The organism is Spirillospora sp. NPDC049024 (assembly GCF_040649235.1).
Classification (GTDB): domain Bacteria; phylum Actinomycetota; class Actinomycetes; order Streptosporangiales; family Streptosporangiaceae; genus Spirillospora.
The window spans coordinates 172,702-285,368 of sequence record NZ_JBEZFD010000003.1; the positions used below are offsets into that span (position 1 = coordinate 172,702).

The 112,667-nt window shown below is 73.2% G+C and carries 101 protein-coding genes and 1 pseudogene (2 of these 102 only partly in view); 50 read left to right on the forward strand and 52 right to left on the reverse strand.

What is annotated here, in order from left to right; all coding sequences use genetic code 11:
- From AB0C21_RS06385 to AB0C21_RS06400, 4 genes are all read right to left on the reverse strand, one after another.
- Window positions 1-1,903 carry the 5' portion of a SpoIIE family protein phosphatase gene (locus tag AB0C21_RS06385; RefSeq protein WP_500203003.1) on the reverse strand. The gene continues 200 nt to the left of window position 1, outside the view, so 1,903 of the gene's 2,103 nt are visible here — the first part of the coding sequence; it begins with the start codon at window positions 1,901-1,903; its stop codon lies off the left edge, out of view.
- Between the two features lie 209 nt (window positions 1,904-2,112).
- Complete coding sequence (locus AB0C21_RS06390; protein ID WP_500203004.1) at window positions 2,113-3,024, reverse strand: metallophosphoesterase family protein; 912 nt, start codon at window positions 3,022-3,024, stop codon at window positions 2,113-2,115.
- Window positions 3,025-3,029: 5 nt separating this feature from the next.
- Window positions 3,030-3,530: a DUF2231 domain-containing protein gene (locus AB0C21_RS06395; RefSeq protein WP_500203005.1), complete on the reverse strand. Its 501-nt coding sequence runs from the start codon at window positions 3,528-3,530 to the stop codon at window positions 3,030-3,032.
- 259 nt (window positions 3,531-3,789) lie between these two features.
- Entirely contained in the window at window positions 3,790-4,164 is a 375-nt protein-coding gene (locus tag AB0C21_RS06400) for a winged helix-turn-helix transcriptional regulator (RefSeq protein ID WP_500203006.1), read from the reverse strand.
- 78 nt (window positions 4,165-4,242) lie between these two features.
- Here AB0C21_RS06400 and AB0C21_RS06405 point away from each other — a divergent pair, with 78 nt between their 5' ends.
- The 3 genes from AB0C21_RS06405 (at window position 4,243) to AB0C21_RS06415 (ending at window position 6,651) form a co-directional block, all read left to right on the forward strand.
- On the forward strand, window positions 4,243-4,653 hold the full coding sequence (locus AB0C21_RS06405) for a RidA family protein (protein WP_500203007.1): 411 nt from the start codon (window positions 4,243-4,245) through the stop codon (window positions 4,651-4,653).
- An 80-nt stretch (window positions 4,654-4,733) separates the two neighbouring features.
- On the forward strand, window positions 4,734-5,300 hold the full coding sequence (locus tag AB0C21_RS06410; RefSeq protein ID WP_500203008.1) for a TetR/AcrR family transcriptional regulator: 567 nt from the start codon (window positions 4,734-4,736) through the stop codon (window positions 5,298-5,300).
- Between the two features lie 115 nt (window positions 5,301-5,415).
- A complete protein-coding gene (locus AB0C21_RS06415) occupies window positions 5,416-6,651 on the forward strand; it encodes an alkyl sulfatase dimerization domain-containing protein (RefSeq protein WP_500203009.1) in 1,236 nt (411 codons plus the stop codon).
- 127 nt (window positions 6,652-6,778) lie between these two features.
- Here AB0C21_RS06415 and AB0C21_RS06420 read toward each other — a convergent pair whose 3' ends face one another.
- From AB0C21_RS06420 to pgfA, 3 genes are read right to left on the reverse strand one after another with little or no spacing between them, the layout of a single operon-like run.
- Window positions 6,779-7,930 carry a serine hydrolase domain-containing protein gene (locus AB0C21_RS06420; protein ID WP_500203010.1) on the reverse strand — a complete coding sequence of 384 codons (1,152 nt, stop codon included), beginning with the start codon at window positions 7,928-7,930 and terminating at the stop codon, window positions 6,779-6,781.
- A 5-nt stretch (window positions 7,931-7,935) separates the two neighbouring features.
- Entirely contained in the window at window positions 7,936-9,066 is a 1,131-nt protein-coding gene (locus AB0C21_RS06425) for a DUF1254 domain-containing protein (RefSeq protein WP_500203011.1), read from the reverse strand.
- Window positions 9,067-9,109: 43 nt separating this feature from the next.
- A complete protein-coding gene (pgfA, locus tag AB0C21_RS06430) occupies window positions 9,110-10,186 on the reverse strand; it encodes a cell envelope lipid trafficking protein PgfA (RefSeq protein WP_500203012.1) in 1,077 nt (358 codons plus the stop codon).
- 156 nt (window positions 10,187-10,342) lie between these two features.
- On the opposite strand from pgfA, the gene AB0C21_RS06435 reads away from it, so the two are divergent.
- The 3 genes from AB0C21_RS06435 to AB0C21_RS06445 all read left to right on the forward strand — a co-directional run bounded on the left by AB0C21_RS06435 (window position 10,343) and on the right by AB0C21_RS06445 (window position 14,266).
- Entirely contained in the window at window positions 10,343-11,767 is a 1,425-nt protein-coding gene (locus AB0C21_RS06435) for an MFS transporter (RefSeq protein WP_500203013.1), read from the forward strand.
- Between the two features lie 149 nt (window positions 11,768-11,916).
- A complete protein-coding gene (locus tag AB0C21_RS06440) occupies window positions 11,917-12,975 on the forward strand; it encodes a hypothetical protein (protein WP_500203014.1) in 1,059 nt (352 codons plus the stop codon).
- Between the two features lies 1 nt (window position 12,976).
- Window positions 12,977-14,266, forward strand: a complete 1,290-nt coding sequence (locus AB0C21_RS06445) for an outer membrane protein assembly factor BamB family protein (RefSeq protein ID WP_500203015.1) — start codon at window positions 12,977-12,979, stop codon at window positions 14,264-14,266.
- A gap of 66 nt (window positions 14,267-14,332) precedes the next feature.
- On the opposite strand, the gene AB0C21_RS06450 is transcribed toward AB0C21_RS06445, so the two are convergent.
- Both AB0C21_RS06450 and AB0C21_RS06455 read right to left on the reverse strand, forming a co-directional pair.
- Complete coding sequence (locus tag AB0C21_RS06450; RefSeq protein ID WP_149260171.1) at window positions 14,333-14,617, reverse strand: MerR family transcriptional regulator; 285 nt, start codon at window positions 14,615-14,617, stop codon at window positions 14,333-14,335.
- 803 nt (window positions 14,618-15,420) lie between these two features.
- Window positions 15,421-15,708 carry a hypothetical protein gene (locus AB0C21_RS06455; protein WP_500203016.1) on the reverse strand — a complete coding sequence of 96 codons (288 nt, stop codon included), beginning with the start codon at window positions 15,706-15,708 and terminating at the stop codon, window positions 15,421-15,423.
- Between the two features lie 349 nt (window positions 15,709-16,057).
- Between AB0C21_RS06455 and AB0C21_RS06460 the strand changes: the two genes are divergently transcribed.
- The gene (locus AB0C21_RS06460; protein WP_500203017.1) at window positions 16,058-16,444 is read left to right on the forward strand and encodes an STAS domain-containing protein; all 387 of its coding nucleotides are present in this window, start codon (window positions 16,058-16,060) and stop codon (window positions 16,442-16,444) included.
- Between the two features lie 35 nt (window positions 16,445-16,479).
- On the forward strand, window positions 16,480-17,085 hold the full coding sequence (locus AB0C21_RS06465) for a GAF domain-containing protein (protein ID WP_500203018.1): 606 nt from the start codon (window positions 16,480-16,482) through the stop codon (window positions 17,083-17,085).
- Window positions 17,086-17,229: 144 nt separating this feature from the next.
- On the opposite strand, the gene AB0C21_RS06470 is transcribed toward AB0C21_RS06465, so the two are convergent.
- Complete coding sequence (locus AB0C21_RS06470) at window positions 17,230-17,457, reverse strand: hypothetical protein (protein WP_500203019.1); 228 nt, start codon at window positions 17,455-17,457, stop codon at window positions 17,230-17,232.
- A 278-nt stretch (window positions 17,458-17,735) separates the two neighbouring features.
- On the opposite strand from AB0C21_RS06470, the gene AB0C21_RS06475 reads away from it, so the two are divergent.
- Complete coding sequence (locus tag AB0C21_RS06475) at window positions 17,736-17,939, forward strand: cold-shock protein (protein WP_067460243.1); 204 nt, start codon at window positions 17,736-17,738, stop codon at window positions 17,937-17,939.
- 171 nt (window positions 17,940-18,110) lie between these two features.
- Window positions 18,111-19,571 (forward strand): DEAD/DEAH box helicase, encoded by a 1,461-nt coding sequence (locus AB0C21_RS06480; protein WP_500203020.1) that lies wholly within the window; start codon window positions 18,111-18,113, stop codon window positions 19,569-19,571.
- Between the two features lie 100 nt (window positions 19,572-19,671).
- Here AB0C21_RS06480 and AB0C21_RS06485 read toward each other — a convergent pair whose 3' ends face one another.
- The 3 genes from AB0C21_RS06485 to AB0C21_RS06495 form a co-directional block, all read right to left on the reverse strand.
- Complete coding sequence (locus AB0C21_RS06485) at window positions 19,672-20,097, reverse strand: DUF6114 domain-containing protein (protein ID WP_500203021.1); 426 nt, start codon at window positions 20,095-20,097, stop codon at window positions 19,672-19,674.
- The gene (locus AB0C21_RS06490; protein WP_500203022.1) at window positions 20,088-20,753 is read right to left on the reverse strand and encodes a DUF6230 family protein; all 666 of its coding nucleotides are present in this window, start codon (window positions 20,751-20,753) and stop codon (window positions 20,088-20,090) included. Before AB0C21_RS06490 ends, AB0C21_RS06485 begins: the two co-directional genes overlap by 10 nt.
- Window positions 20,754-20,991: 238 nt before the next feature.
- Entirely contained in the window at window positions 20,992-21,981 is a 990-nt protein-coding gene (locus tag AB0C21_RS06495; RefSeq protein ID WP_500203023.1) for a hypothetical protein, read from the reverse strand.
- A gap of 264 nt (window positions 21,982-22,245) precedes the next feature.
- On the opposite strand from AB0C21_RS06495, the gene AB0C21_RS06500 reads away from it, so the two are divergent.
- Window positions 22,246-22,812: a hypothetical protein gene (locus tag AB0C21_RS06500; RefSeq protein WP_500203024.1), complete on the forward strand. Its 567-nt coding sequence runs from the start codon at window positions 22,246-22,248 to the stop codon at window positions 22,810-22,812.
- 62 nt (window positions 22,813-22,874) lie between these two features.
- On the opposite strand, the gene AB0C21_RS06505 is transcribed toward AB0C21_RS06500, so the two are convergent.
- Together AB0C21_RS06505 and AB0C21_RS06510 are read right to left on the reverse strand one after the other, a co-directional pair.
- Window positions 22,875-23,978, reverse strand: a complete 1,104-nt coding sequence (locus AB0C21_RS06505; RefSeq protein WP_500203025.1) for a beta propeller repeat protein — start codon at window positions 23,976-23,978, stop codon at window positions 22,875-22,877.
- Between the two features lie 180 nt (window positions 23,979-24,158).
- On the reverse strand, window positions 24,159-24,890 hold the full coding sequence (locus tag AB0C21_RS06510) for an SDR family oxidoreductase (protein WP_500203026.1): 732 nt from the start codon (window positions 24,888-24,890) through the stop codon (window positions 24,159-24,161).
- Window positions 24,891-24,984: 94 nt separating this feature from the next.
- On the opposite strand from AB0C21_RS06510, the gene AB0C21_RS06515 reads away from it, so the two are divergent.
- From AB0C21_RS06515 to AB0C21_RS06530, 4 genes are all read left to right on the forward strand, one after another.
- A complete protein-coding gene (locus AB0C21_RS06515; RefSeq protein WP_500203027.1) occupies window positions 24,985-25,815 on the forward strand; it encodes a LysR family transcriptional regulator in 831 nt (276 codons plus the stop codon).
- 194 nt (window positions 25,816-26,009) lie between these two features.
- Window positions 26,010-26,216 carry a hypothetical protein gene (locus AB0C21_RS06520; protein ID WP_500203028.1) on the forward strand — a complete coding sequence of 69 codons (207 nt, stop codon included), beginning with the start codon at window positions 26,010-26,012 and terminating at the stop codon, window positions 26,214-26,216.
- On the forward strand, window positions 26,213-26,476 hold the full coding sequence (locus tag AB0C21_RS06525) for a hypothetical protein (protein ID WP_500203029.1): 264 nt from the start codon (window positions 26,213-26,215) through the stop codon (window positions 26,474-26,476). The genes AB0C21_RS06520 and AB0C21_RS06525 overlap by 4 nt, the downstream gene beginning before the upstream one ends.
- 329 nt (window positions 26,477-26,805) lie before the next feature.
- A complete protein-coding gene (locus tag AB0C21_RS06530) occupies window positions 26,806-28,275 on the forward strand; it encodes a N,N-dimethylformamidase beta subunit family domain-containing protein (protein ID WP_500203030.1) in 1,470 nt (489 codons plus the stop codon).
- 116 nt (window positions 28,276-28,391) lie between these two features.
- Here the strand turns inward: AB0C21_RS06530 and AB0C21_RS06535 are convergent, their stop codons facing one another.
- Window positions 28,392-28,646 carry a hypothetical protein gene (locus tag AB0C21_RS06535; protein ID WP_500203031.1) on the reverse strand — a complete coding sequence of 85 codons (255 nt, stop codon included), beginning with the start codon at window positions 28,644-28,646 and terminating at the stop codon, window positions 28,392-28,394.
- Window positions 28,647-28,839: 193 nt separating this feature from the next.
- Between AB0C21_RS06535 and AB0C21_RS06540 the strand changes: the two genes are divergently transcribed.
- Window positions 28,840-29,667, forward strand: coding sequence for a helix-turn-helix domain-containing protein (locus tag AB0C21_RS06540; protein ID WP_500203032.1), 828 nt, complete (start codon window positions 28,840-28,842; stop codon window positions 29,665-29,667).
- 385 nt (window positions 29,668-30,052) lie between these two features.
- Here AB0C21_RS06540 and AB0C21_RS06545 read toward each other — a convergent pair whose 3' ends face one another.
- Both AB0C21_RS06545 and AB0C21_RS06550 read right to left on the reverse strand, forming a co-directional pair.
- A complete protein-coding gene (locus AB0C21_RS06545) occupies window positions 30,053-31,942 on the reverse strand; it encodes a Vgb family protein (protein ID WP_500203033.1) in 1,890 nt (629 codons plus the stop codon).
- 343 nt (window positions 31,943-32,285) lie between these two features.
- Complete coding sequence (locus AB0C21_RS06550) at window positions 32,286-32,909, reverse strand: PraA/PraB family alkane oxidation protein activator (RefSeq protein WP_500203034.1); 624 nt, start codon at window positions 32,907-32,909, stop codon at window positions 32,286-32,288.
- 384 nt (window positions 32,910-33,293) lie between these two features.
- On the opposite strand from AB0C21_RS06550, the gene AB0C21_RS06555 reads away from it, so the two are divergent.
- The 6 genes from AB0C21_RS06555 to cydC all read left to right on the forward strand — a co-directional run bounded on the left by AB0C21_RS06555 (window position 33,294) and on the right by cydC (window position 42,052).
- A complete protein-coding gene (locus AB0C21_RS06555) occupies window positions 33,294-34,520 on the forward strand; it encodes a PucR family transcriptional regulator (protein WP_500203035.1) in 1,227 nt (408 codons plus the stop codon).
- A 47-nt stretch (window positions 34,521-34,567) separates the two neighbouring features.
- The gene (locus AB0C21_RS06560) at window positions 34,568-35,788 is read left to right on the forward strand and encodes a PucR-like N-terminal domain-containing protein (RefSeq protein WP_500203036.1); all 1,221 of its coding nucleotides are present in this window, start codon (window positions 34,568-34,570) and stop codon (window positions 35,786-35,788) included.
- A gap of 182 nt (window positions 35,789-35,970) precedes the next feature.
- Complete coding sequence (locus tag AB0C21_RS06565; RefSeq protein WP_235036858.1) at window positions 35,971-37,389, forward strand: cytochrome ubiquinol oxidase subunit I; 1,419 nt, start codon at window positions 35,971-35,973, stop codon at window positions 37,387-37,389.
- 77 nt (window positions 37,390-37,466) lie between these two features.
- The gene (gene cydB, locus AB0C21_RS06570; protein ID WP_500203037.1) at window positions 37,467-38,579 is read left to right on the forward strand and encodes a cytochrome d ubiquinol oxidase subunit II; all 1,113 of its coding nucleotides are present in this window, start codon (window positions 37,467-37,469) and stop codon (window positions 38,577-38,579) included.
- 7 nt (window positions 38,580-38,586) lie between these two features.
- Window positions 38,587-40,200, forward strand: coding sequence for a thiol reductant ABC exporter subunit CydD (gene cydD, locus AB0C21_RS06575; protein WP_500203038.1), 1,614 nt, complete (start codon window positions 38,587-38,589; stop codon window positions 40,198-40,200).
- 184 nt (window positions 40,201-40,384) lie between these two features.
- Window positions 40,385-42,052, forward strand: coding sequence for a thiol reductant ABC exporter subunit CydC (gene cydC / locus AB0C21_RS06580; protein WP_500203039.1), 1,668 nt, complete (start codon window positions 40,385-40,387; stop codon window positions 42,050-42,052).
- A 3-nt stretch (window positions 42,053-42,055) separates the two neighbouring features.
- Here the strand turns inward: cydC and AB0C21_RS06585 are convergent, their stop codons facing one another.
- Complete coding sequence (locus tag AB0C21_RS06585) at window positions 42,056-43,555, reverse strand: cryptochrome/photolyase family protein (protein WP_500203040.1); 1,500 nt, start codon at window positions 43,553-43,555, stop codon at window positions 42,056-42,058.
- A 238-nt stretch (window positions 43,556-43,793) separates the two neighbouring features.
- Between AB0C21_RS06585 and AB0C21_RS06590 the strand changes: the two genes are divergently transcribed.
- The 3 genes from AB0C21_RS06590 to AB0C21_RS06600 all read left to right on the forward strand — a co-directional run bounded on the left by AB0C21_RS06590 (window position 43,794) and on the right by AB0C21_RS06600 (window position 47,326).
- Window positions 43,794-44,849, forward strand: coding sequence for a baeRF2 domain-containing protein (locus AB0C21_RS06590; RefSeq protein WP_500203041.1), 1,056 nt, complete (start codon window positions 43,794-43,796; stop codon window positions 44,847-44,849).
- A 118-nt stretch (window positions 44,850-44,967) separates the two neighbouring features.
- Window positions 44,968-46,686: a DNA polymerase/3'-5' exonuclease PolX gene (gene polX / locus AB0C21_RS06595; RefSeq protein WP_500203042.1), complete on the forward strand. Its 1,719-nt coding sequence runs from the start codon at window positions 44,968-44,970 to the stop codon at window positions 46,684-46,686.
- A gap of 127 nt (window positions 46,687-46,813) precedes the next feature.
- The gene (locus AB0C21_RS06600) at window positions 46,814-47,326 is read left to right on the forward strand and encodes a DUF2267 domain-containing protein (protein WP_500203043.1); all 513 of its coding nucleotides are present in this window, start codon (window positions 46,814-46,816) and stop codon (window positions 47,324-47,326) included.
- A gap of 64 nt (window positions 47,327-47,390) precedes the next feature.
- Here the strand turns inward: AB0C21_RS06600 and AB0C21_RS06605 are convergent, their stop codons facing one another.
- Window positions 47,391-48,779 carry a phosphoribosyltransferase family protein gene (locus tag AB0C21_RS06605; RefSeq protein ID WP_500203044.1) on the reverse strand — a complete coding sequence of 463 codons (1,389 nt, stop codon included), beginning with the start codon at window positions 48,777-48,779 and terminating at the stop codon, window positions 47,391-47,393.
- Window positions 48,780-48,784: 5 nt separating this feature from the next.
- A complete protein-coding gene (locus tag AB0C21_RS06610) occupies window positions 48,785-49,666 on the reverse strand; it encodes a universal stress protein (protein WP_500203045.1) in 882 nt (293 codons plus the stop codon).
- An 86-nt stretch (window positions 49,667-49,752) separates the two neighbouring features.
- Between AB0C21_RS06610 and AB0C21_RS06615 the strand changes: the two genes are divergently transcribed.
- Window positions 49,753-53,403 (forward strand): hydantoinase B/oxoprolinase family protein, encoded by a 3,651-nt coding sequence (locus tag AB0C21_RS06615; RefSeq protein WP_500203046.1) that lies wholly within the window; start codon window positions 49,753-49,755, stop codon window positions 53,401-53,403.
- Here AB0C21_RS06615 and AB0C21_RS06620 read toward each other — a convergent pair.
- Window positions 53,388-54,596, reverse strand: a complete 1,209-nt coding sequence (locus AB0C21_RS06620; protein WP_500203047.1) for a serine hydrolase domain-containing protein — start codon at window positions 54,594-54,596, stop codon at window positions 53,388-53,390. The genes AB0C21_RS06615 and AB0C21_RS06620 overlap by 16 nt on opposite strands.
- Window positions 54,597-54,671: 75 nt before the next feature.
- On the reverse strand, window positions 54,672-55,748 hold the full coding sequence (locus AB0C21_RS06625) for a serine hydrolase domain-containing protein (protein ID WP_500203048.1): 1,077 nt from the start codon (window positions 55,746-55,748) through the stop codon (window positions 54,672-54,674).
- A 451-nt stretch (window positions 55,749-56,199) separates the two neighbouring features.
- On the opposite strand from AB0C21_RS06625, the gene AB0C21_RS06630 reads away from it, so the two are divergent.
- Window positions 56,200-57,498 (forward strand): erythromycin esterase family protein, encoded by a 1,299-nt coding sequence (locus AB0C21_RS06630; RefSeq protein ID WP_500203049.1) that lies wholly within the window; start codon window positions 56,200-56,202, stop codon window positions 57,496-57,498.
- A gap of 60 nt (window positions 57,499-57,558) precedes the next feature.
- Here AB0C21_RS06630 and AB0C21_RS06635 read toward each other — a convergent pair whose 3' ends face one another.
- Complete coding sequence (locus tag AB0C21_RS06635; RefSeq protein ID WP_500203050.1) at window positions 57,559-58,509, reverse strand: ribose-phosphate diphosphokinase; 951 nt, start codon at window positions 58,507-58,509, stop codon at window positions 57,559-57,561.
- 179 nt (window positions 58,510-58,688) lie between these two features.
- Here AB0C21_RS06635 and AB0C21_RS06640 point away from each other — a divergent pair, with 179 nt between their 5' ends.
- From AB0C21_RS06640 to AB0C21_RS06665, 6 genes are all read left to right on the forward strand, one after another.
- A complete protein-coding gene (locus AB0C21_RS06640; RefSeq protein WP_149259927.1) occupies window positions 58,689-58,892 on the forward strand; it encodes a DUF1918 domain-containing protein in 204 nt (67 codons plus the stop codon).
- Window positions 58,893-58,943: 51 nt separating this feature from the next.
- Entirely contained in the window at window positions 58,944-59,747 is an 804-nt protein-coding gene (locus AB0C21_RS06645; RefSeq protein ID WP_500203051.1) for a ribosome hibernation promotion factor, read from the forward strand.
- A 398-nt stretch (window positions 59,748-60,145) separates the two neighbouring features.
- Window positions 60,146-61,426, forward strand: a complete 1,281-nt coding sequence (locus tag AB0C21_RS06650) for a YncE family protein (RefSeq protein ID WP_500203052.1) — start codon at window positions 60,146-60,148, stop codon at window positions 61,424-61,426.
- A 223-nt stretch (window positions 61,427-61,649) separates the two neighbouring features.
- Entirely contained in the window at window positions 61,650-62,006 is a 357-nt protein-coding gene (locus AB0C21_RS06655) for a YciI family protein (protein WP_500203053.1), read from the forward strand.
- A gap of 6 nt (window positions 62,007-62,012) precedes the next feature.
- Window positions 62,013-63,203 carry an RNA polymerase sigma factor gene (locus tag AB0C21_RS06660; protein ID WP_500203054.1) on the forward strand — a complete coding sequence of 397 codons (1,191 nt, stop codon included), beginning with the start codon at window positions 62,013-62,015 and terminating at the stop codon, window positions 63,201-63,203.
- A gap of 153 nt (window positions 63,204-63,356) precedes the next feature.
- Window positions 63,357-64,874: an MDR family MFS transporter gene (locus AB0C21_RS06665; RefSeq protein WP_500203055.1), complete on the forward strand. Its 1,518-nt coding sequence runs from the start codon at window positions 63,357-63,359 to the stop codon at window positions 64,872-64,874.
- 36 nt (window positions 64,875-64,910) lie between these two features.
- Here the strand turns inward: AB0C21_RS06665 and AB0C21_RS06670 are convergent, their stop codons facing one another.
- Window positions 64,911-66,425, reverse strand: a complete 1,515-nt coding sequence (locus tag AB0C21_RS06670) for an aminotransferase-like domain-containing protein (RefSeq protein ID WP_500203056.1) — start codon at window positions 66,423-66,425, stop codon at window positions 64,911-64,913.
- A 76-nt stretch (window positions 66,426-66,501) separates the two neighbouring features.
- Here AB0C21_RS06670 and AB0C21_RS06675 point away from each other — a divergent pair, with 76 nt between their 5' ends.
- A complete protein-coding gene (locus AB0C21_RS06675) occupies window positions 66,502-67,119 on the forward strand; it encodes a LysE family translocator (protein ID WP_500203057.1) in 618 nt (205 codons plus the stop codon).
- Between the two features lie 34 nt (window positions 67,120-67,153).
- Here the strand turns inward: AB0C21_RS06675 and AB0C21_RS06680 are convergent, their stop codons facing one another.
- The 3 genes from AB0C21_RS06680 to AB0C21_RS06690 form a co-directional block, all read right to left on the reverse strand.
- Window positions 67,154-68,131 (reverse strand): YbgA family protein, encoded by a 978-nt coding sequence (locus AB0C21_RS06680; RefSeq protein ID WP_500203058.1) that lies wholly within the window; start codon window positions 68,129-68,131, stop codon window positions 67,154-67,156.
- The gene (locus AB0C21_RS06685) at window positions 68,128-68,640 is read right to left on the reverse strand and encodes an RNA polymerase sigma factor (protein WP_500203059.1); all 513 of its coding nucleotides are present in this window, start codon (window positions 68,638-68,640) and stop codon (window positions 68,128-68,130) included. The genes AB0C21_RS06680 and AB0C21_RS06685 overlap by 4 nt, the downstream gene beginning before the upstream one ends.
- Window positions 68,641-68,754: 114 nt before the next feature.
- Complete coding sequence (locus AB0C21_RS06690) at window positions 68,755-69,687, reverse strand: MerR family transcriptional regulator (RefSeq protein ID WP_500203060.1); 933 nt, start codon at window positions 69,685-69,687, stop codon at window positions 68,755-68,757.
- Between the two features lie 210 nt (window positions 69,688-69,897).
- On the opposite strand from AB0C21_RS06690, the gene AB0C21_RS06695 reads away from it, so the two are divergent.
- From AB0C21_RS06695 to AB0C21_RS06720, 6 genes are all read left to right on the forward strand, one after another.
- Entirely contained in the window at window positions 69,898-70,428 is a 531-nt protein-coding gene (locus tag AB0C21_RS06695; protein WP_500203061.1) for a TspO/MBR family protein, read from the forward strand.
- Complete coding sequence (locus AB0C21_RS06700; RefSeq protein ID WP_500203062.1) at window positions 70,428-71,726, forward strand: cryptochrome/photolyase family protein; 1,299 nt, start codon at window positions 70,428-70,430, stop codon at window positions 71,724-71,726. Before AB0C21_RS06695 ends, AB0C21_RS06700 begins: the two co-directional genes overlap by 1 nt.
- 53 nt (window positions 71,727-71,779) lie before the next feature.
- Window positions 71,780-73,303 (forward strand): SDR family oxidoreductase, encoded by a 1,524-nt coding sequence (locus AB0C21_RS06705; RefSeq protein ID WP_500203063.1) that lies wholly within the window; start codon window positions 71,780-71,782, stop codon window positions 73,301-73,303.
- Between the two features lie 103 nt (window positions 73,304-73,406).
- On the forward strand, window positions 73,407-74,882 hold the full coding sequence (locus tag AB0C21_RS06710; protein WP_500203064.1) for a phytoene desaturase family protein: 1,476 nt from the start codon (window positions 73,407-73,409) through the stop codon (window positions 74,880-74,882).
- Window positions 74,879-75,784 (forward strand): phytoene/squalene synthase family protein, encoded by a 906-nt coding sequence (locus tag AB0C21_RS06715; protein ID WP_500203065.1) that lies wholly within the window; start codon window positions 74,879-74,881, stop codon window positions 75,782-75,784. The genes AB0C21_RS06710 and AB0C21_RS06715 overlap by 4 nt, the downstream gene beginning before the upstream one ends.
- Before the next feature lies 1 nt (window position 75,785).
- On the forward strand, window positions 75,786-76,826 hold the full coding sequence (locus AB0C21_RS06720; protein ID WP_500203066.1) for a phosphate acyltransferase: 1,041 nt from the start codon (window positions 75,786-75,788) through the stop codon (window positions 76,824-76,826).
- On the opposite strand, the gene AB0C21_RS06725 is transcribed toward AB0C21_RS06720, so the two are convergent.
- Window positions 76,799-77,548 (reverse strand): spheroidene monooxygenase, encoded by a 750-nt coding sequence (locus AB0C21_RS06725; protein WP_500203067.1) that lies wholly within the window; start codon window positions 77,546-77,548, stop codon window positions 76,799-76,801. The two genes, AB0C21_RS06720 and AB0C21_RS06725, sit on opposite strands and share 28 nt — an antisense overlap.
- Here AB0C21_RS06725 and AB0C21_RS06730 point away from each other — a divergent pair.
- Window positions 77,523-78,116 (forward strand): glycerol-3-phosphate acyltransferase, encoded by a 594-nt coding sequence (locus AB0C21_RS06730; RefSeq protein ID WP_500203068.1) that lies wholly within the window; start codon window positions 77,523-77,525, stop codon window positions 78,114-78,116. The two genes, AB0C21_RS06725 and AB0C21_RS06730, sit on opposite strands and share 26 nt — an antisense overlap.
- Here AB0C21_RS06730 and AB0C21_RS06735 read toward each other — a convergent pair.
- The 5 genes from AB0C21_RS06735 to wrbA form a co-directional block, all read right to left on the reverse strand.
- The gene (locus AB0C21_RS06735; RefSeq protein ID WP_500203069.1) at window positions 78,067-79,248 is read right to left on the reverse strand and encodes a glycosyltransferase family 2 protein; all 1,182 of its coding nucleotides are present in this window, start codon (window positions 79,246-79,248) and stop codon (window positions 78,067-78,069) included. The genes AB0C21_RS06730 and AB0C21_RS06735 overlap by 50 nt on opposite strands.
- Window positions 79,248-80,702 (reverse strand): phytoene desaturase family protein, encoded by a 1,455-nt coding sequence (locus tag AB0C21_RS06740; protein WP_500203070.1) that lies wholly within the window; start codon window positions 80,700-80,702, stop codon window positions 79,248-79,250. Before AB0C21_RS06740 ends, AB0C21_RS06735 begins: the two co-directional genes overlap by 1 nt.
- Entirely contained in the window at window positions 80,690-81,520 is an 831-nt protein-coding gene (locus tag AB0C21_RS06745) for a carotenoid biosynthesis protein (RefSeq protein ID WP_500203071.1), read from the reverse strand. The genes AB0C21_RS06740 and AB0C21_RS06745 overlap by 13 nt, the downstream gene beginning before the upstream one ends.
- A gap of 72 nt (window positions 81,521-81,592) precedes the next feature.
- On the reverse strand, window positions 81,593-83,035 hold the full coding sequence (locus tag AB0C21_RS06750) for an MFS transporter (RefSeq protein ID WP_500203072.1): 1,443 nt from the start codon (window positions 83,033-83,035) through the stop codon (window positions 81,593-81,595).
- Between the two features lie 81 nt (window positions 83,036-83,116).
- Window positions 83,117-83,746 (reverse strand): NAD(P)H:quinone oxidoreductase, encoded by a 630-nt coding sequence (wrbA, locus tag AB0C21_RS06755; RefSeq protein WP_500203073.1) that lies wholly within the window; start codon window positions 83,744-83,746, stop codon window positions 83,117-83,119.
- 77 nt (window positions 83,747-83,823) lie between these two features.
- On the opposite strand from wrbA, the gene AB0C21_RS06760 reads away from it, so the two are divergent.
- The gene (locus AB0C21_RS06760) at window positions 83,824-84,291 is read left to right on the forward strand and encodes a MarR family winged helix-turn-helix transcriptional regulator (RefSeq protein WP_500203074.1); all 468 of its coding nucleotides are present in this window, start codon (window positions 83,824-83,826) and stop codon (window positions 84,289-84,291) included.
- A 71-nt stretch (window positions 84,292-84,362) separates the two neighbouring features.
- On the opposite strand, the gene AB0C21_RS06765 is transcribed toward AB0C21_RS06760, so the two are convergent.
- The 8 genes from AB0C21_RS06765 to AB0C21_RS06800 form a co-directional block, all read right to left on the reverse strand.
- Window positions 84,363-85,940 carry a right-handed parallel beta-helix repeat-containing protein gene (locus AB0C21_RS06765; protein WP_500203075.1) on the reverse strand — a complete coding sequence of 526 codons (1,578 nt, stop codon included), beginning with the start codon at window positions 85,938-85,940 and terminating at the stop codon, window positions 84,363-84,365.
- Between the two features lie 77 nt (window positions 85,941-86,017).
- The gene (locus AB0C21_RS06770) at window positions 86,018-87,106 is read right to left on the reverse strand and encodes a dienelactone hydrolase family protein (protein ID WP_500203076.1); all 1,089 of its coding nucleotides are present in this window, start codon (window positions 87,104-87,106) and stop codon (window positions 86,018-86,020) included.
- 104 nt (window positions 87,107-87,210) lie between these two features.
- A complete protein-coding gene (locus tag AB0C21_RS06775; RefSeq protein ID WP_500203077.1) occupies window positions 87,211-88,494 on the reverse strand; it encodes a Gfo/Idh/MocA family protein in 1,284 nt (427 codons plus the stop codon).
- 86 nt (window positions 88,495-88,580) lie between these two features.
- Window positions 88,581-89,837 (reverse strand): ABC transporter substrate-binding protein, encoded by a 1,257-nt coding sequence (locus AB0C21_RS06780; protein ID WP_500203078.1) that lies wholly within the window; start codon window positions 89,835-89,837, stop codon window positions 88,581-88,583.
- An 81-nt stretch (window positions 89,838-89,918) separates the two neighbouring features.
- On the reverse strand, window positions 89,919-90,821 hold the full coding sequence (locus AB0C21_RS06785) for a carbohydrate ABC transporter permease (RefSeq protein WP_500203079.1): 903 nt from the start codon (window positions 90,819-90,821) through the stop codon (window positions 89,919-89,921).
- A 4-nt stretch (window positions 90,822-90,825) separates the two neighbouring features.
- Window positions 90,826-91,827 carry a carbohydrate ABC transporter permease gene (locus AB0C21_RS06790; RefSeq protein WP_500203080.1) on the reverse strand — a complete coding sequence of 334 codons (1,002 nt, stop codon included), beginning with the start codon at window positions 91,825-91,827 and terminating at the stop codon, window positions 90,826-90,828.
- A 203-nt stretch (window positions 91,828-92,030) separates the two neighbouring features.
- Complete coding sequence (locus AB0C21_RS06795) at window positions 92,031-93,047, reverse strand: aldose epimerase family protein (RefSeq protein ID WP_500203081.1); 1,017 nt, start codon at window positions 93,045-93,047, stop codon at window positions 92,031-92,033.
- Complete coding sequence (locus tag AB0C21_RS06800; RefSeq protein WP_500203082.1) at window positions 93,044-94,006, reverse strand: LacI family DNA-binding transcriptional regulator; 963 nt, start codon at window positions 94,004-94,006, stop codon at window positions 93,044-93,046. The genes AB0C21_RS06795 and AB0C21_RS06800 overlap by 4 nt, the downstream gene beginning before the upstream one ends.
- A 146-nt stretch (window positions 94,007-94,152) precedes the next feature.
- Between AB0C21_RS06800 and AB0C21_RS06805 the strand changes: the two genes are divergently transcribed.
- The 3 genes from AB0C21_RS06805 to AB0C21_RS06815 are packed head-to-tail and all read left to right on the forward strand — an operon-like array spanning window position 94,153 to window position 98,028.
- The gene (locus AB0C21_RS06805; RefSeq protein ID WP_500203083.1) at window positions 94,153-95,040 is read left to right on the forward strand and encodes an NAD-dependent epimerase/dehydratase family protein; all 888 of its coding nucleotides are present in this window, start codon (window positions 94,153-94,155) and stop codon (window positions 95,038-95,040) included.
- 31 nt (window positions 95,041-95,071) lie between these two features.
- Window positions 95,072-96,115, forward strand: coding sequence for a mandelate racemase/muconate lactonizing enzyme family protein (locus tag AB0C21_RS06810; RefSeq protein ID WP_500203084.1), 1,044 nt, complete (start codon window positions 95,072-95,074; stop codon window positions 96,113-96,115).
- Window positions 96,112-98,028 (forward strand): DUF6807 family protein, encoded by a 1,917-nt coding sequence (locus AB0C21_RS06815; protein ID WP_500203085.1) that lies wholly within the window; start codon window positions 96,112-96,114, stop codon window positions 98,026-98,028. The genes AB0C21_RS06810 and AB0C21_RS06815 overlap by 4 nt, the downstream gene beginning before the upstream one ends.
- On the opposite strand, the gene AB0C21_RS06820 is transcribed toward AB0C21_RS06815, so the two are convergent.
- Complete coding sequence (locus tag AB0C21_RS06820; protein ID WP_500203086.1) at window positions 98,018-98,509, reverse strand: hypothetical protein; 492 nt, start codon at window positions 98,507-98,509, stop codon at window positions 98,018-98,020. The two genes, AB0C21_RS06815 and AB0C21_RS06820, sit on opposite strands and share 11 nt — an antisense overlap.
- Before the next feature lie 203 nt (window positions 98,510-98,712).
- On the opposite strand from AB0C21_RS06820, the gene AB0C21_RS06825 reads away from it, so the two are divergent.
- The 3 genes from AB0C21_RS06825 (at window position 98,713) to AB0C21_RS06835 (ending at window position 100,870) form a co-directional block, all read left to right on the forward strand.
- Complete coding sequence (locus tag AB0C21_RS06825) at window positions 98,713-99,006, forward strand: hypothetical protein (protein WP_500203087.1); 294 nt, start codon at window positions 98,713-98,715, stop codon at window positions 99,004-99,006.
- Between the two features lie 80 nt (window positions 99,007-99,086).
- On the forward strand, window positions 99,087-100,127 hold the full coding sequence (locus tag AB0C21_RS06830; RefSeq protein ID WP_500203088.1) for a permease: 1,041 nt from the start codon (window positions 99,087-99,089) through the stop codon (window positions 100,125-100,127).
- Window positions 100,124-100,870, forward strand: coding sequence for a TIGR03943 family putative permease subunit (locus AB0C21_RS06835; protein WP_500203089.1), 747 nt, complete (start codon window positions 100,124-100,126; stop codon window positions 100,868-100,870). Before AB0C21_RS06830 ends, AB0C21_RS06835 begins: the two co-directional genes overlap by 4 nt.
- Before the next feature lie 48 nt (window positions 100,871-100,918).
- Here the strand turns inward: AB0C21_RS06835 and AB0C21_RS06840 are convergent, their stop codons facing one another.
- The 6 genes and pseudogenes from AB0C21_RS06840 to AB0C21_RS06865 all read right to left on the reverse strand — a co-directional run bounded on the left by AB0C21_RS06840 (window position 100,919) and on the right by AB0C21_RS06865 (window position 106,185).
- Window positions 100,919-101,923: a pectate lyase family protein gene (locus AB0C21_RS06840; RefSeq protein WP_500203315.1), complete on the reverse strand. Its 1,005-nt coding sequence runs from the start codon at window positions 101,921-101,923 to the stop codon at window positions 100,919-100,921.
- A 32-nt stretch (window positions 101,924-101,955) separates the two neighbouring features.
- Window positions 101,956-103,464: a rhamnogalacturonan lyase gene (locus AB0C21_RS06845; RefSeq protein WP_500203090.1), complete on the reverse strand. Its 1,509-nt coding sequence runs from the start codon at window positions 103,462-103,464 to the stop codon at window positions 101,956-101,958.
- 142 nt (window positions 103,465-103,606) lie between these two features.
- Window positions 103,607-103,864, reverse strand: a pseudogene (locus AB0C21_RS06850) (hypothetical protein); the annotation flags it as partial.
- On the reverse strand, window positions 103,831-104,439 hold the full coding sequence (locus AB0C21_RS06855; RefSeq protein WP_500203091.1) for a SigE family RNA polymerase sigma factor: 609 nt from the start codon (window positions 104,437-104,439) through the stop codon (window positions 103,831-103,833). The pseudogene AB0C21_RS06850 and the gene AB0C21_RS06855, both read right to left, overlap by 34 nt.
- Before the next feature lie 289 nt (window positions 104,440-104,728).
- Window positions 104,729-105,649: a glycoside hydrolase family 19 protein gene (locus tag AB0C21_RS06860; RefSeq protein WP_500203092.1), complete on the reverse strand. Its 921-nt coding sequence runs from the start codon at window positions 105,647-105,649 to the stop codon at window positions 104,729-104,731.
- Entirely contained in the window at window positions 105,649-106,185 is a 537-nt protein-coding gene (locus AB0C21_RS06865) for a lytic polysaccharide monooxygenase auxiliary activity family 9 protein (protein WP_149259960.1), read from the reverse strand. The genes AB0C21_RS06860 and AB0C21_RS06865 overlap by 1 nt, the downstream gene beginning before the upstream one ends.
- A 583-nt stretch (window positions 106,186-106,768) precedes the next feature.
- On the opposite strand from AB0C21_RS06865, the gene AB0C21_RS06870 reads away from it, so the two are divergent.
- Window positions 106,769-108,373: a GMC family oxidoreductase gene (locus tag AB0C21_RS06870; RefSeq protein ID WP_500203093.1), complete on the forward strand. Its 1,605-nt coding sequence runs from the start codon at window positions 106,769-106,771 to the stop codon at window positions 108,371-108,373.
- 44 nt (window positions 108,374-108,417) lie between these two features.
- Here the strand turns inward: AB0C21_RS06870 and AB0C21_RS06875 are convergent, their stop codons facing one another.
- Genes AB0C21_RS06875 through AB0C21_RS06885 form a run of 3 tightly spaced genes read right to left on the reverse strand, consistent with a single transcriptional unit; the run spans window position 108,418 to window position 111,974 of the window.
- Complete coding sequence (locus AB0C21_RS06875) at window positions 108,418-108,849, reverse strand: protein-tyrosine phosphatase family protein (RefSeq protein WP_500203094.1); 432 nt, start codon at window positions 108,847-108,849, stop codon at window positions 108,418-108,420.
- Entirely contained in the window at window positions 108,846-109,430 is a 585-nt protein-coding gene (locus AB0C21_RS06880) for a CGNR zinc finger domain-containing protein (protein WP_500203095.1), read from the reverse strand. Before AB0C21_RS06880 ends, AB0C21_RS06875 begins: the two co-directional genes overlap by 4 nt.
- Before the next feature lie 51 nt (window positions 109,431-109,481).
- Entirely contained in the window at window positions 109,482-111,974 is a 2,493-nt protein-coding gene (locus AB0C21_RS06885) for an ATP-dependent Clp protease ATP-binding subunit (protein ID WP_500203096.1), read from the reverse strand.
- Between the two features lie 284 nt (window positions 111,975-112,258).
- On the opposite strand from AB0C21_RS06885, the gene AB0C21_RS06890 reads away from it, so the two are divergent.
- Window positions 112,259-112,667, forward strand: partial view of a nitroreductase family deazaflavin-dependent oxidoreductase gene (locus AB0C21_RS06890; RefSeq protein WP_500203097.1) — the 5' portion only. 56 nt of this gene lie beyond the right edge of the window; 409 of the gene's 465 nt are visible here — the first part of the coding sequence; its start codon is at window positions 112,259-112,261; its stop codon lies off the right edge, out of view.

Here is a 112,667-nt window from a genome sequence, read left to right on the forward strand (position 1 = left end):
AGACCTCGCAGATGAGCGTCCGGTCCCGGATGAGGCGCAGCTGGATCGGGCCCTCGGCATACCGGATCGCGTTGGTCACGAGTTCGCTGACGATGAGCTCGGTGACGTAGGCGGCCTCGTCGAGGCCCCAGCGCGCGAGCCGCTCGCTCACCTGGTCGCGGGTCTCGGCGACGACGGCCGGGGCGGCCGGCAGCTCCCAGGAGGCGTACTGGTCCTCGCTCAGGACGTTGGTGCGGGCGATGAGCAGCGCGGCGTCGTCCACGGGGAAGTCCGGCAGGGCGGCCTTGAAGACGCCGTCGCATGTCTCCTCCAGGGACGCGGACCGGCGGCTCAGCGCCTGCCGCAGGCGTTCGAGCCCGGTGTCGGGGTCGTGGTCGCGGGACTCGACGAGGCCGTCGGTGTAGAAGGCGAGGATGCTGCCCTCGGGCAGTTCGACCTCCGTGCTCTCGTAGGGCAGGGCGCCGACGCCGAGGGGCAGGCCGACGGGCAGGTCGAGGAAGTCGACCGAGCCGTCCGGGGTGAGGAGCGCGGGCGGCGGGTGCCCGGCCCGCGCGAGCGTGCAGCGGCGGGAGATCGGGTCGTAGACGGCGTAGAGGCAGGTGGCGCCGACCTGGTCCTCCGCCTCTTCCTGGTCGCCGGTGGCCGCCTCGGCGGAGAACCGGCTGACGAGGTCGTCGAGCCGGGTGAGGAGCTCGTCGGGGGACGGGTCGACGTCGACGAGGGTGCGCACGGCGGTCCGCAGCCGGCCCATGGTGGCGGAGGCGCGGATGCCGTGGCCGACGACGTCGCCGACGACGAGGGCCACCCGCGCGCTCGACAGCGGGATGACGTCGAACCAGTCCCCGCCCACGCCGAGATTGGACCGGGCGGGCAGGTAGCGGGTGGCGGCCTCCACGGCCGACTGCTCGGGGAGGCCGTGCGGGAGCAGGCTGCGCTGGAGCGCGAGGGCGGTGGTGCGTTCGCGGGTGTAGCGGCGGGCGTTGTCGATGGACACGGCCGCCCGGGCGGTGAGTTCCTCGCCCAGCAGCACGTCGTCCTGCTCGAAGGGCTCCGCGGCCTCGCCGCGGACGAACGCCGCGACGCCGAGCGTGACGCCGCGGGCGCGTATCGGGACGGACAGGACCGAGCGGAGCCGGTACCTGTCGATGGCCTCCGCCCACGCGGGGTTGCGGGAGGTCGCCTCGACGACCTCGGGATCGTCGACGCTCATCAGGACCGCCTTGCCGGTGGCCAGGCACCGCGCCGGCGGCCAGGGGTCGGGACGCAGGTCGAGGCCGCCCGGCCTCGCCTCGGGTTCGGTACCGAAGGCGGCCCGGTACGCCACGCTGCGCAACGCGATCCGGCCGGTCAGCGGCCCCGGGCCCGGTTCGTCGCCGGCGAGCACCCCTTCGAGCATGTCGACGAGGGCGAGATCGGCGAAACGGGGCACCACCAGGTCGGCCAGCTCCTGGGCGGTCCTGGTGACGTTCAGGGTGGTGCCGATACGGGCGCTGGCCTCGCTCAGCATGGTCAGCCGCTGCCGGGCGCGGTACTGCTCGGTCCTGTCGAGGAGGCCCACCCCCACGGCCTGCGTCCTGCCCTCCTCGTCCTTCAGGGGGAACAGGAAGACCGACCAGTTGCGCTCGTGGGACTGGCCGGGAACCCGCCGGTAGTGCTCCTCGTGCACGGACTCTCCCGTGTCGAGGACGTGGCGGACGTGCTGCTCCATCAGCCTCCAGAACGGCCCTGGCAGGACCTCGGTGAGGAGGCGGCCGCGCAGTTCGTCTTCCGAGACGTTGACCCTCTGGCACATGAGGTCGTTGACCCTCACGACCCGCAGGTCGCTGTCGTGGATCGCCATGGCGAAGCCGGACTGGGTGAACGCCAGGTCGAGGAAGCCCGCGTCATCGACCGCACCGGCCATGGCGACGGGAGGGTCCGTCTCCTCTTCGCCGCCTCCTGAGCTGGTGTGCGCGTCCATAGTCTCGCGTCCGAGTTCGCGGGAGGTCTTCCTAGGGTGCCGCGGCCCCACGTCCAGCACTCCTTCCCGGGCAGGCGGATTACAACGGGTGCCGCCTGGAAATTGGGGTTCCGTTTACGATCCCCTTGCCGACCTCGCCGATCCGCCGAGCCCTACCCGGCCGGACGGATCGTCGCCCGGTCGATGACCTCGCCGTCGGCGGCCACGGCCGTGAGCTGGAGGGCGCCGGCGCGGAGTTCGACCGCGGTGAAGTGGTAGCGCTTGGCGGCGGCGACCCGCGGGGGCGTGGCGCAGCCGGCGCGCAGGTCGTAGAGGTGCTGCCCGCCCCCACCGGTCACCACGTAGGTGACCCCCTTGGCCGAGACGAACCTCTGGTAGTTGTGGTCGTGGCCGTTGAGCACCAGCGCCACCCGGTGGCGCTCCAGGATCGGCACCCACCGCTCGTCGACCGCGGGGGTCGACCCGTGCTGGGAGCACGACCAGGCCGGCTGGTGGAAGACCACGACGCGGAACCGCGGGCCGGGCACGGCCAGACGCGATTCGAGCCAGGCGCTCTGGGACGCGTCGGGGTGGTCGGCGTCCATGAAGAGGAACTGGAGGCCCGGCAGCCTCCTCTCGTACGGCAGGGCGGGCAGTCCGAGGTGGCGGAGCTGGTCGGCGCCGCGGTCGCCGCGGACGTCGTGGTTGCCGAGCGTGATCCACATCGGGCGGGTCGCGCGGAGCGCCGCGTAGGGCGCGTCGAGCCTCGTCCGGAACAGGGCGGGGTCTCCGTCGGGGTAGACGTTGTCCCCGGTGCCCACCAGCGCGTCGATGCGGTGGCCGGCCGCCGCCCACCGCAGCATGGCGTCCGCGACCTCGCGCTGCCGCGCGCCACCCGTCCCGAAGTCGCCGAAGGCCGCGAAGCCCGCCGCCGCGCCCCCGGACGGCGCCGGCGTGCTGCTCCGCGACCGGCCCGGCGTCCCCGCGCCGGGTGCGTGCCCGTTCCCGCCGCATGCGCCCGCCAGCAGGACCGCGGCGGCCAGGCCGGCGGCCGCGGGCGGGACTCTGCGCGAGCGGGCGGTCACGGCGGCTAGTCTCCGTCGGAGTCCTTGCTCCCGGCGCCCGCATCGTGCCAGACCGCCTTGGCGCCGCTGTGCCCGATCCGGGCCACCTGGACGCCCGTCGCGACCGACGTGCCCACCGTGAGGACGATGGCCACCACCGTCACCGCCCCGGTCCAGCGCGGCGGCCGGTCCGCGTTCCGCCGGGCGTAGAGGCCGACGCCGATGAGGAGGGCGAGGGCCACCCAGAGCCCGGCCGCCAGGGGGAGCAGGGTGTCGCCCAGTTCCGCGTGCTCTTCCACGAGGGAGGATCGGCCGACCTGGTCTTCCAGGTGCTCGCCGCTTTCGGTGGCCACGGGGATCGTCAGGACGGCGATGGTGGCCACGCCGAGGATCCACGGCCCCAGCAGCCGCCGCACCTTCGGCCAGAGGGCCGCCAGCAGGGCGGCCAGCACGGTCAGCGGAACCAGAAAGACCACGATATGGACGACGAGCGGGTGCACGGGCAGACCCAGGAGGGTGTTCGGCATGGTGGGCCTTCCGGGAGATCGTTGATCAGCACAAGCTAGCGGGCGGCCGGGTGCGCCACTACCTTCGCCGAGCGTTTCAGAGGGTTTTCATAGGGACCCTCATCGACGTATCCCAAGGCCGGGGTACCGGTCAATGTGAAGTGGTTCTCTCTGCGGCAAAGGAAATAAAGGCTTAGGTCAGCGGGACACTTCGCCATGCACGGTTTGGAAAACGGACCGCAAATTCCTGATTCAGGTCGGGTGTCCTGCCGCCGGCCTCTCAGGTGCCCGCCTCGTCCTCCCTCTCGTCGAAGGCGTCGCGGGCGCGTTCGATCTCGGCCATGTGCTCCGATGCCCACGCCAGCAGCACGTCGACGGGATGCCGGAGGGTCTTGCCGAGCGGCGTGATCCGGTACCTGATCGCCACCGGGCGCGTGGAGAGGACCTCGCGCTCGACCACGCCGTTGCGCTCCAGCCGCCGGAGGGTCGCGGTCAGCGACTTCTGGGTGACCGCGGGGACGGCCCGGCGCAGCTCGTTGAAGCGGCAGGGGCGCTCGCAGAGCTCGTTGAGGACGCTGAGCGACCACTTGTCGAGCACCTGGTCGAGCAGCTCGCGGTGCGGCGCGTCGATGCGCAGTTCGTCGTCGGTATCCATGCCGAAACCTGGTCTCGTTGAAGTGCCTTTTGGTTACTAAGTAGCTTACAGATACCTAAACCGACGAAGGAGAGAACCATGACCGTCCAGTACCTCTCGCCCGAGGGCATGATGCAGCCGACCCCGTATCACCACGTGGCCGTCGGGACGGGGGCGAGGCATGTGCACGTCAGCGGGCAGATCGCGCGCCTGGCCGACGGGACGCCGGTGGCGCCCGGCGACCTCGCCGGGCAGGTCGCCCAGGCCCTGCGGAACACCGCCCTCGGGCTGGCGGGAGCGGGCGCGTCGTTCGCGGACGTGCTGCGCCTGACGTTCTACGTGACCCGCTGGAGCCCGGAGAAGATCGGCGACTTCATGGCCGGCGTGGAGGGCGTCGCCGAGGAGATCGGGCTCCGGCTGCCCATGCCGCCGGCGTCCCTCATCGGCGTCGAGCACCTCTTCGAGGACGACGTGCTCGTCGAGGTCGAGGCCACCGCGGTACTCGACTGATCCCGGGCGGTCGGCGCACGCGGCGGAGCGCGAGCACGCGCTTGCACTGGGGGACGGGGGCCTGCTCTACTGGCGGTGTCATGGGGACGGCCCACTCAACTCAGCGTTCGCGTGGCCCGGAGCAGACCCGGAGGGCGATCACCGAGGCCCTCCTCGATCTTCTGCGCGAGTCCGGCCGGGTGCCGACCGCTGCCAGCATCGCCACCCGGGCCGGAGTGTCCCGCCGAAGCGTCTTCGTCCACTTCTCCGATCTGGACGAGTTGTACGTGGAGGCCGGGCAGCGGCAGGCCGAACGGCTGCTCGCCACGGTCGAGCCGATCAGCCCCGACCTCCCGCTTCCCGAGCGCATCGAGCGGTTCGCCGGCCGGCTAGAACGGATCTACGAGACCATGACGCCGGTCCGGCGCGTCTCGATCGCCGCCTCCACCTCGGGGGTGGTGGCCGGGCTGATCAACGAGGGCGACGAGTGGCTGCGGGGGATGCTCCGCGAGGTGTTCGCGGCGGAGTTCGCCGGACGCGACCCGCTGCTTCCCGACATCGTGGACGCCGCCGTCAGCTGGGGCGCCTGGTACCACCTGCGGCGGCTGAGCCTGGAGGACAGGCGCCGCTGCTTCCGCGAGCTGCTCACCACGCTGATCCCGGCCTGACCTCCGCCCCGGCCGCAATCCCGCTCCTCGGCTTCCATCCGCCTGCGCGCACGCGTTCCGGCGCTTTTCCGGGCGCGCACTGGCAACTTTGCACTCTGAGTGCAATAGTGGGTCCATGCTGATGCGATACGCGGAGCGGATGTGGCACGGCGAGGTCGGGATGGAAGGGTTCTTCAACGGCGACGTCCCCACGGGAGTGGCCTTTGAAATCGCCGGCGGGGTCGCCGTGGTGCCCGCGTTCGCGAACGTCACCGCCTTTCGGACGGGCGAAGGGCTGGTGCTCTTCGACACCGGGGCCCCGAACACGGCCAGGAGCAACTATCAGGCCATTCGGGACTGGTGCCCCGACCCGGTCCGCTATGCCGTCTACTCGCACGGCCACATCGACCATGTCTTCGGCGTCGGCCCCTTCGACGAGGAGGCCGACCGGAGCGACGGGGAGCGTCCCGTCGTCATCGCGCACGAGGCCGTCAAGGCCAGGTTCGAACGCTACGCGCTGACCAGGGACTACAACCGGGCGGTCAACGCGCGGCAGTTCGCGAACCCGAGATTCCGCTGGCCGGAGGATTTCCGCTACCCCGAGATCACCTATCGGGACGAGCACCTGCTGCGCGTCGGCGACCTCACCTTCGAGTTGCGGCACGCGCGCGGCGAGACCGACGACCACACCTGGGCGTACGTCCCCGAGCGGAACATCATCCTGGCCGGCGACCTGTTCATCTGGAACTCCCCCAACTGCGGCAATCCGCAGAAGGTCCAGCGGTATCCGGCCGAGTGGGCGGCCGCGCTGCGGGCCATGGTCGACCTGGACGCGTCGCTGCTGATCCCGGGACACGGCGCCCCCATCGCCGGGAAGGACCGCGTCCGCACGGCGCTGACCGATGTGGCGGAGTACCTGGAGTCGCTGGTCTCCCAGACTCTGGAGCTCATGAACGGCGGCGCGCGCCTGGACGAGATCATCCATGCCGTGCGGGTTCCGGAGAAGCTGGCCGCCAAGCCCTACCTGCGCGCCGCCTACGACGAGCCGGAGTTCATCGTCCGCAACATCTGGCGCCTCTACGGAGGCTGGTGGGACGGGGACCCGGCCGCGCTCAAGCCGCCGCGGGCGGACCGGCTCGCCTCGGTGCTGGCGGAGCTCGCGGGCGGTCCGCACGGCCTCGCCGCCCGGGCCCGCCGCGCGCTGGACGACGCCGAGCCGCGCATCGCGGCGCGCCTCATCGAACTGGCGCGCCAGGCCGCCCCGGAGGACGAGGACGTCGCGGACGTTTACCGCCAGATCTTCACCACGCTCGCCGACTCGGCCACGTCCCTGATGACGCGCGGCATCTACCTCGCGGCCGCCAAGAGCTGAACGCCGCCCCCCGCAGCGCGAAGGCGCCGCCCCCAGGTCACGGGGACGGCGCCTTCCGCCATCGGGGCCGCGGGCTCGCCGCCGGGCCTGCCGGCCGGCCGCCGCGGCCGCCGACTCACCACCGCGGTTACCGGATCACGGCGTCGGTGACGACCTTGGATGCCTCGGCGGGGCCGAACGTCGGCGGCTTGGGCCGCGGTTCGGTCTTCCCGAGGCGCACCACGACGGTCCTGGTCTCCGGATCGATCTGGATGAGCTGGTTGCCGAGCCCGAGAGCCCAGTACATCCGGGGCGGAGCACCCGGCACCAAGGGGCCCCGCGCGGCCTCCGGCGCCCGCGCTCCCCCGAGGTCGGTCGCCGCGACCGGGCCCCGGATGGCTCCGGGCCGGTTGAGCCACCAGAGGTATCCGTAGGCCGCGTTCAGCTTCGTCGACGGGCGGCCGGTGGCCGCTTCGACATAGGCGGCGGAGACGATCTGCCGGCCCTGCCATTTCCCGTTCTGGAGCATCAGCTGCCCGAACCGGGCCATGTCACGGCAGGTGGAGGTGATCCCCATGAAGGTCTGCGTGTTGCCGGCGCGATCGGTGCCCATGGCGGTGCGGCTCATGCCCAGCGGGTTGAACAGCCGTTCCGCTGCGAAGCGGGAGACGTCCTTGCCGGTGGCCTCTTGCAGGACGCGCTGCAACGTCTGGATCGCGGAGTTGTTGTACACCCAGACCTTGCCGGGCTCGTGCTGCTGTTTCAGGCCGACGGCGAACTTCGTGCGGTCCCGGGACCGGAGCAGGCGCCGGTAGTCGGTCTGGAAGCTCCATTCCCGGCCGGAGACGTTGCTGAGGAGGTCGCGGACCGTCACCTCCTCCGCGGAGGTCCCCTTCCACTCGTCGATCCATTTCGACGCCTTGTCGTCCAGGCTCAGGGCGCCGTCGTCCTGGGCGATCCCGACGAGGACGCTGGTGAACGACTTGGTGGCGGACCATACCGGCTGCGCCTTCTCCCGGCGTCCCTCGGCGAAATACCATTCGCCGGCCAGCTTCCCGTCGCGCGCGACGGCCAGGCAGTCCGACTTTCCCTTCTTGGCCACCGCCGCCGCGTTCTCCAACTTCGCCGGGTCCAGACCGGCGGCCGCGGGCGCCGTCGTCTCCCAAGGAGACGGATCGGCCCCCCTGGTCGCCGGATCGGCGGGCGTTCCCGCGTCGCCGCCGAGTCCGGTCGAGCACCCGCCGGTGAGGAGGGCGGCGGCGAGGGCGGCCCCGAAGAGGCGGTTCGTTCTTCCCGACATCTGGATCATCCCGCGCTCCCGGTGTGCGGCACGGCGCCCTGGACGTCCCGCAGGGCGGCGAGCCCGACTCGTTCGGCGGCGGGCATGACCGGGGCGTCCGCGAGCAGCCAGCGGAACAGGACCCATCCCTCGGGATGCCCGGCGGTGTCCAGCCAGTTCGGCACGCCGGGATCGGTTCCGGAAACGACGACTCGGACGTTCCCCTCCGGCCCGGACGCCGCGGTGCGGGCGTTCAGCGACGTCCGCCGCGTCCGGTGGTCCAGGGACTGTCCCCATCGGTTCGCCAAGTGGACCCCCCAGTAGCGGCATTCCGGAGGCCGCACGTCGATGACGAGCGCCTCCCCTTCGTCGAGCGAGTACCAGCAGACCACGTAGTCGTTGTCCGGCGTTCGGTAAGGACCGTGCTCGCCGGTCGCGACGAAGCGGTTCGGCGTCGCGCTCATCCCGTCCGCCCGCTGCGCCGCCAACGACGCCGCCGCCTTGACGAACGTCGCCGTCGTGCGCGCGGTGCGAGCGAAGCCGTGATCGTTCAGCGGCGGATCGGGGGCCGGCTCGTCCAGTGCCTCGATCCGGTACCGCGCGGGCACCTCCGCGTCCCGGTCGAGGAAGTACTGCCGGGCGATCACCGCCCGGGACCCGGCGTCGGCGCGGAGCCAGTCGCCCGGGACCTCCTCGGGCGAGAGGATCACCTCGAAGTCGCCGCCGGGCGAGAAGCGGATGTCCCGGTCGGACAGGTTGACCAGCCGGGTCGTCCCGTCCCGCCCCATCGCGGAGTACACGCAGAACGCGAGGTAGGCGGACGTCCCGCGGTTCCCCCGGATGCGGTACCGCGACGCGCCGCCGAGCACCGCGATGTCGTAGTCGGTGTCGGGGTTGTCGAAGAAGAACTTGCGCACGGGTGTGACGCCGGGCAGGAAGACCGGATGCCGGGAGCGTCGCAGCGACGCCCGTTCGAACTGGTCGGTCAGGACGTTGAGGAGGTAGCCGAATCCCTCCGCCACGTCGACGGCCGGCATGCCGTCCGCCGGTCCCGCCACGATCTCGCCCGCTTCGGCGAGCGTGTCCAGGAGTTCCCGCCAGGCCGCGATGCTCTCTATGGGACGGGAGCCGTCCGTCGTGGGGGGTGGTTCGGTCACTGGTGTGCTCTCTTTCGTGCGGGCAACGGTGCGGTGCGCGTCGTCATGCGTGCTTCTCGGGCTCGGGTGCGGGCTCGCGCGGGAGCGGAGGTGCGGCGTCCGGGCGGGGGCGCCGCGCGGCTCGGGCCATGAAGTAGGCCGCCGCCAGGAGCGCCGCGCCGAGGCCGGCCGAGGCGAGCGGCAGCACGACCCGGAGCAGCACGATCGTGCGGGCCGTCCGGTCCGCCCGGATCGCCCGGTCCCGCCGGTCGGCGTCGGACAGCCTCAGGACGAGGTCGGCGACGACCAGCCGATCGACCCCGTCCTTGGTGCGGAGCAGCGTCCGGCTCTCCTGCCGCTGGTCGATGCGGGTTCCGGTACGCGGGTCGACCCAGGCCGTGACCGTCCCCTCGTAGACCTTGTCCACCGCGACGTCGCCGCGTTCGGCGTCATAGCCGGGGAATCCGGAGCGGGGCTTGTCCAGGTCGAGCAGCGACGCCGGGACCCGCGTGGGGGACGGGCCGACCACCGTCGGTTCGGTGCGCTGGACGAACTTGTAGACCCTGACGCCCTGGACGCGCTCGACGCCGGCGAAGACCATCGCCCGGCGCGTCCGGGTCTTGGTGTCGAAGACGTGGTAGGTCCGCTTCCGCACGCCGATCGGCCAGAAGGGCCCGATCCCCGACTGCCGGACGCGCGTGTCGCCGTCCACCGCGGCGCCGCGCGCGTTGACCAGCCGCGCCGTCCGGCGGTCGAAGGCCACCCGCTGCGACTGGACGTCGATCTCGGTCCCGGTGTCGGCGTCCCCGATCCAGGTGAAGGAGTCCCAGACGGCGGTCCTCCCGTCGCTCGCGCGCACGTCGCCGCGGAGCGTGTTGACGGCCGTGATCCGGGCGCCGCGCCTGACGGTGCCGCTCCTGCCGTCCAGGTACGTGGCGTCCTCGGCGTGCAGCGTCGTCCGCTGGTAGACGTCCGCGGGCGCGACGATGATCCGCGGCGCCACCTGGAGGCGCAGGAGCGGCGCGAGGGTCAGCAGGAACGCTCCGGACGCGACGGCCGCCGGGCCGAGGGCGCGGGGCGGCCTCATCCCGCCGCCCCCCGTCCGGGGCGCGCGGCCCGACCCGTGGTCATGAGCTCGCATCTCGACATGGAACCGACTATTGCACTCCCAGTGCAAATGCGCCACTATTCATCGCAAGGACCTCACCGAAACGGCTGCCGAGCGCGGACCGGCCCGGCTCGAAGGCGGGGGCGGAGGGTGCCTGATCGCCATGCCCGCGGAGTATGGGAAAGGCAAATGATCAAGGACTACTTCGACATCCGCCGAGCGGGGAGCCCGGTGCCGAATCGGCGTTCCACCCGTCCGCCGGACGGCCGCGCGCCCTACGGGTGGAAACCCCTGGCGGTCATCGCGACGGCCGGGTTCATCGACCGTTTCGAGCATCAATTGCTCCCCGGCGTGCTCCCTTTCATCCAGGACGAGTGGGGCCTCAGCGACACCACCGCCGGGCTGCTGCCGCTGGGCGGGGCGCTGGCCGCGATCACCCTGACGCCGCTGGCCGGATACCTCACCGACCGGTACCGCCGCACCCGCATCCTCACCGTCATCGTGCTGTGCTGGGCGGTCGCCACGCTCGCCTCCAGCCTCGCGACCGGGTTCGGGATGTTCTTTCTGATCCGGTTGCTGCTGGCGAGTTCGGAAGGCTTCTACGGCCCTCTCTCCGGTAGCCTCCTGGCCGATTTCTATCCTCCCCGGAGCCGGGCGAAGGTCTATGGCTGGAGAGGCCTGACGCCCTATCTCGCAGGCGTCGGCGTGGTGGTGGGCGGGGTGCTGGCCCAGCATTTCGGCTGGCGCGCCGCCTTCGTCATCGCCGCCATTCCCGGCCTGGTCGTCGCGGCGCTGTGCGCGCGTTTGACGGAACCGCCGCGCGGCCTGCTCGACCGGACGGCCGGCACCGTCCCGCGCCCGCTCGACGGGGCGGCCGGCACCGCGCCGGACCCGCTCGACGGGATCGCAGGCGAGGACGATCGGCCCCCTGCCCCGGAGGCCGGTTCGGACGCCGCCCCCACCGGACGGCGCGAGCACCCGCGCTTCCGCCGGCAGCTCCGGCAGGTGCTGGGGACCCCGACGATCGCGCTGCTCTCGGCCGCCCTGGCGGCCCTGGCGTTCGGTCTCTCCGGCATCTCCTACTGGACGCCCAGCCTGATCCACCGCGACCACGGCGTGGCCGAGGGCCTCGCGGCTTCGGTGAGCGGCGCGGTGACCGTGGTCGGAGTCGTGGCGGGCGTGATGGCCGGAACCTGGCTCGGCCGCCGCTGGAACGACCGGCGCGGCGGCGGCCGGCTGCTGGCCGGAGGCACCGGGATCGTGGTCGGGGGCGCCTTCCTCGTCGCGGCGATCTCGATGCCCTCGGTCTGGGCGCTCGCGGCGCTGCTCCTGCTGTCGAAGGCGGCCATGGCGATGGCGATCCCCAACCTCACCGCGTCCATCGCCGACGTGCTGGCCGCGACCTCGCGCGGTCTCGGCTTCGCCGTCGTGCACGTGTTCGGCGCGTTCGGCGTCGCCTTCGGACCGCTCGTGGTCGGGGTGGTCTCGGACGCGACCGGCTCCATGGTATCGGCCATGTACGGGCTGGCCGTCCCGCTGCTGCTGGGGGGCCTGCTGACGATCACGGCGCGGCTGACCTTCGAACGCGACCGGGGCCGCGCCCCCGCACTCTGACCCAGCCCACTGCGACCACGCCCACTCCGGCATCCCACGCCCGATTCCCCTCCGAGCGCTCGCACGCCGCACGGCGCGCCCCGAGCCCGTCTCGTCCTGCCTGGAAGGCGCCGGCCTCCAGGCGGGCCCACCCCCGAGGAGGCAGTCAGATGGAGAATCCGCTACGAGGAACCAACCCGAAGACGGCGGCGATCAGAGGGTCGATCCTCGTCCTGATCACCGCGGTCGCCATGCTCGTCGGGCCGGCTTCCGGCGCGCTCGCGGCGGCGCCCACACCGCCCCCGCAGCCCGCGTCCGGCCCGGGGGGCGCGGACTACCGGTGGTCGGCCGCCACCGTCCGCAGCGTCACCTTCACCGACCACACCAAGGACTACTGGGTCTTCGAACCCTCGGGCTGGCAGGGCGGCGGAACCGCGCCCTCGGCCGCACCGCTGGTCGTCTTCCTGCACGGATGGACCGCCGACGACCCGAAGTACTACCAGGACTGGATCGACCACCTCACCCGCAAGGGCAACGTGGTCGTCTTCCCGCGCTTCCAGACGAGCGCGCTGACCCCGCCGAAGGAGTTCGCGGCCAACGCCGTCCACTCCATCAAGGACGCGCTGGCCAGGTTCCCCGCCGACGCGCCCGTCAAGCCCGACACCTCCGGGGGCATGACGCTCGTCGCCCACTCCTACGGCGGGCCGACCGCCGCCAACATCGCCGCCCGCTGGTCGGCGGAGGCGCTCCCCCGCCCGAGCGCGGTCCTGTTCGCCATGCCCTACGACAGGTCCATCGACGCGTCCCTGGCGGGCATCCCGTCCACGACCAGGATCGGCTGTGTGGTCGCGGACGAGGACACGACGGTCGGCCGCACCGGCTGCGACGCGATCTGGGACCTGACCGGGCACGTGCCGGCGAGCAACCGCAACTACCTGTGGATGTTCAGCGACGCGCACGGGTCCCCGGCGCTCACCGCCGACCACCGGGTGCCGAGCAGCAACAACAGCGCGTCCGTCCTCGACGCGCTCGACTGGAACGGCCTCTGGAAGCTGGGTGACGCCCTGCGCGACTGCGGGCTGTCCGGCACCGACTGCGACTACGCGCTGGGCGGCACGGCGCGCCAGACCTCGCTCGGGACGTGGAGCGACGGCGTCCCGGTCCGGCCGCTCGCGGTGTTCACCTCCAAGCCCGCCTGCCCGGCCGGCAGCGGCGCCAAGGGCTGCTGACATGCCGGCCAAGCATGTCGGCGGGGCGGCTCTGGCGGTCCTGCTGCTCGCCTCGGTGGCCGCGTCATCGCCGCCTGCTCCGCCTCGCCGGATGGACCGGCCCGCCTCGGTTTACGGGGCGGGCTGGTCCACCGCCCACGCGGACGCGGGGAACACCGACTACTCGCCGGTGGTCGGCGCGCGCAAGCTGACCCCGGCGTGGCAGCGCGGCTTCTCGGGCAGCATCTACCTGGGCGCGACGAACGATGCCGCCGGCCGGGTCTACGTGACGACGAACGGCACGGGATGCCACCTGCACGCGCTCGACACGGCGACCGGAAAGACGGCCTGGTGCTCCGGGGAGGTCGATCGCGAGGCCATCGCGTCGTCCGCTCTCCTCGACCGGGACGGGCGGATCTACCTGGCCGACGGCGAGGCGATGCACTCCTTCGACGCCGACGGGAACCTCCGCTGGGAGACGCCCATCGTCGGAACGCCGCTCTCCGCGCAGTTCACCCCCGCGGGCAACCTCATCTTCATCACCCACATCGGACGCGTCTACGTACTGGACCGGGAAACCGGCGAGCCCGTCCTTCCGCCCGTGGAGCTCATCCCAGGCGCGCCCGACACCGACGACACACGGGCCTGCATGCGGGGCACGGCGGAATGCCCGTCCTCCAACACGCTCGCGGTCGATCTCGCCACCGGACGCATCTTCTTCACCTTCTGGGACAAGGGCGCCCCGGCCGCCGACATACGGGCGATGCGGCTGACCGAGGGAGCCGACCCGTCGATCCGGCCGTTGTGGAGGAACGAGTCGCTGCCCGGCGGGAGCGCGACGAGCCCGGACCTGTCCGCGGACGGAGCGCGCCTTTACGTCGGCGACAACGAGGGCGGAATCCACGCACTGGACACCGCGACCGGCGCCACGATCTGGAGCCATGACACCGGCTACGCGGCCGGCGGCAGCTCGTCGCTGTCCCCCGCCGGCCTCATCATGCCGGCGGGCGGCGGGGACGGCGCCCTGATGGCGATCAGGGACGCCGGAGACCGGGCCGAGCGGGTCTGGACGAAGGAGGGCGTGGTGAACCGCGGCATCCCCGTCCAGGCCGCGGGAGGGGTCGCCTACGCGACGGTGTCGGCGGCACTCGGCAACGACCTCGTCGTGGTCGACACCGCGACCGGCGCCGAACTCGACCGGGAGCGGCTGCCCGGGGCGACCCTCTTCTCCGTCGGCACGACCGTCGCCCCCGACGGGACCGTCCTGGTACCGACCATCACGGGAGAGCTGTTCGCGTTCCGGCCCGGCTGATGCCGGGACGCCGCCGTCCTCGGGCCCGTCCGCGCCATACCGCGCGGGGGCCCGAGGGTGCGGTTGCTACGCCTGGTCCTGGGGCGGGGGTTGGGCGGCGCGTTCCCGGCGCAGGCGGGCGTTGATGCGCTGGGCCTCGGCCAGCTGGTCTTCCAGGATGATGATGCGGCAGGCCGCCTCCAGCGGGGTGCCCTGGTCGACCAGGTCGCGGGCGCGCTGTGCGAGGCGCAGCTGGTAGCGGGAGTAGCGGCGGTGGCCGCCGGACGAGCGCTGCGGGACGATCAGCCGGGCGGTGTCCAGGCTGCGGAGGAACGCCGGGGTGACGCCCAGCATCTCGGCGGCGCGGCCCATGCTGTAGGCCGGGTAGTCCTCGTCGTCGAACTTGTCTTCGAGCCCGCCGGACTCTAACGGCGTGGACGCCTGCGGTCCGAGCGGGTCTGGCTGGTCGCCGGTCCGGGCCGGCTGGGGTGCTTTCACAGAACCTTCCGTACTGCCGTGGGATCGGCAGGCGGCGACGCGACAGGGGCCCCGGCGCCAGACTGCGGCGCCGGGGCCCAGAGGTACAACACCATCCACCGGCGCTAGTGAGCCGGTCTTCCGCGTCGGCCGACCACATGCCCGTCGGGACGCGGGGATCGCGAATGCGTGACCGTAGACCACCGTCCAATCTGTGGAACTCCGGTACCCGCGCGGCGTGACTGGAGCCTGCTGCGGGCGATCCTGATGGCGCCGAAACCTCCCTTCCTCGACATCACTACCTGTACTGCGTGTACTACCTGTACTGCGTGTACTGCGTGTTTTCCGTGTTCTTCTGCTTCCGGCGGCTCTGCGGCCACCGGCCCGACCGGCTGCCAGGGCCCCTTCCACTGCGTCGGCCCCGGCACGTCCGGTCGGCGTCATCCACACCTTCCGGCAGTTCGTCCTCTGCCGGTTCTCATGGACCCGTCTCTCTTCGATGACAGGAACACTACCCCACGTCGGTTCGAAAATCTACATCGGCCACTACAGAGTTTCGTAGATCACAACTTGCCGGTTCCTGTCGCCCATGGAGACGGCTTCGGCTAGCGGAGGGGCGGAGATCAGGCGAGAGCGGCCTCGGCCCCAGGCGGCCCCCGGAGACGCAGAGCGAGGTGCGGCCGTCGCCGGTGAGGGGCCTAGAGGTCTTCGCTCGTCCAGCTCCAGACGCCGTTCTCGTGCCGGGCGCGGACCAGGCGCGCGCCGCTGGAGTCCGCGAGCTCGGCGATCAGCCGGACCAGCCGGCGGTGGAAGTCGGCGGGCGGGCGGCCGCCGCCCGAGGAGCCCTCCAGCAGCGTCACGTTGACCTTCGCCTCGTCGCGGAGCTGCACGGTCAGCCGGCCCGTCCTGTCCATCCGGAGTATCACGATGGCGTCGGCACGGATCATGTCGCTGCCGTCGGCCGCCGAGATCCACACTTCGCTCATGAGCGTTCACTGCCCGGATCGGAGGCCCGTACGCTCCACGGCGCACGTCTTCACGGAAAGGCGTAGACTCCTGGTGGACGAGGGGTTCTCGATGCGGGCGGCCAAGCCGGCGTCCCCCTGTCTCCCCGCTACTCGGTCTCCTTCGAGGCCAGACAGGTCGGCGCCCATGACGCCGTTCCATCGTCCGACCCGAACACGGACGCCCGTTCTCAGCGCCGAGCCCGCCGAGGCCCCCGAGCCCGCCACGGTCACGCGCCCGCCGCGGCCCCGGCCGAGCCCGTCCGGCTCCCGCCGCCGCCGGCCCGTCCATGGCATGCGCGCCACGCACACTCCTGATCGGAGCCCCAGCATGCAGACCGCAGACACCGCCTCCCCCGAGGCCGGGCTGCACCGCGAGCAGTTCGCGGAGCACACCGTCATCGCCATCACCGGCGATCTCGACATCTCCTCCGTGCCGGCCCTGCGCGGCCGTCTGGACGTCGCCCTGCGGGACGCCGGCGCCCACGTGGTCATCGACCTGTCCGGGGTGACGTTCTGCGACGCGTCCGGGCTGGCCCTGCTCACCGGAGCCCGCCGCAGCGCGGAGCCGGCGGGCACGGCGATCGTCCTCGCCGGCCCGCGCCCGCACATGGTCAGGCTCCTGCGCGTCAGCGGGCTGTCCCGGGTGTTCGCCGTCCACCCCTCCGTCGACGCCGCGCGCGTCTCCGGGGCGGGCCCCCGATCGGCCGCGGCCTGACCGGCCCGGGCGGAGAGCGAGGACGGGATGGCGACATGACGGCCGAGGACACGACCGGCTGGGGCGCCGCCGGGACCGCGCCGAGCGAGGCGGACCGGCGGCGGCTCGCCGCCACGTTCGACCTGATGAACGCGGTGGTCCTGGAGGGGACCGGTCCGGCCGGCATGCTCGCCCTCGTGGCGGCGCGCGCCCGTGAGCTCGCGCACGTCCCGCTGGCGTTCATCGCCCTGCCCGGTGAGGACGGCAACACGCTGCGGATCGAGGTGGCCGACGGCCCCGGCGGCGACCGGGTACGCGGGCTGACCGTGCGGCGGGGACGGTCGATGCTCGGCCGGGCGTTCACGTCCCGGCGGGCCGTGTCCGCGCGGATCGCCGCCGACCAGACGCTCACCGGCCTTCCGGCCGGTCCCATCCTGATCCTGCCGCTCGACACGGGCGAGGCCACCCGGGGAGTGCTCGCCGTCCTCGGGCGGGTCGGCGCGGAGCCCTTCAGCCCGGCGACCGCGCGCCAGATGCTGCTGTTCTCCGATATGGCCGCCCGGCTGATCGAGGTGGCCGGGGCCCCCCGTCCGAGCGCGCCGCCGGGGGCCGCCGGGGAGGTAACCGCCGTACCCTCCGCCCGGCCGGCCTCGTCCGCCTGAGGGCGGTTCGGGGGCGGGCCTCACCCGCCGGAAAACCGGCGCCCGCTCGTGAAGACCGGCCCTGCGGGCCTATCGGGGGCCGGACGGCGACGCTCGCCGATTCCCTGGATTCGGGCTGTGCCGCGCCGCGCGCGCGGCGGTTTCTCAGAGCCTGAAAAGCTTGGTGAACGGTGAGAGGATCTTCACTTTCTGGTTGCCGAAGTCGACCAGGACGGCACTCCCGGGCTCGACCTCCAGGACGCGACCGAGGCCGTACTTGTCGTGCGTGACCTGGTCGTCGAGGGTGAACTCCTTGGCCGGCGGAGCGGCGGCCGGAGGTGCGAAGGGGCTGGTGGGCAGGTGTCGCCGTCTGGCGGAGCCGGTGCGTTTCACCTCCTCATTATGCGCGTACCGGACGGTAGACCGGAAGGCTTCCCGAAGGTCGGCCAGGTAAATCCTTACGCGGGGGGCGCCCTGCACGGGATTCCGGTCGGCCCGGCGAATCCTGTGGTAGCGTGGTGGGCAGTTGCGGTTCCCATAGACATGTGCGTGCGCCTGTTGGATCTGACCTCAGGCGCACTTTTGTTTTTTCTGGATCTTCCGGATGGGCCATCGCGGCGTCCGTCCGCGCACGGTGTGCGGACGGGAACCGACCCCCTGAGGGAGACATCATGGCCACCGGCACCGTCAAGTGGTTCAACGCTGAAAAGGGCTTCGGCTTCATCGAGCAGGACGGCGGCGGCGCCGACGTCTTCGCCCACTACTCCAACATCGCGGCCCAGGGCTTCCGTGAGCTCCAGGAGGGCCAGAAGGTGTCGTTCGACGTCACGCAGGGCCAGAAGGGCCTGCAGGCGGAGAACATCGTCCCCGCCTGATCGCCGCGTAGGCGGTGCGCGGCCCCGAGGGCCGCGCACCGCGTCGCTTTCTCGGGGCGCCTGATCCGCGCCCATCTCTCCTGCGGTCCGCGGAAGAACCTCCGCCGGGCCGCTTTTCGGTTCGTTCTTGAGAATCCTCCGCCCGGGCTCCCGCCGAGCCCGCGGTCCAGCATGACGGAGCACTTCCTCGACACGACCGTCCCGAAGGAAGGCTTCACCATGCCCCGCGCCCCCCGAGGCTCCCGGCCTCGCCCCGCACGCCGTCCGGCGAACCGTCGGCGTCCCACCGCCGAGGCCGCGCCTCCGGCCCCGGCTCCAGAGTCGACGCCCGGCGCCGCTCCCGTGGAGTCGTTCGCCGAAATGCCGATGCCGGCGCCGATCCAGAAGACGCTGGCCGGCCAGGGCGTGACCGCCCCGTTCCCGATCCAGGCCGCGGCCCTCCCGAACGCCCTCGCGGGCCGGGACGTCCTCGGCCGGGGACGCACCGGGTCCGGCAAGACGCTCGCGTTCGGGCTGGCGCTGCTCACCCGCACCGCCGGTCACCGCGCCCAGCCCCGCCGTCCCCTCGCCCTGGTCCTGGTCCCCACGCGGGAACTCGCGCAGCAGGTCACCGGCGCGCTCGAGCCGTACGCGGAGGCCGTGGGCCTGCGGATGACCACCGTGGTCGGCGGCCTGGGCATCACGCGCCAGGCGAACGCGCTCGCCCGCGGCACGGACGTCCTCATCGCCACCCCCGGGCGGCTCGCCGACCTGATCGAGCGCGGCGACTGCCGGCTCAGCGACGTGCGCATCACGGTGCTGGACGAGGCCGACCAGATGACCGACCTGGGCTTCCTGCCGCAGGTCACCCGGCTCATGGAGCAGACCCCGCCGGACGGGCAGCGGATGCTGTTCTCCGCCACGCTCGACGGCGGCGTCGACCGGCTCGTCCGCCGGTTCCTCAGCGACCCGGTCACCCACTCGGTCGACCCGCCGGCCGGCGCGGTCACCGCCATGGAGCACCACCTGCTGCACGTCAGCGAGGACGACAAGCACGAGACGACCGTGCACATCGCGTCCCGCGAGAGCCGCGTCATCATGTTCGTCGGCAAGAAGCACGTCGCGGACCGCCTCGTCCGCAAGCTCACGGCCCGCGGGGTCAGCGCCGCCGCGATGCACGGCGGCAAGTCGCAGTCGCAGCGCAACCGCGCGCTGGACGGCTTCCACCGGCAGGACGTCACCGTGCTGGTCGCGACCAACGTCGCCGCCCGCGGCATCCACATCGACGAGCTCGACCTCGTAGTCAACGTCGACCCGCCCGCCGACCACAAGGACTACCTCCACCGCGGCGGCCGCACCGCCCGCGCCGGAAAGGCGGGGACCGTGGTCACGCTCGTCCTCCCCGACCAGCGCCGCGAGATGGACGACCTGATGGTCAAGGCCGGGATCACCCCGAACACCGCCCGGGTGCGCCCCGGCGACGCCGACCTGGCGCGCATCACCGGCGCCCGCCCGCCGGCCCGCGCCGCCGCGGCCCCGCCCGCCGCACCCCGGAAGCCGCGTCCCGCCGCCTCCGGCTCCCAGCGCGGACGCGACCACGCCCCCACCGGGTCCCGCAGGCCGCGCCGCCGCCCGTCCTCCCTCAACACCTGACGCGGACACTCGCGCTTCGTTCGGCGACCACCAGAGCCGTTCGTCCGTGAGAGCCCGCCGGGACCTGGTCCCGGCGGGCGCCACCGCCGGGACCAGGGGTTCACGGGGCGGGCGGCCCCTGCTCGTCGGCGGGCTCGGGCCCCGGGGTCCAGGCGAAGGCGAGGGAGCCGCCGGTGAGGGCGAGAAGCATGCCGATGAGGAAGCCGCCGAAATTGGTGTAGAGGAACGAGGCCAGGGCGGCGAGCGTGATGACGACGGCGAGCAGGGCGTGGTGGCGGGGCCGGCACCACAGCAGCAGACCGGCGGCGGTGATGATGCCGCCGAGCAGGAACCCGGCCAGCCCCGCGGTTCCGGGCAGGGACAGCACGGTGTACAGGTCGGCGGGCAGCAGCAGGATGGCCGCGCCTCCGGCGGTGGCCAGCAGGCCGCCCCAGAATGGCCTCCCGCGGCGCCAGTCCCTCCAGCGCCGCCGCTGGACGCGCAGGCTCCCGTAGAGGCTGGGCGGGGTGGCGGTCTTCAGAAGCACTCCTTGACCTCCCGTCCCATGGTCATGGTGATCCCGGCGAGTTGCAGGCCGCTGGCGGTGACCCAGCGGACCTGTCCGTGGATGCGGAGCCTGAGGTCGGTGGCGGTGATGGGCAGGGTCCCGGGCGGCCCGGTCTGTACCGGGATGTCACCCAGCCCTCTGACCTTCGTGGTGCCGCCGCGGCCCAGAGCGATCGTGCCGCCGGCGACCTCGACATCGTCGATGGATTCCAGGGCCAGCTGGAGTTCGCTGAGCCGCAGCCGCTGACCGGGCTCGGTGGTGATGCGCATCGTCCGGGGCCCCAGGGGGCTGGAGACCTTGCCCGAGGCGCAGATGCCCTCGCCCCAGGTGTCGCGCAGCGCCACCGCGACCACGGTGCGCCGGTCGCCGTCGCGGGTCTGGAAGAACCTCGGGAAGGAGCCGCCGGCGTTGGTGGACAGCCGCGCGATGCTCAGCTTGATGTCGGTCTTGCCGCGCAGCGCGGCCGACACCGGCAGCGCACCCGTCAGCATCCCGACGGCCATGACGGCGGCCACGGCCAGAGCGGGCACCTGGATCGCGGCGAACCGCCGCCACCGGGTCCGGCCCGCGCCCCGGGCGGCGCCGGGGGTGGACGCGGCATGACGGCGCCACCACCGCAGGTTGATGAACCACACCCCGCCACCTTGGACAAATCCAGCTAGAATGTCAATGCCACGAACATGACCGACCAAGATGTCCGACTTTCGCGGCCGGTGTGTTCGAACGCTGGACATCCGGCTTGTTAGTGTCGGCGGCGTGAACACTCCGGTCCGGGCCGACTTCCAGAGCCGCGTACGCCTCCAGCTCCGCCGCGACGCCCTGGACACCGCGTACAAGCTGATGACCGGCGGTCGACGTGGACCCGGACGTCCTCTACGCCGGGGCCTCCTCCACGCCCAGGTATCCGCCCGTGTAGTCGATCAACTCTTGGACGTGCCCGGCGATGCGCCGGGGACATCCTTCGCGGTCGTCCGCACGCGCGGCGTCCGGGGTCATCGCCCGAGCGAGGCGCGGGACGTCGCGGGTCCCGATCTTGGGGTGCGGCTCCGGGTGCGGGCACGGCCGGTCGAGCGCCGAGAGGTCGAACGTCCGGAGGCTTTCGCGGTAGAGGGCGACCACGCCGGGGCGGGCGGAGCCCCAGACGCAGTGCTGGGCCTGGTGGCTCACCGCCAGTGCCAGCGACGCCCGTTCTCCGGGAGGCGCGTCGCCGAGCAGCCGGCGTGCCGCCCACAGCGCCGCCCACTCGGCCGTGGGATCGATGGCGCTGCTCTTCTGCCGCTCGATGTCGCTGATCAACGCGTCGAGGTCGGCCCTGCCGTCCCCCGTCAGGAAGCGCTCGTCCAAATGCTCGGTCGCCGGGGCCTCGAAGCGCTCGGCCCGCACATTCTCGAGGTCTTCCTCCGCCTCGGCGGCCAGGCCCGCGAGGAGACCGGGGCAGGCGTAGGCATCGACGTCCTCGTCGGGCGGCTCCCAGGCCGGGTCGTCGTCGGCAGACCACGCCTCTGGATCCCCGATGCGCACGACGACGTCGCCCGCCTCTTCGGGGTCGTCGCCGATCCGCGGATGCTCGTGCTCGCCTGGCGCCGCACAGCCCGTGGCCTCCAGCACCGTCCGGGCCCGTCCGGCCGCCTTGATCAGGCCGTCGACGAGCGCGGCATCGGTGACCTGCCACTTGACGTACCAGCGGCTCGCCCAGAGCGCGACGGTCAGCGCCCGCCCGCTCCTGGACGCCGGGTCGCTCTCCACCTCGGCGGCGATCCGGCCGAGGAGCTCGAAGGGATTCCCGTAGGGATAGCCATGGAGCATGCTCGCGAGCTCGCGGCCCAGGTCGGCGTAGTCGATCGCGTCCTCGTCGGTTTTCATTGATCAAGGAAATCAGCCCGACCAGGTGCACCGCCCAGAAGTCGCCCGAACGCGCTCCCTCCACGCGCGACACGCGCCACGGCCGGGGGGCGTCGCGTCGCCGGACCCTCCAGAGCCGGACGCCCGTGCGGACGCAGGCGACAGCTGCGGCGGCGCGGCTTTCCGCCCTGGGAGCCAGCGGGTTCGCCCGTACGGGGGAGGCCGCGGACCGAGAGGCTCGCGATCTTGGAGTGACACCCGAGTCGTACTCACGAGGAGGCCGCCGTGGCCCTGACGACCTTCCGCACGTTGACGGCCCTGGGGGCGGTGGCGGTGACCGCGGGCCTGGCCGTGTCCGCTTCACCGGCTACGGCCACCACCCGGGAGGCGAGCGTGACCGGGGCGGGGCGGATCTTCTACGCTCCGGCGCCCGACGATGACGTCCGCTTCACCTTCGACGCGCACGCCGTCTCCGCCAGAGGCGGGCAGACCCCTCAACCGGTCGATGCCCGGGGCACGGTCCGCGTCTACCACCGGGTCGCCGCCCAAGGGCTCGCCGTCTGGGCCGAAGGCGAGGTGAACTGCGTGATGACCAGCGGCCGGGCCGCGACGCTGACCGCCATCGTCACCAGGACCTCGCCCGAACTCGGCGGCTGGATGGGCAAGCACCTCGGCTTCACCGTCTTCGACGGCGGAGCCGACTCTGGGCGCAGCCACGACCAGATGGGCTCGACGGGCCCGGTTGACACCCTGCCCAAGTGCATGGCCGGGGATAGCCCGTACGCCCCGGTCATGGCGCCCGCCCCGTTCTTCACACTGCAGGCCGGCAACTACCGCGTCAAGCCCGGCTGACCGCCTCCACCTCCGGCGTCGCCCGCTTCGCGGCCACGGCCCGGGCTCCGGGCAGTGGGGTGTCAGGAACGACGCCAGACGGTGCCGATCTGAGTGCCGGCCCACATCGTGGTGGTGTGCGGGACGCGGGTCATCGAGTACGGGGTCACGGTGACGGGCGGGGTGGCGCGGGTCCATGACGCGCCGTCGAAATGCAGCAGGTGGGCGGGGTCGCGCGGGCTGGACAGCCAGACGCCGCCCTGCCCGTCGGAGGCGATGGAGCCGAGGAACCCGACCGCGGACAACGGCTCCACCGCGCCGACCGGGTCGGACGGACCGGGGATCGCGTGCACGGTGAACGCTGAGCCGTCCCAGTGGTGCAGCGTCGGCGGCGGGAACAACGGGTTCTGTTCGAGAGCGTAGAACCAGACGTCGTCCGGGGCGACGTAGTCGATCTGCAGGATCCAGTGGGGCCATTGCGACCCCCACGGAATGCGCGTCCAATCCGCGCCGTCGAAGTGCCACAGCGGGGTCGTCGTGGTTTGCGAATCCCCTATGCCACCGGCCCAGACGTCCGAGGCGCTTCCGGCGGCGATGGCGTTGAGCCCAGAGGACTCGGGCAGGGTGAGCGTGTTCGTCCACTGTCCGTGCCGCCTGACCGACACCGTGGCGGCGTCCCCGCTGAATCCGGTCGCCCACAGCCCGCCGGTCCGGTCCAGGTCGATGGCCTGGAGTCGCTCGCCCACGGGACCTGCAACCGTCGTCCAGTGGCGTCCGTTCCAGTGCAGCAGGTCGGTGCGCTCCTGAGCGTTCCGGCCCGCGACAATGGCCCAGGCGCTCGCGGCGTGCCGGGCCCGGACGTCGTTGACGACGGCGAGCCCCTCGGGCAGCACGGCCCGCGTCCAGCCGCGCGGGGTCCCGTGCAGCATGACGGCGCGCGCGTCCGGCTGGAAGGCGTTCTCGGTACCACCGGCGAAGACGTGCCACCGGTCCGGTGCGGCGATGCCGAACACCTGGCTCCGTCCAGCCGGCGGCGGGACGGGCACGTCGACCCACTCCCCCGGCGGCGGAGCGGCGGCGCGCACCGGACCGGAGAGCGTCCCTGCCACGGCGGTCCCCACCAGCGCAGCACCGCCCAAGGCGAAGGCACGTCGCGACAGCAGGCGGTCCGGCGGGAATCGATCCACAATGCCTCCTCAGGCGAACGAGCATCCACGCCAGTATTTAGTGGCAAGGTTTGGAGGATCCACTCCCTGACCTCTTACGGCCAGCGGCTCGCGTGAGCAACGTGCATTCGGGCCAACACCGCACGAAGCCCGGGCCGCCGCAGATCGGGGAGGCGGGTTTCGTGCGGCCTGGTCGACGAGTTACCAGGGCACCACGCCGGCGTCTTCGAAGAAGGAGCCGGTTGGGCCGTTGTCGGGCAGGGTGGCCAGCTGGACGGCTATGGCGGCGCCTTGCTGGGGGGTGCGGATGCCGCGGAAGCCGTTGAGGTCGGTTGCGCAGTAGCCGGGGCAGGCGGCGTTGATCAGGATGTTGGTGTCGTGCAGTTCCTTGGCGTACTGGAGGGTCACGGCGTTGAGAAACGTCTTGGAGGGCGCGTAGGCGGCGGAGATCGGGCCTACGGCCTCCACGCCGGACTGGGAACTCTGGCGGGTGAGAGACCCGACGCTGCTCGACATGTTCACGATCCGCGGTGCGGCGGACCGCCTGAGCAGCGGCAGCATGGCGTTGGTGACGCGGATGACGCCGATCACGTTGGTCTCCACGACCGTTCGCATGGTCGCGGGATCGACGGTCGTGGGCGTCTGCGGCATCCCACCGGTCACCCCGGCGTTGTTGACCAGCACGTCGAGCCGTCCGAAACGCTCGGAGAGCAGGGAGGCCGCGGCGGTGACGCTCTCGTCGGAGGTCACGTCGAGGGGTACCGCGAACGCGTCGACCCCCTCGGCGCGGAGTTTCTCGACGGCCGCCGAGAGCCGCTCCGGGGACCTGGCCCCCACGCCGACGGTGTGGCCGAGGGCACCGAGCCCGACGGCGATCTCGTATCCGATTCCCTTGTTGGCGCCGGTGATCAGCGTGATCTTCTGTTCGCTCATGCCCGAAATCCTGGCCGTACGGCGGAAAGCACTCCAACACCGCCTGAGTAGCACTCGATACCTCACGGGTATTAATGCCGGGTACGGTGAGAGCATGGAGACGCGAGAGTTGCGGTACTTCGTCGCCGTCGCCGAGGAACTCCATTTCAGCCGCGCCGCCGAGCGCCTCGGGATCGCCCAGCCGCCCCTCTCGCGGGCGATCAAGCAGATGGAACGCCGCCTGGGCGTTCAGCTTCTCGAACGCACCAACCGTACGGTCGAACTCACCGAGGCCGGAAAGGTCCTGCTCAGAGAGGGCCGGGCCGCCCTCGACGCGGTCGACGCCGCCACCCGCCGCACCCGCCGCGCCGCCGCCGGGGAGCCGAAACTGGTGCTGGTCACCAAGGCCGGGGCGTCGGGTGAACTGCTGCCGAAACTCCTGGACGCCTACGCCGCCGAGCCCGACGCGGTCGCCGTCGAGGTCCTGCTGTGCGGGATCGGAGAGCAGGAGCGGCTGCTCCGCGACGGCCGGGCCGACGTGGGCCTGCTGCACAGGCCGTTCGACTCGACGACCGGCCTGGACATCGAGGAGCTGAGCACCGAGGGCCAGATTCTGGTGCTGCCGAAAGGCCACCCCCTCGAAGGCCGTACGGACCTGCGCATGGCCGACATCGCCGACCTTCCACTGCCACGCTGGCCGCACTGCGACGGCGGCTACCCCGACGGTCCGGGACCCGAGGTGCACGACCACGCCCAGCTCCTGCAGCTGATCTCGCTGGGCAGGGCGGTGGCCCTGCTGCCGGAGACCGCCCGGACCCATCTCCGCCGCGACCTGGCCTTCGTACCGATCCTGGACGCGCCGACCGTCACCACCGTGATCGCCTGGCCGCCGCACAGCCGATCCCTGGCCCTCGCCGGACTGATCCAGACCGCCACCCGCCTCTAGAGCCGGACCCTACGCCGGCTCACGCCGCGGGCGGCGCAGGGGTGCCGGCCGGCCGGTATCGGAGGCTGGGGGTTCACGCTCCCCCGCCGGAGGCGGCGAGGGTCTCGGCGGGGCACGTCGCCGAGACCCTCTGGGGGGGTGAGGTCAGAGGTCCAGGTCACCGGTCTTCACGCGGTGCCCCGTGGACGGGTGTCGTGACCGCGTTCGCCGTGATCGAGGGTTTCGCCGTCCTCAACGTGATCCCCGTGGACCCGGCGCGGCGCGCCCTGACGATCGGTTGCCGCTACAGCAGGCACGGGGCGTGGTGGCTCTACCACGTCCACACCGGCGAGCTCATCGGGCCCGCGAACGACCTGGCCGCGGCGGCACGCCAGATCAGGAAGCGGTTGGAGGCGGCATGACTCCGCACCCCCGAGAGCGGCGCGGCGGCGTCGCCGAGGTCGGCCGCCTGAGCGGCGCCGGGCACGGCGGAGGCGGGACAGCGACCGGGCCGATGGGATACCCGGCCAAGCCCGAGGCCATGGGCGCGCTGATCTCCACCGTGTTCGCCGACCGGCTGCTGGAGCGCGGCGTCAAGTACGCGCTGAAGGAGGACATCGCGTTCGTCAGGGCATGCGCCGCAGGCCCGGATCCGAATTCCCGGCACGACAGGGCGCCGTAGCCGACGCGCCGGGGGCCGTGGGAGGTTCTCGGCGGTTCCTCGGAGAGGGGCCAGGACACGCGGGGAATGGTGCGTCGCGTGGTCCGGTGGGGCGACATAATGGCGCGAACTGTCACGAACCAGGTGCGCGCGACGAACCCCCGCCGGGACCGGCGAATATGCGGTCCCTGGATGGGAAGACGATCTCTGGTCCGTGGCGGTGGACGGGACACCCAGGGGGAAGGCAGGGGGGCGGGTCCGCCGTGACGCATGCAGAAAAGGGATTTCCCGGACAGCGAGGAACGGTTCCGCGTAGGTTTCGGACCCCGGTCGCGCTGGCGTTGCTGGCGGTGCTCCTTCTCGTCGCGTGCTCGACCTCCCACCGCGCGGTCGGCGAAAGGCCGGGCAAGGCGGCTGCGGCAACGCCGGAGACTCCGGAAGTACCCGAGAACGCCAAGCCCGGCACGGCGGACTGGCAGGTCCGCCGCAAGGGCGCCGAGCACGAGATCGAGGGGTACGCCGACCGCGTGAGCGTGCTGCCGGGCCAGTCGTTCCGGCTGTTCGTCTCGACCACGACGTCCGGGTTCACCGCCGAGGCGTTCCGGATGGGCTGGTACGGGGGCGCGAACGCGCGGCGCGTGTGGCGGTCCGGGCAGGTGCCCGGCGTCCGGCAGGCGGCGCCCCGGATCGACCGGAAGACGCGCACCGTGTCGGCGCCGTGGCGGCCGTCGCTCACCGTCGCCACGGCCGACTGGCCCGCGGGCAGCTACCTGATCAGGCTGACCGCCGCGTCGGGCGCGCAGCGGTTCGTGCCGGTGACCGTCCGCTCGACGGACACCGCGGGACGGGTCGTGGTGCTGAACGCGACCACCACCTGGCAGGCGTACAACAAGTGGGGCGGCTACGACCTGTACGGGGGGCCGTCCGGATTCTCCGACCGGTCCTACGCGGTCAGCTTCGACCGCCCCTACGACAAGAACGGCGCGGGCAAGTTCCTGACCTACGAGCAGCCCGCCATCGCCCTGGCCGAGAAGGCGGGCGTGCCGCTGGCGTACGCGACCGACAACGACCTGCACGCCGACCCCGGCCTGCTGGGCAAGGCGCGCGGACTGCTCACCCTCGGGCACGACGAGTACTGGTCGACGGCCATGCGCCGGCGCGTGACGCAGGCCCGCGATCAGGGCGTCAACATCGCCTTCCTCGGCGCCAACGCGGTCAACCGGCACATCCGGTACGAGGCCACACCGCTCGGCGCCGACCGGCTGGTGGTCTGCTACAAGGACTCCGCCGCCGACCCCGTCTCCCGGACGAACTCGGCCGAGTCGACACAGGACTGGCGGCTGCCGCCGAAGCCGCGGCCGGAGAGCGACCTCATCGGCATCCAGTACATGTGCTTTCCGGCGGAGGGCGCGTTCACCGTCCACCGGCCCGATTTCTGGCTGTTCCGCGGCACCGGTGTGCGCGCGGGCACCCGGTTCCCCGGCATGGTCGGCCCGGAGGCCGACGCGATCGCCCCCGGCGGGCCGACACCGCCGACACTGGAGATCGTCGGACGCTCCCCGATCAGCTGCGGGGCCGGCACGGCGGTCGCGCACGCGTCCTACTACACCACCCGCAGCGGCGCGGGGGTGTTCGCCACGGGCACCATGCGCTGGGTCTGCGCGATGCGCGGCAAGGCCTGCGGGCACGGCGTCAACGAGGCGGGGCGCGCCTTCGTCACCCGGGTCACCGACACGCTCGTCCGGGCGATGGCCGCCGGCCCGCTCGGCCGCAGCCACCCGTCCCGCCCCAACACCAAGCAGCTCACCGCCGCCCCCTGAGGGACCCGGCGCGGCAGGACGGCCGCGGCTACGGCCGCCACCACAACGGCGGACGTCCGCCGGAACGGACGCAGCGGTCGCGGGTCGGTCGTTGCGGCGGGCGGTGGCCCGCCGCGTCAGTCGTCGAGGATCTTCACCAGCAGCGTGACGACGGCGACGCCCACCCCTATGGGGATGGCGGCGGCGGGTTTCAGCGCGGCGGCACCGGCGGCGGCGCCCGCCGTGAGGATGATCAGCAGCGCCCGGGACGTCAGGAGGGGCCGCGCCTCGGGCGGGGCGGGGCGGGACTCCCGTTCGTGCTGGCTGTCCATGATGACCTCGTTCTCCAGGGGGTTGGCGGACGGCCCGGCCGCCACGACCGCATGCCCCATCCTCCTGAAAGTACCGTGCAGATGCAAGTGCAGCAGAATGCATATGCATCAGGCGCTCCGCCGCCGCAGGATCATAGGATGTCGATGCTGCACTCGGTGGCTACGGACGGCGGGAATGGTGATGGGCGAACCGGCAGGCCAGGCTCTCAGGCCGGGGCCGGGAGGAGGCCGACCGGCGCCGGGGGGCTCGACGGTGCAGCGCATCCTCCTCGGCTCCCAACTGCGGAGGCTGCGCGAGGCGAAGACGATCAGCGCCGAGGACGCGGGCTTCGCCATCCGGGCCAGCCAGTCGAAGATCAGCCGCATGGAGCACGGGCGCGTCGGGTTCAAGGAGCGGGACGTCGCGGACCTGCTCACCCTCTACGGAGTGGTCGACGAGGCCGAGCGCGAGACGTTCCTGGAGTTGGCGCGGCAGGCCAACTCCCCTGCCTGGTGGCACCAGTACTCCGACGTCATGCCGTCATGGTTCGAGCCCTACATCGCGTTCGAAGAGGCTTCGGCGCTCGTCCGCTGCGTGGAGTCCCGGTACGTCCCCGATCTCCTCCAGACCAGCGAGTACGCCCACGCGATCGCCGCGCTCGAACCGGCGGACCTCACGCTCGACGACGCCTCGCGCCAGACCGCGTTCAAACTACGGCGCCAACGGCTCCTGAAGGGCGACGCGCCGACGCCCGTATGGTTCCTGCTGGACGAGGCGGTCCTGTACCGAGCGGTCGGCGGACCCGACGTCCTGCACGAGCAGCTCCGGCACTTGGCGGAGGTCGGTTCTCACTCCCCTGTGACGATTCAGATAGTCCCGTCCACAGCCCCGCGACGGGAGGACGGGCCGTTCGTCCTTCTCCGCTTCGCGGAACACGCGCTGCCGGACGTCGTGTTCGTCGAGCACTCCAACTTCGGCCTCTATTTCGATCGGGCTTCGGACGTCGAGTGGTACGTCAAGCAATTCGACATACTCGCCAGCGTGGCGATGAGCCCCAAAGGATCCATGCGCCTTATCCGAGAACTGGCCGAGCGCCGCTAGCGGTTCCGTCTACCGATAAGCGCATTCGGTTCCAAGAACCTGCCCTACGTGCGGCGACGTCTCACGGCGAAGGCGGCTGGAGTCTCCACAGGGTGTGGACGGTCGACCTCGGGCGCGGAACCGAGCAGCACCCGCGGCCGCGCTCTCAGGGGCGGTGGAGGCTGTCCCTGAGGCCGCTCGTCCAGTGGACGGTCAGGGTTTTCGCGTGGACGGAGAGCCCCCGGAGGACGGGCCTCCGGGGGTGCCGGTGGAGGCGGGCCCGCCGCCGGCGGTCGGGGGGATCGAGGGCTCCGATCCGCCGCAGCCGCCGGCGAGCAGGGTCAGGGCGGTCATGCCCGCCAGGGCCCGCCTCCGCGAGTCGTCTCCGTTCCTCGAGGCCGGGCTCTCAGCGGCGGGCCGTGACCTTGTAGGTGACCTTCTTCGGAGCCGGGGTCGGCGCCTTGACGGCCTTCCGCTGGGTCGTCCCGGCCTTGAGCATCTGCTTGAGCTTCGTGGCGACCGGGCCGGACGCCAGGCTCTGCGGCGTGTTGCTCGCGTTGATGCCGTTGCCCAGGTTGAGGACGCCGGTCATCTTCATCGAGTTCTGCGACGCGGGCGACGGCAGGCCCATCATCTGGTTGATGACGCCGTCGAGGATCCCGAACGGACCGCACCCCTTGGCGGCCGGGACGTCGATGGGCGCCTCCAGGGAGATGGCTCCCGGGACGAACCCGAGGTGCGGGTCGCCGTTCGGCGCCCCGGCCAGGAAGGTCGTCGGCAGGCTCGCGTTGATCGGACCGATGACGCAGGTGGTGCCGAGCAGCGGATTGTTGAGGTGCACGTTGAGCGGCACCCGGACGGCGAGTCCGGTGTCGGTCAGGTAGAGGTGCACCTTGCCGGCCAGCGTCTGGCTGATCGTGAGGCGGTTGACCTCCCACATCGCGGCGGGCGACTTGCCGAGGATCGGGCCGATCAGGGGCAGCTGCCCGATGAGGCCGCCCTCCACCTCCACCGGCTTGGAGACGAGCTGCTCGCCGACCACGGGCGGGTCGAGGACGAGGTCGCCCGTCTCGTCCGGCGCGCCGAGGGAGCCGGTGATGCGGATGGCGCCGTTCGGCAGGCTCTGGTCGAACGTGCCGATCTTGACGTTGCCGCCGGTGGTGACCTGCGTCTGGCAGAGGGTCTCCACCGCGCACTGGTTCTGGAAGCGGGCGCCGGGGACGGGGCTGCTGCCCGGGGTCGCGGTGGGCACCGCCGGGTGGGACGAGCCGGACGGCGGGGCGGCCGGGTCGAAGTGCCCGACCAGGCCGCGGCCGGGCTCGGTGAACCAGAGGTGGCCGCCGGGGCCGCTGATGATGCGGGTCGGCGCCGACAGGGTCGCCGGCAGCGGGTACTCGGCGATCTCGCCGGTGGCTGGGTCGAGGCTGCCGATGTTGCTGGCGGCGGCCTCGGTGAACCACAGCTTGCCGCCGTGCGCGACGATGCCGGTGGGGTCGGAGTCGGGGCGCCCCGGGGCGTACTCGGCGACCTCGCCGGTGGCCGGGTCGACGGAGCCGATCCTGCCGACGCCGGGCTGGGTGAACCAGACCTTGCCGTCCGGGCCGGACACGATGTCGCCCATGCCCGGGTAGCCCTGGTTGGTGAACGGCGTCTCGTAGGAGGTGACCGCACCCGTGGCGGGGTCCAGCCGGCCGACCAGGCCGCTGTTGTCGCTGAACCACACCGCCTGGTCCGGGCCGACCGTGACCCCGTACGGGGCGAGGCCCGTCGCGTACGCCGTGACGTTCCCCGACGGGTCGACGCGGCCGATCGTGCCGGAGAAGGCGCCGGTGACCCACACCGACCCGTCCGGACCCGGCGCGATTCCGGCGATCTGCGCGTTGGCGAAGTTCACGTCGCCGGTCGTCGGCAGTTCGAAGAGCGTCGCGGCGCCGCTCGACGGGTCCACGCGTCCCACCCTGGGGACGCTGTAGGACAGGTCGGTGAACCAGACGGCCCCGTCGCTCGCGGCCGTCATCGCGTCCGGGATGCCGAGCTGGCCCTGCGAGTTCTCGCTGACCTTGAACTCGGTGACCTTGCCGTCGGCGCCGATGCGGCCGATGCCGCCGGCGTTCGCGGCGTACCAGACGGTGCCGGACGGTCCGGCGGCGAGCCCGACCGGCGCGACGTCCGGCACCGGCAGCGCCACCTCGGTCACCTGGCCGTCGGCCGACGCCGACGGCATCGCCGCGAGCGGGCTCAGCCCGAGCACCGCGGCGAGGGCGATGGATCCCGCCCGTGTACGTCGATGGCGCATGCCATCGCCTCCTATGGTTCCTCATCCCCGAAAGCCGACAGGAGTAGCGGTGATCGTGAAGGATCACGGTGATCGTGAAGGATCACAGGGGGCCAATAGAAACTCTTGAGTGTCCAGAGTCAAGCAAGATCGTGAGAACGGGCCGCAACCGGCCAAGCGGTACACCGGAACGTTCCGGACCGCATCGACCGCCCGGACCACGGCCCGGCGGGCGGGGCCGTGGTCCGGAAAGGCGGCGGGCCGGAAACGCGTCGGCGTTTCCGGCCCGCCGGGGGTGGGCGCGGAGGGCTGCGGGGTGGGTCGGCCTCCGCGGATCATGTGCGCCGGATCAGCGCGTCACGGCTCAGGTGACGTTGATCTGCGGGAAGGTCCCGCCGCTGTTCTTGACGATGTACGCGCCGCTCAGCGAGGCGGTGTCGCCGTTGTTCGCGATGCCCAGGCAGCCGGAGGTGACGTTGCTGATCGTCAGGCTGGCGCCGCCGGCGGTCAGCTTGCCGGTGCTGTTGGTGTAGGAGCCGGCCGCCGTGCCGTTGATGTCCATCTGGCAGAGGCCGAAGGCCGCCGAGGCGTGCGCGGAGATGCCGCTGATGCTGCCCGGCGTGACGCCGCCCGACGTGGCGCCCGTGACGTTCACCTTCCAGGGGAGCGCCTTCGTGGTCACGGTGAAGGTGAAGCCGCCGCCCTTGCAGTTGGTGAACCCGATCGAGCTGAGCGAGCCGACCTGGAGCGGCGAGCCGCCGCTCGTGGTCCCGTTCGGAATGCTGCCGGAGCCGGTGGACGCGGTGCAGGTCACCGCGATGCCGGTGGTGGTGTCGGTGATGACGAGGTTGCCGGAGTTGGCGGCGGTCACCGAGCCGCCGTTGGTCACGGTCGCGGTGAGGGTGGCGGCGCTGGCCGCGGGAGCGAGGAAGAGCGCGAGAGCGGACGCGCTCGTGGCGGCGAGGGCCACCGAGGTGATCTTACGCACGGGGAATGACCTTTCCTGGGGGTGGGACCGGGTGCCTGGGGACGGGCACGGGCCTTCCTGCGTGGGTGGTGTGAGCTCACCATTCACCTACCAGCCAGTACGGTAAGCGGAGATTTTCACGGCCGACAAGGCTCGGAAGCGGGGACGACGCCGATTCCGGCAAGGTCTGTCAACGGCTGAGTAAAACGCGCCGCGCGGTTTGTTCGCCGATGAGGAGGCGATGGTCGGCGGTCAACGGTCCGACCGGAAAGCGCCATGCGGCCGCGCCGATATCCGCGCCCCCGTCAACTCTCCGCGACGTATGCCTGTCAGTGACCATATTCCCTTTCGCGGCACCGTTCCGAGGCCTTTTCCGACTAGAGACCCCTGGGTATTTTGAACGGCATGTCGGTTCCGGTTGGACAGGCCGCTCCGGCGCGCGGCGGGGACGGTGCGAACATCCGTCCCGAGCCGGCGCCTCCCGAACTCGTCGAGGTCCTGCGCTCGGGGCTCCCCGGACTGGCCGAGGAGATCTACACGGCCGTCCGCACCACCGTCCCCGACTACGCGGTCGCGGACGGCGGCCCGCCCAGCCCGGAGCGGGTGGTGCGGGAGACCATGCGCACGTACATGGCGCGCTTCGCCGACCCGGCCGAGCCGCTCGACGGCCTGCTGGAGCTGCTGCACTCGTTCGGGCGCAAGGAGGTCACGGGCAACCGCAGCCTGGAGTCCCTGCACGCCGCGATCCACATCGCCTTCGACACCTCCTGGCACCGGATCACCGAGGTGTGCGTCCGCAACAAGGTCTCGGGCGCCGATCTGGCCCGCGTCGCGGAATTCCAAATGGCCTTCATGGACCAGATAATCGAGCCGATCGTCGAGGCCTATCTGGACCAGAGCCTGAAGGCGCCGGTCGACCTCGTCCATTCCCGCAGGCTGCTCATGCAGGGCCTTTCCACGCGTCCGGTCGCCTCCCGCGAGACCGTCGAGCACCTCGCGGCGAGACTCGGGTGGAACGTGCCGGAGACCGCCACGCCGGTCGCGGTCCGCCGCGGCACGCGGTGGCGACCGGCCGCCGAACGCAGCGACGTCCTGTCCGCCCTCGGCGGGTCCGCGCCCTGGCTGCTCGTGCCCGGCGAGGTCGACGAGGCCCGGCGCACGCTGCTCGGCGCGGCGCTCGACCGCGGGCCCGTCGCGGTCGGCCTGACCGTGCCGCTGGACGAGCTCCCCGACGCGCTGCGCTGGGCGCGCGGCGTGCTCGCCCTCGCCGCGGACGGCGTGATCGACGCGCCGCCGCTGATCCGCGCCGAGGACCACCTCCTCGACCTGTGGCTGACGTGCGACCCGCCCCTCGTGGAGGAGCTCGCGCGGCGCAGGCTCGGCGGCCTGGCGGACCTGCCGGAGGCCAAGGGGCGCGCCCTCACCGAGACGCTGCGGGTCTGGCTGGAGCAGTGGAGCACGGCGGCGGACGTCGGGCGCCGCCTGCACCTGCATCCGCAGACCGTCCGGTACCGGCTGCGGCAGATCAGGAAGGAGGTCGGCGGCCCGCTGGACGACCCCGAGACGCGCTTCGTCCTGGAGGCGATCCTCAAGGCCCGCCGGCGGACGCCGCCGGAACGGCCCGCTTCCTGACCTCAGCCTCCCGACCCCCCGCCCCCCACCCCCAGGGAGCCCGTGCGATGCCGAGGCCGCTCTCACCCCCGGAGTCCGACGATCTGCGCAAGCTCGTCGCGGCGCTGTCGCCGGACGTCCGGACGACCGTCGTCCCGGGCCTCGTCGACGAGATCGTGGAACGCATCCGCGCCGCGATCCCCGCCTACGCGCGACCGCCCGGAAGCGCTTACAACCGCGTCCTGCATACCGCCGTCGAACGAAACGTCCTCGGCTTCCTGGACTGGCTGGCCGACCCCTCCCGACCGCTCGACCGCCGGGATGAGCTGTGCCGCAAGATGGGCGCGTTCGAGGCGATGGAAGGCCGCCCGCTCACCGTGCTCCAGTCGGCCTACCGCGCCGCGACGCAGGTGGCGTGGTCCCGCATCCGGGCGATGCTGGACGACCGGGTCGCGTCCGTCCTCGCGGTGTCCGCGCTGGCCGAGGCCGTCATCGACTACATGGACGAGGCGGCGGCCCTGTCCAGGGAGGGCTACGAGAAGGCCAAGGCGGAGGAGTGCGGAGGACGCGCCGCCGCCCGGCTGGCCCTGCTGCGCGCCCTGGTCGCCCCGGCGCCGTCCGTCGAGCCGGACCCGGCCGCCGACTGGCCGCTCCCGGACGAGGTCACGCTGGTCGCCCTGCCCGCCGGGACCCTCCCGGTCAGCCCCCTCCTGGACGCCGACGTCCTGCTGGACCCGGAGGACCCCGCGCCGTACCTCCTCGTCCCCGGCCCGCTCACCGGCGAACGGCGCGCGATGCTCGAAGCCGCCCTGGCCGGGGACCGCGCCGCGGTCGGCCTGACCGTCCCGCGCGCCCGCGCCGCCGACTCGCTCCGCTGGGCCAGGCGCCTGCTCGACCTGGGGGACGTCCTGCACGACGGCACGCTCACCCTGTGCGAGGACCACCTGATGAGCCTGTGGCTGCTGGCCGACGGAGCGTTGATGGACCAGATCACGCGCCGCGGCCTGGCGCCCCTCGCCCCGCTCAGCGACCGGCGCAGGCAGCCGCTGGTCGACACGCTCGCCGTCTGGCTGCGCACCCGCGCGCCCGCGACGCGGATCAGCGAGGAGCTCGGCGTGCACGTGCAGACCGTCCGGTACCGGATGCGCGTCCTGGAGCACCTCCTCGGCGACGAGCTCGCCGACCCCGGCACCCGGTTCGCCGTCGAGGCCGCCCTGCGCGCCCACCGGCTCCGCGCCCGCGGCGCCGGCGACCGGCCGGTGCCCTGCCCGCCCGACACCGGAGCCTGAGCCGCGTGCCCTGACCTGCTGGGACGCACCGCCGTCCCGCCGCGGAACTTGATCAACGATTGACCGCGGGCTGCCTTTCGGCAGCCGACCGGCCGGGCAGTGTGCCCAGTGCATGCCCGGTGGGGCGGCCTCCCGATGGTGCTCTGCCGCCGAGGATCTCCGACGACGGGGAAGGGAGCGCGGTGGAGACGACAGCGGTGCTGGACCGGTGGCAGTTCGGCGTCACCATCGTCTACCACTTCCTGTTCGTGCCGCTCACGATCGGGCTGGCCTTCTTCGTCGCCGCGATGCAGACCGCCTGGTACCGCACCGGCAAGGAGCACTACCTGCGGATGACGCGGTTCTTCGGGAAGCTCTTCCTGATCAACTTCGCGCTCGGGGTGGTCACCGGGATCGTGCAGGAGTTTCAGTTCGGCATGAACTGGTCGGTCTACTCCCGGTTCGTCGGGTCGGTGTTCGGGGCGCCGCTGGCGATCGAGGGCCTGGTCGCGTTCTTCCTGGAGTCCACCTTCATCGGGCTGTGGCTGTTCGGCTGGGATCGGCTGTCCCCGCGCGTGCACCTCACGATGATCTGGCTCGTGGTGGCGGGCACGTGGTCGTCCGCCTACTTCATCCTGGCGGCCAACACCTGGATGCAGCACCCCGTCGGCTATGCGATGAAGGGCGGGCGCGCCGAGATGACGTCGCTCGGCGACGTCCTCCTCCAGCCGCTCCAGATCACCCACTTCTTCCACACGATCGCCGCGTCGCTGGTGACGGCCGGGCTCCTGGTCATCGCCGCGTCCGCGTACCGGCTGCGCAAGGCCCGGCGGGAGGGCGTCGCCCCGGACGACGCGGACGTGACGCTGTTCCGGGCCGCCGCGCGCGGGGCGCTGTGGGTGACGGCCGTCGCGTCCGTCGTGGTGATCGGCGTGGGGCACTTCCAGGCGCAGATCCTGGTGAAGCGCCAGCCGATGAAGATGGCCGCGGCCGAGGCGCTGTACGAGACGCAGGCGCCCGCGCCGCTGTCCCTGCTGGCGATCGGCCCCTGGGAGAAGCACCCGGAGCGCACCAACGTCGACATCGTCATCCCGCACGGCCTGTCGGTGCTGTCCACCAACAGCTGGAACGGGCGGATCCGCGGGATCGACGACGTCCAGCGCGAGTACGAGGCGCGGTACGGCCCCGGCGACTACACGCCCATCATCGGCAGCATCTACTGGTCCTGGCGCGTGATGATCACCGTCGGGTTCCTCGTGCTGCTGTACAGCGCCGCGTGGCTGTGGATCGTCTTCCGGCGCGGCTGGGCGTGGTCCCGCTGGTTCGCCTGGACGGCCTACGCGTTCCTCGCGCTGCCGTTCCTCGCCAACACGGCCGGCTGGCTGGTCACCGAGATGGGGCGACAGCCGTGGATCGTCCAGGGCCTGCTCAGGACGCACGACGCGATCTCCCCGATGGTCGGGACGGGCCACGTGATCGCGACGCTGGCCGGCTTCGCCGCCGTCTACGGGGTGCTCGCCACGATCATGATCTGGCTGATGGTCCGGGCGATCCGGATCGGCCCCGAACGTCCCGCCCCCGACCTGACCCGCGAGGACGCGCTGCCGCCCATGCTCCACTGACCGTCCGGTACCCCGCCTTCAGGAACACGGCCCGCAGGAACCCGGCTCCGCCCGAAGCCCGAAAGGTGCGTCACACCATGGAGACCGCAGGGCACTTCGACCTCCAGACGCTGTGGTTCGTGCTGATCGCGGTGCTCTGGATGGGCTTCTTCCTGCTGGACGGCTTCGACTTCGGCGTCGGGATGCTCTACCCGTTCGTCGGCCGCGACGACCCGGAGCGGCACGCGCTGCTCGCCACGATCCTGCCCGTGTGGGACAGCTACGAGGTGTGGGTCATCGTGGCGGGCGGGGCGACGTTCGCCGCGTTCCCGGGCTGGTACGCGAGCATGTTCTCCGGCTTCTACCTGGTGTTCTTCGGGATCCTGGTCGCGCTCATCGTGCGGGGCGTCGCCATCGAGTACCGCAACAAGCACGACGACCTCTCCTGGCGCCGCCGCTGGGACGTCGCGCTGCCGATCTCGTCCCTGGCCATCCCGTTCCTGCTCGGCGTCGTGTTCGCCGCGATCACGCGCGGGGTGCCGATGGACCCGCGCGGCGACGTCACCGGCGGGCAGGGCGTGCTGTTCACCGGCTACTCGGTGCTGGCCGGGTTCACGCTCGTGGCGGCGTTCGCGCTGCACGGCACGCTGTTCCTCGCCTTCCGCACCGAGGGCGGCCTGGAGGAGCGGGTACGCCGCTTCTCCCTCACGATCTACCCGGTCGCGGCGGTGCTGCTGATCGTGTTCACGGTGTGGACGGCCGTGCAGGCGTCGTCGTCGGCGCCCTACACCGTGCCGGTGTACGTGCTGCTCGGGCTGAGCCTTCCGGCGGCCGCGGCGTCCGGGCCGCTGATCTGGCTGAAGCGCCCCCTGGCCGCGTTCGCCGGGACGTCCGCCGCGGTCGTGCTGCTGGTCGCCGCGCTGTTCGCCCGGCTGTACCCGCGGGTCATGGTGTCGTCCACGGCCGGCTCGCCGAGCCTGACGATCTACAGCACCGCGTCCAACCACTACTCGCTGGTGGCGATGACGATCATCGCCGGCGTGTTCGTGCCCGTCGTGCTCGTCTACCAGATCTGGGCGCTGTGGGTGTTCCGGGCGCGGCTCTCGCGGGAGGACTTCGCCCACCCGCCGACCCCGCTGCACATGATCACGAAGGGGCGGCGGCCGGGCGGCTCGTCGTCCGGCGGCGCGGCCGCCGAGGGCGGGGAGTAGGCCGCGGATGCGCGCCCTCGACCCCTGGCTGCCGCGGGACGTCCCCGGCGTGCGCCGGTTCCTGGCGGCGGCGGGAGCGGCCGCGGCCTGCTCCGCGGCGCTCACGATCGCGCAGGCCGCGCTGTTCGCCCACGTCGTCGTCGCCGGCTTCCTCGGGGGCCGCGACGTGCGGGACGTCCTGCCCGCGCTGCTCGGCTTCGCGGCGGTGGGCGCGGCGCGCGCCGCGCTCGGCTGGACGTCGGAGACCGGCGCCCGCACGGCCGCGTCCCGCATGGTCCGCGAGCTGCGCGGCCGGGTGCTGCGCCGGATCGTGCGGGCGCGCCCGGGGAGCGTGCCGTCCGGCGAGGCGGTGACCGCCACCACGGACGGCGTCGAGGCGCTGGAGACCTACGTCGCCCGGTTCCTGCCGCAGCTGATGACGGCCGCCCTCGCACCGCCCGCGATCCTCGCCTGGGTCGCCTTCCGGGACGTCGCGTCGGCGCTGGTCATGGCCGGGACGCTGCCGCTCGTCCCGCTGTTCGGGGCGCTGATCGGCCGCTCGACCAGGGCGCGGACCCGGGAGCGGTGGCGTGCCCTCGCCCTGATGAGCGGCCACTTCCTCGACGTGGTGAACGGGCTGACGACGCTGCGCGCCCACCGCCGGGGCCGCGCCCAGGCGTCCGCCATCGCCGCGACCAGCGACCGCTACCGGCGGGAGACGATGCGGGTCCTGCGCACGGCCTTCCTGTCGGCGTTCGTCCTGGAGCTCGCCGCGACCCTCGGCACGGCGCTGGTCGCGGTCGGCATCGGCCTGCGGCTGACCACCGGCGCCATCGGCCTTGAGGCGGGCCTCGCGATCCTCGTCCTCGCGCCGGAGCTGTACGGGCCGCTGCGCGGGCTCGCGGCCGAGTTCCACGCGGGCGCGGACGGGCTGACGGCGTCGCGGCGGCTGTCCGCGCTGCTCGCGCTGCCTCCCGCCGTGCCGGCGCCCGCGCGCCCGCGCCCGGCCGCCTTCGGAACCGTCCGGCTGGAGGACGTCACCGCCGGATACGACGGCCCGCCCGTCCTGACCAGGATGTCGCTGGAGATCGGCCCAGGGGGGCGGACGGCGCTCGTCGGGGACAGCGGCGCGGGCAAGAGCACCCTGCTGGCGCTGCTCCTGCGGTTCGTCGAGCCGTCGTCCGGGCTCATCACCGTGGACGGCACGGACCTCGCCGCGTTCGACCCGGACGAGTGGCGCCGGCTGGTCGCCTGGCTGCCGCAGCGCCCCCGGCTGCGTCCCGGCCCGGTGGCCGAGGCCATCGCCCCGGCCGAGCCCGGTGGCCTGAGCCCGGCTGCCGCCGCCGAACTCGCCGGCGCCACGGCCCTGCTGAACCGCACGGTGGGCGAGGCTGGCGCCGGACTCTCCGCAGGCGAGGTACGCCGCGTGGCCCTGGCGCGAGCACTGGCCCGCCCCGTCCCACTCCTCCTGCTGGACGAACCGACCGCCCACCTGGACCCGACCACCGCCCAACATGTGACCGACGCGCTCCTGACCCTCAGCGACCGCACGCTAGTCGTGGCCACGCACGACCCAAGGCTCGCCGAAGGCGCAGACCAAGTGATCAACCTGACCCCCTCCCCCACCGGAGCCTTCGCGTGAGCGGCTGCCCGCTGGTCCCCGAGCACGAGCCGCCACCGGCCGCGGACACCGCCGGTCGACAAGACCAGGCCCGCTACCGACGCCCTCGCGTCAATGGGCGCTCGCCGGTCGTCGGGCACGAGCCGCGGTCGGCCGAGGACGCCGCCCGAGAGGTCGGGACGGGGTCTTGTGCGGGAGCTTTCGCGTGAGCCGGGGGCCGTTGCCGGAGCTGCTCGCCGCTGCGCGGCCGGTGGCGCATCGGTTCGTCGGGGCGGCGTTCTGCGGGGCGTTCGCGTTCGGGTCGGGGGTCGCGTTGATGGGGACCTCCGGGTATCTGATCTCGCGGGCGGCGCTGCGGCCGGAGGTCGTCGCGCTGGCCGTGGCGATCACCGCGGTGCGGGCGTTCAGCCTGTCGCGGGCCGCGTTCCGCTACGCCGAGCGCCTGGTGTCCCACGACGCGAGCTTCCGGCTGCTGCGCGAGCTGCGGGTGCGGTGGTTCCGGCGGCTGGAGCCGCTCGTCCCGGCCGGGCTGCCGGGGGCCAGGTCGGGCGACCTGCTCAGCGGGTTCGTCGCCGACGTCGAAGCCGTCCAGCACCTGTACCTGCGCGGGTTCGGTCCGCCGGCCGTCGCGCTGGTCGTGGGCGCGGGAACCGTCGCCGCCACCGCGTGGCTGCAGCCCGCCGCCGGGCTCTTGCTGGCGCTGGGGCTGCTGCCCGCCGCGCTCCTCCTGCCCGCCGCTGCCGCCGCGCTCACGCGTGCCGCCGCGTCCCGGCGGGCCGAGGGCCGCGCGGCGCGCAACGCGGAGACCGTGGAGCTGCTGCACGGCGCGCCCGATCTCGTCGCCTTCGACCGGGTGGACGACCAGCTCGGCCGGATCGGCGCCGCCGACGCCGCGCTGGCCCGGATCGCGCGCCGCGACGCCCGCACCGCCGGGTTCACCTCGGGGTCGGTCACCCTCCTCACCGCCGCCACGACCCTCGCCGTCCTGGTCGCGGGGCTGGACGCCGTCCACCGGGGTGCGCTGCCCGGCGTCCTGCTCGCCGCCCTCGCGCTGGCGGCCACGGCGGCGTTCGAGGCCGTCCGGCCGCTGCCGGAGGCGGCCCGCGACCTGCTCACCGCGCACGGCGCCGCCGCCCGCCTCGGCGCGCTGACCGCCCGCCCGGCACCCGCCGCCGACCCGCCGCGCCCGCTGCCCGCGCCGCGCGGCGACCTGCTCCGGGTGCGCGGCGTACGAGCCCGCTACGCCGCCGGCTCGCCCTGGGTCCTGGACGGCGTCGACCTCGACCTGCGTCCCGGCGACCGGGTCGCGCTGCTCGGCCCGAGCGGGGCGGGCAAGAGCACCCTGGCGCACCTGCTGGTCCGGTTCCGCGACCCCGACGAGGGCCGCGTCACCCTCGACGGCCACGATCTGCGCGACTACGCGCAGGACGACGTCCGGCGCGCGATCTGCCTGGTCGACCAGCACGCCCACCTGTTCGCCACCACGATCCGCGCCAACGTGGCCCTCGCCAAGCCGGACGCCGACGAGTCCGAGATCGTCGAAGCGCTGCGCCGCGCCCGCGTCCGGGACTGGATCGCCGGCCTCCCCGGCGGACTCGACACCCACGTGGGCGAGCACGGCGTCCGGGTCTCCGGGGGCCAGCGGCAGCGGATCGCGCTGGCCCGCGCCTTCCTGTCCGGCGCGCGGCTGCTGGTCCTGGACGAGCCGGCCGCCCATCTCGATCCCGCCACGGCCCGCGACCTCCTCACCGACGTGCTCGGCGACCCGTCGGGGCCGGGCATTCTGCTCATCACCCACACACCGCCGCCGCCCGGAGCCGTCGACCGGGTCCTGCACCTGCGCTCGGGGCGCCTCCACGAGCCCGGCGCCTGATCGTCAGGGAGCGGCGTCCGGGTCGCGGTCCCGGGCTGCGCGGAGCACGTCGTCCAGGTCGCGGAGGCGTTCGAGCTGCTTGACGGCGCGGGCGGTGCGGTAGTTGTGCGCCAGCCGTTCGCGGTGGCGGTGGACGAACTCCCAGTAGCCGGCGGTGAAGGGGCAGGCCCGCTCGCCGGTGCGTTCGGTGGGCCGGTAGGCGCAGGGGCCGCACAGGTCGCTCATGGTGTTGATGTAGGCGCCCCCGGACGCGTACGGCTTGGTGGTGATGCGGCCGCCGTCGGCGTACTGCGACATGCCGATGACGTTGGTGAGCATCACCCAGTCGTAGCCGTCCACGAAGCAGCGGTGGAACCAGTCGGTCACCGCCGCCGGGTCCCAGCCGCGCTGGAGGGCGAAGTTGCCCAGGATCATCAGCCGGGGGATGTGGTGCACCCAGCCCCGGTCGCGGACCTGCGCCAGGGTGGTCGACAGGCAGCGCGCCCGGACGGCCCCGGCGTCCAGGGAGGCGAACCAGTCCGGCAGCGGCGCGCGGTGCCCGAGGGCGTTGGACTCCCGGTAACGAGGCCCGAAGTGCCAGTAGAGGTTCCACATGTACTCGCGCCACCCGGCGACCTGCCGGATGTAGCCCTCGACGGAGTTCAGCGGCGCCTTCCCCGAGCGGTAGGCGGCCTCGGCGGCCTCGACGCACTCGGCCGGGTCGAGCAGCCCCAGGTTGAGCGAGGCGGACAGCAGGCTGTGGCTCATGGCCCAGTCCTCCGCCAGGACCGCGTCCTCCCAGCGGCCGAAGGCGGGCAGGCGCTTGTCCACGAAGGCGCGCAGGGCACGCTTGGCCTCGGTGCGGTCGGCGGGGAACAGCCGCGGCCCGTCCCGTCCGACGAACGCGACCTCGCCGCTCCGCTCCCAGCGGTCCAGATCGGCCCTGACCTGCTCGTCGATCTCGTCTTCGCGCGGCCGGTAGGGGGCCGGGACCGGCAGTTTCGCCTCGCCCTTGGGCGGGGGCTCGCGATTGTCCTTGTCCAGGTTCCATTGCCCGCCCGCGGGCTGGTCACCGTCCATCAGCAGGTCGTGGTCCTGGCGCACGTGCCGGTAGAAGCTCTCCATTCGCAATTGCCCGCCGCCGGAGGACTCCGCCCACCGGGCGAACTCCTCCGGCTGGACTAGGAACCCGCGCGGCGGCAGCACCTCCACCTGCCGGAGGCCCTGCACGAACCGGAGGGCGGCGTGGGACGTCGGGTGGTGGACGGTCACCGGGGCGCCGCCCACGGCTCGGGCCAAGCCGTCGCGGTAGGTCTCGGCCTGGACGTAGCGGACCCGGTCGCCGAGTTCGGCCGCGCGGTGCCGCATCGCGGACAGCACCAGATGCGCCTTGGCGCGGTGGAAGCGGCGCCGCCGGAAGACCGCCCGCGACTCGATCATCACGATCTCGGCGTCCGGGCGCAGGAAGCGCGGGCCCAGCTGGTCCCCGAACAGCCAGTGGAATCCGGTATCTGAGTGAGCCACGCGGATCCTCCCCCTGGACGCCTGGACTCCCGTTCAGTGTGGCGCACGGCCCGCCGCGGGCGAAGGCGGCGCGCGACCGCACGCGCCCCTTACGAGCAGGGCCGACTCACGAAGGTCCGGCGACCCGCGGACCTTCGTCCCTAATCGGACGAATGGCCCGCTGTACAGGCTGTTTCACATGAAGGCGGACGAGAGAATCGCGACCGAGACCCTGCGTCGGCTCTGCTCCGGAGGGCCGGTGACATCGGTCTACTTCAACCTGACCACGCCTCCGGGAGAGGAGGACGCCGCGCTGCGCCGGGAGCTGACGGCCAAGCGGCTGCGGGCGCAGGGCGCGGACGAGGCCGTCGTCGACGCGCTGGACCGGCTGATCGCCCGGGCGGAACCGGGATCCGGCGCGGTCGCCGTGTTCGCGGTCGACGGCGAGCCGGAGCCCACGGTGGTCGAGATGCCGGGCGCCCGGCCGCGCGACCTCGCCGTCCACGCGCCGCTGCCGTGCCTGGTGCCACTGCTGGCGTGGCTCCAGGAGCGCCCGCCGTACGTGCTGACCCTCGTCGACCGCAAGGGCGCCGACATCGAGACGTACCGGGGCGGGACGGCGACCGCGACCACGAGGACGATCGACGGCCCGGACGACGAGATCGTGCGCAACGCCCCCGGCGGCTGGTCCCAGATGCGCCACCAGCACCGCGCCGAGGACTCCTGGGAGCACAACGCGACCATGGTGGCCCACGCGCTCGCGGACGATCTGGCCGATTCCGGTGCGCGCGTGCTGCTCCTCGGCGGCGACGTGCGCGCCATGCAGTACCTCACCAAGCACCTTCCCGAAGGCGTCCGCCAAGAAGTGACCGTGGGCCACGTCTCCGGCGGGCGGGGACAGGACGGCGCGTGGCAGCACCGCAAGCAGCAGGTCCGGGCGCAGGTGAGCGAATGGGCGGACGAGGAGACCCGCAAGCTGCTGAAGCGGCTGGACGAGGGGCGGGGCCCGTCCGGTCTGGCGGTCGAGGGCGCGGTCCAGACCCTGCGTGCGCTCGCCCGCGGGCAGGTCGGCACGCTGCTGGTGGCCGACGACCCCGCCGACCGGCGGACGGCCTGGTTCGGCCCCGCGCCGACGCAGGTGTCCGACCGGCGCACGTCCCTCGTCGCGTCCGGCGCGACTCCGGTGGTACGCGGCCCGCTGGCCGACGTCGCCGTCCGCGCCGCCCTGCTGACCGGGGCCGAGGTGCACGTCCTGGAGCCCGGGACGCCCGGCGGTCCCTCGCAGGGCCTCGGAGCCCTGTGCCGCTATGCCTGAAAGCCCGTCATGCCAGGAGATCCGCGGCGCGCTCGCGAGGCCGGGGACATCGCGCCGGTCCGGACGTGGGCGCGGCCCGCCGCCGCGCCCCGGAGGGGGATGTGAGGGAGCGGAGGCCATGCGCGTCAACGACGAGGTCGGCGCCCTGCTGGACGAGTACGCCGACCTGCTGGCGATCACCGGCGGCGAGGCGTTCAAGGTGCGGGTGTACCAGAAGGCGGCGCGCTCGGTGGCGGGCGACCCGGTGGACCTCGCGGGTCTGGACGCCGCCGGGCTGCGGGGCATCCCGAACGTGGGCAGGTCGATCGCGGCGAAGATCGACGAGTACCTGACCACCGGGAGCATCCACGAGCTGGAGGAGCTGCGGGCGCAGATCCCGGTGGGCGTGCGGCAGCTGACGCTCGTGCCCACGCTCGGCCCGAAGAAGGCGATGGTGCTGTACCACGAGCGCGGCATCGACTCCGTGGAGGCGCTGGCCGGCGCCCTCGACACCGGGCGGCTGCACGGCCTGCCCGGCTTCGGCGCCAAGACCGAGGAGAACCTGCGGCACGGGATCGAGATCCTGCACAAGGCGGGGCAGCGCGTGCCGCTCGGGACCGCGATGGAGCTCGCCGAGGCCATCGTGGCCGAGCTGTCGGCGGTCGCCGGATGCGAGCGCTGCGCGTTCGCCGGGTCCCTGCGGCGCATGAAGGACACGGTCGGCGACATCGACGTGCTGGCCACGTCCGACCGCCCGGACGCGCTGATGAAGTCCTTCGTCGGCCTGGCCCTGGCCGAGCAGGTCATCGCGGCCGGGGACACCAAGACCTCGATCCGCACGGGCACCGGCCTCCAGGTGGACCTGCGGGTGGTGCCGCCCGAGGACTGGGGCGCGGCCCTGCAGTACTTCACCGGGTCCCGGGCGCACAACATCCGCACCCGGGAGATCGCCGTCCACGCCGGGCTCAAGCTGTCGGAGTACGGGCTGTTCGACGTCGAGACAGGGGCCAAGCTCGTGTCGGCCGCGGAGGACGAGGTGTACGCCAGGCTCGGGCTGCCGTGGATACCGCCCCCGCTGCGCGAGGACGCCGGGGAGATCGAGGCGGCCATGCGCGGGGAGCTGCCCGTCCTGGTCGCCGAGGCCGACATCCGGGGCGACCTGCACACCCACACCGACCTGTCGGACGGCCTGGCGAGCCTGCCGGACATGGTCGCCGCCGCCGCGTCCCGCGGGTACTCCTACTACGCCGTCACCGACCACGCGCCCGGCCTGGCCATGCAGCGGATGACCGACGAGAAGATGCTGGCCCAGCGCGAGGAGGTCCGCGCGCTGGACGGCCGCCACGGCGGCATGCGGGTGCTGCACGGCACCGAGCTCAACATCGACCCCGACGGCGGCGTGGACTGGCCCGCCGACTTCCTGGCCGGGTTCGACGTGTGCCTCGCCTCGGTCCACTCCCACTTCGACCAGCCGAGCGAGCAGATGACGCGGCGGCTGGTGCGCGCCTGCGAGAACCCGTTCGTCGCCGTCCTCGCCCATCCCACCGCCCGGCAGATCGGCCGGCGCCCGCCGGTCGAGGCCGACTGGGACGAGGTGTTCGCCGCCTGCGCCCGCACCGGCACCGTCCTGGAGGTCGACGCGTCCCCGGAGCGGCTCGACCTGCCCGCCGAGCACATCCGCCGCGCCAGGCGCCACGGCGTCAGGTTCGCCGTCGACACCGACGCCCACGCCGTCCCCCACCTGGCCCATCTGCGCTACGGGATCGGCACCGCGCAGCGCGGCTGGCTCACCCCGGACGAGGTCGTCAACACCTGGCCCGCCGACCGGCTGATCGACTTCCTGCGGGCGAAGCGGTAGCCGCACCGACGCCCGGACCTGCGGAAACGCTCCACCACCTGGGGACCTTCGTCCCTGCCGCCCCGAGCTCGGACGGTCGCACGCTGGAAGCGTCCGTGTTCACCGAGACCGCTCTGGAGCCGTTGAGATGACGTTCACAGGGATACATGGGCTGGACAAGAGCATCGACACCACCAACCGGTGGATCGCCGATATGGCCGCCGCGTTCGGCACCGAGGACCGCAGGTTCGCCTACCGGGTGCTGCGCGCCTGGATGCATACGCTGCGCGACCGGCTGACCGTCGACGCCGCCGCGCACCTCGCCGCCCAGCTGCCGGAACTGCTGCGCGGGGTGTTCTACGACGGGTGGAGCCCCCGGCACGTGCCGCGCAAGTACGACCTGCGCGAGGTCACCGTCCACTACGCCGAGGAGGCGCGCATCGGGCGCGACGACGTGCCGAAGACGATCGCGGTGGTCACGGAGGTCGTGTCCTCCGAGATCGCCCCGGGGGCCGTGGACCAGGCGGTGTGGCAGCTGCCCGAGGAGCTGCGCAAGCTGTTCCTGCCGGGCGGCGAGGCCGCGGGACGCGGCCGGCCCGCGGAACGACCCGCGGAACGGGCGGCGAGGAGCCCCGAGAGCGCCCCCAGAGCCGTCATGTGAGGCGCCGCCGGGCCGGGACGTCCACCGAGACCGTGGCGCCCCGGCCCGTGCCAGGGGCGCCGGATCAGCGCATGTAGGCGAGGAACCAGTCCCTGGCGTGGGCCGTGACGGCCTCCAGGGCGCCCGGCTCCTCGAACAGGTGGGTGGCCCCCGGCACGACGGTCAGCTGGTTCTGGCAGCGCAGGCGCTCCTGCGCGCGCCGGTTGAGGCCGAGCACCTGCCGGTCCTCGCCGCCGACGAGCAGCAGCGTGGGGGCCCGGACGTCGCCGAGGCGGCGGTCGGCCAGGTCCGGGCGCCCGCCGCGCGAGACGACGGCGGCGATGTCGGCGCCGGGCTCCGCGGCGGCCCACAGCGCCGCCGCCGCACCCGTGCTCGCCCCGAAGTAGCCGACGCGGACGCCGGCGGTCTCCGGCCGCCCCCGCAGCCAGGCGGTGGCGGCGACGAGCCGGTCGGCCAGCAGGCCGATGTCGAAGACGTTGCCGCGGTCGAGCTCCTCCCGGGTGGTCAGCAGGTCGAACAGCAGCGTGCCGAGCCCGGCCCGGTTGAGCCCGGCGGCGACCTGCCGGTTCCGCGGGCTGTGCCGGCTGCTGCCGCTGCCGTGCGCGAACGCCACGACGCCGGTGGCCTGGGCGGGGACGGTGAGGTGCCCGGTGAGCTCGACGAAGCCGCCGTCGATCCACACCTCCTCGTCCAGGGCCGGGGGGCCGGGCGGATCCGTGCGGAGGCCGGCGCCGGGCGGATCGGGTGGATCGTCCCCGGGCCGGCCGGCGGGACCGGCGCGGCCGGGTCCGGCGGGACCGCGCCGGGCATGGCTCGACGCCATCGCGGCGCGCTCCAGCAGCTCGACCACCTCGGCGTCCGACGTCTGGCCGAACTCCTGGTACCACTGGCCGACGGCGAAGAACAGCTCCGGCTCCTGCAGGCACACCACCTCGTCGGCGACCCGGCGCAGGTCCGCCATCGTGTCGGGAGAGCCGACCGGCACCGCAAGGACCACGCGGCGCGCGCCGTGGGCGCGGGCGACCTGGCAGGCGGCCCGAGCGGTCGCGCCAGTGGCCACGCCGTCGTCGACGACGACGGCCGTGCGGTCGCGGAGCTCGACCCGGGGCATGCCGCGGCGGAACCGCTCGACCCGGGCCTCCAGCTCGGCCTGCTCGCGCCGCTGCGCCGCGGCGAGGTCGGACTCGCCGAGCCCCGTGTGGCGGACGATCTCCTCGTTGACGATCAGCACGCCGTCCTCGCCGATGGCGCCCATGGCCAGCTCCGGCTGGAAGGGGACGCCCAGCTTGCGGACGACGATCACGTCCAGCGGCGCCCGCAGCTCCCGGGCGACCTCGAACGCGACGGGCACCCCGCCGCGCGGCAGCCCCAGCACGACGACGTCCTCGTCCCGCAGGCCGCCCAGCCGCCCGGCCAGGCGCCGTCCTGCATCGGCCCGATCGGCGAACTCCATCACCGTCACCTCCCCGGTCCGGACGCGGGCACCACCGCCACCGGGCAGCGGGCCTCCTGGAGCGCGACCTGTGGCACCGGCCCCAGGAGCATCTGCGGCAGCGAGCCGATCCCGCGGACGCCCACCGCCAGCATCGCCGCGCCGTGGGAGGCGCTGACCAGGGCCCGCCGCGGCGCGTCGAGGACGAACTTGGTCTCGACCAGCACCTCGGGCCGCTCGGTCCGCCAGGGCGCGACGGCCTGCTCGAACCGCGCGATCGCCTCGTGCCTGATCGCCTGCGGGTCGATGAAGGGGACCCGGTCCGGCCCGGGAAGCGCGGCCGGGTCCCACCAGCTGCACAGCGCCGTCACCGGGCCGTGGTGCAGCGCCGCCTCCTCGACGGCGAAGCCGAGCGCCGCGTCGCCGGCCGGCGAGCCGTCCACGCCGACCACGATCCGGCCGCCGTCCAGCCGCTCGGCCGAACGGACGACGACGACCGGGCAGGCGGCCTGCGCGGCCACCTGGACCGCGGTGGACCCCACCGGGAGGCCGTCGAACCCGCCCTGCCCCCGCGCACCGAGCACGACCATGACGGCGCCCTCGGACGCCTTCAGGAGCGAGCCCGCGGCCGACCCCCGCTCAAGGCACCAGCGGACCTCCAGGTCCTCGGCGAGGGCACGCGCCTTGCGCACGCCCTCGTCGGCCACGATCGCGCCCTCGCTGCGGAGGATCTCCAGGGTCTCCTTGTCCGGCGGGCGCGCTGGATAGGGCCAGTGCCACACGTGGCAGACGGTGAGGGCGAGGCCGCGCAGCCGGGCCTCGTCCACCGCCCATCGGAGCGCCTGCTCGGCGGCGGGTGACCCGTCGTATCCGACCAGGACGGACCGCATCTTCCCGTGATCGTCCATCGGCCGCCTCCCCTCCTCTACCGCGAGGGTGTTTCCATCCTCACCGAACGGAAACTGCCCAGGTAGAAGCCGTTTCGGAGGTCGCCATGGCGGCGCGCTGGGAGTTCTGGATCGATCGCGGCGGCACGTTCACCGACGTGGTCGCCCGGCGGCCGGACGGCGCGCTCGTCACCCACAAGCTCCTGTCCGAGGACAGGGACCGCTACCGGGACGCGGCCGTCGCCGGGATCAGGCACCTGCTCGGGGTCGCGCCCGGCGAGCGCATCCCGGCCGAGGACATCGCGGGCGTGCGGCTCGGTACGACGGTGGCCACGAACGCCCTGCTCGAACGCACGGGCGAGCCGACCGTCCTGGTCATCACCGAGGGCTTCCGCGACGCGCTGCGGATCGCCTACCAGAACCGCCCGCGCATCTTCGCCCGCGAGATCGTGCTGCCGGAGCTGCTCTACGCGCGGGTGATCGAGGCGAGGGAGCGCGTCGACGCGCAGGGGCGGGTCGTCGTCCCACTCGACGAGGACGCGGTCGAGCGCGAGCTGCGCGCGGCGTACGACGACGGGTTCCGCTCGGTCGCGATCGTGACCATGCACGCCTACCGGCATCCCGTCCACGAGGCCGCCATCGGGCGGATCGCGCGCCGCACCGGCTTCCCCCAGGTCTCGGAGTCGCACGCGACGAGCCCGCTGATGAAACTGGTCTCGCGCGGCGACACCACCGTCGTCGACGCCTACCTCTCGCCGATCCTGCGCCGGTACGTGGACCAGGTGTCCGGCGAGCTGGACGGCGCGCCGATCATGTTCATGCAGTCCAGCGGCGGCCTCACCGAGGCGCACGGGTTCCGCGGCAAGGACTCGATCCTGTCCGGCCCGGCGGGCGGCATCGTGGGCATGGCGCGCACGTCCGCCGCCGCGGGCTTCCGGCGCGTCATCGGCTTCGACATGGGCGGGACGTCCACCGACGTCTCGCACTACGCGGGCGAGTTCGAGCGCCAGTACGAGACGCAGGTGGCGGGGGTGCGGATGCGGGCGCCGATGCTGAGCATCCACACGGTCGCGGCCGGCGGCGGATCGGTGCTGCGCTTCGACGGCGGCCGGTACCGGGTGGGCCCCGACTCCGCCGGCGCCGACCCCGGCCCGGCCTGCTACCGGCGCGGCGGCCCGCTCACCGTCACCGACGCCAACGTGATGCTGGGACGGATCCGGCCCGACCACTTCCCGCACGTCTTCGGCCCGGGCGGCGACCAGCCGCTGGACGCCGCGGTCGTCCGGGACCGCTTCGCCGCCCTGGCGGACGGGATCGGCGACGGCCGCCCGCCCGAGGAGGTCGCGGCCGGGTTCCTGCGCATCGCGGTGGCGAACATGGCCAACGCGATCAAGAAGATCTCCGTCCAGCGCGGCTACGACGTGACCGGCTACGTGCTCGCCACCTTCGGCGGCGCGGGCGGGCAGCACGCGTGCGCGGTCGCCGACGCGCTCGGCATGCGGCAGGTGCTGGTCCATCCGCTCGCGGGGGTGCTGTCGGCGTACGGGATGGGGCTGGCCGACGTCACGGCCATGCGGGAGTGCGCGGTGGAGGCCCCGCTGGCCGAGGACCTGCTGCCCGAGCTGGACGCGGTCCTGGACAGGCTGGAGCGCGACGCGCGCGACGAGCTGCGGGACGAGGGGACGGACGCGAAGCACGTCGTGCACCGCGCCCACCTGCGTTACGCGGGCACCGACACCGCCCTGCTGGTCGAGGCGGGCGACGTGGAGGCGATGGTCGCCGAGTTCGAGGAGATCTACCAGCGGCGCTTCTCCTTCCTCATGCGGGACAAGCAGATCGTCGTGGAGGCCGTGTCCGTGGAGGCGGTGTCGTCCGGGGCGGCGTCGGCGGAGTCGGTCCCGGCAGAAGCGGTGTCCGCAGGCGCCGCGGCAGGCGCGCTGGACGACGGGGGTCGCGAAGGTCCGGCCGCGGTGGCGCGCGTCCCGATGCACGTCGACGGCGACTGGCGCGACGTCGAGCTGTACCGGCGGGACCTGCTGCGGCCCGGCGACACCGTGCCGGGCCCGGCGGTCATCGCGGAGGCCAACGCCACGACCGTCGTCGACCCGGGCTGGCGGGCGACGGTGAACGACCTCGGCCACCTGCTCCTCGACCGGGTGGCGGCCCGGCCCGGCGGGCACGCCGTCGGCACCGAGGCCGACCCCGTCATGCTGGAGATCTTCAACAACCTGTTCATGTCGATCGCCGAGCAGATGGGCGTCCGGCTCCAGAGCACGGCGCACTCGGTCAACATCAAGGAGCGGCTCGACTTCTCCTGCGCGATCTTCGATGCGGGCGGCGACCTCATCGCGAACGCGCCGCACATCCCCGTCCACCTCGGCTCGATGGGGGCGTCCATCAAGGAGCTCATCAGGCGGCGGCGGACCACCGGGGGCATGCGGCCGGGCGAGGTGTACGCGCTCAACGACCCCTACCACGGGGGCACCCACCTGCCCGACGTCACCGTGGTCACCCCGGTCTTCCTCGGGGACGTCGAGTCCGGGGCGACCGGGGACGGTGCCGCCGACATCTCGTTCTTCGTCGCGTCCCGGGGCCACCACGCCGAGATCGGCGGCATCACGCCGGGGTCCATGCCGGCGTTCAGCCGGCGCGTGGAGGAGGAGGGCGTCCTGATCGACAACTGGCTTCTGGTCGAGGGCGGCAGGCTCCGGGAGGCCGAGACGGTCGAGCTGCTGGGCTCGGCGCTCCACCCGTCCCGCAACCCGCTCGACAACCTCGCCGACCTGCGCGCCCAGATCGCCGCCAACGAGAAGGGCGTCGGCGAGCTGCGCGACATGGTGCGCCACTTCGGGCTGGACGTCGTGCACGCCTACATGCGCCACGTCCAGGACAACGCGGAGGAGGCCGTCCGCCAGGTGATCACGGCGCTGCGCGACGGCTCCTACGCCTACGAGCTCGACAACGGCGCCGTCATCAGGGTCGCGGTCCGGGTGGACCGCCGCGCCCGGACGGCGGAGATCGACTTCACCGGCACCTCGCCCCAGTCGGCCGGCAACTTCAACGCGCCGTCGTCGGTGGCGATGGCCGCGGTGCTGTACGTGTTCCGCACGCTGGTCGACGAGGACATCCCGCTGAACGCCGGCTGCCTCACCCCGCTGCACGTGACGATCCCGCCGGGCTCGATGCTCGCGCCGGAGTACCCGGCGGCCGTGGCCGCGGGCAACGTCGAGACGTCCCAGGCCGTGACCGGAGCCCTGTACGCCGCGCTGGGCGTGATGGCGGAGGGCTCCGGGACGATGAACAACGTCACCTTCGGCAACGAGCGCCACCAGTACTACGAGACCGTGGCCAGCGGCTCCGGCGCCGGGGACGGCTTCGACGGCGCCGACGTCGTCCAGACCCACATGACCAACTCGCGGCTCACCGACCCCGAGGTGCTGGAGTGGCGCTACCCCGTCCTGCTGGAGAGCTTCGAGATCCGGCGCGGGAGCGGCGGGCCCGGCCGCCGGCACGGCGGCGACGGCGGCCGGCGCCGCATCCGCTTCCTCGAACCGATGACGGTGACCACGCTGTCGGGCCACCGGCGCGTCCCGCCGTACGGGATGGCCGGGGGCGGGCCCGGCACGGCGGGACGGCAGTGGGTGGAGCGCGCCGACGGCTCCGTGACGCCGATGGAGGGCTGCGACTCGCTGCCCGTCGGCACCGGAGACGTCTTCGTCATCGAGACGCCCGGCGGCGGCGGCTACGGCGCGGTGTGAGCCCCCTTCCCGGTGGTGTCCGGGCAGTACTCGGCGGTCACCGCCTGCTCGGTGAGCCGGACCTGGTTGACGGCATCGGTGGTGAAGACGAACGACATGGAGTGCCGCCCGCCTCGGGTGCTGCCCGTCCAGGTCTCCCAGCCGTCCAGGGTGCCGCCGTTGCCGTACACCTTCACGCCGCAGGGCGTGGTGGCGATGACCGCCCCGAGTCCGTAGCGGAACATGTCGCTGCCGGGGTAGGGCTGCGATCCGGGGACGGGGCGGAGCATCGCCCGCAGGAGGCGTGCGGGCAGCAGCCGTCCGGCGAGCAGGGCGGCGTCGAAGCGGTCGAGGTCGCCGACCGTGGAGATCAGGTCGCCTGAGGCGCGAGCGAAGGTGGTGTTGACCTCGGTGGTGTCCCTCAACTCCGCGGGGTCGTCCGCCACCGGCGTGTATCCGTGCAGGTGCGGGCCGCGGATACGCGGGTCCGTGCCGGGGAAGTAGGTGCTGCGCAGGTGCAGCGGCCGGATGATCCGCTTGTTGATCTCGTGGACGTACGTCCGGCCGGTGACGGCCTGGATCACCATGCCGAGCAGCACGTAGTCGGTGTCGGAGTAGCGCCACGAGGTGCCGGGCGGGAAGTCGGGCGGGAGCTCCAGCCCCGCCTCCGCCAGTTCCCGCAGGGTGAAGTCGTGCTGCGGGTCGGTGACGGCGATCTCCTCGATCCGAGGGTTGTCGGTGTAGTCGGCGACGCCGCTGGTGTGGTCGAGCAGCATCCGCATCGTGATCTTGTCGGGCTCGTACCCGTTGCCCTCGACGACGCCGGGGATCACCTTGGCGACGGTGTCGTCCAGGCGCAGCCGCCCTTCGGCCACGAGCTGCAGGACCACCGTCGCCACGAAGAGCTTGGTGATGCTGCCGACCCGGTACTTCATGTACGCCCGCGGCGGACGCCCGGTCGTGACGTCGGCGACCCCGCTGGAGAGGTTCAGGGTCCGGTGCGGCGTGCGCGACTGCGCGAGCGCGCCCGGGGCGCCCTCCCGCACTGCCTCGTCCAAGACGGCCTGCAGCGCCTTCCCTGATCCGCCGCCGCCGTTCTCGTGCGGTCGCTGGACGGCCGCCGCCGCGCTACCGGCGGTGTTCACCGCGACGGCAAGGGCCAAGGCGGCGGAGGCGATGCCCCCGGCGCGCGTGCATGTCCTCAGAGTCATCATGTTGCCACTCCCTCAGATCAGGTAAATGCCAAGGTCGGTGCCGGAGACGTCCTCGTCATCGGGACGCCCGGCCGGCTACGGCGCGGTGCGAGCGGGGCTGCGGCGCGGTGCGAGGCGCGGACCCGGTGCGGTGTGAGCGGCCCCCGAGTCGGCGCCCTTGTGAGCTCCCGAGCCGCCCTTGGAGCCGGTGCGCGGCATGTGGGAGCAGTATTCGGCCGTCACCGCCTGCTCGGTGAGCTCGATCTGGTTGACCGCGGTGGTGGTGAAGACGAACGACATCATGTGCCGTCCGTCGCGCGTGCCGCCCATCCAGCTCTCCCAGCCGTCCAGCGTCCCGCCGTTGCCGTACACCCTGACGCCGCAGGGCGGCGTGGCGATGATCGCCCCGAGTCCGTAGCGGAACATGGCGCTGCCGGGGAAGGGGTGGGAGCCCGGCGTCGGACGGAGCATCTCGTCCAGCAGCCGCGCGGGCAGGAACCGCCCCCTCAGCAGGGCGGAGTCGAAGCGGTTGAGGTCGCCGACCGTGGAGATCAGGTCGCCCGTGGCCCGCGCGAACGTGGTGTTGATGTTGGTGTTGTCCTCCAGCCGCGACGGGTCGTCCTCCGCGGGCACGTACGCGTGCAGGTGCGGCGGGCGGATCCGCGGGTCCGTGCCGGGGAAGTACGTGCTGCGCAGGTGGAGCGGCCGGATGATCCGCTCCGTGATCTCGCGGACGTACGTCCGGCCGGTGACGGCCTGGATCACCATGCCGAGCAGCACGTAGTTGGTGTTGGAGTAGCGCCATGAGGTCCCCGGCGGGAAGTCGGGCGGGTACTCCAGGCCGGCGTCGGCCAGTTCCCGCAGCGTGAAGTCGTGCCGCGGGTCGGCCAGGGCGATCTCCGTGATGCGCGGGTTGCCCGTGTAGTCGGCGACCCCGCTGGAAAGGTTCAGGATCCGGTGCGGCGTGCGCGACTGCGCGAGCGCGCCGGGAGCGCCCTCCCGCACGGCCTCGTCCAGGACGGCTTGCAGCGCCTTCCCGGATCCGCCGCCACCGTTCTCGTGCGGTCGCTGGACGGCCGCCGTCGCTCCCCCGGTCATGTTCAGCCCGACGGTGAGGGCCAGGGCGGCGAGGGCGATGCCTCGAGTACGCGTGTATGTCCTTGCGATCAGCATGTTGTCACTGTAAGTAGCTACATGCGTACTGTCCGCCCGAGAGATCGGATTTTGAACCGATCGAAGGACAGCGGATACCCGGTGGCCGCCGCCCGGTCCCCTCGCGCGGCTCCCCGGGCGCGGGTCGCGCCCGGCGCCTTTCAAAAATGGACGGATTAGCACCATTCGGCCGCCTCGATGCAAGGTTTACCTTTTCTGGGTGATGACCAGGGATCGCAAAGGGGAGATCACCTCAGGTCGCACGGCCGCGGGAACGTCGGCGTTTCACGTCCGCAAATCCCACGTCACGGACGCACGGCCACGAGCGACGGCGAAGCGGGCAATTCACCCTGAACGCTTCGCTCCTCACCATTCACCTATTGCGAGGTCGGCAGATATGTCGTTGCTCCGTGCCGGTAGATTTCCGGCATTCGTCGCCGCGTTGGCGCTCGGCGTGGGGACCTTCACCCCAGTGCCCGCGCGCGCCCAGCAATCCGTCCCCAGCCGCGAGGAGGCGGTGGTACGCGCGCTCGACCGCGGCGCGCATCCCCTGCTGACCACCGAGCCCGACCACGAGACGCGCGACCTGCGCGCGCTGGGCCGGATGATCGGCGAGACCCCCGTGGTGGGGCTGGGCGAGGCCACCCACGGCACGCACCAGTTCTTCGCCTTCAAGCACCGCGTCTTCGAATACCTGGTCAAGGAGAAGGGGTTCACGACGTTCATGCTGGAGTTGAACTGGGGCACCGGGCTCCGGCTCAACGAGTACGTCCTGCGGGGTAAGGGCGACCCGGCCGCGATCATGCGGCAGGAGTTCCAGCAGAACTACCGCCTGTTCGCCAACGAGGACTACCTGCGGCTGATCAAGTGGATCCGGCACTACAACGTGACGCATCCGAAGCAGCGGCCCCTGCAGTTCATGGGCGACGACGTCTACTTCACGAACATCGTGATCTTCAAGGAGATCTTCCGGTACGTGCGCGAGCGCGGCCGCGCGGACCTCATTCCCAAGCTCAAGGCCCTCTACGACGGGCTGATCCCCACCACCGACCTCAACACCTGGGAGCGGTGGTACGACGCCAAGCCCATGGCGGAGCGCCAGCAGGTGCAGCGGCAGGCGTGGAAGGCCCTGCAGATCGTCAGGAGCCTGCGCCAGGGCGCTCCCCGCAGGGCGGCGGAATGGGCCGAGCAGCAGGCGAACGTGGCGTTCTGGATCGCCAAGGCCCACGCCGCCGAGGACTTCTCGGGGCCCCGCGACGAGGCCATGGCGCTGAACACCGTGTGGTGGTACCGCTACATGAAGAGCAAGGTCCTGCTCTCCGCCCACAACGCCCATGTCGGGTACCTGGGTGAGGAGCCGGGGCACACGTTCAAGCGGCAGGGGACCTGGCTGCGCGAGATCCTCGGCCCGGGCTACGTGGCCATCGGCGCCAGCTTCTACAAGGGGACGTTCACGGCGCTCGACGAGGACACCGGGTACATCCGGAGGTTCACCGTGGGCCCGCCTCCGCCGATCAACGCCGAGCAGGTGCTCAACCGGGTGCGCTACCCCAAGTACTACGTGGACATGCGCACGGTGGACGAGCCCGCCCGCTCGTGGCTGCGGGAGGAGCACCAGGTCCGCTACATCACGGCGGTGTACTCGCCCACGGCCGTGGAGGAGAACAACATCATGCAGCCGCTGGGACTCACCTACAGCATCCTGTACGAGCTGCGCGACACGACGCCGTCCAACCTGATCCCGGGGATTCCGCTGGGGCCGGGCCACTAGCACCGGTGAGCGGGCCGGGTCCTGACGGGCCCGGCCCGTTCGGCGTCCGCGCGGAGCGCGTCACTCGCGCACCATCAGGCTTTCCAGGGACTGCCCCCTGTGCAGGCGGCCGATGGCGTCGGCGATCAGCGGCCCCACGGACCGCACCCGCAGCGACGCCCGCGCCCCGCCCACCGGGAGGGTGTCGGTCGCCAGCAGGCAGCGGATCGGAAGCCCGTCGAGCCGGTCCCAGGCGGCGGCCACCAGCGGACCGTGGGCCGCGGCCACGGTGATGTCGGGGGCGGCGCCGCGGGCCAGCAGGACGCGCACGGCCGCCTCGATCGTCCCGCCGGTGCTGATCATGTCGTCCACGATGACCGCGGGCCGGCCCGCCACGTCGCCGACGAGCTCCTCGGCGTGCACCCGCTCGCCGGACAGCCGCGTCTTGCGCACCACGGCGACCGGCCGCCGCAGCAGCCGCGCGTAGTGCTCGGCGGGCTTGACCGCGCCGAGGTCGGGCGCCACCAGCACGGCCGCTTCCGGTGCCAGCTCCGCCAGCGCGTCGGCCAGGATCGGCACGGCCGTCAGCATCTCCACCGGGATCGGGGACACCGCCTCCAGGGCGACGGTGTGCGGCTCCACCACGACCAGCCGGTCCGCTCCCGCCGAGGCCAGCGCGCCGGCCGCCACCTTGGCGCCCACCGCCTGCCCGGCCCGGCCGCGGCGGTCCTGGCGGGCGTACCCGAAGTACGGGACGACCGCGGTGACGGTCCTGGCGCCGCCCCGGCGGCACGCATCCAGGAGCAGCAGCAGCTCGACCAGGTGGTCGTCGACCGCGGGCCCGGTGGGCTGCACCACGTAGACGTCTCCGCCCTGCACGCCGTCCACGACCGGCCGCAGTTCGCCGTCGGGGAACCTCTCCACCTCGCACGGCACCGGGCGGATGCCCAGCATGGCCGCGACGGCGGCGGTGAGCCCCGGATGGGCGGTCCCGGAGACGATCCGGATCGACGTCGTGGTCGGGCTGGACATCGCCCCTCCTGTCGTCGGCCGCTTCCCCGGACTCCTTCCCCGCCCTCCGCCATGTAGCCGGAAGCTCCGCATATCCGGTGGGATATGGCTGACCTGCGGGAATATGGACCTTTGGCCCTGGTAACGCTCAGCCGCGCGACCCCACGATGGACTCTCAGGCGCGACGTGAGGGGGACACGATGCGAGCCAGCGAAGGCGACCGGCTGATCATCCACGGGCACCACGTGGGCGACCCCGGCCGCAGGGCCGAGATCCTGGAAGTCCACGGGCACGACGGGGAGCCGCCCTACCTGGTGCGGTGGGACGACGGCCACGAGAGCACCTTCTACCCGTCCTCGGACTCCACCATCGAGCACCAGCCGGCCGAGTGGTCGAAGCACTAGGGCGGCCGGAGCGGCAGGGCGGCCGAAGCAGGAGAGCAACGGGGGGATGTCATGGACCGGACGAGGACCAGCGCCGCGCCCGAGGTGGCCGTGGAGCACCGGGGAAGCGTGCCGGAGGGCTCGACCGACTACGCGCGCTCCAAGGTGAGCGCGGTGTTCCGGCACGCGCCGGAGCCGGTGCTGTTCGCGCGCGTGAAGCTGACCATGTCGCCGGACCCTGCGGTGGAGCGCCCGGCGACGGCCCAGGCCAACCTGGACGTCAACGGCCGCCTCGTCCGGGCGCAGGTGGCGGCGCCGACCATGTCCGAGGCCGTCGACCGGCTCCATGACCGGCTGCTGAACCGGCTCGACCGGATCTCCCGGCACTGGGAGGCCCGTCGGGGCGCCTACCCGTCGAGTCCCGCGACGGGCCCGCACGAGTGGCGGCACGGCGCCGAGCCGACGCACCGGCCGGACTACTACCCGCGCCCGCCGGAGGAGCGGGAGCTGATCCGGCACAAGTCGTTCACGCTGACCGCCGAGACGCCCGACGAGGCGGCCTTCGACATGGAGGTGCTGGACTACGGGTTCCTGCTGTTCCGCGACATCGAGACGGGCGAGGACAGCGTCATCTACCCCGCCGACCACGGGTACCGGCTGGCGCAGGCGACCCCGCGGGAGCAGATGGGCGCGCCCCGCGCCGTCCCGCTGACGGTCAGCCCGCGTCCGGCGCCCAAGCTGACCGTCCGGGAGGCGATCGAGCATCTGGAGCAGGCCGGGCTCCGCTGGGTGTTCTTCCGCGACGCCGGGACGGGACGCGGCAACGTGCTCTACCACCGCTACGACGGGCACTACGGCCTGATCATCCCCGCGTAGCCCGGGAACGGCGGGGCGCCGACCCGAGCCGGCCTTTCGGTGCCCTGCGACCCCTTATCGGCCCCTCTCCAGGGCCGATTCGGTCCGCCCGTGCATTCCCTCACCAGGTGACAAGAAATCCCCCGTGTTCGGGTCTTGCGGCGCACACCACCCCTGCTTACTATCCAGTAACCAAAGTCTGAATACGGTGATGTTCGGATTTCAGTGGATTCGCACGCGGCCCACAAGGCCGGCCGAATCCGGGGGCACGGCCATGCCCGCGACCGTCGTCACCGCGCCACCGGCGCCGCGGCATGCGCGGAAGGGCCCCCGCTCGCCGCCGTGCGCGCCGGCAGGGACGCGGAAAGGTTCCGCGTCCCCGCCCGCCCGGGCGACCCACCCCCCTGGGAGAAGCAAGCATGCACGCTGCGACCACCCCTGCCCGGCCCCGCACCAGTCGGCGCCGTCGCCTGCGGAGCATCGCCGCGGCGGCCGTCCTGGCCGCCGGCGCCATCGCGCCCGCCGTCTCCGCGACCACCGCGCACGCCGCGGAACCCCTGCGCGAGGTCATGTTCGTCGGCAACAACTGGGAGGGCACCGCCGACGTCATCAAGTCCAGCGGCGACTTCGCCAAGATCGGCCGGATCAACGTCATCCCCGACAAGAGCCAGCGCCTCACCGCGATCTACCTCAACCCGATCAACCTGGCCGTCTACCTCGGCATCCGGGCGACCGCCGGCGAGGGCCACGACCAGCTCGTCGACGACCTGTACTCCACCCCCGACGGCACCGCCCTGGTCGCCTCGCGGCCCAGCTTCGGCGACGTCGTCTCCATCGACCTGGCCACCGGGAAGGTCAAGTGGCGGTTCGCCGTCTCCGGCTACCGCGCCGACCACATGTCCGTCTCCCCCGACGGCACGAGGGTCGCGGTGTCGGCCTCGCTCGGCAAGGTCGTCCACGTCCTGGACATCAACACCGGCAAGCAGCTCGGCTCGTTCGCCACCGGCGACAAGCCCCACGAGAACATCTTCACCAAGGACGGCAAGTACATCCTGAACATGTCGATCGGGAACGTCGAGACCGACCTGGACGACCCGTCCCAGGACTGGACCAAGGGCGACCGGCACATCACCATCGCCGACGCGTCCACCTTCAAGGTCGTCAAGACCATCGACATGCGCTCGCGCCTCGACGCCTTCGGCCGCAAGGACCTGTCGAACGCGATCCGGCCCGCGGTGTTCTCGCCGGACGAGTCGAAGCTGTACTTCCAGGTCTCGTTCTTCAACGGGCTCGTGGAGTACGACATGGCCACCGACAAGATCACCCGGGTCAGGACCCTGCCGAAGAACCCCGACACCAGCGACGACCGCAAGACGTTCGTCAACGACTCGCGCCACCACGGGCTCTCGATGAGCCCCGACGGGAGCAGGCTCTGCGTGGCCGGGACGATGGACGACTACGCCACCATCGTCAACCGCTCCACCCTCCAGGAAGGCCCGCTGGTCACCGCGTCCAAGCCGTACTGGGCCACCGTGAGCGGCGACGGCCGCGCCTGCGTCATCTCCGAGAGCGGCGCCGACCAGGTCACCGCGATCGACTTCGGCACCGGCCAGAAGATCACCTCCGTCCCCGTCGGCGACCACCCGCAGCGCGTCCGCGTGGCCCACATCCCCGCCGCCTGGACCGGCACCACCGGCTGACCCCCGCACGCACCGGGACGCAGGGCCGCACCCGCCCCGCGTCCCGGCCCCTCCCCTGCCGTCCCCTGCGGAGCCCCGCAGGGGACGGATCTGTTTCGCCCGGGCCGGGGTAGATCATCCAGACTTTTTTTCCGCGGTGATGTCGATTGGCATCGTGGGCTTTCGTAGCCAGAGTGAGAGGCCGGTATCGGGCCGGCCGCGTCCGACCTCCAAGGAGCCCGCCGTGAAGAAGTACCTCCTCGCCGTCCAGTTCGACGAAAGTGCGCCGTGGCCGTCCGAGAAGGAGCTCCAGGAGCAGCACGCCCGGACGGCCGGGGTCACCGAGGAGATGCAGGCCGCCGGTTCATGGGTGTTCGTCGGCGGGCTGCTGCCCTCGCACGCCACCACGGTCGTCCGGCCCGGCGCCGGCACGACCACGATGACCGACGGGCCGTTCGCCGAGACGAAGGAGCAGCTCGGCGGGTTCTGGGTGATCCAGTGCGACGACCTCGACCAGGCGCTGGCCTGGGGCGAGAAGTGCGCGCTGGCCTGCGGGTCCCCGATCGAGGTGCGCCCGTTCGAAGACGCTCAGTGGAGATGAGCACGGATGGATCTGGACGCCGTCTACCGGGCGGAGTACGGGCGGTGCGTGGCCACGCTGACGCGCTTCCTCGGCGACATCGGGCTCGCCGAGGAGGCCGTGCAGGACGCGTTCGCGGTCGCCCTCCAGAAGTGGGACGAGCCGCCGCCCAATCCGGGCGCGTGGATCGTGACCACCGCCCGCAACCGGGCGATCGACCGCCTGCGCCGCGAGTCCACCCGCGAGGCGCGCCACGCGCAGGCGCTGCTGCTGCACCAGGCCGACGAGCCGGAGGAGGTGGGGCCGGTGCGCGACGACCAGCTCCGCATGATCTTCACCTGCTGCCACCCGGCGCTGTCGCCGCTCGCGCGGACCGCGCTGACCCTGCGCCTGCTCGGCGGGCTGGAGGTGGCCGAGATCGCGCGGGCGCACCTGGTGCCGGAGGCGACCGTCGCCCAGCGGATCGTCCGCGCGAAGAAGAAGATCCGCGACGCCGGCATCCCCTACCGGGTGCCCCGCGCCGCCGAACTCCCCGACCGGCTGGACTCGGTGCTCACCGTGCTCTACCTCATCTTCAACGAGGGGTACGCGGCCACGTCGGGGGAGCTGCTGCGGACGGACCTGTGCCAGGAGGCCGTCCGGCTGGCCAGGGCGCTCGCGGAGCTGATGCCCGACGAGCCGGAGGCGGTCGGGCTGCTGGCGCTGCTCCTGCTCACCGAGGCGCGGCGGCCGGCGCGGACGGGGCCCTCGGGTGAGCTCGTGGTGCTCGCCGAGCAGGACCGGTCGCGGTGGAACCGGGAGCTGATCGCCGAGGGGCACGAGCTGGTGCGGTGGTGCCTGCGCCGCGGCCGGCCGGGGCCCTACCAGCTGCAGGCCGCCATCAACGCCGTGCACACCGACGGGCCCGCGACCGACTGGGCGCAGGTGCTGGCGCTCTACGACCAGCTGCTGCGGCACTCCCCGACCCCGGTCGTGGCGCTCAACCGCGCCGTCGCCGTCGCGGAGGTGCACGGGCCGGCGGCGGCGCTGGCCATCGTCGACGAGCTGGACCTGCCGGGCTACCACCTGCTGCCCGCCGCCCGCGCGGACCTCCTCGCCCGCCTCGGCCGCACCGCCGAAGCCGTCGCCGCCTACGACGAGGCGATCACCCTGGCCTCCAACGACACCGAACGGACCTTCCTGCGGACGCGGCGGGCGCGGCTGGCCCCGGACGGCTGAACGACGACCGGCCGGCTGGTCGGTCTACCTGGCGGTCGAGGACGGCCAGGCGCAGACCTCCGCGGATCTGGCGGTCGTGGCAGGTGGCGGGGAATTCGCAAATGTTTTCGAATCGAGCGATGAGTTTCGGTGGCGAGGGCGGTCTGATCCAACATGACGACAACGCATGAGCATGCAGGCGGCGGGTTGGCGGGCTCCGAGACCGCGGGAGGCGGGCGGACGTCCAGGACGCCCGCGGTCGTGCGGCTGCTGGTGATGGCGACGTTCGTGGTCATCCTGAACGAGACGGTCATGATCAACGCGATCCCGCGGCTGATGGCGGACATGGACGTCACCGAGCAGGCGGCGCAGTGGCTCTCCACGGCGTTCATGCTGACGATGGCCGCGGTGATCCCGGTGACGGGCTGGTTCCTGCAGCGGGTCACCACCCGCCGCGCCTACGCCACCGCGATGGGCGTCTTCCTCACCGGGACGGCGCTGGCGGCGGCCGCGCCGGCGTTCGAGGTGCTGCTGCTCGCGCGGATCGTCCAGGCGACCGGCACCGCGGTGATGATGCCGCTGCTGATGACGACGCTGATGACCGTCGTGCCGGAGCGCGACCGCGGCCGCGTGATGGGCGCCGTGACCATGGCGATCTCGGTCGCGCCGGCGATGGGCCCGGCGGTGTCCGGCCTGATCCTGCAGCTCGGCTCGTGGCGGCTGCTGTTCGCGGCGGTGCTGCCGGTCGCGGCCCTGATCACCTGGCGCGGCCTCGCGCGGCTGGAGAACGTCGGGGAGCCCCAGCCGGGGACGATCGACTGGTTCAGCGTCGCGGCCGCCGCCGCCGGGTTCGGCTCACTGGTGTACGGGCTGAGCAGGTTCGGCCAGGGATCGGCGGCCCTCCCCACGGTGATCGTCGCGGTCGGCGCGGTCACGATCGCGGTCTTCGCGGTCCGGCAGCTCCGGTTGCAGCGGCGCGACGTCCCGCTGATGGACCTGCGGGTCCTGCGGCACCCGGCCTACGCGCTCTCCCTGCTCCTGATGTCGCTCGGGTTCATGGCGATGATGGGCTCGATGATCCTGCTGCCGATCTACCTGCAGAACCTGCGCGGGCTCACGCCGCTGGAGACCGGCCTGCTGATGATGCCCGGCGGGCTCGCGATGGGGCTGCTCGGCCCGGTCGTCGGGCGGCTCTTCGACCGCTTCGGCGGGCGGATGCTGATCATCCCCGGCTCGGCGGGCATCGTGCTCGCCCTGGCCGGGTTCACCCGGATCTCGGAGACGATGCCGTACTGGCAGGTGCTCGGCCTGCACTCGCTGCTCATGGTGTCGCTGGCGGCGGCGTTCACCCCGGTGTTCACCCTCGGCCTCGGGGCGCTCCCGGCCTCCCTGTACTCGCACGGCAGCTCCATGCTGGGCACCCTCCAGCAGGTCGCCGCGGCCTTCGGCACGGCGCTGGTGGTGACCGTGATGGCCGGACGCGCCGAGAGCCGGATCGCGGACGGGGCCTCCGCCGCGCTCGCCCAGCTCGACGGGATGCGACTGGCGTTCGTCATCAGCGCCGCGCTGTCCCTGGCGATGGTCGGGGTCGCGTTCCTGCTGCCCAAGCGCGTCAAGGCCGCCGGCGAGGCGCCGCTGACGGCCGAGGAGCCGGACGCCGCCGACCGGCTCCTGGAACCCGCCGCCCACTGAACGAGCCGTGCCCGCCCAACGGGCCGACGGCGAGCCTCACGCTCGCCTCGGCCCGTTCGCGGTGCGGGCGGCGCCGGCGGGCCTCGCGGTCAGTTCCTCCCACGCGGCGGCCAGGCGTACGGTCACCTCGGTCAGCACGTCGGTGGGGAAGGTGAAGGGCAGCCGCAGGTAGCCGTCGTGCGCCCCTGACGGGTCCATGGCCGAGCCCGGGACCACCTCCACACCGTGCCGGAGTGCCAACTGGGCGAAGGTGCGCGCGTCCCGGCCCGGCAACTCGATCCACAGGGCCGCCCCACCGGACGGCGGGCGGAAGCGCCACTCGGGCAGCCGCTCGCCGAGCAGCGCCGTGAGGTGGTCGAGCCGCTGCCGCAGGACGGCGCCGCGGGCGGCGGCGATGTCCGGGAGCCGCGGGAGCAGGCGGGCGGCGAGGGCCTGCTCGATGACGGGGCTGCCGAGGTCGGCCAGCGCCTTGTGGCGGGCGAGCCTCTCGATGGTCGCGGCCGGGGCGCGCACCCAGCCGGTGCGCAGTCCGCCCCACACCGACTTGGCGAGCGAGTCCGCGGACAGGACCTCGGCGCCGCGCGGCGCGTACGCGGCGATCGGGGGCGGCCCGTCACCTCCGCCGATGTCGTAGGCGTTGTCCTCCAGGACCGGCACCCCGTGCGCGGCGGCGATCTCCGCGACCCGCCGGCGGCGCCCCTCGGACATCAGCGTGCCGGTGGGGTTGTGCACCGTCGGCATGACGTAGAGCAGGTCCGGCCGGTGCTCGGCGAACGCCCGCGCCAGCCCGTCCACGCGGACGCCGTCCTCGTCCAGCGGGACGCCGGCCAGCCGCGCGCCCGCCGCCCGGAACACGTCGAAGCAGCCGGGCCAGCCGGGGGACTCCACCACGACGACCGACCGCCGCCGCAGGTACATCTGCGCGGCCAGCGCCAGCGCCTGGGAGACCCCGGTCGTGACGAGGACCTGTTCCGGGACGGTGGGGAGGCCGGTGCGGGTCAGGTGCTCGGCCACGGCGGCGCGCAGCGCGGGAAGCCCGTTCGGGTAGTAGCCGACGTCCCGCATCAGGGCCGGCAGGTCCTCGGCCAGCAGCGCCGCCAGTTCCGCGCCCAGCTCGGGCACCGCGCCCTCCATGGCGTGGCGCAGCGAGATCACGCCGTCCGGGCCGTCGATCAGGCGCTGGAGGATCGAGGTCGCCCGGCCGCCGGGGACCCGGCCGTCCGCGCCCGGACGGGACGAGCCCGGCTGCCGGACGACGCGCGTGCCGCTCCCGCGCCGGCTCTCGACGATCCCGAGCCCGCGCAGCTTGTCGTACGCGGTCACCACGGTCGCGCGGCTGACCGCGAGGGCCCTGGCCAGCGCGCGTTCCGAGGGGAGCCGCTCGTCCGGGTCGAGCGAGCCGTCCCGCGCGGCGCGGGCGAGGGCCTCGGCGAGCCTGCGGTACAGCGGGCCCGGCCCGCTCGTCCAGTCGCCGAGGATCTCCACCAGCTCGCCGGGTTCGCGAAAACGGTCCGCCTGGGGCCCGATTGGCCCGGGTTCGCCCGCGTCCATGACGCGAGGCTAGCCGTACAGCAACTCCGATCGTGGCGGGCGCGGACGGCGGCCCGCACGGGAAGCGGGACCGGCCATGAACACCCTCCTCGCCTTCGCGGCGGCCTCCATCGCCCTCATCGTCATCCCCGGCCCGAACGGGATCTACATCATGACCCGCAGCGCCGCCCAGGGCCCCCGGGCCGGGCTCGTCTCCGCCCTCGGCGTGGAGACCGGCACCCTGGTGCACATCGCGTTCGCCGTGCTCGGCGTCTCCGCGCTGATCGCGGCCTCGCCCCTCGCCTTCAACGTCCTGAGGTTCGCGGGCGCCGGCTACCTCGTGTACCTCGCCGCGCGCGCCCTCCTGAGGCCGTCCGGCCTCGACCTCGGCGGCGGGACGAGCCCGCTCCCGCTGCGCCGGGTGTTCCGCGACGGTGTGGTGGTCAACGTCCTCAACCCCAAGGTCGCGCTGTTCTTCCTGGCCTTCCTGCCGCAGTTCGTCACCGCCGGCGCCGGGACGGCGGGCGCGCGGGCGCAGATGGTGCTGCTCGGAGCGGTCTTCTTCGTCCTGGCGCTCGCCCTGGACGCGGGCTACGCCGTGGCCGGGAGCGCCGCCCGCCGCTGGCTGGGCCGCCACTCCGGCTCGGCGCACCGCTACGGCTACGCGGTCGGCGGCGTCTACCTGGCCCTGGCCGCCTACACCGTCGCCGCCTGATCCCGTGGGGCCGGGCGCGCGTTCTGTGCCGGCGTCACAGGTAGTGGCGGAGGACCAGGTCGGCGGGGTAGGGGTCCAGGTAGGTCTGCTGGGTCAGGTAGTCGACTCCCTCGCCCATGGCGTGGTGGCGCAGCAGGGCGATGGGGACGCTGAGCGGGGCCTGCCCCTGCCGGTAGGTCTCGATGGCGTCCAGGAGGTCGTGGCGGCGGGTGTCGTCCAAGTGGTCGCTGAGCATCCCGAAGACGTGCTGGAGGGCGTTCATGTGGCGGCCCCTCCGGGGGCGGACGGCGAGCGCCGCGCTGAACGCGTGCCGGTATCCGTCCTCCAGTTCCTCGCGCGGACGGCAGCCCGCGTCCGCGACGATCCGTCCGAGCGCCTGGTAGGCGGACGGGTCGTGCGCCAGGATCTGGAGCTTGTGGCGGCTGTGGAAGGCGACCAGGTCGCGGGGCCGCCAGTCGGAGGCGAAGAGTTCGCGGAGCCGGGCGTGGGCGTAGATCCGCTCGATGAAGTGCTCGCGCAGGAGCGGGTCGCGGAGCCGGCCGTCCTCCTCCGCGGGCAGGTCCGGGAGCGCCTCGGTGACGAGGTCGGCGAACAACCCGCGGCCCCGGCGGTCCACGGGCTGGTCGTCGGTGCGCTCGCCGGGCTTGCCGGAGGCGTAGCGCGGCAGGCGGAACAGCCCGCAGGACGGCGAGCGCGACTTGAGCACGTAGCCGTCCAGCTCCTCCAGCTGGGGGATGCGGGTCTCCGCGAGGGCGGTCATCGCGGCGGTGTGGTCGGCCGTCCCGTCCCTGGTGACGACGTGCCCGTCGGTGTGGAGCCGTAGCGTGGGACGCGGCGCCCCGAGGCCGATCTCCATCTCGGGGCAGACCGGGACCCAGTCGACGTGGGGGTCCAGCACGTCGGTGAGGAACCGGTCGCGGCTGTGGCCGGCGTTGTACCGGACCGGCGCGCCCAGCAGGCAGCTCGACACCGCCAGCCTGGGGCGCGGGTAGGGGCCGCCGGAGGCGGTCATAGAAGCTCTCTCATCCGGCGCAGGCCGCGGGCCGTGCGCGCCTTGACGGTGCCCAGCGGGACGGACAGCCGGTCGGCGATCTCCGTCTGGGTCAGCTGCCCGAAATGGGCCATCACGATCGCCTGCCGCTGCGGCATGGGCAGGACCGCCAGGGCGTCCCGGACGTCGCAGGCGGTCTCCACGGACGGCGAGGCGTCGGGCGTCCGCGCGGCGGGCAGCTCGGCGTGGTCGTCCAGGGGCAGCGTCCTGCGGTAGTGGCGGGCCTCGGCGCGGAGCTGGTCGATGGCTCGCCTGCGGGCGATGGCGAGGACCCAGGGCTCCAGGGCGCGCTCCGGGTCGAAGCGGCGGCGCGACCGCCAGACCTCCAGGAAGACCAACTGGACGACGTCGTCCACGGCGTGCCGGGGCACCAGCCGGACGACGTGGCGGCGCACGAGCGGGCCGAGCACGGTGTAGCACTCCGCAAGCGCGCTCTCGTCGCCGCGTACGAGCCGCTCTCCCAGGTTCATGACCTGGGCCTTTCCCGGAGGAATCGTTTCAAAACTTGTTCATAGTCGATTCCAGAGGCGATGTCGGGCCACGAAGGGTGAAGGGGGGTGCGGGCGCGCGGCTTTCGCGGTGAATCAGGGCGCTGCGGGGCCGTTCAAAATCTCGGTGACGGCTTGGGAAAGACTCGTCACGAACCGGACGGAGTCGGGCAGCCGGTCCTGTCTCCACCCCGGGCCGCCGACCAGGAGCCGCACCATGGGGCGGGTGCCGGGGAGGCCGGCGAGCCACTCCGGGTCGCCGGTCTCGGCGGTCTGCGACCAGACGAAGACGGCGCCCGGCCCGGTGCGCCGGATCGCGGCGGCGAGGGCGTCCGGGGGCACCCGCGCGCCCAGCAGGCTCGCCGCGACCCCGGCCTGCGCCAGCGCGGCGGCCAGCGCGTACAGCGGCAGGCTGTGCTGCTCCTCCGGGGCGCAGGCGAGCACGACGGGCCGGACGTTCAGCGGGCGCTCGGGCGTCGGCACCTCCGCCAGGCAGCCGATCGCCACCGTGGACAGCAGGTGCTCGACCTCGACGCACTCACCGCCCACCGCGTGCTTGCGGCCGATGCCGGCCAGGACCGGGACCATCAGGCCGTCCCAGGCGTGCACGACCCCGCCCCGCGTGATCGCGGACCTGATGGCGTCGCCCATCGCGGGGACGTCCAGCGACATCGCCGCACGGGCCAGCCCGCGGACCTCGGCCGCGTCCGCTCCGGCGGGCGGCTCCCCGACGGGGACGCGGTTGCCGCCCGCGCCGTGCCCGCGCGGCCGGCGCGGCGCGCCGGGCGGTTCGTTCCGCGCCGCGAGGGCGGCCTCGCCCGGCGGGGCGCCCTCCAGGATCAGCCGCTGCATCGCTTCGAGCCGCGCCACGTCCTCGGGCGTGTACCGGCGGTGGCCGCCCGGGCTGCGGCCGCTCGGGCCCATGCCGTACCTGCGGTCCCACGTGCGCAGGGTGGCGGCCGCGAGACCCAGGCGCCGCGCCACCGCGCCCACGCCCAGCCCCGGCTCCCGGTCCGGCTCCCCACCCATGCTCTTCGGTCTCCCGTGCTGCTCCGACGGCACAGCGTAGACCCCACCGGCCGTGCGGTCCCCCGTGTCGTGCGGTCCCCCGTGTCGTGCGGTCTCTGTGGTCTTCGCCGGGACCGTCCCTCCCGGTTGCATCCCGAAGGTGCGCTGACCTCCGCGAACGCGGACCGCCGACCACGTGCGGACGCCGCCGGAGCGGGAAGGGTCCCGGCCATGGAGCCGACGAACGAGCAGCACCACGTCCGGGCGAGCGGCCGGTGGGCGGTCTACGGGGCCACCACCGCGGCGGTGGCGGCGGCCGCCGCGGCCGGGGGCAAGGCGGTCGACGCCGACAGCCGCTGGTACCGCGCGCTGCGGAAGCCGCCGTGGCAGCCGCCCTCCTGGGCGTTCGGGGTCGTGTGGACGCCCCTGTACGCCACCGTCGCCTGGGCGGGCGGGCGCGCACTGCTGCGGACCCGGGGCCGCCGGCGCCGCGCCCTGGCCGCGAGCCTCGGCGTCAACCTGGCGCTGAACGCGGGCTGGAACCACCTGTTCTTCGGCCGCCGCAGCCCGAGCGCGGGGGTCGCGGGCACGCTGCTGCTGGACGCCAGCAACGCCGAACTGATCCGCCGCACGGCCCGCACCGACCGCGTCGCGGCCGCCGCCCTCGTCCCGTACGCGGCGTGGTGCGCGTTCGCCACCGCGCTGAACGGCGACATCGCCTACCGCAACCGCTCGCGCCCGCGGCTCCGAAGACTCAGGTGATGGACACGTCGATCCTGCTGTTCACCCGCGACCTGCGGGTGCGCGACAACCCCGCCCTGGCCGCGGCGTGCGGGGCCGGGCGGGTCGTCCCGCTCTTCGTCTTCGACGACGCGATCCTGGACGGGCCGTTCGCCGTGCCGAACCGCGTCCGGTTCCTCCTCGACAGCCTGGACGACCTGCGGAAGTCGCTGGCCGCACGGGGCGGCGACCTGGTGGTGCGGCGCGGCGACCCGGCCGCGGAGACCGCCCGGCTGGCCCGGGAGACCGGCGCCCGCTCGCTGCACCTCGCCGACGAGCGGTCGGCGTACGCGGAACGGCGCCTCGCCCGCCTCCGCGACCTCGGACTGGACGTGTCGGCGCACCCCGGCATCACGGTCGTCCCGCCCGGCGACCTCACTCCGGCCAGCGGCGACCACTACAAGGTGTTCACCCCGTACTGGCGGGCCTGGGAGGAGGCCCGCTGGCGCCCGGCCGTGGAGGCGCCCAAGGAGATCCGGCTGCCGTCCGGTGTGGAGCCGGGCGCGCTGCCTCGGCTCGCCGACCTGGTCTCGGGCACCCCGTCCCCCGACCTCGCACCCGGCGGGGAGGGCAAGGGGCGCGAGCGCATGAAGGCGTGGCTGCGCGAGGACGCGGCGGAGTACGACCGGGTCAGAGACGACCTCGCCGCCGACCGCACGTCCCGGCTCAGCCCCTACCTGAAGTTCGGCTGCGTCTCGCCGCGGGAGCTGGCCGGGTCGGCGCCGGACGCCTTCCGGCGCCAGCTGGCCTGGCGGGACTTCCACCACCAGGTCGCCGCCGCCTTCCCCGACCTCCCGCGCCGCGACTACCGGCCGCGCGGCCGGAACTGGAAGGACGACGAGGACGCCTTCGCCGCGTGGCGCGACGGCACGACCGGCATCCCGATCGTGGACGCCGGGATGCGCCAGCTCCGCCGCGAAGGGTTCATGCACAACCGCGCCCGGCTCGTCACCGCCTCCTTCCTGACCCGCGACCTCGGCATCGACTGGCGGCTCGGCCTGGCCCACTTCAACGAGTGGCTCGCCGACGGCGACGTCGCCGACAACGCGGGGAACTGGCAGTGGGTCGCCGGGACCGGGAACAGCACCCGGCCCGACCAGGTGATGAACCCGTTCCGGCAGGCGACGCGGTTCGACCCGCGCGGCGACTACGTCCGCAGGTACGTCCCCGAGCTGGCCGGCCTCGAAGGGGCCCGCGTCCACCGCCCCTGGGCACTGGACGAGGACCGGAGGCGGGCCCTCGACTACCCGCCGCCCATCCTCGCCCCCGACGACCGATGACCCCCGCGGCGGGCGGCGAGAGCCGTCGCGCAGACGACCGAACGAGGAGACGCATGGACACCGGTGAACGCACGGAGACCGGCGAGGGGCGCCTGTGCCTCGTCACGGGAGCCACCGGCTATATCGGAGGCCGCCTGGTGCCTGAACTCCTGGACGCGGGCCACCGGGTGCGGTGCATGGCGCGCTCGGCCCGGCGGCTGCGCGACTACCCGTGGGTGGACCGGGTCGAGATCGCGGAGGCCGACGCGACCGATCCCGAGTCGACCCGGCGGGCCCTGGAGGGCGTGGACGTCGCCTACTACCTGATCCACGCGATCGGCGGCAACGGCGGCTTCGCGGAGACCGACCGCCTGGCCGCCCGCACGTTCTCGGACGCGGCGCGGGAGGCGGGGGTCGGGCGGGTGGTCTACCTCGGCGGGATGGAGCCGGAGGGGGAGCTGTCGCCGCACCTGCGGTCCCGCGCCGAGGTCGCCCGGATCCTGCTGGACGGCGGGGTGCCGACCGCGTGGCTGCGCGCCGCGGTGATCATCGGTGCGGGCTCGGCGTCGTTCGAGATGCTGCGCTACCTGACCGAGCGGCTGCCGGTGATGGTCACGCCGCGCTGGGTGCGCACCCGCATCCAGCCGATCGCGATCCACGACGTCCTGTACTACCTGGTGGCGTGCGCGGACCTGCCCCCGGACGTGAACCGGGGGTTCGACATCGGCGGCCCGGACGTGCTCACCTACGTCGAGATGATCCGCGGGTACGCGCGCGTGGCGGGGCTGAAGCCGCGGATCATCCTGCCGGTCCCGGTGCTGAGCCCGCGGCTGTCGAGCCTGTGGGTGGGCGGCATCACGCCCGTGCCCGGCGCCCTGGCGAGGCCGCTGGTGGAGTCGCTGCGCAACGAGGTGGTGTGCAGGGAGAACGACATCGCCGAGTACGTTCCGCCGCCGCCGGACGGGCCCATCGGGTTCGAGCGCTCGGTGGAGCGGGCGCTGCGCCGCGTCCGGCAGGCGGACGTCGCCACCCGCTGGTCGTCGGCGAGCACCCCCGGCGCGCCCAGCGACCCGCTGCCCACGGACCCGGACTGGGCCGGCGGCAGCCTCTACACCGACGAGCAGGTCCGCTGGACGGACGCGTCGCCGGAGCGGCTGTGGGAGGTGGTCGAGGGGATCGGCGGGGAGCGGGGCTGGTACTCCTTCCCCGTCGCCTGGCAGGCCCGGGGCGTCCTCGACCGGCTGGTGGGCGGGGTCGGGCTGCGGCGCGGCCGCCGCGACCCGCGCCGGCTGCGGATCGGGGAGACGGTGGACTTCTGGCGCGTGGAGGAGATCGAGCGGGGGCGGCTGCTGCGCCTGCGGGCCGAGATGCGGCTGCCGGGGCTGGCCTGGCTGGAGTTCCGGGTGGGGCAGGAGGGCTCCCGGACGTCCCTCACGCAGCGGGCCCTGTTCCACCCCCGGGGCCTCGCGGGGCACGCGTACTGGTGGGCGTTCCGCCCGTTCCACGACGTGATCTTCGGGGGGATGTGCACGGGCATCGTCCGCGCGGCCGGGCGCGGCCGGGCCCCGAAGCCCCACCCGGCCGTGCGCGCCCGCTGAAGCCCTTCCGGGGCACCGCGCGGGGCGATGCAACCGAGCGGCCGTCGCGTCCCGAAGAACTGTGCAGACCTGAAGAACTGCCCAGAACTCACACGGGACGGCGATGGAGAGAACAGTGCGGGGCCCGGTCGTCGTGATCGGGGCGGGCCTCGGCGGGCTGTCCGCCGCGGTCCACCTGGCGGCGCGGGGCCGCGAGGTGGTGCTGGTCGAGGCCAGGGACGTGCCGGGCGGGTGCTGCGGGACGGCGCGCGCGGCCGGGTACCGGTTCGACACCGGTCCCTCGGTGCTGACCATGCCGGAGGTGCTCGCCGAGACGTTCGGGGCGGCGGGCGCGGATCTGGAGAGCGTCCTGCCGCTGCGGCGCCTGGACCCCTTCTACCGGCTGGCCTTCCATGACGGGTCCCGGCTGGACGTGGTGGGCGGTGCCGAGCGGATGGCCGCCAACGTCCGGGAGCTGTGCGGGCCGGCCGAGGCGGCGCGGTACCTGAGGTTCCGGCGGCGCCTCGGGGAGATGTTCGAGGCGGAGTGGTCGTCGTTCATCGACGCGGACATGACCCGGCTGCGCGGCATGGCACGCCCCTACGCGCTGCTCAAGCTGGCGGCCGCGGGCGGTTTCCGGCGCCTTGACCGCTTCGTCGCGAGCCGGCTCACGGACGAGCGGCTCGTCCGGGCGCACACCTTCCAGGCGCTCTACGTGGGGCTGCCTCCGCACAAGGCTCTGGCGATCTACGCGGTCGTCGCGCACATGGACACCGTCGGCGGCGTCTACTTCCCGGCGCGCGGCGGCATGCACGCCGTGCCGCAGGCGCTCGCGGCCGTCGCGGAGAAGGCCGGGGCGTCGATCCGCTACGGCGTCCGCGCCGAGCGGGTCGAGACCGGCGCGGACGGGGTGACGGGGGTCCGGCTGGACACCGGCGAGCGGCTCCCGGCGAGCAGCGTCGTCGTCGCGTGCGACCTGCCGCGGGCGCACGCCGGGCTGCTGCCCGAGGCGGCCGGCGACTGGCGGCTGCGCAGGCCGCGGTACTCGCCGTCCTGCCTGGTCATGCATTTCGGGCTGGACCGGCGGCTGCCCGGCCAGGCCCACCACACCCTGCACTTCGGCCGCGAGTGGGGCACCGTGTTCGCCGCCCTGGCGGCCGGACGGCCGCAGCCCGACCCGAGCCTGCTCGTGACCTGCCCCGAGTCCGACGACACCGCGGCGCCCGCCGGGCACTCGACGCTGAGCGTCCTGGAGCCCGCGCCCAACACGGCGGGCGGAGCCGACTGGGACCGCCTGGCCCCGCGGCTCGAAGACCGCCTGCTGCGCCGCCTGGCCGCCCTCGGCTACGGCGACCTGTCGGCGGTGCCCGGGGCGACCTTCGACCCGCCGGCGTGGGCGCGCCTCGGCCACTCGGCCGGCACGCCCTTCGCCCTCGACCACCGCTTCCGGCAGACGGCGTGGTTCCGCCCGTCGGGCCGGAGCCGCCGCGTCCCGGGACTGCACTTCGCCGGGATGTACACCGCGCCCGGCGTGGGGGTCCCGCCGGCGCTGATCTCCGGGCGGCTGGCCGCCGCCCGGATCCTGGAGGGCGCCCGATGACGCTGACCGCGAGCTACGAGCACTGCCGCCGCCTCAACGCCCGGCACGGGCGCTCCTTCTACCTGGCGACGCTGCTGCTGCCGGCGTGGAAACGCAGGCACGTCCACGCGCTGTACGGGTTCGCCCGCCACGTGGACGACATCGTCGACGAGTACAAGGGCACCGGCGAGGAGGGGCGGGCCGCGGCGCTGGACCAGGTCAAGGAGCGCCTCGACGCCGCGCTGGCCGGCGAGTCCGTCCGGGACCCGGTGCTGCCCGCGTTCGTGCACACCGTGCGGTCCTTCGACGTCGAGCGCGCGGACGTCGACGCGTTCCTGGAGTCGATGCGCGCCGACCTGACCGTCACCCGGTACGCGACCTACGACGACCTGCTGGCCTACATGGAGGGCTCGGCCGCCGCCATCGGCCTGATGATGCTGCCGGTCCTGGAGACCCTGCCCGGCGCCGCGCGGTCCGCGCGCGAGCCCGCCCGGGAGCTGGGCCGCGCGTTCCAGCTGACCAACTTCATCCGCGACGTGGCCGAGGACCTGGACCGCGGCCGCGTCTACCTCCCGATGAACGACCTGAAGAGGTTCGGCGTGACCGAGGACGACCTGTCCTCCGGCAGGTGCACCCCCGGCGTCCGCGAGCTGGTCGCCTTCGAGGCCGACCGGGCGCGGGAGCACTACGGCCGCGCGCTGGAGGGCGTGAAGCTGCTGGTGCCGTCCTCGCGGCCCTGCATCCGCGCCGCGCACGAGCTGTACGGCGGCATCCTGGACGAGATCGCCGCGGCCGGCCACGACGTGCTGACCGCGCGGGCCCGCGTCCCCCGCCGCCGCCGCGCCGTCATCTACGCGCGGCACCTGGTGGCGGCGTCGGCCGCGGGCCGGGCCGAGCGGCGCGTCCCCGCCGGGATGGTCTGACATGGGGGAATCGGGCGGGACGGCCGGGCGGGCGGCCCCGTCTCGGCGGGTCGTGCTGGACGCGATGGGCGGCGACCACGGGTCCGCCGAGACGGTGCCGGGCGCGCTGGCGGCGCGCCGCGAGCACGGGGTGCCCGTCCTCCTCGTGGGGCGGGCCGACGAGATCGACGAGGAGCTGCGGCGGCACGGCGGCGCGGGCGAGGTGGAGGTGCAGCACGCCGACGACGTGGTCCCCATGGCGGACCGGGGGTCGAGCGCCGCCTTCCAGTCGAAGTCGAGCCTGATGGTGGGCTGCGAGCTGGCCCGGCGCGAGGGGGCGGCGTTCGTGTCGGCCGGGTCCACCGGCGCGGTGGTGTCCTGCGCGGTCCGCGCCTTCGGGCGGCGCGAGGGCGTGCTGCGCCCGGCGCTCGCCGTGGCCCTGCCGACCACGTCGGGCTTCACAGTCCTGGTCGACGCGGGCGGGACCGCCGACCCCACGGCGGAGATGGTGGCCCAGTTCGCGTCGCTCGGCACCGAGTACGCGCGGGGCGTCCTGGGCGTCTCCGATCCGTCGGTGGGCCTGCTGTCCATCGGGGCGGAGCCGGGCAAGGGAAACCGGCTCGTCCGCGACGCGGCGCTGCTGCTGCCGGAGATGCCGGTGCGCTTCCACGGCAACGTCGAGGGGCACGACGTGCTGGCCGGCACCGTGGACGTCGTCGTGACGGACGGGTTCACCGGGAACGTCGTGCTGAAGAACATCGAGGGGTGCGTCCGCACGACCCTCGGCCTCGTCGCCCGCGCCGGGGGCGCCGACCCCGGGCCGCTGGAGGAGGTCGCACGGCTGTACGCGGCCGACACCCACGGAGGCGCCGCGCTGCTCGGCCTGACCGGGACGGTCGTCGTCGCGCACGGTTCGTCGGGCGCTGCGGCCGTCGCGCGCGCCTGCGTGGTGGCGCGGGACCTGGCGGCGCCATCCCGGGAAGCGCCCTCTTTCGCCAGGTCGGATGCGGCCGGGGCGCCTGCCGTCGTGGACGGTCAGCGGGCGCCGGGGGCGGTGCCGTGAGCGGCCTCGTCCCGGCCCACGGGGCGCAGCGGGTCGCGGCCGTCCCACCCGCCCTGGCTCCCGAACGGGACGAAGCGGGCGAAGAGCTCCTCGCTGTACCAGCCTTCGCGGCGGACCCGCTCGATCACCGCGCGGTGGGCGCCCCCTTGGTAGGCGTAGCGGCGGACGGCCGCCTCGTCCTCCCACAGCGAGAACGTCGCCTGCCGGGCGAGCGGCCACTCCCCGATCCCGACCGCGTCGAGGCAGCCGTCCTGCTCGCGCAGCAGGCGGTCCGCGTCCGGGACGGAGCGGTAGAACGCCACCAGCCGTCCCGGCCGGATCGACGCCCTGGTCAGCACGGCCACCGGCCCGCGCGGCGCAGGCGGCGCCGCCGCCCCGGCGAGGGGGTCGGCTCCTCCCCAGCCGCCGTGGGAGGCCAGCGGCGCGAGCCGCACGTGCCAGGACTCCTCGGCCTCGTCCCGCCAGCGCGCCGCGATCGGCGAGCCCGCGAGGAAGCGCTCCAGCGCCGGTTCGCCGTCCCACACCGCGAACAGGGCCCAGCGGCGCAGGTCGGCGCCGAGGCCCGTGGACCGGCCCCGCCCCGTCCCCAGCAGCCGCCAGAACCGCAGGCCGCCGGTGCCGCGCAGGACCGGACGGTCGAACGCCATGTGCCGCATGGCGTCCAGTCCCGGATACCTGATGAGGTGGAACGAGGCGATGATTCCCGTGCTCGTGGCGGTCATCGGCGGCTACCTGCTCGGCTCGGTGCCGGTCGCGGTGCTCGTCGGGCGGGCCCACGGACTCGATCCGCGCGACGCCGGTGACCGCAACCCCGGCTTCTGGAACGTCAAGGAGCAGCTCGGGCGGCGGGCCGCCGTGCCCGTCTTCGCGGGCGACATGCTCAAGGGGACGGCGGCCGGGCTCGTCGGCCTGCTGGTGAGCGGGGCCGAGACGGGCCGGTTCGGCTCGGTGGCCGGGGCGAGCGTCCTGCCGGTGTACGCGGCGGTGGGCGCGGCGATGATCGGCCACGCCTGGCCGGTGTTCGCCGGCCGCCGGGGCGGACGCTCGATCCTCACCTTCGCGGGCGGGTTCGCGGTGATCTGCCCGGCGGCGTTCGCGCTCGGCCTCGTCCTGCTCTTCGCGGGGACCTTCGCCTTCTCGTTCGCGTGGGGCTCCCGCCTGGCGGTGTTCTCGCTGCCGGTGCTGCAGTTGTTCTTCGCGCCGGTCGAGCAGGTCGCCGGGACCGGGGTGCTCATGTGCCTCATCGGGCTGCGGTTCGGACAGGCGGCGCTGGCCGGCCGGCGGGCCTGATCACCGCCGGGCCGCGTCCGCGGCCGTGGTCCCGGCCGTAGGCCCTGCCGCGCCAGGAACGCGCCGGCAGCAGCGCCGACCACGTGAGCCGCACGGCCGTCGCGACGTCCAGCAGCGGGGACGCCGCGAGGCCGGGGCCCGGCTGCACGTAACTGTCGCGCAGCGCCGCCACGAGCAGGAGCCGCTGCGCCAGCAGGCCGAGGTCGAGCGGGGTGGTCCGTCCGGCCGCGAGCCGCAGGACGGGAAGCGCGGCGGTCAGCCAGACCACGGCCAGGTCGCCCGCCAGCCGTCTGGCCGGGGTCACGTCCCGCAGCGCGATGGACCGGCCCCACTCGCGCCACACGTTCGCGGCGGAGGTGTGCATGTCCACCTCCAGGAGCGGGCCGGCGTCCACGAACGCGACCCGCCACCCGTCGCGGGCGAGCAGCCGTCCGAGCGCCACGTCGTCGGTGAGATGGTGCCTGACGCGCGCGAACCCGTCGGCCTCGGCCATCCGCGCCTTGCGGAACGCCATGCACTGGCCGTTGACGAGCAGCCGCTCCACGGCGGCATCCCGCCGGACGGGGCCTCTCGGGCCGATCGGGCTGCTCGGCCCGATCGGTCCGAAGCGGTAGACGAGCGTGGCCAGCAGCGAGGCGTGCAGCGCCTGCTCCAGAGCGCCGCCGCAGATGAACCGGGGTCCCGCGCTCACCAGGTCGTGGGAGCCCAGCAGCGCCGCAAGCTCCGCGCAGAGGCCCTCCCTGGGACGCGTGTCGGCGTCCAGCAGGACCACGATCGGGCCCTTCGCGGCCTGCACGCCCTGGTGCAGCGCCCACTGCTTGCCGACCCACCCGTCCGGCAGCGGCGCGCCCGTGACGACGGTGGCGCCGAGCCGCTCGGCCAGCCGCGCGGTGCCGTCGCGGGACTCGTCGTCCACGACGATGACCTCGCCCACCGCCGGGTCGGACAACAGCGGCGTCAGGCAGTCCTCGATGCGGGACTCCTCGTCGCGGGCGGGGACGACCACCGACACCCGGTCCGGCGGCGGTCCGGACAGGCCCGGCCGCAGCGGCGCGGGACGGCGGCGCCCCCGGGCGAGCCGCGCGGCGACGACCGCGGCGGCGGCCGCCTGGAGCACGGTGAGCGGCCGCATCACGTTTCCGCCCGTTCCCGGGACGCGCCGCCGAAGTCCTCGTCGACGAGGGAGGCGACGATCCGCCCGCCCATCGCGACGAGCGGGAGGCCGCCGCCCGGATGCGCCGACCCGCCCACCAGGTAGAGCCCGCGCCGCGGGCCGCGGTTGCCCGGCCTGCGGAACGGCGCGAAACGCCCCTGGTAGGCGGTGCCGTAGATGGCCCCGCCCCAGGCGCCGTACCGGTCGCGCAGGTCGGCGGGCGTGAACATCTCCACGAACCGGAGCCGCCCGGAGAGGTCGTGCCCGCGCTTCGCCAGCCGCTCCAGCACCAGGTCCCGGTAGGACTCGCGGGACATCGGCCACCGGCCGGGATCGCGCGCCGGGACGTTCACCAGCATCACCCAGTTCTCCGCGCCGCCCGGGGCCTGCGTCGGGTCGTCCACCGCCGAGCAGCCGATGTAGACGGTCGGGTCCTCCGGCGGCACCCTCCGCCCGAAGATGTCGTCGAACTCCCGCCGGTAGTCCGCCGAGAACACGACGGAATGGTGCGGGAGCCCCTCCGTCCGGCCCTCGACTCCCGCGAGCAGGAGCAGCGCCGACGACGAAAGGCCGAGCCCGGCGAGCCTGCGCAGCCGGCGCCGGTCGGGCAGCAGCCAGCCGTACAGCGCGGCGGCGTCGGCGTTGACGACCACGGCGTCCGCCCGCACCCGCTCCCCCGACGCCAGGACCACGCCCGAAACCGCCGAACGGTCGGCGGTCACCTCCGCCACCTCGGTTCCCGTGCGCACCTCGACGCCCGCCCCGGTCAGCAGCCGGGCGAGGGCGTCGGCGATCCGCGGCAGCCCGCCCGCCACGTACCAGCCGCCGTCCCCGTGCTCGATGGCCGGGACGCAGCCGAGGGCGGCCGGCGCCCGGTACGGGCTCGACCCCGCGTAGGTCGCGTACCGGTCGACGTACTGGCGGAGCCGCGGGTCGTCGAAGAAGCGCCGCGCCACCCCGTCCAGCGTCCGGCCCGGCGCGACCGCGAACAGGTCGCCGAACCCGGGCCGTTCGGGGGGCCGGCCCAGCGGACCGGCGAAGAACGTCCGCCGCGAGGCCGCGAGGCACTTCTCCGCCCATCCGTAGAAGGACCGCCAGGCCGCTCCCTGCCCAGGACTGAGGCTCTCGACCTCCTTCTCCATGAGGCCGGGGCTGCGGAACGCGCGCAGGCGCGACCCGTCGGCGAAGTGGTAGCGGCACAACTCGTCCAACTCCACCAGCGGGACGTCCGCCCCGAGTTCCCGGAACAGGTGCGGCATGGTCAGCAGGGACGGGCCGAGCGAGAACGCGAACCCGTCCCGCTCGTACTCCGCCAGCTTCCCGCCGAGCCGGGGCAGCCTCTCGTAGAGGCGGACACCGTGGCCGCCGCGCGCCAGCCGCAACGCGGCGACCATCCCGCCGACCCCGCCGCCGACCACGATCACTTCCGCCATGCGCGCCTCCACGCCGGGACGGCGAACGCCCCCATCGCCACACCGCCCGCCACCGCGACCAGCGGATCCCGGGGCTCGAACACCGCCGCGAACGCCAGCGTCTCCATCGCCGCCATCACCGTGTAGAGCGTGACGAGCCCCGGGGACGGGCCGGACTCCCTGGACGGTCCCGGTACCCGGTACCGGCCGGGGGCGTGGAACGGGACGGCGCTGTCCTCCCGTCCCACGATCAGGTCGATCACCAGCATGACCAGCAGGGACACCGCCAGCCATCCGGCGAAGTTGCTGAGCGGCACGCCCCGGTACGGGCCGCCGTCCGCCCACGTCCACAGCCCGAGCCGGAGCATCTGCGGGTCCAGGAACAGGTCCCAGGCCGTCAGCGCCACGGCCCCCGCCGCCCACCGCACGAACCCGTGCTCCGGCGCGATCGCGGACGCGACGGCGTGCGCGGCCAACCCCATGCCGCCCCACGCCAAGGCCACGATGACGGGGACGCCGCCCGCCTGCGGCCGCAGCACCGACGTGTAGGAGTACTGCCCGAACGGCAGGCCCGTCCGGATTCCCACCCATTCGGCCGCGTACCCGATGGCCACCGCGGCGGCGAACGCCCCCGCCGCGCGGACGGGGCCGTGCCGGGCGGCGAGGAACGCCACCGCGCTCGCCGCCAGCAGCACCACGACCACGCCGGTCAGCCGGATCGGCTCAGGTCTCAGCCCGGACGCGACCTGGGCCACCACCATCGCGCCCAGCAGCCCGGCGCCGACCAGTCCGAGAGGGCTCGACGCGGGGACGTCCCAGGCGAGCCGCTTTCTGCGCACAAATCCCACACGACCACTTCGGAGGGAGGCGGCTCAGCGGATGCATCGGCGCCGGGCTTTCGCGGCGCGCCGTCACGCGGCCTCTCGGCGGCGCGGCAGCAGCAGGCCGACCGCCGCGATCAGCAGGCCCAGCCCGGCCGCCATGAGGAAGACCCGGTCGTAGCCGGCGGCGAGGGCCTCGACCGCGGCCGGCCCGCCGGGCGCCGCCGCCGTCCGGGCGGTGGCGGCCGTCGCGAGGACCGCGAGCCCGACCGCGCCGCCCGCCTGGGCCGCGGTGTTGGCCACGCCGCCGATGATCCCGGCGTCGCCCGCCGGGACACCGGCGGTCGTCACCGCCATGAGGGTGGGGAACGTCAGCCCGATGCCGACCGCGACGAGCAGCGTCGGCCCGAGCACGGCGGCGAGGTAGCCGCCGGCGGCGTCCGCCTGGGAGAGCCAGCCGAATCCGGCCAGGAAGCAGCCGCAGCCCGCCAGTATCAGGAGGCGCGCGCCGGTGCGGGGCAGCAGGCCGGCGGCGATGCGCGCGACCACCAGGAACGTCACGGCCGCGGGCGTCTGCCCGAGCCCGGCCCGGAGCGCGCCGTAGTCCAGGACGTTCTGCAGGAACAGCGACGTGAAGTACCACATCGCGGGCGCGATCCCTCCGAAGAGCAGCAGCATGCCGCTGCCCACGGCCACTCCCCTGATCCGGAACAGCCGCAGCGGCATCAGCGGCCGGGCGGCGAAGCGTCCCTCCACCACGAGGAAGGCGGCGATGAGGAGCAGGCCCGCCGCGACCGGCCCGGCGACCCGCGCGGCCGTCCAGCCGTGGTCGGTGCTCTGCATGACCCCGTAGATGAGCGCGGCCAGCCCCGCCGTCCCGGTGACGGCGCCGGTGAGGTCGAGCGGCTCCCGCCGGCCGGCTCGGGCGCCGGTCAGCGCCGTCATGGCCACCACGATCAGCACCGCGCCGATCGGCACGTTGATCAGGAAGACCCAGCGCCAGGACAGGCCCGTCGTGAGGGCCCCGCCCGCGACCGCGCCCGCCATCCCGCCCACGCCGCCGGCGGCGGACCACGCGCCGAACGCCTTCGCGCGCGCACGCTCCCCGGGGAAGCCGGTGCTGATCACGGCGAGCGTCGCCGGGGCCAGCATGGCGGCCCCCACGCCCTGGACGACGCGCGCCGCCACCAGGAGTTGCGGCGCGTGCGCCAGCCCGCCGACCAGGCTGGAGGCGGAGAACAGGAACATCCCGGCGGCCAGCGTCCGGCGGTGGCCGAACAGGTCGGCGGCGCGTCCGCCCAGCAGCATCAGGCCGGCGAAGGTGAGCAGGTACCCGTTCACCACCCAGGCGAGGCCCGCGGCCGAGAAGCCGAGGTCGCGGTCGATCGAGGGCAGGGCGACGTTGACGATGGACGCGTCCAGAATCACCATGAACTGGCAGGCGCAGACCAGCCCCAGCACCATCCAGGCGGGGCCGGTCCTCACCTCCCCGGGGTCGGGGACCAGGGTCTTCTCAATCGGTTCGGACGACACGAGCGCCTCCTAGGGACGAGTGGGTACAGCCGGTGCGGCGATCGGGCCTGCCGGTACGCGCCCGCACCGCCAGGGAGCGATTCACGGGTGACCCACCCGCTCACGGCTGCCCGCGAGTAGGCGGAGGGCGGTCTCGGCCAGGCGGCGGCCCTGGTAGCGGGCCGCGTCGAGGACCGCCGTGTCGGGGCCGTCGCCGGACGGGCCGGTCACGGACGAGGCGCCGTAGGGGTTGCCTCCGGCGGCGTAGACGGCCGGGTCGGTGTAGCCGGGCGGGACGATCAGCGCGCCCCAGTGGTAGAAGACGTTCGCCAGCGAGATGAGCGTGGCCTCGTTGCCGCCGTGCCGGTTGTACGCCGAGGTGAAGGCCGTCACCGGCTTGTCGGCGAGCACGCCCTCCCGCCAGAGTCCGGCCGTCTGGTCGATGAACTGCTTGAGCTGCGCGGCGGGCGCGCCGAAGCGGGTCGGCGTGCCGAACGCGTACGCGTCGGCCCAGGCCAGGTCCTCGACCGCGGCCTCGGCGATCGAGGCGGTGGCGTCCCTGTGCCGCCGCCACTGCGGGTTCTCGTCGATCGTGCTCTCCGGCGCCAGCTCGGCGACCCGCCGCAGCCTCACCTCGGCCCCGGCCGAGGCGGCGCCTTCGGCGACGGCCTGGGCGAGCGCGTGCACGGCGCCCGTCGAGCTGTAGTAGATGACGGCGACCTTCACGGACATGTCGGCTCCTCGACGTCGCGCTAGAATTAGTTATCCGCATAATGTTATGCGCATAACTATCTCGTCAAGGAGGGGCCGTGGACTTCGACCGCGCCGACGCGATCAACCAGGCCATCCGCATGCTGAGCCTGCGCCACCGGGCCCGGGCCGCGGCGCTGCTCACCCCGCTCGGCCTGCATCCCGGCCAGGAGACGCTGCTGCTCGAACTCGCCCGGACCGGCCCGCGGATCCAGGCCCAGCTCAGCGAGGCCCTCGGCTGCGAGCCGCCCAGCGTCACGCTCATGGCCCGCAAGCTGGAGGCGTCCGGCCACATCCGCCGCAGGCCCGCGCCGTCCGACAGGCGCGCCAGCATCGTGGAGCTCACCGACTCCGGGGCGGCCCTGGCCGAGCGGGTCAAGGAGCTGTGGTGCGACCTGGCGGAGGAGACGGTGGCCGGCCTGCCCGAGCAGACCGTGGCGGACCTGCCCGGCGTGCTCGGCACCCTGACCGCCAACGTCGACACCCGCCGCGCCCGCCACGACGACCCCGGCCCCGCGCGACGATGACACCGGGTGGCGCGCGACGACCCCGGCCTTCCCCGGCGCCGGGCTGGGGGAAGGCCGGGATCAGGGAGCCGTCAGGACTTGAGGGCCCTGCCTCCGAAAGTCACGAGGAGGCGGCCGTCCGAGGCGAAGGACCAGCCGAGGGCGCCGGCGTAGGAGGAGCACCGGGAGCCGTTCGCGCCGGTCCAGAACTGGTTGGAGCCGTCGGCGTCGCCGACGACCTTGTCGTTCGATCCGTCGACGCCGAACCGGCACGAGGTGTCGTTCCGGAACACCGAGTTGCCCGCGTCGAACGAGAAGTTGCGCTCGGCGTTGTCGATGCTCGCGTTGTCCGACACCGTCATCGGGCCGGGGTTCCGGTTGTAGGTGAATCCGTGGTGGCCGTTGCGGTAGGCGATGTTGCGCCGGACGACGTGCTTGACCGCGATGTCCTCGCCGCCGAGCTTGTAGCCGTTGCGGTCGCCGTTCCCGGCCTGGCCGCCGTTGGAGAGCGTGCCGTTGCCGTAGGAGAGGGAGTCCTCGATGGTCACCGGGCCGATGGCGCCGGTCTCGCTCTTGGTGTAGAGGTCCCAGCCGTCGTCGATGTTGTTGTGGGAGACGTCGTAGCGGAAGACGTTGCCGGAGCCGACGGTGAGCTTCGCGGCGAAGCCGTCGGCGTCCTCCCCGTCGGAGTCGGCGTTGTCGTGCGACTCCGAACTCAGCACGAGGTTGCCGGACGGCCACTGGTCGCGCGGGGTGTCGGAGGCGATCCGCGAGATCTGGAGCCCGGAGTCGCGGTTGAAGCGGGTCACCGTGCGCTCGATGACGTTGCCGCTGCCGCCCACGAAGATCCCGTTGTCGCCCGCGTGCTCGACGACGACGCCGCGGACGTGCCAGTACGACCCGTTCACGGCGAGGCCGCGGTTGGCGGGGTCCTCGCTCATGGCGGCGAAGTTCAGGACCGGCGTCTCACCGGGATAGGCGAACAGCTCCGTGCGGTCGCCCTGGGAGCCGTTGCGGCCCTGCGGGATGGTGACCGTCTGCGAGTAGCGGTAGGTCCCGCCGCGCAGGTAGATCGTCCCGCCTGGGGTGATGCGCCCGATCGCCGAGGTGAGCGTCGTCGGGTCCGCCTGGGTCCCGGACGCGCCGTCGCTGCCGTTCGGGGCCACGTACAGCGTGTCGCCGCCGGTGGGGGGCGGGGTATCGCCGGTCTCGGCGTCGACGTAGTCGATGTTGGGCAGGCCCTCGGCGCCGGTGGGGGTGAACCGGACGGTGTTGGCGCCCGCGTTCAGCGTCACCGTGATCGTCTTCGTGGCCCAGGCGTCCCACGAGCCCGTGCTCTCGAACGACACCGACGGGACGGCGGAGCCGTTCACGGCGACGTCCGCGGGCCGGGCGCCGGAGGTGCCGTTGGCGAAGCGGACCCGCAGCGTCGCGCTGCCGGCCGCCGACGCGTTCACCGTTAACTGCGCGTAGGCGCCGGCCCGGTTCGTGCCGTTGCAGAACCCGCTGCCGGAGTAGCCGCCGTGGTCGGAGTCGATGGTGCCGGTGCACACCGCCGGCGAGGTCTCGGCCTCGTAGCGGACGGTGGCGGCGTGCGCGGCGGCGCCGGGCAGCGCGACGAGCGCGCCGGCCAGCAGGCCGCCGCACGCGATGAGGGGTCTCAGCTGCATCGTCGTTCTCCAATCGGGTGGTTTGTGCCAGAGGGGGTCGCTGGCACGGCGGGTGGTGGGAGCACTGTGGGCGGCGTCTACGGGAACGCTTCGCCTGCGACCGCGCCGGCGAGCCAGTCGAAGGCCGCGTCCTGCATGGCGCGGTCGAAGCGGTGCGGTGCGTCGAAGAAGGCACCCGTGTAGCGGGCGGGCGCGTCCCGGTAGGCGTCGGTGATCTGCCTGTGCGCCCGGCGCATGCCCCGGGCGGGGAAGAGCGGGTCCGCGGCGGCGTAGAGGACCATCAGCGGAGCCGGGGCGCGCGAAGCCACCACGCCCGGCCAGTCCGCCAGCCGGGTCAGGCCCGGCGGGAACATCATCCAGGAGTGGGCCGCCACGTGTTCCTCGCGGAGGTCGCGGAAAGAGGACACGGCCGCGGCCACGGCCACCGCGCCGACACCGGGATCGAGCGCGCCCAGGACGGCGGCGCGCACCCCACCGCCCGAAAGCCCGATCGCGGCCACAGAGCCGGCGTCCGGATCGGAGGCGGTGGCCGAGCCGGAGACGGCGGCCGAGGCAGGGCCGATGTTCGAAAAGCGGGCGATGTCGGGGCGGGAGCGCAGGTACGCGGCGGCCGCCAGGTCCTCGGAGGCGAGGACGCCGGTGAACGAGGTGCCCATCAGGGTGCAGGCCTTCGCCAGGACGTGCTCGTGGCCGCGGGCGGCGCGGTCGTAGCGGTCGGGCTCGCTCGCGTCCGGTCCCATGCCCTCCACCGGCGGCAGGTCGGCCGGCGGGAACCGGCGGCTGCCCCAGGCGAAGACGTCGTGGGCGAGCACGGCGAAGCCCCGGCGGGCCAGCTCCCCCGCGTAGGCGCGGCCGTCGTAGAGCCGGTCGCGCAGACGGGCGACCTCCGGCGCCGGCGGCTCCGGACCGTCCGCGATCTTGTCCTTGCCCGCCCACTTCATGCCCGCGTGGCAGTGCATCGCGAGGACTCCGGGCAGCGGGCCGGCGACGCCGTGCGGACGCAGCAGGTAGGCGCGGGTGCGTGGCCCGAAGCCGACCGTCCAGGAGAGCTCCTCCCCGTCCAGCCCGTCGCGTGTCCAGCGCCGCTCGACCCGGACGTCACGGGCGCGCAGGTCGAGGACGCCCAGCACGTCCCTGAGCCGTTCGCGCAGGCCGGACCCCGGCACCGGGAACAGCCCGCGCTGCCGTGAGGCGACCTCCGCCAGGCCCGCGAACCCCGCTGGACCGGCGGAGTCTGCTTGGGGCGGGGGGGCTGGTGGGCGGGGGCGCATCAGTCGGCCCGGCGGGTGCCGCCCGCCGTGAGTGCGACGGGGGCGCCGGTCGTCGCGGACTCGTCGGCGGACACGCCGATCATCACGCTCGCGACGCCCGCGCGGTATCCGGCCTGGCGGGCGAGCGGGTCACGCGACGGCCCGCGGAACACGTCGTCCAGCAGCAGGGCGTCGCCGCCGCCGTGCGCGCCCGCGCCCTTCTCGATCGCGATCTCCTCCGGCTCCCGCCAGTGCCGGTGCAGCACGAGCCGCTCGGACGCGCCCGCGGCGTGCTCCTTGCCGGACGCGGTCGGGTCGATCGCCGCGTGCGGCGGCGTCCAGGCGCGCTCGACGACGTCCAACTCCAGGCGTCCGGCGGTGCCGTTGACGACCGCGCGGTAGCCCTCGGCGGGCGCGTGCGCGTTGAGGGAGTAGGTGAGCAGCGCGCCGCCCTCGTAGCGGACGAGGACCGCCATGTTGTCGTCGATCGTCACGCCCTCGCCAAAGACGTCCTGGTCGCGCAGGTAGCCGTCCTCGTGCTCGGCGTCGAGGTAGAGGCGCTTGAGCCGCGGGTCGGCGGACAGGTCCAGCAGGAACGGGTCGGTGCCGAGCCGCGCCGCGCCGCGGGCCCGGGCGGGCCGGTCGGCGAGGCCGCGGGCGCGGGCGTTCGCGGCGCCGTAGAAGCGCAGGGACGTCTGCGCGTAGACGGAGGCGGCGGCGTCGGCGATCCACCAGTTGACCAGGTCGAAGTGGTGGGTGGACTTGTGCACCAGCAGCCCGCCCGAGTTCGCCTTGTCGCGGTGCCAGCGGCGGAAGTAGTCGGCGCCGTGGACGGTGTCGAGCGCCCAGTCGAAGTGCACCGAGGTGACCTCGCCGATCGCGCCGTCCGCGATGAGCCGGCGGACGGCGCTGTTGCGCGGCGCGTACCGGTAGTTGAAGGTGACGACGAGCCTGCCCGGAGCGCGCTCGGCCGCCTCGGCGATCGCGGCGCAGTCCTCGGCGGTGGTGCACAGCGGCTTCTCCACGACGACGTCCTTGCCGGCGTCGAGGGCCGCGACCACGTAGCGGGCGTGGGCGGCGTCGACGGTCGCGACCACGACGGCGTCGGCGAGGTCGAGCATCGCGCCGAACTCCTCGGGGGCGAAGCACGGCACCTCGCGGCCGATCCGGTCGAGGTGGTAGCGCAGGCGCGTCCGGTTGGGGTCGCAGAGCGCGGTGATCTCACCGGTGTCGCTCCACTCGCCGAGCAGCGCGTCGACGTACATCTGCGCCCGGTGGCCGAGCCCGACGAAGGCGTATCGCATGCGGGGAACTCCAGAGAGGGAATGGAGCCGGGGGGTGGCGCCGTGCGGCCCGTCCTCGGGCCGCACGGCTCGTCACGGGTCGGACGTCAGGACAGCGCGTTGTCGGCCTCGGTGAGGAAGGTCTTGGCCGCCGCGTCCGGCTGCGCCTTGCCGAACAGCACCGAGTCGGTGGCGCGCTTGAGGATGTCCTCCATCTCCATCGCGCCCTTCGGCGGGACGACCACCGGGCTGAGGTCGCTCTTGATCGATTCCATGAAGGCCAGCACCTTCTGGTCCGCCGGGGTGAGCTTGCCCTTGATCGCCGCGATGACCTTGGCGTTGGTGGGCAGGCCCCGGTCGCTGAGCAGGATCGCGCCGGCGTCCGGGTCGTTGACCAGGAAGTCGACGAACTTGCGGGCGTTCTCGGACTTCTCGGTCCGGGACGAGATCGTGTAGTACATCGCCGGCTGGAGGAACATGCCCGAGGCGGAGGCGCCCGGCGCCTTCGGCATGCGCAGCAGGTCGAGCTCCTGCCCGGAGCCCTTGGTCAGCGCGTCGAGCTGGTTGCTCCACCAGCTGCCGAACACACTGGTGTTGGTGGCGAGCAGCGCCTGGTCGACCTTGGTGCCGGTCTCCAGCATCTTGGCGGCGCCCGGACCCGCCTTCGTGTCGATGATCTTCTTGAGCAGGGCCCACCAGTCCTTGATGGTCTGCTCCGACAGCGCCACCTTGCCGTCGCCGTAGAACTGCTCGCCGCGCTGCGCGGCGAAGATCTGCAGGAACGCCGGGTTCTCGTTGTACTCGGTGCCCCAGACCTTGCCGCCGCTCTTGTCGGTGATCTCCTGGGACGTCGCGATGTACTCGTCCCAGGTCCAGGTCTTGTCGTCCGGCATCTTCTGGCCGTACTTCTCCAGGGCCGCCTTGTTGACGATCATCGGGAAGGCGTTGACCCCGGTGGGGACGGCGTACTGCTTGCCGTCGACCTGGCCCGCCTTGAGGACGCTCTGGTCGAGGTCGGCGGTGTTCACCTTCCCGGTCAGGTCGGCGAGGGTGCCGCGGCCCGCGTACTCCCCCAGGCCGCGGATCTCGATCGACATGACGTCCGGGGCGTCCCCGGCGGCGGTCTTGGTGGCGAGCTTCTCGTAGTAGCTGTCCCAGTCCGAGAAGTCGCCCTCGACGTCGATCCCCGGGTTCTTCGCCTCGAACCTGGCAATGGCCGCCTCGGTCAGCTTCTGCCGGGAGTCGCTGCCCCAGTAGGAGAAGACGATTTTGTTCTTGCCGCCGGAATCGCCGTCACCGCTGCCGCACGCGGTGGCCGACACCGCGAGCAGGGTGAGGGCGGTGGCCGCCAGGATGCGCTTCATCAGTCGTGTACCTCCGGGGACGGGGGTGGGGAGGGACGGGGGGCCGGTTCGGGAGGGCGGGAGCCCGTGCGGGAGCGGGGCCTATTTGAGGCCGGTCGTCGCCATTCCTCGGACGAGGTATTTCTGGCCGGCCAGGAAGAAGCCGAAGATGGGGCCGAGCGAGATGATCGACATCGCGAACATCGGCCCCCAGGAGGAGTCGCCGCTGGAGTCCATGAACTGGCGCAGCGCGACCGGGGCGGTGAGCTTGTCGGAGTTGGTGAGGTAGAGGTTCTGGGTGAAGAAGTCGTTCCACGTCCAGATGAAGGTGAAGATCGCCGTGGTGGCCAGCGCCGGGACGCACAGCGGCATCACCACCTGCAGGAACGTGCGCCAGTAGCCCGCGCCGTCGATCGCCGCGGCCTCGTCCAGCTCCCGGGGGAGGGTGCGGATGAACTGCACCATCAGGAAGATGAAGAACGCGTCGGTGGCGAGGAACTTCGGCACCACGATCGGCCAGATCGTGTTGATCCAGTCGATCTTGTTGAACATGATGTACTGCGGCACGACCGTCACATGGTGCGGCAGCATGATCGAGCCCAGCATGACCGCGAACCAGACCCGCTTGAGCGGGAACTCCAGCCGGGCGAACGCGTAGGCCGCCATCGAGCAGGCCAGCAGGTTCCCGACCACCGCGAGGGACGTGATGACCGCGGAGTTCCAGAGGTAGTAGCCGAAGGAGTGCTTGAGGGCGACCCACCCCTCGGAGTAGTTCTCGCCGGTCGCCTCGGACGGCACCAGGCCGGGCTCCCGGAAGATCAGCTCCTCGGGCTTGACCGAGCTGGAGATCATCCAGAGCAGCGGGTAGAGCATGAACAGCCCGAACGCGATCAGCAGCAGGTGCCTGGTCAGCCGCGAAACGGGCCGGAACAGCAGCGGCGCGCGCTTGCCCGTCGCCGGGCCGCCCTTCGCGCGGTCGCCTTTCGCGCGGTCGCCTTTCGCCATGCGCTTACCTGTCGTCGCCATAGAAGACCCAGAATCGAGACATGAGGAAGTTGACGGCGGTCAGGGCCGCGATGATGAGCAGGAGCACCCACGCCATGGCGGCCGCGTAGCCCATCTCGTAGTTCTTGAAGCCCTTGATGTAGAGGTAGAGCGTGTAGAAGAGGGTCGAGTCGACCGGCCCGCCGTTGCCGCCGCTGACGACGAACGACTGCGTGAACGACTGGAACGACTTGATCACTTCCAGCACGGCGTTGAAGAAGATGATCGGTGTGAGCAGCGGCAGCGTGATCGAGCGGAACTGCCGGATCCGGCCGGCGCCGTCCACCCGGGCCGCCTCGTACAGGCTCTGCGGGATCTGCCGCAGCCCGGCCAGGAAGATCACCATGGGGGCGCCGAACGTCCAGACGTGCAGGACGATCAGCGTCCAGAGCGCGGTGTCGGGGCTCGTGACCCAGCCCTGGCCGTGGTAGCCGAACCAGCCGAGGAACGTGTTGACGATCCCGTCCGTCCCGAAGATCTTCCGCCACAGGATCGAGATCGCCACGCTGCCGCCGAGCAGGGAGGGCAGGTAGAAGACCGACCGGTAGAACGACAGCCCGCGCAGCCCCCGGTCCAGCGCCATCGCCAGCCCGAGGGCGAACGCGAGCTGCAGCGGGACGGAGACGACGACGTAGGTCGTCGTGACCTTGAGGGAGTTCATGAACCGGTCGTCGGCCGTGAACATCGTGTCGTAGTTCTTCAGGCCGACCCAGTGCGCCTCGCTCAGCAGGCTGTAGTCGGTGAACGACAGGTACAGCGAGGCGATCATCGGGCCGAGCGTGACGGCGAACAGGCCGATGAACCACGGCGCCAGGAACAGGTGGGCCGCCCACGCCTGCGAGCGTGCGCGGGAGCCCGCACGCCGCCGGCGCCCGCGCCTCCACCGCGGCGCGCCCGCCCCGGCGGGCGGCACGACCGGCGGCTGCGGCGTCGCCGCCGTGCCGGACCCCGCGGATCTCAGCGTCATCACTGGCCCCTCGGTCAGTCGGGCGAATTGAGATAGCGCTTTCTTATAGCTCCGCCGTCGATCCCGTCAACCCTTTGCAGTGAGCTGGCTCACGATCGGCTCCAAGGTCGTCTCGGATCTTCCCAGGTCATGCGGAGATCCAGCACGCAGCGCGAGCGCCAGATTGTTGCGGGTTGCGAGCTGTTACTACAACCGCTTGCAGTTCAGGCCTGACCGAAGCGGTAGGTGGTGACCGAAACGTGCTCCTGGCCGGGCCGCAGGACCACGGACGGGAACGCGGGCCGGTTCGGCGCGTCCGGAAAGCGCTGGGTCTCCAGGCACAGCCCGGCGAACGGGCCGTAGGGCGTGGCGACGCCGTCCAGCATGTGGCCGGTGTAGAACTGGACGCCCGGTTCGGTGGTGGTGACCTCCATCGTGCGCCCGGTGGCCGGATCGGCGACCGCCGCCCCGCCCCGGAGCACGAAGCAGTGGTCGTAGCGGCCGCCGAGCCGCGCGCCCACCCGGGTGGGGACGGTGAAGTCGAACGGCGTCCCGGCCACCGGGGCGGGCTCGCCAGTGGGGATCTTCCCCTCGTCCACCGGCAGGTACCGGTCGGCCTCGATCGTCACCACCTGGCGGCGCACGTCCCGCGTGCCGGACAGGTCGAAGTAGGAGTGGTTGGTCAGGTTGACCAGCGTGGGGGCGTCGGTCGTGGCCCGGTACTCCAGCCGCAGCGCGTCGCCGTCCAGGACGTACCGGACCTGGGCGTGCAGCTCTCCGGGGTAGCCCTCCTCGCCGTCCGGGCTCACCAGGCTCAGCAGCAGCTCCGCCGGGCCCGCCGACTCCGCGCGCCACACCCGCTTGTCGAAGCCGCGGACGCCGCCGTGCAGGCTGTGCGCGCCGTCGTTGACGGCGAGGCGGTGCTCCCTGCCGTCGAGCGTGAACCTGCCCCCGGCGATGCGGTTGGCGTACCGGCCGACGACCGCGCCGAAGTACCGGCTGCGGTGCAGGTAGTCCTCCAGCGTGGGGAGCCCCAGGACGACGTCGGCGCCGTCGGCGATCTCAAGCCGCTGGAGGATCGCGCCGTAGGTGAGGACGGAGGCGCGCAGCCGCCCGTTGTCGAGCACGTGCCGCTCGACCCGCTCCCCTTCCGGCGTGACACCGAAGTCGAGCCCGGCGCCGGATTCGGGGGTGGCGTCGTTTTCTGGAGTAGCGCCGGGAGCGCCGTCGTGAAGCCTCATGGGGATCCTTTCGGAGGGGCGGTGGACTCGCGGACGACCAGGTGCGTCTCCAGGACGGTGGCGGCGCTCATCGACTTGATGAGCAGGTCGACGGCCATGCGGCCGGCGTCGGCGGTCGGCATCGCGACCGTCGTGAGCTTCGGCCGGTGCAGCCGCCCGGTGACGCTGTCGTCGACGCCGATCACGCTGACGTCGCCGGGCACGCTGACGCCCCGCTCCTCCAGCGCCTCGATGAGGCCGATCGCGACGAGGTCGTTGTAGGCCAGGACCCCGGTGACCCCCGCCTCGGCCACCCGTTCGGCGACCGCGATGCCGCCCTTCTCGGTGGGCGCGTTGGGGCCGATGACGAGCGTGTCGAGGCCGGGCACGTCGGCCACGGCACGGCGGATCTCGCCGCTCGTCCAGGAGCCGGCCGGCCCCGAGACGAGGGCGACGCGCCGGTGGCCGAGCGCGGCGAGGTGCTCCATCGCGGCGCGGGCGCCCTGGGCGACGTCCATGACGACGGTCGGCACCCCGCGCATACGCCGGTTGACCAGGACGAACGGGATCGTCTCGGCCAGCTTCTCCAGGGCCTTGTTGGACGAGCGCGGGCTGCACAGCACGATGCCGTCCACCTGCTTGGAGAACGCCTGGACGAGGTCCTGCTCCTCCGCGGGGTCCTCGTCGGTGTCGGCGACGAACAGGTGGTAGTCCTGGCCGCGGGCGGCGGCCTGGGCGGCCTTGATCAGCGGGGGGAAGAACGGGTTGGCGAGGTCGGCCACGATCAGCCCGAGGTTGTTGGTCCGGCCCGTGGTGAGCGAGCGGGCCGCGCGGTTCGGCCGGTAGCCGAGCCGCTCGGCCACCGCGAGGACCCGGGTCCGCGTCTCGGCGTTGACCATGTGGGGCGCGGAGAAGGTCCGCGACACCGTCGACACATGCACGCCGGAGGCGTGCGCCACATCCCGGATCGTCACTGCCATGGCGCCCATCCTAACGCAACCGTTTGCACGTCACAGCAGAGCCCACGGAGTGTTTCTCCTGGTCAAAAGCTGATACTTGACGTACCGCCAAGGATGGAGCGATCGTTACTGCAACTGTTTGCAGGGAGATCGAAGGAGTCGCCGCGGTGAGCAGAGTGCTCGTCACCGGAAGCGCGGGCCGGCTGGGCCGAAGCGTCGTGGCCGTGCTGGCGGCCGCCGGGCACGAGGTGATCGGCGTCGACACCGCCCCCGGCACCCCCCGGGACGCCGCCGCCACCCTACCGGCCGACCTCACCGACCTCGGCGAGGCCCATTCCGCCGTCACCCGGTTCCGGCCGGACGCGGTCGTCCACCTCGCCGCCATCGCCGTCCCCTTCGGCCGGACGGACGCCACGACGTTCCGCGTCAACACCCAGCTCGCCTTCAACGTCTGCGCGGCCTCGGTCGCGCTCGGCGTGGAGCGGCTGGTCGTCGCCAGCAGCCCGACGGTGATGGGCTACGGCGCGCCCGGCGGCTGGGCGCCCGACTACCTGCCGCTGGACGAGGAGCACCCGACCCGGCCCTGGAACGTCTACAGCCTGTCGAAGCTGGTCGCCGAGCAGACCGTGCAGACGTTCGCCCGCTCGGCGGAGGGCACGCGGATGGCCGCGTTCCGGCCCTGCTTCGTGGTCGCGCCCGAGGAGTGGGAGGGCGCCCCCACCCAGTCGGGCCACACCATCCGCGAGCGGCTCGACCGGCCCGAGATCGGCGGCGCCTCGCTGTTCAACTACATCGACGCCCGCGACGCCGGCGCGTTCGTCGACGCCCTGCTCGCCGGGCTGCCCCGGCTGGAGCGCAACGGCGAGGTGTTCTTCGCGGGCGCGGCCGACGCGCTGGCCCGCGAGCCGCTGGCCGAGCTGCTCCCCCGCTTCGTCCCGCAGGCCGGGGAGCGGGCCGAGTCCCTCACCGGCGCCTCCCCCGCCTTCTCCTCCGCCAAGGCCGAACGGCTGCTGGGCTGGACCCCCGAGCGCAGCTGGCGCACCGAGCTCTCCTGAAGGGACGCTCGCCCATGGAACGGACCCTCCAATGATCAAGGATCTGTCGGTCGCGCCGCGGTCGGTGCCGCTGGCCCGGCCGTGGGGCGCGGACGTGCCCTGCAACCACGTCCTGGTCGTCACGCTCACCCTGGACGACGGACGCTCGGGGACCGGCGTCTCCTGGACCCCGCAGATCGGAGCGCACGCGGTCAAGGCGCTGCTGGAGCACGACGTCCGGGACGCGGTGATCGGGCTTCCGGCGCACCCCGGGCTCGTCTGGGACCGCCTGTCGGCCCACCTCGGTGAGGCGGGACGCACCGGGATCGTCCCGCTCGCGATGGCCGGTGTGGACCTGGCGCTGTGGGACCTGGAGTGCGGCGAGCGTCCGCTGGTCGAGGTCCTCGGGGCGCGGCGGGACCGCGTCCCCGTCTACGGGAGCGGCGTCAACCTCCACTACACGCTGCAGGAACTGACCGCCCAGGCCGCGCGGTGGGCCGCCGAGGGATACCCCGCCGTCAAGGTCAAGGTGGGCCGTCCCTCGCTCGCCGAGGACGTCGCGCGGGTGGCCGCCGTCCGCGAAGCCGTCGGCCCGGACACGGCGCTGATGATCGACGCCAACCAGCGGTGGGACCTGCACCGGGCACGGACCGCACTGCGGGCGCTTGAGCGCTTCGACCTGTTCTGGATCGAGGAGCCGCTGCCCGCCGACGACATCGCCGCCCACGCGGAACTGCGCCGCGGCATCGGCACGCCGATCGCGGTCGGGGAGAACGTCGCCACCGTGCACGGCTTCCGCGACCTGCTGACCGCGGGGGCCTGCGACGTCGTCCAGCCGAACGTGGTGCGGGTCGGCGGCATCACCCCGTTCCTGCGCATCGCGGACCTCGCCCGCGTCTTCGACGTGCCCGTCTACCCGCACCTGCTCACCGAGCTGTCCGGGCAGCTCGCCCTCGCCCTGCACCATCCCCCGATGGTGGAACTGGTCGAGGACGCCTCGCTGGCGGACCTCGGGCTGCTCGCCGCCCCGTCCCCCGTGGAGATCACCGGTGCGGAACTGCGCGCGACGGGCGCGCCGACGAGGTGGGCCCGGTGAGGCCGGTCCGGGTCGTCGTGGCCGGGGTCCACGGGTACGGGCGCCACCATCTGGACAACGTCGCCCGGCTCGGCGCGGCGGGCCGGGTCGAGCTGGCCGGCGTCTGCGACGTGCGGCCGCCGTCCGGGCTCGGCGTGCCCGTGTCGGCGGACCTGCCCGCGCTGATCCGCGAGACCGGGGCGGAGATCGCGGTGATCGCCACCCCGATCCACACCCATGCCCCGCTGGCCGTGGCCGCCCTCGACGCGGGCGCGCACGTGCTCCTGGAGAAGCCGCCCGCGCCGTCGGTCGAGGAGTTCGAAAGGATCTCCGCTGCGGTGGCCCGGACGGGGCTGGCGTGCCAGGTCGGCTTCCAGTCGCTCGGCTCGGACGCGATCCAGGCCGCCCGGGAGCCGGTCGGCGGACCGTTGCGCGGCATCGGGGTGGCCGGGGCGTGGAGCCGGCCGTTCGGCTACTACACCCGCTCGGCCTGGGCGGGCCGCCGCAGGCTGGACGGCGCCGACGTCATGGACGGCGCCCTCACCAACCCCTTCGCCCACGCGGTCGCGACCGCCCTGGCCGTGGCCGGGGCCGACACGGCGGAGTCGATCAGCGACGTCGAGCTGGAGCTGTACCGGGCCAACGCCATCGAGTCCGACGACACCTCCAGCGCGCGGGTCCGGCTCGCGGACGGGACGGTCATCGCGATCACCGTCTCCCTCTGCTCCGACCGGCGCACCGAGCCCTACCTGCACCTGCACGGCCGGGACCGGTCCGCGCGCCTCTTCTACACGGTCGACGAGATCGAGGCGGACGGGGTCGTCACCGGCCACGGCCGGGCGGACCTGCTCGACAACCTCGTCGCGCACGTGCGGGACGGCGCGAAGCTCCTCGTGCCGCTCGCCCGCACGGGAGGCTTCACCCGGCTGCTCGACGCGATCCGGCTCGCGCCCGACCCGCGTCCGATCGAGGCGCGGTTCGTCCGGGCCGAGCCGTCAAGGCTGGTCCTGCCGGGTATCGCGGATCTGGCCGTGCGCGCCGCCGAGGACCTGAAGACCCTCTCCGAGCTGGGCTTTCCCGGCAGCCTGGGGTCCGTGCGGGCGCCGTGGCCGCAGACCTCGCTGCGAGTGGACGGGCGGGAGGTGGCCGAATACGTCCAGCGCGGCGACCTCCAGGCCACCGACGCCCCGAGGCCCCACCTGCACCCGGTGCGGACCCTCGGCGGGACGGTCGTCACCGAGAGCCGCCCGGAGGACCACGTCCACCACCTCGGTGTGAGCGTCGCGATCTCCGACGTCGACGGCGTCAACTTCTGGGGCGGATCCACCTACGTCCGCGGCGAAGGGCCGAGGATGCTCGCCGACCACGGGAGGCAGCGGCGCCGCTCGCTCCGTCCCGTCGACGGCGGCTACGCGGAAGAGCTCGCCTGGACGGGGCCGGACGGGACCGTCCTCGCCGCCGAGGAGCGGACCCTGGTGGCGCGGGCCGTGCCCGGCGCATGGGCGCTGGACTTCGCGTTCACGCTGACCGGCCGGACCGGGCGGCCCCTCGTCCTGCAGAGCTCGGCGTGCAAGGGCCGGGCCGGCGCCGGGTACGGCGGCTTCTTCTGGCGCGCCCCCAAGGACTCCGCCGGTCTCGCCGTCTTCACCGGCGAGGCGTCCGGTGAGGAGGCCGTGCACGGCAGCGTCACCCCGTGGCTCGCGCTGACCTCCGACGCGTGGAGCCTGGTGTTCGTCCAGACCACCGGGCTCGATCCGTGGTTCGTCCGGGTCGCCGAGTACCCGGGCGTCGGGCCCGCACCGGCGTGGGACGAGCCCCTCACCGTCCCGGAACGGCTGGAGCGCGCGATCACCGTGGTCGTCGCGGACGGGCGGCTCGCCCCGGAGCGCGCCCGCGCCCTCGCGGAGGGGGCGGCCGCGCCGCTCACCCGGTGAAGACCTCGGCCGCGGCGCTCCTGCGGAGTTCTTCGAGGAGGTCGATCTGCGCCTCGGCCCGCTCGTGCAGCTTCTCCAGCTCGTCCGCGTCCAGGTCCGGCGTCCGGTCGGCGAGGGTGCGCAGCGTGCGCCATCCGGCGGCCTTGCCCTCGACGGCCAGGCGCAGGAACTCGTACTCCACCAGGTCGGTCAGCGGGGAGCGCTCCTTCAGGCGGCCGTTGAACTTGAGCCGTCCCGCCTTCTCGGCCACGGACAGCGCGATGCTCTTGTAGTGGCGGACGGGGATGCCGAGCGACCCCATGATGGCCAGCAGCGCTCCCCGGTCGGCCGCGATGTCGTCGGCCAGCCCCTGCAACCGCTCCTCGTCGGGCCTGCCCTGGTGCGCCTGGGCGAGCGCGCGCGACCTCCCCACGCCCGCCGCCGCGCCCGCGAGGTGGTCGTTCAGGTAGATCGCCAGGAACGGTCCGGCAGTCGTCTCCATACGGGTCCTCTCGGGTGGTGCCGCTCGTCGGCCGACGCACCTCGCGGTACCCGGCGGACGGCCGGGTACTCGCCGCGGTCCCCCGGTCCGGCCGCCCTTCCCCGGCGGCCGGACACCCGCACGTCCGGAGTGGGCAAAAACCGGTCCATGTGCGCTTGTGCCGGTGAACGCCCGGGTACGGCCCGACCGACCAAGGGGGGAAAATGATCAAGACACTGCACAAGCGGGGCATCAGGTCGCACCACATGTACTCGGCCGGACTCGGGTCGGTCGGCCTGGCTATCGCGTCGTGGGCGCTGTCCAGCCGGCTTGAGGAAAGGGGCATGGAACGCGCCGACCGCTGGGGCATCTTCGTCGGCGAGTGGGCTCCGACCTTCTTCGCCATCGGCGTCGCCATGCGCCTGGAGGAGATGCAGGAAGCGATCGCCGAGGTTCCGGAGCAGCGCGGCGAGATGGGCGAACGGGCCGGAGGCCGCGCGACCCACGCGATGCGCTAGCCGAACTCGGCCGTACATCGTGAACTCGGTCATGTGGCCGTAGGCAGACCCCAGGCGTCGCAAGCGCGACATCTGGAACCATGGCCCGCATGACCGAACGCACCGGCCTGCGGGCGGCCGAGGAGGAGTTCCTTCCACCGGCGGACTGGGGACGCGGACCGGGCACGGCGCCCGGAGCACGGGCGGCGTGGGCGTTCGGAGCCCTTGCCGCGGTCCTCGTCCTGGGCCGGACGTGGGCGGCGCCGCGGATCGACGCGCGAGCCCTGGACGCCTGGGCCACGATCTTCGTGGCGGTGTGCGTGCAGGCGCTGCCGTTCCTGGTCTTCGGCGTCGCGCTGTCGGCCGCGATCACGGCGTTCGTCCCGGCATCGGTGTGGCGGCGGGTGCTGCCGCGCCGGCCGGGGGCGGCGGTGCCGGTCGCGGGCGCGATGGGAGCCGTGCTGCCGGGGTGCGAGTGCGCCTCGGTGCCGGTCGCGAGCGGGCTGATGGCGCGCGGGGTGGCGCCCGCCGCCGCGCTCACGTTCCTGCTCGCCGCCCCCGCGATCAACCCGGTCGTGCTGGTCGCCACCGCGGTCGCCTTCCCCGGCCGGCCGGAGATGGTGGCGGGGCGGTTCGCCGCCTCGCTGCTCGTCGCGGTGCTGGCCGGGTGGGCGTGGCTTGCGCTGGGCAGGCGCGAGTGGCTCAGGGTGCCGTCCCGGCCGGACGCGCACGGCGCCGCCGGACGCCTGGACGCGTTCCGGCAGGCCATGCGGCACGACGTCATGCACGCCGGAGGGTTCCTGGTCGTGGGCGCCGCGGCGGCCGCGACCATCAACGCCGCGGTGCCCTCAAGCTGGGTCGCGTCGGCGGCCGGTGACGCGGTGGTGTCGGTCCTGCTGCTGGCGGTGCTGGCCGTGCTGATGTCCATCTGCTCGGAGGCCGACGCGTTCGTGGCGGCCAGCCTGTCGCAGTTCTCCACCACCGCGCGGCTGGCGTTCCTGGTGGTCGGGCCGATGGTGGACCTCAAGCTGATCGCCCTGCAGGCCGGGTTCTTCGGCCGGAGCTTCGCGATCCGGTTCGTCCCGCTGGTGTTCTGCCTGGCGGTGGGGGTCAGCGCGCTGGTGGGAGGGCTGCTGCCGTGAGCAGGTCCGCGCAGAACCTGCTGCTGGTCCTGCTCGGCGGCGCGATGCTGTGGATCACGCTGGGCAGCGGCGAGTACGTCAACTACGTGCGGCCCGGGTTCCGCTACCCGCTGGTGGCCGCGGCGATCGCCCTGGTCGTGCTGGGCGCCGCCGGGCTGCGCCGGGAGTGGCGGGACACGGGCGGCGACGTCCAGGACGTCCACGAACCCCACGGCGACCACGGCGGGCACGCGCACGGGCCGGGGGTGGCGTGGCTGCTCTGCCTGCCCGTGCTGGCGGTCTTCGTGATCGCGCCGCCCGCGCTCGGCTCGTTCACCGCCGCGCGCGGCGCCGGCCGCGCCGCTCCCCCGCCGGCGCCCGCCGAGGGCTTCGCCCCGCTGCCGAGGACGGGGGCGCCCGCCCCGATGAGCATGGGCGAGTTCATCGGACGCGCCTACGAGGCGCAGACCGGCGACCCCGCCTCGTTCGCGGGGGTCCCGGTGCGGCTGACGGGCTTCGTGAGCCCGCCGGCGAAGGGCGAGCGCGGCTGGCGCCTCGTCCGGCTGAAGGTCGCGTGCTGTGCGGGGGACGCCGTCCCGTTCCCGGTGATCGTGCGCGGCCTGCCGCGGCCGCCCGCCGACGCGTGGGTGTCGGTCGACGGGGTGTGGGAGCCGCCCGCGACCGGGCGCCGGGCGACGGTCGTCCAGACGCTGCGCGGACGGTCCCTCCAGCGGGTCGGCAAGCCCGGCAACCCCTACGAGTGACCGCCCGCGGGAGTGGCCGGGCCCGCCGTCATGCGCGCATCGGCACGGTCAGACGTGGCCGACGCCGGCGCCGGCGGTGACCGTCGCCTTCACCGCGCCGCCGGACTCGGCCGTGTAGGAGTACGGGATCGCCGCGACGGACCCCGAGTTGCGGGTGGCGGGCGTCCCGGAGTTCACCAGGTAGTTGTCGGAGACCTTGATGTTGCCCTGGTCGGACGAGCCCTCCTGCAGTGAGGTCGGTCGCGCGACGTTCTCGAAGTAGTTGCGCTCGACGAGGACGCCGGCGTTCTCGGTGGACGCGACGCCGTAGCTGCCGATGCCCTTGTAGTAGTTGTTGAACACGTGCACCGGGTTGGCGAAGCGCACGCGCGGGTGGCGCTGGTTGGTGCCGTCGAACCAGTTGTGCACGTAGGTGACGCGCAGGTGCCCGAGATCCTCGCCACCGTTGCCGTCGCTGTGGCCGAGCAGGGCGGTCTTGTCGTGGTCGTGGTAGTGGTTCCACGACACCGTGATGTAGTCCGAGGCGCGCTTGATGTCGGTCAGGCCGTCGTACCCGTCGGACAGGTCGTTGTGGTCGATCCACACGTTCGTCGAGTACTGGACGTTGATCGCGTCGTCGCTCGCCCCCGTGAACGTCAGATTGCGGATGATGACGTTGCGGGCCTTGGAGACGTTGAGCCCGCCGCCGGTGATCCGGCCCGACGTGCCGACACCGATGATCGTCTTGTTGGACGCCACCTTCTGCATGCCGGACACCGCGATGGTGCCGGTGATCCGGATGACGTAGGGCGCGCTCGCGGTCGCGTAGGTGTTGAGCTGGGACGCGCTGGTCGCGGTCACCGTGGCGCCGCCCGCGCCGCCGGTCGTCCCGCCGTTCATGGCCGCGTACCCGACCGGGGACGACTCGGCCGCGACGGCGGCGCCGGGCTGCTGGGCGGTATCGGGCTGCACAGGGGTGGGCCGGGCGGCGGCGCCCGACGCGCCGGACGCGACGGTCACGGCGACGCCCGCGGACGCGGCGAGCGTTCCGAGGAGCAGGGTTCTGGTCTTCATGGCGGGGGGCCTTTCTGGTGCGTGGAGCCGCGTCACCGCACGTAGATCTGCGGCTGGGGTGGTGTGGACATGCCGTCGCCGAGGAAGAAGCCCGGGTGCGGCGGCTGGTTGTAGGCGGTGTTCTGCCAGGCCAGCGCTGTCCGGTACTGGGTGTCGTGCAGGAGCGTGTAGAGCTTGCGGTCGGTGACGTCCCGAGTCGTGTAGACGCGGAGTCGCGTGTTGTCGGTGGTGGGCCAGACGACCTCCTCTCTCCAGTCGCCGAACAGGTCGCCCGAAAGCGACGGGACCGACTTCGTGCCGTTGTTGGAGTGGACGCCCGAGGCGGTGAGGAGCCGGGTGTCGCCCGACGGGCCGTACTTGTCGATGCGGGTCCCGTCCAGCAGCTCGCGCACCGGATCGGCGTCCCACCAGACGAGGAAGTTCATCGTGGACGGCTTGCGGCCCGCGTTGTTCCCGGTGACGCTGCGGAGCTCCGAGACGGCGGCCGACCAGAACTCGGCGCCCGGACGTCCTGACCAGATGTCCCCCGCGACGCCCCGGCCGTTGTCGCAGCAGGCCGGTGTCGACCACAGGATCCGCCCGTCGCGCGGATCGATGTAGAGCGAGGACGGCTGGCCCGTCGACTCGCTGACCTTGAAGTACTCCAGTCCGGGCCGGGCGGGGTCGAAGTCGCCGAGGTGTTGGGCGTCGCCGTGGCCGGTGCGGGTCGTCCACAGGCCGCTGCCGTTGTCGTCCACCGCCATGGCGCCGTAGACGATCTCGTCCCGGCCGTCCTGGTCGACGTCGCCGACCGACAGGCTGTGCGAGCCCTGGCCGTCGAACCCGCGGCCGGCGTTGGTGGAGCTGCTGCTGTCGAACGTCCAGCGCCGGGTGAAGCGGCCGTCGCGCCAGTCCCACGCGGCGATCACCGTCCGGGTGTAGTAGCCGCGCGCCATGATCAGGCTGGGCCGGGCGCCGTCCAGGTAGGCGGTGCCCGCGAGGAACCGGTCCACGCGGTTGCCGTAGGAGTCGCCCCACGACGAGACGTTGCCGCGCGCCGGCACGTAGTCGACGGTCTGCAGGGCGCCGCCCGTGCGGCCGTCGAACATGGTGAGGTACTCGGGGCCGCTGAGGATGTACCCGCTGGAGTTGCGGTGGTCGGCGGACGCGTTGCCTATGGTCCGGCCGGTGCCGTCGACCGTGCCGTCCGCGGTCTTCATCGCGACCTCGGCCCGGCCGTCGCCGTCGTAGTCGTAGGCCTGGAACTGGGTGTAGTGCGCCCCGGCGCGAATGTTGCGGCCGAGATCGATCCGCCAGAGGCGGGTTCCGTTCAGCCGGTAGGCGTCGATGTAGACGTTGCTGGTGTAGCCGCTTTGCGAGTTGTCCTTGGAGTCGGACGGGTCCCACTTCAGCACGAACTCCAGGCGGCCGTCGCCGTCGAGGTCGGCCACGCTGGCGTCGTTGGCGCTGTAGCCGGACCCGGGCGGTTGGATCGGCACGTCCAGGTAACCGTCGCCGAACCGGAGCGAAGCCTCGGAGGACGTCCCCTCGGCGCCGTTCACGATCGGCCGGACGGTGTAGGAGGCGTCGGCCGGCGCACCCCGGTCCCAGTAGTTGGTCGAACCGGTGACCGTGGTGACGCGGGTCCCCCCCGCGGTAGAGGGCGAAGGCGGTGGCGGGCGGGTCGGTGCCGAGCAGCCGCCAGCCGACGTAGTTGCCGTCGCCCGAGCGGACGCTGATCAGGCCGCGGTCGAGGTCCTCGACCTGCCGGGCGGCGGCGGCGTGCGCCTTCGGCGGCGCGACGGACGCGGCACCGGGAACGGCCAGGACCGCGGCTCCGGCGGCGGCCAGGGCGAGATGGAGGGCTTTGGGGCTCACGGACCACTTCCTTGGGAGCGGGGCGGGGCGCCCGGGCGGGTCTTCTCCCCCTAGTCGCCGCCCGCGCCCGGAAGGTTGCCGCACCGTCCCGCGAGCCCCGTCCGGGACGGTGCTCGGCCGGCGGGCCGCCGGTCGTCGAGCCTGCGGGCCAGTTCGGCGACGCCCTTGGCGGTCTGGCTCTTCACGGTGCCGACCGCGACGCCGAGGACGCGGGCGGTGTCCTTCTCGGACAGGTCGAAGGCGAACCGCAGGACCACGCACGCGCGCTTGCGCTGGGGCAGCGTCCGCAAGGCGGCCCGCATGTCCACGACCGCCGGGACGTCGGGCTCGCGAACGCGGTCGTCCATCCGGGCGCCCAGCCGCACGGCCTTGTCCCGCTCCCGCACGAGGGCGCGGATCCGGCTCCGCGCCATGTTGACGACCATTCGGCGCACGTAGGCGACCGGCTGGTCGGCGGCGCGCACCCGGTCCCATCGCTGCCAGGCGGCCGCCATGGCATCGGCGGCCAGGTCGTCGGCGCCGTCCCGGTCGCCGAGCAGCAGGAAGGCCAGCCGCGCCAGCTCGCGGTGGTGCCGCTGGAAGAAGCGATGGAACTCGGCGTGGGCGGACTCGTCCGGTGAATCGTCATGGGAGCGCTCCCATTGATGCAGCGGAAGCATCGTCACCGCCTCAGGTATCGACCGGACGGGGTACCGGGGGCCGCGGTCCCCGGACCCGTTCCGGCTCCGGCGCGTTCAGAAAGCGCTTTCTCAACGACCGTACGGACCCGTCCCAGACCCGTCAACAGCTCTTTCACCGCACGGCTCACGGACCCTCCCGGAACCGGGAACGGCGGCCGGCCCGCGCCCGGGGTGGCCGGGCACGGGCCGTACGCCGTTCCTGCGGGCGGCCGCTTCCGCCTGCGGTCAGGTCGACCGGCAGGCCGGGTCCGTCAGCAGGTCAGATCCGTCAGCAGGTCAGGTTGCTCCCTGGAGGGACGCCGAGGATCTGGGTGAAGCGCTGGTAGGCGTTCACCCGGCTCTGCACCTGGGCCGGATTCCGGCCGTCGCATTCCAGTGCGCCGTTGATGCTGCGGATCGTCTCGCCGAACCCGCGGCCGTTGACCATCGCACTGTGGCCGGTCATCGTGCCGGGGCCGTTCTGGGTCATCCAGTACCAGAGCCCGGTCCGCCACGAGACCGACGCGTCCCGTTCGACCAGCCACGGGTTGTTCAGCAGGTCGAGGCCGAGGGCGTCGCCCGCCGCCTTGTAGTTGAAGTTCCAGCTCAGCTGGATGGGCCCGCGACCGTAGTAGGCCGCCTGCCCCGCCGGGCACCCGTAGGGCCGGCTCGCGTCGCAGTAGTGCGGGTAGTTCCCGGTGTTCTGCTCGACGATGTAGACCAGCCCGCCGGTCTCGTGGTCGACGTTGGCCAGGAAGGCGGCCGCCTCCTGCTTCTTCACCGTGTCGCTTCCGGTGTTGGCGAACGCCGGGAAGGCCGCCATGGCCGCCGTGAGGCCGCTGTAGCTGTAGAACGCGTTGCGGCTCGGGAACATCTGGTTGAACTGCGACTCGCTCACCACGAACCCGCTCTGGCCGGGCGGATCACCCGGATCGGACGACCCGCCGCAGGTCCCCTGGTCGGCCCAGACGTCTGCGCGGCCCGGGGTCTCGTTCTGCGTCCACCATTTCGCCGACCAGTTGTGCCCGCCGTAGGACACCGTGGCACCACCCGTGTACACGGCGGAGGAGCTCCACGCCGCGGCGCAGTCCGCGGCGAGGGCCGGCGCCGCCGGCAGGACGGCCGGCAGCGCGCCCGCCGCGAGCACGACGGCACCCGACACCAGGGCTCCGAGCAGCCGGCGGACGCGCCGCGCCTTGCGGTCGGCCATCACTGGACGTTCACGTCGACGCAGGCGTAGAACGCGTTGGCCGTGTCGGCGATGTTCCAGATCGCCAGCACCTTCTGCCGCCCGGTGACGCCGCCGAGGTCGACCGAGTGCGAGACCGTGGACGGCGGCTGCTGGTTGTTGCCGTCCACCACGGCGACGCGCCTGCCGCCGACGTAGTACTCGTAGTTCGCGGTGCGGTGGCGGGCGGTGAACGTCCAGGTGAAGGTCACCGTCTGGCCGACGGTCGTGGCCCGCCAGCCCTTGCCGTCATCGTCGAGCTCGGCGAACCGGGCGTTTCCGCCGCTGCAGCTGCGCAGGCCCTTCGGGCCCTCGACGCTCTGCGGCTCCCACTGGATGGAGCCGCACTGGACGATGCGCTGCGCGCACTGGGCCTGCCGGCTCATCGGCGCCGACACGTACCCGTGGGCCCAGGCCGAGGTCGCCGGAATGACCACGGCGACGAGCGGGGCGATTCCGACACCCGCCGTGATGGCGGCGATCCTGCGCGAGCGTTTCGTGCGGGGGGTCTTCTTCATGCGGGGTTCCTTGCGTGATGGGGGTGGTCATGGGATGTCGTCGCGGCGGGGTCCGCCGCGTGGGAGCGGACGGCGGACGCGCGCTGCGGGCGCGCGTCGCCGGTCAGGGGCGGGGCGCGGGGCATGAGCACTCCATTGGATAGGAAACTTTCCTATCGGATTGAGCGAACGTTAACCCCGCGCGCGATCGCCAGGCAAGGCCTCGCCGAAGCGGCCGGAAAGGCACGACAGGACCAGTGCAGGCAGAGGAGCGAACCAGCCGGCTCCGGCCAGAAGATTCGGCACCATTCCCCGCCGCCGGCTCGATTGGTCGGCAGAATTTGCCGAAGACCCTGCCCAAAGCCCGGTCCAATGCCCCTGCCCGGGGCGGCCGAAAGGGGAGCCGGGGCAGGCGCGGGTCAGGTTCCGGTCACCGGGACACCCCTTGGAGGGCCGTCCCCGCCCTTCTACGATCGGGCCACCCATTTCTGTCGCCTGACCGGCGGGAACTCCCGCGTCCGGCCGGGACGGCGGCGCCGACAGGGCCAGGCGCGGGCCCTCGTTAGCGGTCGCCACGCTGCACGGCGCCCGCCGAGAGGAACACATGGACCAGAGCGCTGATTACGTCGTGGTGGGGGCCGGGAGCGCCGGCTGCGTGCTGGCGAAGCGGCTGGCCGAGTCCGGGGCGAGCGTCGTCCTGGTGGAGGCGGGCGGACCGGACCGGACCCCGCTGGTCCGCAAGCCGGGGCTGATCGCCGTCTTCCACAACATCCCGCAGCTGAAGAAGCGGCTGGACTGGGGCTTCTACAGCACCCCGCAGAAGAGCGCGCTCGACCGGAAGATCCCGCAGGTCCGGGGGCGCGTCCTCGGGGGCTCGGGGTCGATCAACGGGATGCTGTTCGTGCGCGGCCACCGCAAGAACTACGACGACTGGGCCGCCGAGGGCTGCACCGGCTGGGGCTTCGACGACGTCCTCGGCAGCTACAAGCGGATGGAGAACTGGGAGGACGGCGCCTCCGACCTGCGCGGCGCGGGCGGTCCGATCCAGGTGACGCGGCAGCGGGACCTCACCCCGGCGTCCGAGGCGTTCATCGAGGCGGTCGTCCAGACGGCGGGCGTCAAGCGCAACGACGACTACAACGGCGCCGAGCAGGAGGGCGTGGGGATCTTCCAGCAGAGCGTCGCGGACGGCCTGCGCTACAGCTCGTCCGTCGGCTACCTGGACGACCACGGCCTGCCGAACCTGAAGGTCCTGACGAACGTGACCGTGCAGCGGGTCGTGATCGACAAGGGGCGGGCCACGGGCGTCGAGGTCGCGGGCAAGAAGGGGAAGGCGACGATCCGGGCCTCCCGGGAGGTCGTCCTGTCGGCGGGCGCGTTCGGTTCCCCGCACCTGCTGATGCTGTCCGGCGTGGGACCGGCCGGCCACCTGAAGGACCACGGCATCGAGGTGCGCGCCGACCTTCCCGTGGGCGACAACCTGCACGACCACATGTTCGTGCCGATGACGTTCGTCATGGACACCGCCCGCCACAAGGGCACCGCGCCCTACTTCGCCAGGGGCGTCGCCAAGGAGTGGACGAGGGGCGGGACGTGGGTGGCCCGCAGCGTGTTCGAGGCGGTCGGCTTCGTCCGCAGCGGGCAGGCGGGCGACATCCCGGACATCCAGCTCCACGCGCTGCCGTGGTCGTACCCGTTCCCGAACCAGGACGCGCCGGTGCGGCACGCCGTCGACAAGCGGTCCGCGCTCACGATCATGCCGACGCTGATCTACCCGAAGAGCCGCGGCACGGTCCGGCTGGGGTCGGCGGACCCGTCCGCCGCGCCGGTCATCGACCCGGGCTACCTCACCGACCCCGACGACGCCCGGCTGCTGCTCGACGGCATCGAACTGGTCCGCGAGGTGATGGCCAGCCAGGTCATCGCCGGAGACGTCAAGGAGGAGCTGTCCCCCGGGCCGCAGTTCCCGGACCGGAAGGCCTTGGCCGAGGAGCTGCCGAACCGCGCCACGACCGTCTACCACCCGGTGGGGTCGTGCCGGATGGGCGCCGACGAGCGGGCCGTCGTCGACCCCGAGCTGCGCGTGCGCGGCATCGAGGGCCTCCGGGTGGCGGACGCGTCGATCATGCCGACCATCATCGGCGGCAACACCAACGCCCCGAGCATGATGATCGGCGAACACGGCGCGAAGCTGATCCTCGGCGACTAGCCGGTCTTCGGCGAGGAGGAGGTGCTCCCGGCCGGGCTCCGTGTTCAGGTCGGGAAGCCGGTCACCCATCGGCGCTGCCAGGGCGTCTCGACGGCGCGCCGGTGGTGGTGCTCGCGTGCCCAGGCCACGGCCTCCGACGGGTCCACCCCCGACAGGACGGCCAGGCATGCGATGACGGTGCCGGTACGTCCGACGCCGCCTCCGCAGGCGACCTCGACCGAAGCGCCGGAACGGGCCCGCTCGTGCAGGGCGCGGATCTGCCGGACGGCCTCGTCCCGGTCACGGGGCAGCAGGAAGTCCGGCCATTCGATCCACGCGGACGGCCAGCGCAGTTCCGGCTCGTGCCTGCGGCGGAGCCGGCCGGAGCCCAGGTAGAGCCCGAAGTCGGGGGCGGGGCCGTCCGGGAGCGGTCTCCGCAGGCCGCGCCCGCGGACCGGGGTGCCGTCCGGGAGCGTGATCGCGCCGGTGAGCGTCATCGGGGCACCGCCCGGCGGCGTGCGCGGTGGTTGGCGACGTTGAGCCTGTTTCCGCACAGCTCGGGTGTGCAGTAGCGGCGGCGCCCCGCGCGGCTGGCGTCGGCGAAGACGCCGCCGCAGCCCGGAGCGGCGCACGCGCGGAAACGGCCGTGGCCGAGCGCCCGGAGGAGGCCGAGGAGCGCGACACCGGCGACGGCGGCCAGTTCCGCGACGAGGGAGGCGTCCCGAGCCGTCGGGACGTACCACTGCCACCGGCCGGACGGGTCGCGGCGCAGCACGGGGGCGAGCCCGACGTGCCCGGCCAGCAGCGCCGCGCGCTCGACCGCCTCGTCCTCGGTCCCGGACTCCAGCACGGCCCGCACCTCGCGGCGCAGGAAGCGGACCTTCTCCACGTCCTCGACGCTCAGCGCCGCAGGGTCGAAGGGGGCGACGTCGTAGGCGGCGAGGTCGCATCCGGAGAGCAGGGCGGCCAGGTCGCCCGGCTCGGAGAGCGCCTCGGCCCCCCGGACCTCCGGCGACGTGCCGACCAGGTTGTTCGCGACCTCGACGCCCGCCGCGTAGTCGGCGATCGGGATGAGCACACAGCCTCCTGGAACCCTCGATGTGTAAGGGTTATAAGAGAACTGTAACCCTTACCCGGCGGCGACGTCGAACTGGAGTCCGCCGTTCGCCGCGGACACGTCGACATGCCCGCCGTGCCGCAGGTCGCCGGACAGCAGCAGGTCGGAGAGCCGGTCGTCCACCTCCCGCTGGATCGTGCGGCGCAGCGGCCGGGCCCCGAACTCGGGCTGGTAGCCGCGCTCGGCGAGCCAGTCGACGGCCTCGGGGCTGAAGGTGACGGAGACGTCCTGGGCGCGCAGCCGGCGGCGCGTCTCGTCCAGCAGCAGGTCGGTGATCTGGCGGAGCTGGCCCTCCTCCAGCCGCTGGAAGACGATGATCTCGTCGATCCGGTTGAGGAACTCGGGCCGGAACGACTCGCGCAGCCGCCGCATGATCCGGTCGCTCAGCGCGCTGCCGTCGCCGGACGTGCCGAAGCCGATCTCCGTCGTGCCGGTGATCAGCTCCGAGCCGAGGTTGCTCGTCATGATCACCACGGTGTTGCGGAAGTCGACGGTGCGGCCCTGCGCGTCGGTGAGGCGGCCGTCGTCGAGGAGCTGGAGCAGGACGTTGAAGACGTCCTGGTGCGCCTTCTCGATCTCGTCCAGCAGGATCACCGAGTACGGCTGGCGGCGGACGGCGTCGGTGAGCTGCCCCGCCTCCTCGTAGCCGACGTACCCGGGCGGCGCGCCCATCAGCCGGCTGACGGTGTGCCGCTCCTGGAACTCGCTCATGTCGAAGCGGATCATCCGGTCGCGGCTGCCGAACAGCGCCTCGGCCAGCGCCTTGGCCAGCTCGGTCTTGCCGACGCCGGTCGGGCCGAGGAACAGGAACCCGCCGATCGGGCGGTCCGGGTCGCCCATCCCGGCGCGGGACCGCCGCACGGCGCGCGACACCGCCTCCACCGCGTCCTCCTGCCCGATCACGCGCTGGTGCAGGTGCCCCTCCAGGTTGGCCAGGCGCTCCCGCTCGGCCTGGGTGAGCTGGGTGACGGGGACGCCGGAGATCCGGGAGACGACCTCGGCGATGTCCTCCGTCGTCACCTCCGGGACCGTGGTCGGCGCGCCGTTCCCGCGCGTCTCGGTGAGGTCCTTCTCCAGCCGGGCGACCTCGTCGCGCAGCTCGGAGGCCCGCTCGTAGTCCTCGTCCGCGACGGCCTGGTCCTTCTCGCGGCGCCGCTGGTCGAGGCGCTGCTCCAGCTCGCGCCGCCCGCCGTCGCGCGTGGAGCGCAGCCGGACGCGGGCGCCCGCCTGGTCGATGAGGTCGATCGCCTTGTCCGGCAGGAACCGGTCGGTCAGGTAGCGGCTGGACAGGTCGACCGCCGCGACGAGCGCCTCGTCGGTGAAGCGGACCTGGTGGTGCGCCTCGTACCGGTCGCGGAGCCCGCGCAGGATCTCGATGCTGTCGTCGGCGCTCGGCTCCGGCACCAGGATCGGCTGGAACCGCCGCTCCAGCGCCGCGTCCTTCTCGATGTTGCGGCGGTACTCGTCGATCGTCGTCGCGCCGACCACGTGCAGCTCGCCGCGGGCGAGCGGGGGCTTCAGCATGTTGCCCGCCGACATCGCGCCCTCCGCGCTGCCCGCGCCCACGATCGTGTGGATCTCGTCGATGAACACGATCAGCCCGTCGGCGTGGTCGCGGATCTCGTCCACGAGCTTCTTCAGCCGCTCCTCGAAGTCGCCCCGGTACCGGGTGCCGGCGACGACGCCGCCGAGGTCGATCTGGACGATGCGCTTGCCGCGCAGCGTCTCGGGGACCTCGTCGTCCACGATCCGCTGGGCCAGCCCCTCGGCGATCGCGGTCTTGCCGACCCCCGGATCGCCGATCAGCACCGGGTTGTTCTTGGTGCGCCGCGAGAGGACCTCGACCGTCTCCTCGATCTGGTCCTCGCGCCCGATCACCGGATCGATGCGCCCCTCCCGCGCCAGGGCGGTCAGGTCGCGTCCGAACTCGTCCAGCGTCGGCGTCCCGGACGACTGCCCGCCGCCGGGCGGCGGCTGCCCGGGGCCGCCGCCGGACGCCGCCTGCTGGAGCGAGTCGGGCGTCACGTGCTCGTGGTCGAGGATCCGCCCGGCGCTCGACCCCCGATCGAGCGCCAGCGCGAACAGCAGGTGCTCGGGCCCGATGTAGGACGAGCCCAGCGCCCGCGACACCTGGTGCGAGTCGAGCAGCGCCCGCTTGGCGGACGGGGTCAGCTCGGGCGGGACGTCCCGGGGCTCACCGCGCCGCGCGTGGTCCTCGATCTCTTCCCTGATCTTGTCCGGATCCGCGCCGGCCCGCGCCATCCACTGCCGCGTCCCCTGCTGCCGCGTCGCCGCCCACAGCAGGTGGTCGGTGTCCAGATCGTCGCTCCCCCACTGGGCCGCCTGCGCGGCGGCGTCCCGCACCAGCTCCCGCGCGGGCTCGCTCATCAGCCGCGCGAGGCTGATCCGCTCCATGGGCCTCCGGTGCGCCCGCGCCCCGAAGAAGCGGGCGAGCATCTCCTCGAACGGGTCCATTCCCCCTGGCCCGTACCATCCCGCGGTCATCCTCGAAAACCCCCCGGTAGTCGAAGGACACGTCATAACGACGGACATGCCCCTGCCCATGGCATGCCCCAGGAAACCCCCGCGCCAACCGTCCCACGGCCGCGAGCACGGGCGCACGCGTCCCGGCGAACACCACGCCGACGACGCCGCCGCCGGGCTCGCCCGGACGCGGGTCGCGGGACCGGTCAGGAATCAAGAAGCGCCCTTTACCGGGCCGCGCCTAGCGTGGTCGGTACGGAGACCCCCCAGGTACGGGCGACGTGGCGACGGACGGGAGGCGGACGATGGCACAGGATCAGCGGGTGAAGGCGCGCAAGCGCGGCACACCGGGGGCGGTGTCCCGATGGGTGCAGCGGACGATGAACGCCCGCATCATCGGCAAGGTCCGGCGCGGGCGCGGAACGTTCATGGGCATGGACGTCCTGGTCCTGGACACGGTGGGCCGGCGAAGCGGCCGGCGGCGCGAGACGCCCGTGTCGTGGTTCCCCGGCGGCGACGACGCCTGGCTGATCGTCGCGTCGGGCGGCGGGAGCCAGGACCCGGACTGGTACGTCAACCTGATGGCGCACCCCGACCAGGCGGAGGTCGAGCTGCCCGGCGGCGGGGCCGTGCCCGTGACGCCCCACCGGCTGGACGGCGCCGAACGCGAGGAAGCCTGGCAGCGCATCACCGCCGCCCAGCCCCGCTATGCGA

Bases quoted from the DNA above. Each gene is read 5' to 3' on its own strand.
- AB0C21_RS06395 (WP_500203005.1), bottom strand. From the start codon at position 3,530: ATGCCGAACACCCTCCTGGGTCTGCCCGTGCACCCGCTCGTCGTCCAT.
- AB0C21_RS06400 (WP_500203006.1), bottom strand. From the start codon at position 4,164: ATGGATACCGACGACGAACTGCGCATCGACGCGCCGCACCGCGAGCTG.
- AB0C21_RS06405 (WP_500203007.1), top strand. From the start codon at position 4,243: ATGACCGTCCAGTACCTCTCGCCCGAGGGCATGATGCAGCCGACCCCG.
- AB0C21_RS06410 (WP_500203008.1), top strand. From the start codon at position 4,734: ATGGGGACGGCCCACTCAACTCAGCGTTCGCGTGGCCCGGAGCAGACC.
- AB0C21_RS06415 (WP_500203009.1), top strand. From the start codon at position 5,416: ATGCTGATGCGATACGCGGAGCGGATGTGGCACGGCGAGGTCGGGATG.
- AB0C21_RS06420 (WP_500203010.1), bottom strand. From the start codon at position 7,930: ATGTCGGGAAGAACGAACCGCCTCTTCGGGGCCGCCCTCGCCGCCGCC.
- pgfA (WP_500203012.1), bottom strand. From the start codon at position 10,186: ATGCGAGCTCATGACCACGGGTCGGGCCGCGCGCCCCGGACGGGGGGC.
- AB0C21_RS06435 (WP_500203013.1), top strand. From the start codon at position 10,343: ATGATCAAGGACTACTTCGACATCCGCCGAGCGGGGAGCCCGGTGCCG.
- AB0C21_RS06440 (WP_500203014.1), top strand. From the start codon at position 11,917: ATGGAGAATCCGCTACGAGGAACCAACCCGAAGACGGCGGCGATCAGA.
- AB0C21_RS06445 (WP_500203015.1), top strand. From the start codon at position 12,977: ATGCCGGCCAAGCATGTCGGCGGGGCGGCTCTGGCGGTCCTGCTGCTC.
- AB0C21_RS06450 (WP_149260171.1), bottom strand. From the start codon at position 14,617: ATGGGCCGCGCCGCCGAGATGCTGGGCGTCACCCCGGCGTTCCTCCGC.
- AB0C21_RS06455 (WP_500203016.1), bottom strand. From the start codon at position 15,708: ATGAGCGAAGTGTGGATCTCGGCGGCCGACGGCAGCGACATGATCCGT.
- AB0C21_RS06460 (WP_500203017.1), top strand. From the start codon at position 16,058: ATGCAGACCGCAGACACCGCCTCCCCCGAGGCCGGGCTGCACCGCGAG.
- AB0C21_RS06465 (WP_500203018.1), top strand. From the start codon at position 16,480: ATGACGGCCGAGGACACGACCGGCTGGGGCGCCGCCGGGACCGCGCCG.
- AB0C21_RS06475 (WP_067460243.1), top strand. From the start codon at position 17,736: ATGGCCACCGGCACCGTCAAGTGGTTCAACGCTGAAAAGGGCTTCGGC.
- AB0C21_RS06480 (WP_500203020.1), top strand. From the start codon at position 18,111: ATGACGGAGCACTTCCTCGACACGACCGTCCCGAAGGAAGGCTTCACC.
- AB0C21_RS06495 (WP_500203023.1), bottom strand. From the start codon at position 21,981: ATGAAAACCGACGAGGACGCGATCGACTACGCCGACCTGGGCCGCGAG.
- AB0C21_RS06510 (WP_500203026.1), bottom strand. From the start codon at position 24,890: ATGAGCGAACAGAAGATCACGCTGATCACCGGCGCCAACAAGGGAATC.
- AB0C21_RS06515 (WP_500203027.1), top strand. From the start codon at position 24,985: ATGGAGACGCGAGAGTTGCGGTACTTCGTCGCCGTCGCCGAGGAACTC.
- AB0C21_RS06525 (WP_500203029.1), top strand. From the start codon at position 26,213: ATGACTCCGCACCCCCGAGAGCGGCGCGGCGGCGTCGCCGAGGTCGGC.
- AB0C21_RS06535 (WP_500203031.1), bottom strand. From the start codon at position 28,646: ATGGGGCATGCGGTCGTGGCGGCCGGGCCGTCCGCCAACCCCCTGGAG.
- AB0C21_RS06545 (WP_500203033.1), bottom strand. From the start codon at position 31,942: ATGCGCCATCGACGTACACGGGCGGGATCCATCGCCCTCGCCGCGGTG.
- AB0C21_RS06555 (WP_500203035.1), top strand. From the start codon at position 33,294: ATGTCGGTTCCGGTTGGACAGGCCGCTCCGGCGCGCGGCGGGGACGGT.
- AB0C21_RS06560 (WP_500203036.1), top strand. From the start codon at position 34,568: ATGCCGAGGCCGCTCTCACCCCCGGAGTCCGACGATCTGCGCAAGCTC.
- cydB (WP_500203037.1), top strand. From the start codon at position 37,467: ATGGAGACCGCAGGGCACTTCGACCTCCAGACGCTGTGGTTCGTGCTG.
- cydD (WP_500203038.1), top strand. From the start codon at position 38,587: ATGCGCGCCCTCGACCCCTGGCTGCCGCGGGACGTCCCCGGCGTGCGC.
- polX (WP_500203042.1), top strand. From the start codon at position 44,968: ATGCGCGTCAACGACGAGGTCGGCGCCCTGCTGGACGAGTACGCCGAC.
- AB0C21_RS06600 (WP_500203043.1), top strand. From the start codon at position 46,814: ATGACGTTCACAGGGATACATGGGCTGGACAAGAGCATCGACACCACC.
- AB0C21_RS06605 (WP_500203044.1), bottom strand. From the start codon at position 48,779: ATGGAGTTCGCCGATCGGGCCGATGCAGGACGGCGCCTGGCCGGGCGG.
- AB0C21_RS06610 (WP_500203045.1), bottom strand. From the start codon at position 49,666: ATGGACGATCACGGGAAGATGCGGTCCGTCCTGGTCGGATACGACGGG.
- AB0C21_RS06615 (WP_500203046.1), top strand. From the start codon at position 49,753: ATGGCGGCGCGCTGGGAGTTCTGGATCGATCGCGGCGGCACGTTCACC.
- AB0C21_RS06620 (WP_500203047.1), bottom strand. From the start codon at position 54,596: ATGATGACTCTGAGGACATGCACGCGCGCCGGGGGCATCGCCTCCGCC.
- AB0C21_RS06625 (WP_500203048.1), bottom strand. From the start codon at position 55,748: ATGCTGATCGCAAGGACATACACGCGTACTCGAGGCATCGCCCTCGCC.
- AB0C21_RS06635 (WP_500203050.1), bottom strand. From the start codon at position 58,509: ATGTCCAGCCCGACCACGACGTCGATCCGGATCGTCTCCGGGACCGCC.
- AB0C21_RS06640 (WP_149259927.1), top strand. From the start codon at position 58,689: ATGCGAGCCAGCGAAGGCGACCGGCTGATCATCCACGGGCACCACGTG.
- AB0C21_RS06645 (WP_500203051.1), top strand. From the start codon at position 58,944: ATGGACCGGACGAGGACCAGCGCCGCGCCCGAGGTGGCCGTGGAGCAC.
- AB0C21_RS06650 (WP_500203052.1), top strand. From the start codon at position 60,146: ATGCACGCTGCGACCACCCCTGCCCGGCCCCGCACCAGTCGGCGCCGT.
- AB0C21_RS06660 (WP_500203054.1), top strand. From the start codon at position 62,013: ATGGATCTGGACGCCGTCTACCGGGCGGAGTACGGGCGGTGCGTGGCC.
- AB0C21_RS06665 (WP_500203055.1), top strand. From the start codon at position 63,357: ATGACGACAACGCATGAGCATGCAGGCGGCGGGTTGGCGGGCTCCGAG.
- AB0C21_RS06670 (WP_500203056.1), bottom strand. From the start codon at position 66,425: ATGGACGCGGGCGAACCCGGGCCAATCGGGCCCCAGGCGGACCGTTTT.
- AB0C21_RS06675 (WP_500203057.1), top strand. From the start codon at position 66,502: ATGAACACCCTCCTCGCCTTCGCGGCGGCCTCCATCGCCCTCATCGTC.
- AB0C21_RS06680 (WP_500203058.1), bottom strand. From the start codon at position 68,131: ATGACCGCCTCCGGCGGCCCCTACCCGCGCCCCAGGCTGGCGGTGTCG.
- AB0C21_RS06685 (WP_500203059.1), bottom strand. From the start codon at position 68,640: ATGAACCTGGGAGAGCGGCTCGTACGCGGCGACGAGAGCGCGCTTGCG.
- AB0C21_RS06690 (WP_500203060.1), bottom strand. From the start codon at position 69,687: ATGGGTGGGGAGCCGGACCGGGAGCCGGGGCTGGGCGTGGGCGCGGTG.
- AB0C21_RS06695 (WP_500203061.1), top strand. From the start codon at position 69,898: ATGGAGCCGACGAACGAGCAGCACCACGTCCGGGCGAGCGGCCGGTGG.
- AB0C21_RS06700 (WP_500203062.1), top strand. From the start codon at position 70,428: ATGGACACGTCGATCCTGCTGTTCACCCGCGACCTGCGGGTGCGCGAC.
- AB0C21_RS06705 (WP_500203063.1), top strand. From the start codon at position 71,780: ATGGACACCGGTGAACGCACGGAGACCGGCGAGGGGCGCCTGTGCCTC.
- AB0C21_RS06710 (WP_500203064.1), top strand. From the start codon at position 73,407: ATGGAGAGAACAGTGCGGGGCCCGGTCGTCGTGATCGGGGCGGGCCTC.
- AB0C21_RS06715 (WP_500203065.1), top strand. From the start codon at position 74,879: ATGACGCTGACCGCGAGCTACGAGCACTGCCGCCGCCTCAACGCCCGG.
- AB0C21_RS06720 (WP_500203066.1), top strand. From the start codon at position 75,786: ATGGGGGAATCGGGCGGGACGGCCGGGCGGGCGGCCCCGTCTCGGCGG.
- AB0C21_RS06730 (WP_500203068.1), top strand. From the start codon at position 77,523: ATGATTCCCGTGCTCGTGGCGGTCATCGGCGGCTACCTGCTCGGCTCG.
- AB0C21_RS06725 (WP_500203067.1), bottom strand. From the start codon at position 77,548: ATGACCGCCACGAGCACGGGAATCATCGCCTCGTTCCACCTCATCAGG.
- AB0C21_RS06735 (WP_500203069.1), bottom strand. From the start codon at position 79,248: ATGCGGCCGCTCACCGTGCTCCAGGCGGCCGCCGCCGCGGTCGTCGCC.
- AB0C21_RS06740 (WP_500203070.1), bottom strand. From the start codon at position 80,702: ATGGCGGAAGTGATCGTGGTCGGCGGCGGGGTCGGCGGGATGGTCGCC.
- wrbA (WP_500203073.1), bottom strand. From the start codon at position 83,746: ATGTCCGTGAAGGTCGCCGTCATCTACTACAGCTCGACGGGCGCCGTG.
- AB0C21_RS06765 (WP_500203075.1), bottom strand. From the start codon at position 85,940: ATGCAGCTGAGACCCCTCATCGCGTGCGGCGGCCTGCTGGCCGGCGCG.
- AB0C21_RS06775 (WP_500203077.1), bottom strand. From the start codon at position 88,494: ATGCGATACGCCTTCGTCGGGCTCGGCCACCGGGCGCAGATGTACGTC.
- AB0C21_RS06780 (WP_500203078.1), bottom strand. From the start codon at position 89,837: ATGAAGCGCATCCTGGCGGCCACCGCCCTCACCCTGCTCGCGGTGTCG.
- AB0C21_RS06785 (WP_500203079.1), bottom strand. From the start codon at position 90,821: ATGGCGAAAGGCGACCGCGCGAAAGGCGACCGCGCGAAGGGCGGCCCG.
- AB0C21_RS06790 (WP_500203080.1), bottom strand. From the start codon at position 91,827: ATGACGCTGAGATCCGCGGGGTCCGGCACGGCGGCGACGCCGCAGCCG.
- AB0C21_RS06795 (WP_500203081.1), bottom strand. From the start codon at position 93,047: ATGAGGCTTCACGACGGCGCTCCCGGCGCTACTCCAGAAAACGACGCC.
- AB0C21_RS06800 (WP_500203082.1), bottom strand. From the start codon at position 94,006: ATGGCAGTGACGATCCGGGATGTGGCGCACGCCTCCGGCGTGCATGTG.
- AB0C21_RS06810 (WP_500203084.1), top strand. From the start codon at position 95,072: ATGATCAAGGATCTGTCGGTCGCGCCGCGGTCGGTGCCGCTGGCCCGG.
- AB0C21_RS06820 (WP_500203086.1), bottom strand. From the start codon at position 98,509: ATGGAGACGACTGCCGGACCGTTCCTGGCGATCTACCTGAACGACCAC.
- AB0C21_RS06825 (WP_500203087.1), top strand. From the start codon at position 98,713: ATGATCAAGACACTGCACAAGCGGGGCATCAGGTCGCACCACATGTAC.
- AB0C21_RS06830 (WP_500203088.1), top strand. From the start codon at position 99,087: ATGGCCCGCATGACCGAACGCACCGGCCTGCGGGCGGCCGAGGAGGAG.
- AB0C21_RS06840 (WP_500203315.1), bottom strand. From the start codon at position 101,923: ATGAAGACCAGAACCCTGCTCCTCGGAACGCTCGCCGCGTCCGCGGGC.
- AB0C21_RS06855 (WP_500203091.1), bottom strand. From the start codon at position 104,439: ATGCTTCCGCTGCATCAATGGGAGCGCTCCCATGACGATTCACCGGAC.
- AB0C21_RS06860 (WP_500203092.1), bottom strand. From the start codon at position 105,649: ATGGCCGACCGCAAGGCGCGGCGCGTCCGCCGGCTGCTCGGAGCCCTG.
- AB0C21_RS06865 (WP_149259960.1), bottom strand. From the start codon at position 106,185: ATGAAGAAGACCCCCCGCACGAAACGCTCGCGCAGGATCGCCGCCATC.
- AB0C21_RS06870 (WP_500203093.1), top strand. From the start codon at position 106,769: ATGGACCAGAGCGCTGATTACGTCGTGGTGGGGGCCGGGAGCGCCGGC.
- AB0C21_RS06875 (WP_500203094.1), bottom strand. From the start codon at position 108,849: ATGACGCTCACCGGCGCGATCACGCTCCCGGACGGCACCCCGGTCCGC.
- AB0C21_RS06885 (WP_500203096.1), bottom strand. From the start codon at position 111,974: ATGACCGCGGGATGGTACGGGCCAGGGGGAATGGACCCGTTCGAGGAG.